The sequence below is a fragment of the Gemmiger sp. An120 genome (assembly GCF_002160955.1).
Lineage (GTDB): Bacteria > Bacillota > Clostridia > Oscillospirales > Ruminococcaceae > Gemmiger_A > Gemmiger_A avium.
Genome location: NZ_NFLN01000006.1, coordinates 57,672 through 169,580, shown reverse-complemented (window position 1 = coordinate 169,580; position 111,909 = coordinate 57,672). Strand labels below are relative to the sequence as shown.

General features: G+C 52.9%; 105 protein-coding genes and 4 pseudogenes. 35 read left to right on the top strand and 74 right to left on the bottom strand.

Annotated elements, in window-relative coordinates; translation table 11 throughout:
- The first annotated feature begins 114 nt into the window (after positions 1–114).
- On the top strand, positions 115–1,062 hold the full coding sequence (locus B5E65_RS07480) for a site-specific integrase (protein WP_087171148.1): 948 nt from the start codon (positions 115–117) through the stop codon (positions 1,060–1,062).
- Between the two features lie 30 nt (positions 1,063–1,092).
- On the opposite strand, the gene mobQ is transcribed toward B5E65_RS07480, so the two are convergent.
- From mobQ to B5E65_RS07440, 7 genes and pseudogenes are all read right to left on the bottom strand, one after another.
- Positions 1,093–2,787 (bottom strand): MobQ family relaxase, encoded by a 1,695-nt coding sequence (gene mobQ, locus B5E65_RS07475; protein ID WP_087171141.1) that lies wholly within the window; start codon positions 2,785–2,787, stop codon positions 1,093–1,095.
- Between the two features lie 437 nt (positions 2,788–3,224).
- Complete coding sequence (locus B5E65_RS07470; protein ID WP_002596142.1) at positions 3,225–3,431, bottom strand: hypothetical protein; 207 nt, start codon at positions 3,429–3,431, stop codon at positions 3,225–3,227.
- Between the two features lie 112 nt (positions 3,432–3,543).
- Positions 3,544–3,750, bottom strand: a pseudogene (locus B5E65_RS07465) (LLM class flavin-dependent oxidoreductase); the annotation flags it as partial.
- 503 nt (positions 3,751–4,253) lie between these two features.
- On the bottom strand, positions 4,254–5,633 hold the full coding sequence (locus B5E65_RS07455) for a DNA primase family protein (protein WP_009860801.1): 1,380 nt from the start codon (positions 5,631–5,633) through the stop codon (positions 4,254–4,256).
- Entirely contained in the window at positions 5,611–6,231 is a 621-nt protein-coding gene (locus tag B5E65_RS07450) for a CHC2 zinc finger domain-containing protein (RefSeq protein WP_009860802.1), read from the bottom strand. The genes B5E65_RS07455 and B5E65_RS07450 overlap by 23 nt, the downstream gene beginning before the upstream one ends.
- A gap of 68 nt (positions 6,232–6,299) precedes the next feature.
- On the bottom strand, positions 6,300–8,222 hold the full coding sequence (locus B5E65_RS07445; protein WP_014078520.1) for a recombinase family protein: 1,923 nt from the start codon (positions 8,220–8,222) through the stop codon (positions 6,300–6,302).
- A 1-nt stretch (position 8,223) separates the two neighbouring features.
- Positions 8,224–8,427: a transposon-encoded TnpW family protein gene (locus B5E65_RS07440; RefSeq protein WP_087171139.1), complete on the bottom strand. Its 204-nt coding sequence runs from the start codon at positions 8,425–8,427 to the stop codon at positions 8,224–8,226.
- A gap of 262 nt (positions 8,428–8,689) precedes the next feature.
- On the opposite strand from B5E65_RS07440, the gene B5E65_RS07435 reads away from it, so the two are divergent.
- The 6 genes from B5E65_RS07435 (at position 8,690) to B5E65_RS07410 (ending at position 13,208) form a co-directional block, all read left to right on the top strand.
- On the top strand, positions 8,690–9,538 hold the full coding sequence (locus B5E65_RS07435) for a hypothetical protein (protein ID WP_087171138.1): 849 nt from the start codon (positions 8,690–8,692) through the stop codon (positions 9,536–9,538).
- 31 nt (positions 9,539–9,569) lie between these two features.
- The gene (locus B5E65_RS07430) at positions 9,570–10,484 is read left to right on the top strand and encodes a DNA gyrase inhibitor YacG (RefSeq protein WP_087171137.1); all 915 of its coding nucleotides are present in this window, start codon (positions 9,570–9,572) and stop codon (positions 10,482–10,484) included.
- A 6-nt stretch (positions 10,485–10,490) separates the two neighbouring features.
- On the top strand, positions 10,491–10,943 hold the full coding sequence (locus B5E65_RS07425; protein ID WP_087171136.1) for a GNAT family N-acetyltransferase: 453 nt from the start codon (positions 10,491–10,493) through the stop codon (positions 10,941–10,943).
- Between the two features lie 134 nt (positions 10,944–11,077).
- Positions 11,078–11,626: a GNAT family N-acetyltransferase gene (locus tag B5E65_RS07420; protein WP_087171135.1), complete on the top strand. Its 549-nt coding sequence runs from the start codon at positions 11,078–11,080 to the stop codon at positions 11,624–11,626.
- Positions 11,626–12,102, top strand: a complete 477-nt coding sequence (locus tag B5E65_RS07415; protein ID WP_087171134.1) for a GNAT family N-acetyltransferase — start codon at positions 11,626–11,628, stop codon at positions 12,100–12,102. Before B5E65_RS07420 ends, B5E65_RS07415 begins: the two co-directional genes overlap by 1 nt.
- A gap of 77 nt (positions 12,103–12,179) precedes the next feature.
- Positions 12,180–13,208 (top strand): virulence RhuM family protein, encoded by a 1,029-nt coding sequence (locus B5E65_RS07410; RefSeq protein ID WP_087171133.1) that lies wholly within the window; start codon positions 12,180–12,182, stop codon positions 13,206–13,208.
- Between the two features lie 66 nt (positions 13,209–13,274).
- Here B5E65_RS07410 and B5E65_RS07405 read toward each other — a convergent pair whose 3' ends face one another.
- The 13 genes from B5E65_RS07405 to B5E65_RS16550 form a co-directional block, all read right to left on the bottom strand.
- Complete coding sequence (locus B5E65_RS07405) at positions 13,275–13,550, bottom strand: DUF6809 family protein (RefSeq protein ID WP_087171132.1); 276 nt, start codon at positions 13,548–13,550, stop codon at positions 13,275–13,277.
- A gap of 13 nt (positions 13,551–13,563) precedes the next feature.
- Entirely contained in the window at positions 13,564–13,914 is a 351-nt protein-coding gene (locus B5E65_RS07400; protein WP_087171131.1) for a TnpV protein, read from the bottom strand.
- A gap of 103 nt (positions 13,915–14,017) precedes the next feature.
- Positions 14,018–14,356 carry a hypothetical protein gene (locus tag B5E65_RS07395; protein WP_087171130.1) on the bottom strand — a complete coding sequence of 113 codons (339 nt, stop codon included), beginning with the start codon at positions 14,354–14,356 and terminating at the stop codon, positions 14,018–14,020.
- A 104-nt stretch (positions 14,357–14,460) separates the two neighbouring features.
- On the bottom strand, positions 14,461–14,628 hold the full coding sequence (locus tag B5E65_RS07390) for a transposon-encoded TnpW family protein (protein ID WP_087171129.1): 168 nt from the start codon (positions 14,626–14,628) through the stop codon (positions 14,461–14,463).
- Positions 14,629–15,036: 408 nt separating this feature from the next.
- Positions 15,037–15,288 (bottom strand): helix-turn-helix domain-containing protein, encoded by a 252-nt coding sequence (locus B5E65_RS07385; RefSeq protein ID WP_087171128.1) that lies wholly within the window; start codon positions 15,286–15,288, stop codon positions 15,037–15,039.
- Positions 15,269–15,709 (bottom strand): RNA polymerase sigma factor, encoded by a 441-nt coding sequence (locus tag B5E65_RS07380; protein ID WP_087171127.1) that lies wholly within the window; start codon positions 15,707–15,709, stop codon positions 15,269–15,271. Before B5E65_RS07380 ends, B5E65_RS07385 begins: the two co-directional genes overlap by 20 nt.
- A 557-nt stretch (positions 15,710–16,266) precedes the next feature.
- Entirely contained in the window at positions 16,267–17,121 is an 855-nt protein-coding gene (locus tag B5E65_RS07375) for an ABC-2 transporter permease (protein ID WP_087171126.1), read from the bottom strand.
- Positions 17,114–18,028, bottom strand: a complete 915-nt coding sequence (locus tag B5E65_RS07370; RefSeq protein ID WP_087171125.1) for an ABC transporter ATP-binding protein — start codon at positions 18,026–18,028, stop codon at positions 17,114–17,116. The genes B5E65_RS07375 and B5E65_RS07370 overlap by 8 nt, the downstream gene beginning before the upstream one ends.
- A 183-nt stretch (positions 18,029–18,211) precedes the next feature.
- Entirely contained in the window at positions 18,212–20,734 is a 2,523-nt protein-coding gene (locus tag B5E65_RS07365) for an ABC transporter permease (RefSeq protein ID WP_087171124.1), read from the bottom strand.
- Positions 20,735–20,747: 13 nt separating this feature from the next.
- The gene (locus B5E65_RS07360) at positions 20,748–21,413 is read right to left on the bottom strand and encodes an ABC transporter ATP-binding protein (RefSeq protein WP_087171123.1); all 666 of its coding nucleotides are present in this window, start codon (positions 21,411–21,413) and stop codon (positions 20,748–20,750) included.
- An 82-nt stretch (positions 21,414–21,495) separates the two neighbouring features.
- Positions 21,496–22,563: a sensor histidine kinase gene (locus B5E65_RS07355; RefSeq protein ID WP_087171122.1), complete on the bottom strand. Its 1,068-nt coding sequence runs from the start codon at positions 22,561–22,563 to the stop codon at positions 21,496–21,498.
- Entirely contained in the window at positions 22,560–23,243 is a 684-nt protein-coding gene (locus tag B5E65_RS07350) for a response regulator transcription factor (RefSeq protein ID WP_087171121.1), read from the bottom strand. Before B5E65_RS07350 ends, B5E65_RS07355 begins: the two co-directional genes overlap by 4 nt.
- 55 nt (positions 23,244–23,298) lie before the next feature.
- Positions 23,299–23,475 carry a helix-turn-helix domain-containing protein gene (locus B5E65_RS16550; RefSeq protein ID WP_087171120.1) on the bottom strand — a complete coding sequence of 59 codons (177 nt, stop codon included), beginning with the start codon at positions 23,473–23,475 and terminating at the stop codon, positions 23,299–23,301.
- Between the two features lie 173 nt (positions 23,476–23,648).
- On the opposite strand from B5E65_RS16550, the gene B5E65_RS07340 reads away from it, so the two are divergent.
- From B5E65_RS07340 to B5E65_RS07325, 4 genes are all read left to right on the top strand, one after another.
- Positions 23,649–23,999, top strand: coding sequence for a helix-turn-helix transcriptional regulator (locus tag B5E65_RS07340; RefSeq protein ID WP_072853024.1), 351 nt, complete (start codon positions 23,649–23,651; stop codon positions 23,997–23,999).
- Between the two features lie 243 nt (positions 24,000–24,242).
- Complete coding sequence (locus B5E65_RS07335) at positions 24,243–24,572, top strand: plasmid mobilization protein (protein ID WP_087171119.1); 330 nt, start codon at positions 24,243–24,245, stop codon at positions 24,570–24,572.
- Positions 24,533–25,864, top strand: coding sequence for a relaxase/mobilization nuclease domain-containing protein (locus B5E65_RS07330; RefSeq protein WP_087171118.1), 1,332 nt, complete (start codon positions 24,533–24,535; stop codon positions 25,862–25,864). The genes B5E65_RS07335 and B5E65_RS07330 overlap by 40 nt, the downstream gene beginning before the upstream one ends.
- Positions 25,861–26,232 (top strand): cysteine-rich VLP domain-containing protein, encoded by a 372-nt coding sequence (locus B5E65_RS07325; protein WP_087171117.1) that lies wholly within the window; start codon positions 25,861–25,863, stop codon positions 26,230–26,232. The genes B5E65_RS07330 and B5E65_RS07325 overlap by 4 nt, the downstream gene beginning before the upstream one ends.
- Before the next feature lie 166 nt (positions 26,233–26,398).
- Here the strand turns inward: B5E65_RS07325 and B5E65_RS07320 are convergent, their stop codons facing one another.
- From B5E65_RS07320 to B5E65_RS07310, 3 genes are read right to left on the bottom strand one after another with little or no spacing between them, the layout of a single operon-like run.
- Positions 26,399–27,028, bottom strand: coding sequence for an ABC-2 transporter permease (locus tag B5E65_RS07320; RefSeq protein WP_087171116.1), 630 nt, complete (start codon positions 27,026–27,028; stop codon positions 26,399–26,401).
- Positions 27,028–27,879, bottom strand: coding sequence for an ABC transporter ATP-binding protein (locus tag B5E65_RS07315; RefSeq protein ID WP_087171115.1), 852 nt, complete (start codon positions 27,877–27,879; stop codon positions 27,028–27,030). Before B5E65_RS07315 ends, B5E65_RS07320 begins: the two co-directional genes overlap by 1 nt.
- Complete coding sequence (locus tag B5E65_RS07310; protein WP_087171114.1) at positions 27,876–28,259, bottom strand: GntR family transcriptional regulator; 384 nt, start codon at positions 28,257–28,259, stop codon at positions 27,876–27,878. Before B5E65_RS07310 ends, B5E65_RS07315 begins: the two co-directional genes overlap by 4 nt.
- 307 nt (positions 28,260–28,566) lie before the next feature.
- On the opposite strand from B5E65_RS07310, the gene B5E65_RS07305 reads away from it, so the two are divergent.
- The gene (locus B5E65_RS07305; protein WP_087171113.1) at positions 28,567–28,761 is read left to right on the top strand and encodes a helix-turn-helix domain-containing protein; all 195 of its coding nucleotides are present in this window, start codon (positions 28,567–28,569) and stop codon (positions 28,759–28,761) included.
- Positions 28,762–28,858: 97 nt separating this feature from the next.
- Here B5E65_RS07305 and B5E65_RS07300 read toward each other — a convergent pair whose 3' ends face one another.
- On the bottom strand, positions 28,859–29,215 hold the full coding sequence (locus B5E65_RS07300; protein WP_087171112.1) for a helix-turn-helix domain-containing protein: 357 nt from the start codon (positions 29,213–29,215) through the stop codon (positions 28,859–28,861).
- A 239-nt stretch (positions 29,216–29,454) separates the two neighbouring features.
- Here B5E65_RS07300 and B5E65_RS07295 point away from each other — a divergent pair, with 239 nt between their 5' ends.
- Positions 29,455–29,844, top strand: coding sequence for a hypothetical protein (locus B5E65_RS07295; RefSeq protein WP_481810354.1), 390 nt, complete (start codon positions 29,455–29,457; stop codon positions 29,842–29,844).
- Positions 29,845–29,898: 54 nt separating this feature from the next.
- On the opposite strand, the gene B5E65_RS07290 is transcribed toward B5E65_RS07295, so the two are convergent.
- From B5E65_RS07290 to B5E65_RS07255, 5 genes and pseudogenes are all read right to left on the bottom strand, one after another.
- Positions 29,899–30,099, bottom strand: a complete 201-nt coding sequence (locus tag B5E65_RS07290) for a transposon-transfer assisting family protein (RefSeq protein WP_087171110.1) — start codon at positions 30,097–30,099, stop codon at positions 29,899–29,901.
- Positions 30,100–30,101: 2 nt separating this feature from the next.
- The gene (locus B5E65_RS07285; RefSeq protein WP_087171109.1) at positions 30,102–31,046 is read right to left on the bottom strand and encodes a hypothetical protein; all 945 of its coding nucleotides are present in this window, start codon (positions 31,044–31,046) and stop codon (positions 30,102–30,104) included.
- Between the two features lie 4 nt (positions 31,047–31,050).
- Positions 31,051–37,794, bottom strand: a pseudogene (locus B5E65_RS16545) (YodL domain-containing protein); the annotation flags it as partial.
- A gap of 152 nt (positions 37,795–37,946) precedes the next feature.
- A complete protein-coding gene (locus tag B5E65_RS07260; protein WP_087171108.1) occupies positions 37,947–38,693 on the bottom strand; it encodes an alpha/beta fold hydrolase in 747 nt (248 codons plus the stop codon).
- A gap of 214 nt (positions 38,694–38,907) precedes the next feature.
- Positions 38,908–40,992 carry a DNA topoisomerase 3 gene (locus B5E65_RS07255; RefSeq protein WP_087171107.1) on the bottom strand — a complete coding sequence of 695 codons (2,085 nt, stop codon included), beginning with the start codon at positions 40,990–40,992 and terminating at the stop codon, positions 38,908–38,910.
- Positions 40,993–41,054: 62 nt separating this feature from the next.
- Between B5E65_RS07255 and B5E65_RS07250 the strand changes: the two genes are divergently transcribed.
- The gene (locus tag B5E65_RS07250) at positions 41,055–41,633 is read left to right on the top strand and encodes a hypothetical protein (RefSeq protein ID WP_087171106.1); all 579 of its coding nucleotides are present in this window, start codon (positions 41,055–41,057) and stop codon (positions 41,631–41,633) included.
- A gap of 49 nt (positions 41,634–41,682) precedes the next feature.
- Here the strand turns inward: B5E65_RS07250 and B5E65_RS07245 are convergent, their stop codons facing one another.
- The 24 genes and pseudogenes from B5E65_RS07245 to B5E65_RS07130 all read right to left on the bottom strand — a co-directional run bounded on the left by B5E65_RS07245 (position 41,683) and on the right by B5E65_RS07130 (position 65,143).
- Entirely contained in the window at positions 41,683–42,429 is a 747-nt protein-coding gene (locus tag B5E65_RS07245; protein WP_087171105.1) for a DUF4366 domain-containing protein, read from the bottom strand.
- Positions 42,419–42,670, bottom strand: a complete 252-nt coding sequence (locus B5E65_RS07240) for a DUF4315 family protein (protein WP_087171104.1) — start codon at positions 42,668–42,670, stop codon at positions 42,419–42,421. The genes B5E65_RS07245 and B5E65_RS07240 overlap by 11 nt, the downstream gene beginning before the upstream one ends.
- 22 nt (positions 42,671–42,692) lie before the next feature.
- Positions 42,693–44,651 carry a C40 family peptidase gene (locus tag B5E65_RS07235; RefSeq protein ID WP_087171103.1) on the bottom strand — a complete coding sequence of 653 codons (1,959 nt, stop codon included), beginning with the start codon at positions 44,649–44,651 and terminating at the stop codon, positions 42,693–42,695.
- A gap of 21 nt (positions 44,652–44,672) precedes the next feature.
- On the bottom strand, positions 44,673–47,072 hold the full coding sequence (locus B5E65_RS07230; protein WP_206406287.1) for a VirB4-like conjugal transfer ATPase, CD1110 family: 2,400 nt from the start codon (positions 47,070–47,072) through the stop codon (positions 44,673–44,675).
- The gene (locus B5E65_RS07225) at positions 46,981–47,418 is read right to left on the bottom strand and encodes a PrgI family protein (protein WP_087171146.1); all 438 of its coding nucleotides are present in this window, start codon (positions 47,416–47,418) and stop codon (positions 46,981–46,983) included. The genes B5E65_RS07230 and B5E65_RS07225 overlap by 92 nt, the downstream gene beginning before the upstream one ends.
- 5 nt (positions 47,419–47,423) lie before the next feature.
- Positions 47,424–48,287 (bottom strand): radical SAM family protein, encoded by an 864-nt coding sequence (locus B5E65_RS07220; protein ID WP_087171145.1) that lies wholly within the window; start codon positions 48,285–48,287, stop codon positions 47,424–47,426.
- 69 nt (positions 48,288–48,356) lie between these two features.
- The gene (locus B5E65_RS07215) at positions 48,357–49,220 is read right to left on the bottom strand and encodes a VirB6/TrbL-like conjugal transfer protein, CD1112 family (RefSeq protein WP_087171101.1); all 864 of its coding nucleotides are present in this window, start codon (positions 49,218–49,220) and stop codon (positions 48,357–48,359) included.
- Between the two features lie 118 nt (positions 49,221–49,338).
- Positions 49,339–49,554, bottom strand: a complete 216-nt coding sequence (locus B5E65_RS07210; RefSeq protein ID WP_087171100.1) for a Maff2 family mobile element protein — start codon at positions 49,552–49,554, stop codon at positions 49,339–49,341.
- Between the two features lie 93 nt (positions 49,555–49,647).
- Complete coding sequence (locus B5E65_RS07205) at positions 49,648–49,875, bottom strand: antitoxin (RefSeq protein ID WP_087171099.1); 228 nt, start codon at positions 49,873–49,875, stop codon at positions 49,648–49,650.
- Positions 49,876–49,902: 27 nt separating this feature from the next.
- Positions 49,903–50,184, bottom strand: a pseudogene (locus B5E65_RS07200) (VirD4-like conjugal transfer protein, CD1115 family); the annotation flags it as partial.
- Positions 50,185–50,433: 249 nt separating this feature from the next.
- Positions 50,434–51,069, bottom strand: a complete 636-nt coding sequence (locus B5E65_RS07195; RefSeq protein ID WP_087171098.1) for a hypothetical protein — start codon at positions 51,067–51,069, stop codon at positions 50,434–50,436.
- A 14-nt stretch (positions 51,070–51,083) separates the two neighbouring features.
- Positions 51,084–51,302, bottom strand: a complete 219-nt coding sequence (locus B5E65_RS07190) for an acyl carrier protein (RefSeq protein WP_087171097.1) — start codon at positions 51,300–51,302, stop codon at positions 51,084–51,086.
- Entirely contained in the window at positions 51,293–52,681 is a 1,389-nt protein-coding gene (locus tag B5E65_RS07185; protein ID WP_087171096.1) for a class I adenylate-forming enzyme family protein, read from the bottom strand. The genes B5E65_RS07190 and B5E65_RS07185 overlap by 10 nt, the downstream gene beginning before the upstream one ends.
- The gene (locus tag B5E65_RS07180; protein WP_087171095.1) at positions 52,682–54,451 is read right to left on the bottom strand and encodes a vWA domain-containing protein; all 1,770 of its coding nucleotides are present in this window, start codon (positions 54,449–54,451) and stop codon (positions 52,682–52,684) included.
- A gap of 6 nt (positions 54,452–54,457) precedes the next feature.
- On the bottom strand, positions 54,458–55,843 hold the full coding sequence (locus B5E65_RS07175; RefSeq protein ID WP_087171094.1) for a radical SAM/SPASM domain-containing protein: 1,386 nt from the start codon (positions 55,841–55,843) through the stop codon (positions 54,458–54,460).
- Positions 55,843–57,048, bottom strand: coding sequence for a radical SAM protein (locus tag B5E65_RS07170; protein WP_158098536.1), 1,206 nt, complete (start codon positions 57,046–57,048; stop codon positions 55,843–55,845). The genes B5E65_RS07175 and B5E65_RS07170 overlap by 1 nt, the downstream gene beginning before the upstream one ends.
- Before the next feature lie 414 nt (positions 57,049–57,462).
- Positions 57,463–58,011 carry a GNAT family N-acetyltransferase gene (locus B5E65_RS07160; protein WP_087171091.1) on the bottom strand — a complete coding sequence of 183 codons (549 nt, stop codon included), beginning with the start codon at positions 58,009–58,011 and terminating at the stop codon, positions 57,463–57,465.
- A 4-nt stretch (positions 58,012–58,015) separates the two neighbouring features.
- Entirely contained in the window at positions 58,016–59,194 is a 1,179-nt protein-coding gene (locus B5E65_RS07155; RefSeq protein WP_087171090.1) for an HD domain-containing protein, read from the bottom strand.
- Between the two features lie 121 nt (positions 59,195–59,315).
- Entirely contained in the window at positions 59,316–60,959 is a 1,644-nt protein-coding gene (locus B5E65_RS07150; protein ID WP_087171089.1) for a recombinase family protein, read from the bottom strand.
- Between the two features lie 75 nt (positions 60,960–61,034).
- Positions 61,035–61,199, bottom strand: coding sequence for a hypothetical protein (locus B5E65_RS16325; RefSeq protein WP_164475027.1), 165 nt, complete (start codon positions 61,197–61,199; stop codon positions 61,035–61,037).
- A 268-nt stretch (positions 61,200–61,467) separates the two neighbouring features.
- Positions 61,468–62,796: a virulence-associated E family protein gene (locus B5E65_RS07145; protein ID WP_481810355.1), complete on the bottom strand. Its 1,329-nt coding sequence runs from the start codon at positions 62,794–62,796 to the stop codon at positions 61,468–61,470.
- 112 nt (positions 62,797–62,908) lie between these two features.
- Positions 62,909–64,135 (bottom strand): plasmid recombination protein, encoded by a 1,227-nt coding sequence (locus B5E65_RS07140; protein ID WP_087171087.1) that lies wholly within the window; start codon positions 64,133–64,135, stop codon positions 62,909–62,911.
- 425 nt (positions 64,136–64,560) lie between these two features.
- A complete protein-coding gene (locus B5E65_RS07135; RefSeq protein WP_087171086.1) occupies positions 64,561–64,866 on the bottom strand; it encodes a molecular chaperone in 306 nt (101 codons plus the stop codon).
- Positions 64,850–65,143, bottom strand: a complete 294-nt coding sequence (locus tag B5E65_RS07130; protein WP_087171085.1) for a hypothetical protein — start codon at positions 65,141–65,143, stop codon at positions 64,850–64,852. The genes B5E65_RS07135 and B5E65_RS07130 overlap by 17 nt, the downstream gene beginning before the upstream one ends.
- A gap of 331 nt (positions 65,144–65,474) precedes the next feature.
- Here B5E65_RS07130 and B5E65_RS07125 point away from each other — a divergent pair, with 331 nt between their 5' ends.
- The 6 genes from B5E65_RS07125 to B5E65_RS07100 all read left to right on the top strand — a co-directional run bounded on the left by B5E65_RS07125 (position 65,475) and on the right by B5E65_RS07100 (position 77,136).
- Positions 65,475–66,323 (top strand): helix-turn-helix domain-containing protein, encoded by an 849-nt coding sequence (locus B5E65_RS07125; RefSeq protein WP_087171084.1) that lies wholly within the window; start codon positions 65,475–65,477, stop codon positions 66,321–66,323.
- 362 nt (positions 66,324–66,685) lie between these two features.
- Positions 66,686–68,029 (top strand): ATP-binding protein, encoded by a 1,344-nt coding sequence (locus tag B5E65_RS07120; RefSeq protein WP_087171083.1) that lies wholly within the window; start codon positions 66,686–66,688, stop codon positions 68,027–68,029.
- Positions 68,030–68,087: 58 nt separating this feature from the next.
- The gene (locus tag B5E65_RS07115) at positions 68,088–70,961 is read left to right on the top strand and encodes a DNA adenine methylase (RefSeq protein ID WP_087171082.1); all 2,874 of its coding nucleotides are present in this window, start codon (positions 68,088–68,090) and stop codon (positions 70,959–70,961) included.
- On the top strand, positions 70,961–73,312 hold the full coding sequence (locus B5E65_RS07110) for a restriction endonuclease (protein ID WP_087171081.1): 2,352 nt from the start codon (positions 70,961–70,963) through the stop codon (positions 73,310–73,312). The genes B5E65_RS07115 and B5E65_RS07110 overlap by 1 nt, the downstream gene beginning before the upstream one ends.
- Positions 73,313–73,387: 75 nt before the next feature.
- Positions 73,388–75,376 carry an ATP-dependent nuclease gene (locus tag B5E65_RS07105; RefSeq protein ID WP_087171080.1) on the top strand — a complete coding sequence of 663 codons (1,989 nt, stop codon included), beginning with the start codon at positions 73,388–73,390 and terminating at the stop codon, positions 75,374–75,376.
- A 14-nt stretch (positions 75,377–75,390) separates the two neighbouring features.
- Positions 75,391–77,136 carry a UvrD-helicase domain-containing protein gene (locus B5E65_RS07100; RefSeq protein WP_087171079.1) on the top strand — a complete coding sequence of 582 codons (1,746 nt, stop codon included), beginning with the start codon at positions 75,391–75,393 and terminating at the stop codon, positions 77,134–77,136.
- Positions 77,137–77,200: 64 nt separating this feature from the next.
- Here the strand turns inward: B5E65_RS07100 and B5E65_RS07095 are convergent, their stop codons facing one another.
- From B5E65_RS07095 to B5E65_RS07055, 9 genes and pseudogenes are all read right to left on the bottom strand, one after another.
- Positions 77,201–77,464 (bottom strand): DUF6809 family protein, encoded by a 264-nt coding sequence (locus B5E65_RS07095; RefSeq protein WP_087171078.1) that lies wholly within the window; start codon positions 77,462–77,464, stop codon positions 77,201–77,203.
- Positions 77,461–77,850 carry a TnpV protein gene (locus B5E65_RS07090; protein WP_087171077.1) on the bottom strand — a complete coding sequence of 130 codons (390 nt, stop codon included), beginning with the start codon at positions 77,848–77,850 and terminating at the stop codon, positions 77,461–77,463. Before B5E65_RS07090 ends, B5E65_RS07095 begins: the two co-directional genes overlap by 4 nt.
- Before the next feature lie 98 nt (positions 77,851–77,948).
- Positions 77,949–79,490: pseudogene (locus B5E65_RS07085) on the bottom strand (VirD4-like conjugal transfer protein, CD1115 family); the annotation flags it as partial.
- Positions 79,487–79,963 (bottom strand): PcfB family protein, encoded by a 477-nt coding sequence (locus B5E65_RS07080; RefSeq protein ID WP_087171075.1) that lies wholly within the window; start codon positions 79,961–79,963, stop codon positions 79,487–79,489. The pseudogene B5E65_RS07085 and the gene B5E65_RS07080, both read right to left, overlap by 4 nt.
- A gap of 105 nt (positions 79,964–80,068) precedes the next feature.
- Positions 80,069–80,281, bottom strand: a complete 213-nt coding sequence (locus tag B5E65_RS07075) for a DUF5348 domain-containing protein (protein ID WP_007047432.1) — start codon at positions 80,279–80,281, stop codon at positions 80,069–80,071.
- 15 nt (positions 80,282–80,296) lie between these two features.
- Positions 80,297–81,418 carry a DUF6017 domain-containing protein gene (locus B5E65_RS07070; RefSeq protein WP_087171074.1) on the bottom strand — a complete coding sequence of 374 codons (1,122 nt, stop codon included), beginning with the start codon at positions 81,416–81,418 and terminating at the stop codon, positions 80,297–80,299.
- A 240-nt stretch (positions 81,419–81,658) separates the two neighbouring features.
- The gene (locus tag B5E65_RS07065) at positions 81,659–82,159 is read right to left on the bottom strand and encodes a hypothetical protein (protein WP_087171073.1); all 501 of its coding nucleotides are present in this window, start codon (positions 82,157–82,159) and stop codon (positions 81,659–81,661) included.
- Positions 82,156–82,725 carry a chromate transporter gene (locus B5E65_RS07060; protein WP_087171072.1) on the bottom strand — a complete coding sequence of 190 codons (570 nt, stop codon included), beginning with the start codon at positions 82,723–82,725 and terminating at the stop codon, positions 82,156–82,158. The genes B5E65_RS07065 and B5E65_RS07060 overlap by 4 nt, the downstream gene beginning before the upstream one ends.
- Positions 82,725–83,315: a chromate transporter gene (locus B5E65_RS07055; protein WP_087171071.1), complete on the bottom strand. Its 591-nt coding sequence runs from the start codon at positions 83,313–83,315 to the stop codon at positions 82,725–82,727. The genes B5E65_RS07060 and B5E65_RS07055 overlap by 1 nt, the downstream gene beginning before the upstream one ends.
- A 132-nt stretch (positions 83,316–83,447) precedes the next feature.
- On the opposite strand from B5E65_RS07055, the gene B5E65_RS07050 reads away from it, so the two are divergent.
- Positions 83,448–84,356, top strand: coding sequence for a LysR family transcriptional regulator (locus B5E65_RS07050; RefSeq protein WP_087171070.1), 909 nt, complete (start codon positions 83,448–83,450; stop codon positions 84,354–84,356).
- Between the two features lie 46 nt (positions 84,357–84,402).
- Here the strand turns inward: B5E65_RS07050 and B5E65_RS07045 are convergent, their stop codons facing one another.
- The 12 genes from B5E65_RS07045 to B5E65_RS16185 all read right to left on the bottom strand — a co-directional run bounded on the left by B5E65_RS07045 (position 84,403) and on the right by B5E65_RS16185 (position 94,379).
- A complete protein-coding gene (locus tag B5E65_RS07045) occupies positions 84,403–86,280 on the bottom strand; it encodes a beta-N-acetylhexosaminidase (protein ID WP_087171069.1) in 1,878 nt (625 codons plus the stop codon).
- Entirely contained in the window at positions 86,271–87,134 is an 864-nt protein-coding gene (locus B5E65_RS07040) for a Cof-type HAD-IIB family hydrolase (RefSeq protein WP_158098535.1), read from the bottom strand. Before B5E65_RS07040 ends, B5E65_RS07045 begins: the two co-directional genes overlap by 10 nt.
- 153 nt (positions 87,135–87,287) lie before the next feature.
- Complete coding sequence (gene atpC, locus B5E65_RS07035) at positions 87,288–87,686, bottom strand: ATP synthase F1 subunit epsilon (protein ID WP_087171067.1); 399 nt, start codon at positions 87,684–87,686, stop codon at positions 87,288–87,290.
- Positions 87,687–87,688: 2 nt separating this feature from the next.
- The gene (atpD, locus tag B5E65_RS07030) at positions 87,689–89,086 is read right to left on the bottom strand and encodes a F0F1 ATP synthase subunit beta (protein WP_087171066.1); all 1,398 of its coding nucleotides are present in this window, start codon (positions 89,084–89,086) and stop codon (positions 87,689–87,691) included.
- A 38-nt stretch (positions 89,087–89,124) separates the two neighbouring features.
- Complete coding sequence (gene atpG, locus B5E65_RS07025; RefSeq protein WP_087171065.1) at positions 89,125–89,970, bottom strand: ATP synthase F1 subunit gamma; 846 nt, start codon at positions 89,968–89,970, stop codon at positions 89,125–89,127.
- Between the two features lie 15 nt (positions 89,971–89,985).
- A complete protein-coding gene (gene atpA / locus B5E65_RS07020; protein ID WP_087171064.1) occupies positions 89,986–91,500 on the bottom strand; it encodes a F0F1 ATP synthase subunit alpha in 1,515 nt (504 codons plus the stop codon).
- A 12-nt stretch (positions 91,501–91,512) separates the two neighbouring features.
- Entirely contained in the window at positions 91,513–92,052 is a 540-nt protein-coding gene (gene atpH / locus B5E65_RS07015; RefSeq protein WP_087171063.1) for an ATP synthase F1 subunit delta, read from the bottom strand.
- Positions 92,049–92,549, bottom strand: a complete 501-nt coding sequence (gene atpF, locus B5E65_RS07010) for a F0F1 ATP synthase subunit B (protein ID WP_087171062.1) — start codon at positions 92,547–92,549, stop codon at positions 92,049–92,051. Before atpF ends, atpH begins: the two co-directional genes overlap by 4 nt.
- A gap of 41 nt (positions 92,550–92,590) precedes the next feature.
- Positions 92,591–92,869, bottom strand: coding sequence for an ATP synthase F0 subunit C (gene atpE, locus B5E65_RS07005; RefSeq protein ID WP_087171061.1), 279 nt, complete (start codon positions 92,867–92,869; stop codon positions 92,591–92,593).
- Between the two features lie 57 nt (positions 92,870–92,926).
- Entirely contained in the window at positions 92,927–93,673 is a 747-nt protein-coding gene (locus tag B5E65_RS07000) for a F0F1 ATP synthase subunit A (protein WP_087171060.1), read from the bottom strand.
- A gap of 8 nt (positions 93,674–93,681) precedes the next feature.
- Positions 93,682–94,104: a hypothetical protein gene (locus tag B5E65_RS06995; protein ID WP_087171059.1), complete on the bottom strand. Its 423-nt coding sequence runs from the start codon at positions 94,102–94,104 to the stop codon at positions 93,682–93,684.
- Between the two features lie 20 nt (positions 94,105–94,124).
- The gene (locus B5E65_RS16185; RefSeq protein ID WP_242957506.1) at positions 94,125–94,379 is read right to left on the bottom strand and encodes an AtpZ/AtpI family protein; all 255 of its coding nucleotides are present in this window, start codon (positions 94,377–94,379) and stop codon (positions 94,125–94,127) included.
- Positions 94,380–94,692: 313 nt separating this feature from the next.
- Between B5E65_RS16185 and B5E65_RS06985 the strand changes: the two genes are divergently transcribed.
- From B5E65_RS06985 to B5E65_RS06920, 14 genes are all read left to right on the top strand, one after another.
- Positions 94,693–96,546: a flavocytochrome c gene (locus B5E65_RS06985; protein WP_087171058.1), complete on the top strand. Its 1,854-nt coding sequence runs from the start codon at positions 94,693–94,695 to the stop codon at positions 96,544–96,546.
- A 202-nt stretch (positions 96,547–96,748) separates the two neighbouring features.
- On the top strand, positions 96,749–97,321 hold the full coding sequence (locus B5E65_RS06980; RefSeq protein ID WP_087171057.1) for a TetR/AcrR family transcriptional regulator: 573 nt from the start codon (positions 96,749–96,751) through the stop codon (positions 97,319–97,321).
- A gap of 180 nt (positions 97,322–97,501) precedes the next feature.
- Complete coding sequence (locus B5E65_RS06975; RefSeq protein ID WP_087171056.1) at positions 97,502–98,485, top strand: NAD-dependent 4,6-dehydratase LegB; 984 nt, start codon at positions 97,502–97,504, stop codon at positions 98,483–98,485.
- A gap of 66 nt (positions 98,486–98,551) precedes the next feature.
- Complete coding sequence (locus B5E65_RS06970) at positions 98,552–100,213, top strand: DUF2142 domain-containing protein (RefSeq protein WP_087171055.1); 1,662 nt, start codon at positions 98,552–98,554, stop codon at positions 100,211–100,213.
- 45 nt (positions 100,214–100,258) lie between these two features.
- Positions 100,259–102,241 (top strand): hypothetical protein, encoded by a 1,983-nt coding sequence (locus tag B5E65_RS06965; protein WP_087171054.1) that lies wholly within the window; start codon positions 100,259–100,261, stop codon positions 102,239–102,241.
- Positions 102,238–102,837 carry a hypothetical protein gene (locus B5E65_RS06960; protein ID WP_087171053.1) on the top strand — a complete coding sequence of 200 codons (600 nt, stop codon included), beginning with the start codon at positions 102,238–102,240 and terminating at the stop codon, positions 102,835–102,837. Before B5E65_RS06965 ends, B5E65_RS06960 begins: the two co-directional genes overlap by 4 nt.
- Positions 102,838–102,850: 13 nt before the next feature.
- Positions 102,851–104,833, top strand: coding sequence for a hypothetical protein (locus tag B5E65_RS06955; protein WP_087171052.1), 1,983 nt, complete (start codon positions 102,851–102,853; stop codon positions 104,831–104,833).
- Entirely contained in the window at positions 104,830–105,474 is a 645-nt protein-coding gene (locus B5E65_RS06950) for a hypothetical protein (protein ID WP_087171051.1), read from the top strand. The genes B5E65_RS06955 and B5E65_RS06950 overlap by 4 nt, the downstream gene beginning before the upstream one ends.
- 80 nt (positions 105,475–105,554) lie before the next feature.
- Positions 105,555–106,718 carry a LegC family aminotransferase gene (locus B5E65_RS06945; RefSeq protein ID WP_087171050.1) on the top strand — a complete coding sequence of 388 codons (1,164 nt, stop codon included), beginning with the start codon at positions 105,555–105,557 and terminating at the stop codon, positions 106,716–106,718.
- Between the two features lie 36 nt (positions 106,719–106,754).
- A complete protein-coding gene (locus B5E65_RS06940) occupies positions 106,755–107,801 on the top strand; it encodes a sugar phosphate nucleotidyltransferase (RefSeq protein WP_087171049.1) in 1,047 nt (348 codons plus the stop codon).
- Between the two features lie 26 nt (positions 107,802–107,827).
- Positions 107,828–108,643 (top strand): acyltransferase domain-containing protein, encoded by an 816-nt coding sequence (locus tag B5E65_RS06935; protein ID WP_087171048.1) that lies wholly within the window; start codon positions 107,828–107,830, stop codon positions 108,641–108,643.
- Between the two features lie 30 nt (positions 108,644–108,673).
- Positions 108,674–109,669: an N-acetylneuraminate synthase gene (gene neuB / locus B5E65_RS06930; protein ID WP_087171047.1), complete on the top strand. Its 996-nt coding sequence runs from the start codon at positions 108,674–108,676 to the stop codon at positions 109,667–109,669.
- 69 nt (positions 109,670–109,738) lie between these two features.
- Positions 109,739–110,932, top strand: a complete 1,194-nt coding sequence (neuC, locus tag B5E65_RS06925; RefSeq protein ID WP_087171046.1) for a UDP-N-acetylglucosamine 2-epimerase — start codon at positions 109,739–109,741, stop codon at positions 110,930–110,932.
- A complete protein-coding gene (locus tag B5E65_RS06920) occupies positions 110,929–111,906 on the top strand; it encodes a Gfo/Idh/MocA family protein (protein ID WP_087171045.1) in 978 nt (325 codons plus the stop codon). The genes neuC and B5E65_RS06920 overlap by 4 nt, the downstream gene beginning before the upstream one ends.
- Positions 111,907–111,909 lie beyond the last annotated feature (3 nt).

Here is a 111,909-nt window from a genome sequence, read left to right as displayed (position 1 = left end):
ACGGCTCATCAAAGCCAGGGAAGCGGAGTTTCGGACGCTTTTCGAGACCGTTACTTGAGGATGGAAATGCACATCTTCGTCCTCCACGTGATAATAATCGTGGAGGTGGTCAACATGACTAACAATACACAATTCAAGACGCTATTGAACACTTGGCTAAATCAAAAGAAGCCGATGATCACACCGTCAACCCATGCCAGTTTTACGCTGATAGCCGAAAATCACTTAATACCTCACTTCGGTAAGCGGAAGATCGGCAGCATTACCGAGCCGGACATTCAGAGCTACATATCGTATCTTTACGAGTCCGGGCGGCTGGATAAGTCCGGCGGTCTCACTGTGAAGACCATACGAGATGTGATTCTCGTGCTGCGGCTTGCTATGGAATATGCCTACAAGGAAAGAGCAATACCACTGCTCAACTGGGACTTGATAGAATACCCCAAAGAGTTGGGAATAAAAAAGGTGGTTTCTCTGTCCAAGGATCAAGAGCAGGCTTTAATTCAGTGTATATACATGAACCTGAACCGGAAGACCGCCGGCATACTCATTGCACTGTTTACCGGTGTGCGGATTGGTGAACTCTGCGGCTTACAGATGAAGGACATTTCGTTGACAGATAAAACCATCAGCATCAACAAAACCGTTCAACGCATCTATGACAAGAAAAAGGGAGAGTCCTATCTGCACATAGGGCCGCCGAAGACCAAGACATCAACTCGAACAATTCCCGTACCGTCTTTGCTCATGAACATTATCAAGAAGTTTTATACGGAAAACCCCAACCATTACTTCTTGACTGGCAAAACAAAGCCGACAGAGCCTCGAACTTACAGGCAGTTCTTTTCCCGTTTTTTGAAACGAAATGGGCTGCAAAAGGTAAAGTTCCACGAGATACGGCATACATTTGCCGTAAGAGCCATTGAAATACCAGAGTTTGATGTGAAATCTCTCTCTGAAATTCTCGGACATAAAAATGTGTCTTTTACTCTCAATGTATATGGCAGTGCCAACTTGCAGCAAAAGGTAAAGTGTATGAATTTGTTAAATGATCTTTTATAAGGTCATCTTGGGTGAGCAGGAAACGGTGGGTTACCGTTCCTGCTCACCCTTTTTCTTTTGAAGAGTCTGCTGCTCCTTCTGCGCCTGTCGCATCATTCTCCGTACCGCCTGTCGCTCCATATCCTCATGAAGCATACGGGAAACCGCCTTTTTGCTGTCAAACATCAGCAGCGGGCTGTACTTCTCGCCGTAGACCTGCTGTGCCCGGCTCTCCGCTTCCTGCTCCTTACCGGGGCGGATAGCCTGCCTTGCTTCATACAGCTGCACCGGATCAACGCTCTGTGCCTGCTCCCGAAGTCCGGCATACTCGTTCAGGGCAGCGTCCAACTCGGCAGAATATTTCTGTTCCTGTTCTTCCAACCGTTTTAGGCTCTGTTCCATAGCTACAATGTCTTTGGGAAATTTATCGGCGGCATCTTCCTCGGTATATGCCAGCGATGCCAGAAGCAGATTTTTCTCCGAACGCAGTTCCTCCAAATCCTCTGTCAGAACCGCTATCTTAGCCGCCAGCTCCCGGTGTCGAAATACATGGACAGCAGAGAGCGCCTTTTTTTCGGAAAGCAGACTGCGGCGCTCCTTCGTCTTATCCCGAATGTCCTTTGCAAGCTGATTGTACTGTGCGAGGGCAGGGCGCAGTGTATTCAGTGAAGTGTTCAGACGCTCCTTGCCTTTGCGGAGATACCCCAGCTGATAGCAGAATAGCAACAGATTTTTTCGCAGATTTTCCATGGCCTCGGCAAGCGCCGGTAGGGTGCTTTTAACTGCCTGCGCCAGCTTTTTGACCTGTCCTCTCAGTTCCCGGAGCAGGGCATTGTCGGCCTTGATCTGCCGGTTCAGTTCGCACCGGTCAGAGATAATGCCCTTTTTCTCCATGGCTCTGGCAACCACCCCCTCATGGACCGTAGGCCGCTCCAGCAGGCCACGTTCGGCATGGCTGCGGTGGTCGATGCGTTCTTCGTGCCCGGTGCGCTCCAGATAGTGGTTTGCCACATCAGCCCATGCAGCCCGCCACAGGACAAGCTGCTCGTCGCTGTTCCATCGTTCCGTGATGGGGTTCTGTCTGCCAAATTTGGTGCTTTTAGGGTACTTGGACACCCGTTCATAGCCCTGCGCCTGCGCTGCGGACGGGGTCATATACACCTTCTTTTTGCCCATCTTGTACTGATACTGCTTCTCCCAGCCATCGCCCTGTGCCTGTTTGAACTCAGCAGCGTTGAAGCCCCGTTCCTCGCCGTCTTTGACGCAGAGATATTCTTTCTCGGTCTTGTACTGCCATTTCCCCTTTTCATCCAGTGGGCGCACCGTCAGCAGAATATGGGCATGGGGATTGTGTCCGGGAGGATATGGGTCATGGATGGCAGCATCGGCGCACATTCCGTCTGCCACAAATTGCTCCTTGATGAAATCTTGCAGGAGCTGGATTTGTTCCTCCCGGCTCAGTTCTATGGGCAGCGCCGCCACAAATTCACGGGCAAGGCGACTGTCCTTTGCGGTTTCGGTTTCCTCCACGGCATTCCACAGGATTTCCCGATCTTGCCACTCTGCGGGGGCGGTGGCTGGCAGAAAAACCTGCCGCCACCCAAGGCCCTGTTTACGGGTGTAGTCGTGCTGCACCCCGTCGTACTCGTTGAGTATCCGGGAACAGCTCAGATAGGCCGCAGCAGCCACGGCGGAGCGTCCAGCTCCACGGCTGACTATCTTGGCCTCCAAATGATAAATTGCCATTGTCTACCGTCCTTTCTGAAGGACTACTGTGAAACGCAGCAGCCCTTCTTCTGTACTCGATTGCAACAGGTACGTCGTGAAATGCGACGTACCACCAGCACGGGTGGAACGATTTGTTCCACCCCTGTATCTGTGTCAAGCTGCCGGTGGCAGGTTGACGCAGGCAGGCGGCGGGATGGGGTGGCAACATACCACCCCATGAACAGGGGCTTCCAAAACGGAAACCCCTGCGCGACTGCATGGGCAAGGCTGGCAGTTTGGCAGAAATGCAGCCTTGTCCAGCGGCTCCCGCAGGAGTCGCAATCCCCCTCGGAGAGCGCACGTGCCCGACCAACGGGAGGGCTACCACCTCCTGCTTTAGCAGGTGGTGAGTAAGTGCGCCCTTCGGGATAAAAAAGAGGAAGGCCCCCGGTTCCCCGGAGACCTCCCAGCCGTTTTCAATCGTGCCCTGCCAGCTTCCGCCGCAGGTATTCTTCCAGATTGTCAAGCCCTACCGCCTGTACTTCCGGCAGCACTTTTTCCAGCACTGCGCCCTCCTGAATGAGCCGCCTTGTCCGGGCTTTTCGCTCCTTCACCCGATCCCGTGCCTGGGCTTCCTCCAAGCGGTGCTTTGCCTGCAACAGTTTCTTTTCTTCACTTGTCATAGATTTACCTCCGTTTCTGCCTCGTCGTCGCAAGCTGTGCATCCTTCGCTTCCGCACAGGTGCGAAAGCTCACTCGCTCCGCTGCTCCTCCTCTCCCCACAAAGGCATCGCCTTTGCGGGGACCCCAATAAATGTCATAGCCCAGCACATCAGCCAGCTCCACAATTTCTTTATAGCGGATAGATTCCCGCTGGAGCTTGGCCGACAGGTTGGAAACGCTGTCCGACCAGTCGTATTCCTCATGGAGCCGGTCAACTACCTCCTGCATGGTGTATCCCGCCCGGACGATCTGTGCCTTAATTTCGTTGCGTACCGTCATCATAAAAATCCTCCTAAATTTACTTGATAAAAAAGCGAAGCCGGTATGCCCTCTGGCATAACCGCTTCGCTGTATCGTGAAAAATTCCCTTGTCACCAAATCCGTTCAGAATCGCCGGTATGATGTGCTGTCCATAGGTCGCACTTTCCGACTTTTCCGTTCCATGTGACTTGGCTCGAAACCGTGCATTTTCCCATGGTTCCATACACCCGGTTCGCTGGTTCGAGAAGCACGGTTTCGGGAAATGATTTCTGCCAATCGTCAACTACTTTCCGATTCCCACTTGCCTTGATTTACCCCTCCGATTTTGCCAGCGATTTTTGATATACAACCGCTGAATTGCTATAAAAGGGAGAACAACTGTCAATCAAAGCGTACGTACGTACAGCGTCCTCACAAACTCCACATCCTTCGCTTCCGGCTAAAGCCGAAAGCTCACTCGTTCCGCTGCTCGTCCTTTCCCCAACGGAACCGCTTTACAGGGTTCCGCTGGGGCCCCAGTATTAACGCCGCCATTCCTCCGGCACATCTTCCGGTACGTACGTACGCATCGAATCGCCGGAAAACACTGATATATGATTTCTCACCAATACTTCAACCCCCAGAAAACCACGCACCCGCCGTCCGGCTGCGTTGGTCACATTGTTGCAGTATTCCAGATTGTAGCGGCTCTGGCAGGCGATCAGAGCTTCGCTGAAGCTGCGTGGTTTCAGGGCAGGCAGGTTGTTCTCGGTGCAGTAAATCTGGTATGCTTCGTACAGTTCTTTGGAGCTGGCAGATAGATCGGCTTTCAGGCGAACATACCCGTCAGAATCCAGAAAATCATAGACATTGTTGTTGTCCCGTTTGACTGCCTCCCGGTTTTCTCTGGTGCGGTCACTTTCGGTGAACTTGAAGTTGTTGGCGGCCAGCCGCTGCAATCCCTCAAAAGCCCACAGCAGAATACCCTCCACCTCGGCTTTCATCTTCTCGGCCAGGTCGGGATCATCCACACGGCCAGCCGGTTTTTCTTTTGTGGTCAGCACCAGCTGACGGCGGTAAAATCCGTCGCTCCGGTCAAACAGCGCCTGCAAATCTCCGTTGGAGAAAGCCAGCAGCCGGGCGCACATCCATCCCTGATAGCTCTGCTTGCCCTTGCGCTCCAAATCCATTTTGCCCTGGGCGGTGACGATGGATTTTACATAGTTGGTCTGGCGCAGAGCCTCCATCCGCATATCGTCATCCACGCACAGGAGGATATGCTCCAGATCAGCACGGGCAAACCGGTTCTCGGATATTTTCCCGATGCTGCCGTCCTTCATGTTGGAACCGAACAAAGTTCCCAGCACAGCGCCGATCTGCGACTTTCCTTCGCCGCCGCTGCCCTTAATCACCATCATCCGCTGTCCCTTATTGCTGGGGATCAGGCAGTAGCCGATATATTCCTGCAAGGTGGGAATATCCTCCGGGTAGAGCAGACCATCCAGAAATTGCAGCCAGAGAACAGGCTTTGGGGCGTTGGGGTTGTAGGCCACGGGGAAACGGTTGCGGACGTTTTCCGGCTTTCCCTCCGCAAAGGTTCCATCCAGAAAAAGCGTCCCGTTGGAAAGGTGAATCCGGTCCGGCTCCGGGGGAAAATCCTCCACCAGCGCCGCCAGCTTCATCAGCTCCACAATGTTGCTGATTTTGCGGGGAATGTTGCTGACCGCACAGCATTTCAGCTCCTCAAAAATCTCTCCCCGCAGGGGCAGTTCGTCTGTCACACGGCCTTCGGGCGTGAAAAAAGCCCCGTTTGTGAAGATGATCTTGTGCGTCTGCAAGAACTCCTCACAAAACAGGGCTTCGTTGATGCTTTTTCCATCAAACCAGACGGGCATCCCGTCAAGCTGCGCTTTGTTTTTCATGGGCATCGTCCTCCTTTTTCAGCCTGTCCAGCCGTTCCTCCAAACCGGCGATCAGACCATCCTTGTTCAGCATTTCTACGATTTTTACCCGTTGTTCCAGCTCGGCGGCAATGAGCAAATCTGCCAGATACTCCACATAGTCCAGCATCTGGCAGGCTTCCACAAACCGGTCATCCAGAACATCTTCCGGTGTCTTGGGTGTGTGCTGCACCTTCCAGCGTTCCAGAAGATGCAGATAATCGCACAATACCCGCAGGCAGCGCACTTGCTCCTGCCGGTATGCTTTCAGCAGGGGACGCTCCGGTTTGGGCAGGGCAGCTGCCGCAGGCGGCTTGTCCGGGCCAATCCCAAAATCCTGGGCCAGCTTCTGTGCTGCCTCGTAGCTGCTCAGGTCAAACAGCTTCGCCACAAGGTCGATCACATCGCCGGTGGCTCCGCAGCCGAAACAGTAAAAATAACGCTCGTTCAGCTTCATGCTGGGGTGCCGGTCCTCATGGAACGGACAGCTGCACATCCCGTTTCGGCTGACTTGCAGCCCATAGTGTTCAGCCGCATCGGGCACACAAATATTCTGTTTTACCAGTTCAAAGAGTGTCATAAAAAATCCCTCCGTTTCAGGGCATAAAAAATGCGGCCTGCCCGGTTTATTTGGGCAGGCCGCAATCCTTATGCAGTTTGTGATGCTTCCGTTTCTTTGGCTTTCCGCTTTTCCTGCCGGTAGAACTTCTCCCGGCAGGCGGGTTTGCAGAATTTAGCGTTGGGGCGGATAGACTGGAACGACTCTCCGCAGCACTGGCACACCAGCTGGTACGGTTCACCCGGAACGATCAGCCCTTCGGCAATCTTCTGTTTGCGCTCCTTCTGGCGCAGATATTTTTCATGGTCACGGATGCGCTTCTGGCGGCGCTTTTCCTCCGCAGCCAGTTCTTCCTCGGTGGGTTCGGGCATGGGCACTTCAAATTTCCCGATAAAGTTCAGGTAAATCTCGATTTCCTGAACCCGTTCCCCGGTGCTTCTGTCCGGGGCATGGACCAGAATCTTCTCCACAAATTCATGGATCATAGGGGCGGTCAGCTCGGTGAAATCTGTATATTTCTGTGCCAGCGCCAGAAAGTGACTGGCACGGTCCGTGTCCTCATGGAACTGGTTCAGCTGCGCCTGCTCGGAGGCAAGCAGCTGTTCCAGCTCGGCCTGTTCCTTCTCATATTCGGCACACAGCAGCTCGAACCGTTTTTCCTCCAACTTGCCCATGGCATAGGTTTCATACAGCTTTTTAATCAGCACGTCCAGCTCGGCGCTGCGCCTGCGCTCCTTGGCGACCTTGCGTTTCAGCTCCTTGGCTGCTTCCTGCTGGCGAACCTGTGAAATGCTGCGAACCTTCTGAATAAATTCCTCCCTGTTCTGGATGGCATAGCTGGCGGTAGTGCGGATGGTTTCCAGAATCAGGGCGTTCAGAGCCTTGGTGCTGACGCTGTGGGAAAAACACATCTGGGTTTCTCGTTCGATGGTCAAGCAGTAGGTGGAACAGTTATAGGTGTCGTTTCTGTACTCCTTGCCATCTGCCCGTGTGTGTTTGCCCCGGTGGTTATACATCTTTGCTCCGCAGTCGGCACAGAACACAAGGCCGGTCAGGGGATTGGCGACGCCAGTGGTATCTGTCCGGCGCACCGTCCGCTTCACCTGCTGGGCCAGCTGCCAGGTTTCCGGGTCAACAATGGCCTCGTGGGTATTCTCAAAAATCAGCCAGTCGGACGGGTCATTTTTTACCCGCTTATCCCGGTAGGACTTTTTGGAGGAACGGAAATTCACGGTATGCCCCATATATTCCGGTTTCTCCAACATGGAGCTGACCGTAAAGCCGTACCAGTCATAGGGGCGGCTGGTGTCCACGGTATTCTTCCGGCTGCCCCTGCCGTTGCGGGCCAGATAATAGGCGGGGCACTCCACCTTCTCGGCTGTGAGCATTTTGGAAATCTCATAGGGGCCGTGTCCCTCCACCGCAAGCCGGAAAATTCGCCGCACCACAGTGGCAGCTTCCTCGTCCACCAGCCAGTGGTCCTTGTCCTCCGGGTCTTTTTTGTAGCCATAGATGGCGTTGTTGGTGGTGGGCTTGCCCGCCTTGCCCTTGACACGGTATGCTGCCGAAACCTTTTTGGACTGGTCACGCAGATACCATTCGTTCATGATATTGAGAAAGGGTGCAAACTCGCCGCTGTCCTGTTCCTCGCTGTCAATGTTATTGGCGACAGCAACAAAATGAACCCCATTCTGCCGGAACATTACCTCGGTGTAAAAGCCGGTTTGCAGGTAGTTTCTGCCGATCCGACTTAGGTCCTTACACAGCAGATGGGCCACCTTGCCCGCCTCAATGTCCGCCACAAGGCGCTTCCATGCGGGACGGTCAAAGTTGCCGCCGGACCACCCATCGTCTGTGTAGTGGACGATATTGGTGTAGCCCCGCTGTGCTGCATAACTTTCGAGATAACGTTTCTGGTTCAGAATGGAGTTCGAGTCACCCGTGAGGTCATCGTCACGGGACAGGCGCTCATAGAGCGCAGTGATTTTTTCTTCCGTCTGTCTGTTTGCCATATTAGGCGCTCCTTTCAGACGGACGGCTCATTTGTGGCAGTTCCATTATACCACATTTCGGCTGGTTTGCCAGCCCGTCGTTGCGGATCAGCCGCAAAATTTTATCTTCCATCGTTTCCTCGGCGGTTTCACTGAGGTAGACACGAACTTTATAGGTGGTGTTGCCAATGTGCCGGGTCAGAAACACGGCGTTTTTATCTGCCATAGAACCTCTCTTTCTTGCGCTTTCGGCGCATCCGGTGTATACTGTTGTTATAGTTCCGTTGTTTGTAACCTGCGATTGTGTTACTTCTTTTTTGTGTCAAGCCTGAACATGGCGAAAGCCCCCTTTCTCCTGCGTGAAAAAGCAAATGTAACCCAAGTAACTTGTTTTTAGATTACTCTTTCACTAATAGGAGGAATCCGGGGTGCAAAACGGAACCATTTTTGAAAAATCGCAAAATATTTTTTTGAAAAGAGGTGGGGTCATGGCGTATCTGTCTGATGACGAGCTTCTGGATACCGAGGGTGGCTTCACCGGATGGGACGATGGGACAGGCGCAGGGGCGGAAGAAACGCTGGAACAGGCGCTTGCGGAAGAACGTCTGGCCGAGCTGGAAAATGAGCTGGAGCAGGACGAGCATCCCATTGACTATGATGCCGAACTGGAAACCGAGGAAGAAGAAGCTGCCCCGGTCAGTGATAAACGGCTCAAACGGGAGATGCGGGCCGAGGCCATACGGCGGCTGGAGGAAGCGGCCCGCACCGAAAAGGATTTCCGGGCCGTGGTGGAGGAATGGAACAAGCTGGACCGGAACCGGGAGCGCCGGGAACGGGACCACGAAAACCTTCGTGGGGATGTGCCGCTGGAATATCAGGCGGTGCCGGAACCGAAGCTCATTCCCCGCTGGATGAACAACCCCGCATACCGGCAGCTGATGGCCGGGAACTTTCTGGACATCCTGTTTGACTGCCCCTATGAGATGCACAACCTGACCGCTGATCCCTTTATTTCCCGCATGGTGGAGGAACTAAGCGAGGAACACAAGGAAGTTTTGTATTTCCTCTCTTTGCGGTTGTACAGCACCACCAGGCTTGCCGCTGTGCGTGGGCAGTCTGACCGCAATATCCGCAAGCTGCGAAAGACCATCCACAAGAAATTGCAGCGCCAGATGTATGACCATCTGTGCGGCAAACAGGAGCATGGCGGCAGCCTGACCTTGCGGGAACGCCAGTTTTTGGAGGAATACTCGAAAATTGCAAGGAAACGAGGCAAGGACGCCGTGATCCGGCGGGAGAATAAGACCAAACGCAGAAAAAAGAAAAACCGCCCCTGATAATTGGGACGATTAAGGAGAAAGGGCGTGTATGATGAAAAATTTATTTGAACAGTCCCGTTCCCATTGGGTGCGGTACGATCATTATGAGTTGAAAACAGCGGAAGATGGCAAGCGGTACATCACCCCCAGCAAGAGCGCAAAGCCGGACGTCTACAATCCGCTGAAAGAGGTCCCCAACATTGTGCTGGATGCGCTGAATGTGGGGATGCTGATGATGGGGCGCAAGCCGGAAGCAGAAGTGGAAAAGGCGGTAATGGAGTTTATCACCCGGTACGGCCTGCTGGGGCTGATGACCGCCCTGCCTACCACACCGTCCTTTATGGACTATGAGGCGGTGTACCTGCCCAAAAACCACTTCATCAAGGAGGAATCCATGGCGACAGACAAATACCTGTCCCTGTTTTATCCTTTTGACCAGCTGGACTTGGTGAAAAAGGGCATTGAATCCACATGGAATGTGTCCGGTGACCGGACGATGATTGCCCTGACCATGACCTTTATGGACGAGCCGATGGCGAAAAACATGAGTTTCCAGCGGGAATATGCGGAACCCTACGAGTGGGTTGCCCAGCAGCTTAAGGACTGGGCTTTTACGCTGACCACGGCCATTTTGTACTACAATGACTATGATTCCATCGACGAGGACGCACGGGGGCTGTATCGCAAGGCCATGGCTGCGTTCGGCGGGATCGCCCCCAGCTACCACATTGAGCTGCTGGATAAGCCCACCATCTATTGGGATTTCCATTCGCTGCTGCTGGGTATTCAGATGATGTTCAGCTTCATGCTGGTGGACGGCGACCAGCCCCTGCGCCTGTGTAAGCATTGCCAGAAGGTGTTCCTGGGCAGCCGATCCAACGCTGCCTTTTGCAGCCCACGGTGCAAGAACCAGTACAATGTCTACAAGAGCCGTTCTAAAAAGGGCGGAGATGAGGAGGAATGATACGCTATGGAAATTCTGAAACTCAGGGAACACAGCGAACTGGCATCGGAGGCCGCAGAGTGGTTTCATTCCAAGTGGGATATTCCAGTTGAAGAATATGCGGGAAGCATACAGGAGTGCTTGACGGGCAAAAGCATTGTTCCGCAGTGGTATGTTGCAGTCGAGAATCAGCAGATTATTGGTGGTATTGGGGTCATCGAAAACGATTTTCATAACCGCAAGGATTTGACGCCAAATGTCTGCGCGGTATATGTTGAGGAAAACTACCGTTGTCAGGGAATTGCAGGAAAGCTGCTGGAATATGTTTGTGAGGATATGCGTTCATTTGGTCTGGAAACCTTATATCTCATTACAGACCACACAGGCTTCTATGAGCGCTACGGATGGAAGTTCCTGTGTATGGAGCAGGGCGATGGTGAGGTAGATTTGTCGAGGATGTATGTTTATGATTTGAAATAGAAACGGTTATCGTTAAAAATTAGACATTTGGAGAGACCCGATAAATCATTTTGCGTTCGATTGGAGCGGCATTTATTGGAATCCAGAATTTGAAAATAAAGTAAACACCAAAGGGAGCTGCATGGATAATAGAAATGGAGATTATATATAAAAACTTACAAGAGAATGAGATAAGCCGAGAGCTATTTAGACATTTTGTACGGCATCAAACTGTTGTTAAATGTAGGCGAAAAGAAAACGGAAAATGGATTATCAAAGATGATCCGTTTATTGACGATTGGAGCGAAACGGATTATAAATTCCTGGTTTCCTGCCTGAGAAACACAGCAGCAACAGGTGGATTGGTATATGCTGCTTTCTGCGAAGGGGTGTTGAAAGGTTTCGTGTCAGTTGAACCGAAACTTTTTGGGGGAAATCACAGATACCTTGACCTCTCAAGTATCCATGTGTCAGAGGATATGCGAGGAAAAGGGGTTGGCACTGCACTGTTTCGAGCAGCGAAAGAATGGGCAAAGGCACATGGAGCAAAAAAGTTGTACATCTCAGCCCATTCAGCCGTTGAAAGCCAGGCATTCTATCACAAAATGGGCTGTGCAGAGGCGGCTGTCTACAATCAGTCTCATGTAGAAGCCGAGCCGTATGACTGCCAGTTGGAATGTAAAGTATGTGAGGATGACAGTTGATGAAAATAAGCAAAATTGAGGATAATAAAAAGAGATACATGAGCCTGCTTTTTCTTGCGGACGAGCAGGAAGATATGATCGACCGGTATCTTGAAAAAGGTACGATGTATGTTTTGGAGGAAAATGGCGTAAAAGCGGAATGTGTTGTTACTGACGAAGGCAGCAAAGTTCTTGAAATCAAGAATATTGCTGTTCTGCCGGAATGCCAGCGCATGGGCTACGGAAAACGAATGATTGAGTTTATTGAGCAGACATACCGTGATAATTTTCGTATTCTTCGTGTGGGGACGGGTGACAGTCAGCTGACGCTCCCTTTTTATAAGAAATGCGGTTTTATAGAAAGCCATCGTATCAAAAACTTTTTCACGGACAATTATGATCATCCTATCTTTGAATGCGGCGTTCAGCTTATTGATATGGTATATTTGGAAAAGAACTTACTATGGGAATCCAATACGATTCATCGAAAGAAGTAAATGGAATACCTGGCATTTTGTAAATGAATTACAAAATACAATCCAAACTTACCAAAACGATATGGAGGTGACGAGGAATGAGCGAGGAACAGGGGCTGACCCCGTATGAAACCAGAGAAATCCTCTTTTACAAGACCGAAAACGGAGAGGTGCGGGTGGAAATCCTGCTCTTTCAGGAAAATCTCTGGCTGACGCAGGCAAAAATGGCAGAGCTGTTCGAGGTGCAGAAAGCGGCCATTTCCAAGCATCTGAAAAAAATCTTTGAATCCGGCGAACTGAGCGAGGATTCAGTTGTTTCCAAAATGGAAACAACTGCGGCGGACGGGAAACGGTATCAGACCAATTATTATAATCTGGACGCCATCATCGCTGTGGGGTATCGAGTGAACTCCAAAAAGGCGACCATGTTCCGCATTTGGGCAAACCGGGTGTTGAAAGAGTTCATCATCAAAGGTTATGTGATGGATGACGCACGGCTGCGGGAGCCGGAAAACTTTTTCGGCAAGGATTATTTCGAGGAACAACTGGAGCGTATCCGGGACATCCGGGCCAGCGAGAGAAGATTCTACCAGAAAATCACGGACATCTATTCCCAGTGCAGCGCCGACTACGATGTGGAAAGCCCTATTACAAAGGAGTTTTTCGCCACGGTGCAGAATAAGCTCCACTATGCGGTCACCCATCATACCGCCGCTGAGATCGTATACGGCCGTGCCGACAGCACCAAGCCCAACATGGGGCTGACCACATGGAAAAACGCCCCCAAAGGCCGCATCCGCAAATCGGATGTCACCGTTGCTAAAAACTATCTGAACGAAACGGAAATGCGTAACCTGAACGAGATTGTCACCATGTACCTGGACTATGCGGAACGGCAGGCCCGCCGTGGAAATGTCATGTATATGGCCGATTGGGTCAAGCGGCTTGACGCATTTTTACAGTTCAACGAGGAAGATATTCTGCATGATAAGGGCAAGGTGACCGCCGCCATTGCCAAAGCCTTTGCCGAGAAAGAGTTTGAAAAGTTCCGGGTTTTGCAGGATCGGACCTATCAGAGCGACTTTGACCGGCTGGTTGCGGAAACTTCGGATGATCTGACAGAATAACCATATACGCAGAAAGCCCACGCCACCGGTTCTCTTTCCGGCTGTGTGGGCTTTTTCGGCAATCGCTTATTTCTTGTTTTGCAGCTGTTCATGGGCTTCCTGCTGGACGATCAGCCCCGCTGAAAAGCCATACTTGAAATGGCTCTCACTTTCCTCACACTGGGCGATAGCGTTCTGCGCCCGAAGCTCCTCCACCAGAGCATAGTCCTCTTTACTGAGCCGCTGGGATAACTGCTCCATCAACGCCGCACAGGTTTGGACTGCCTTGCGGTATTCCGGGGACGTGGGAACAACGGTTTCACAGGGATAAAACTCCCCGTTATACATAGCTTCCAAAATCATTGCGTTCCCTCCCTCAGCAGTAGACCAACTCCGCCAGGACGATTTCCTCGGCTCTGTTGTGGATGGAGTTCATGGAGCGCACCCATGCCATCTGGTCGGCAGCTTTCAGGGCTTCTGTGACACCCTCTTGCTGTATCATGGCTTTTTCAATGATTTCCAGCCGCTTCCGACAGGCGGTGTCGATTTCCTCCAAATGGGGAAACAGTTTTTCAGCGACAATGAGATCGGTATACAGAATGGGCCGGTGTTCTTTTAAGTAGGCACGGCGCAACCGGCCATATTTCCCGATATGGTACTCTTTGGTGTCCAATAACACAAGGTCAGGAATGAGATAATCGCCGCATTTGGTGTAAATCAGTTCCATACAAGGCTCCTTTCGTGGGAATGTGGTTGACAGTTACGGTAGGTTTGAGGGCATCCCTCCTTTATCATAACTGTCTTTTCATTCGCCACAAATGAGCCGCCAGTCATGATGTAATGTTTTTTGGTGTAATCCACCCTCTATACATTACATCATGGTTGCTGATACTGTTGCTCTCGCCGTCCAGCTTATCTTCTTGGGAAAGACGCTCATAGCAGGCGGTAATGCCCTCGGCGTCCTCCTGCGGCTGGCTGTGGATATAGAATTGCAGCACCGTGTTTTGGATGGCCGTCTTGGTTTCCTCGCTCAACGGCGCGTCGTTGGACACGCGCTGAAAGGAAGTGACTGGCTGTTGGTACATTTGATTGTCAAGGTTCAAAGTAGTATCGTTATTCCGTGTCGCACGGGAGTTCCGTGCAATCACCATTTCCGGCTGTTTGCTCATAAGTTCCTCCTATTCCGCAGCCGGAAAACGAGGCATGATACAAGTATATTATACCATATCATGCCCCATCCGTCTGCTTGTAGGAAATGAAAAAACTTTAATTTTTAAGTGGCTGCCTTGCTCAAATCATTTTGAAGCAGCCGACGGATTTTCTTGACTGCGGTTTCTTTCGCGCCGTCTTTGACGGTCGCTTTCACAATATATCGAACGCCTCCGATTTCGTACTGACGTACTACGGGGGCGGTCTGTTTCCGACTTGTTACTGCACTCATACAGTAATCCCCCTTTCGCTTACATTGGTGTAAAACGAAATGGGCAGTATGGACGGCTGTTGGCGCAGCTCCACGGGAATTTCACCCCCGCGTGGTTCTCACACGGCCCTACCTATTGCCTGCGACGCTTTTAACGCTCGGACTTGGAAGCCCCGGAAAAAACGGAGTTTCGTTTAGCTATAAGGGAGTATCATTATCGCAATACCACTGTTTAAGAGCTGCCTTGCCCTCGGCCCGGTGTTTCTCGCTCTCTCATAGGATATGAGGTCATGGCGCACCACGCCGACGCGGAAATTGCAGAATGTGTCCGCTGCCCTATGATGCGCCGCCGTTATCTTGCGGGCATATTTGTCAAGGAGCGAATGGGGCAGATTTACGCAAAGCGGAAAGGGGTTAAACGCTTCGCGTTTACTTATCTGCCTTAAAGGATAGGACAGCCCGCATGAGCTTTGCTTGCAGCCGTTCCCGCAAGTCCTCGTCTACACCGTAGTAGGTATTGCCGCGCTCGTCGCGGATTTTTTGGATAGACAGGTGGGCTATGTAGCTTTGGTAGTGCTGCATGACAATGCTCATGGCTTCCGGGTCGCCCTTTGTCGCGGCTAAAATGACCGGGTAGGGCAATAAGCCGCGCTCGTCGGTGTTACAATTCGTCCCATTCATCGGCGCGTTCCTCCAAGTATCGTTTTAGCAGTTCAAAAGAGCTTGTCCGGCGGTACTGTACTGTGCTGCGGGGTACTTTCATCAGCTCCGCGATCTCAACATCTGTCATGTCGAAAAAGTAGTACAGCAGTACGACTTGACGCTTTTCGTCCGGCAGGGAGTGCAGAGCTTCGGCAAGCAGTTTCGCGGTGATCTTCAAGCCACCCGCGCAAAAGGCTTCTTCGTCCTCGTTGACAAAATATCTGTCAACGGTATAAAGCTGCTTTTCTTCTTGCGGGGTAAGGTCTGCAAAGCTCACTTCGTGCCGCTTGCGGCTTTTGCGTTCCCGGCAAGCGTCAATCAGTTCGTTGCGTAACGTGCGTTTGCAGTACGCATTAAACTCACATCTCGTTTGCCATTCAAACCGAGCAGGGTAATCCATGTTCTCACCCCCTCTCGTTCCCGGGGGCGGGTTATTTATCCCCTTTCGGCTGCCTTCCACGGACGTGCCGTGTCTATGCCAAATGGAAAAGCAAAGTTTTTGAAAAAACTTTTGAGAACAGCAAAATGCGCCCGCCCGCAAAACGCGGACGAGCGCAAAGGAAATGTAAGAAGTATTTAGATGTATTGACAGTTCATACTCATAGCCGGAATATCCCCTTGCGGCGCAAGAGCTTTTTTTAACAGGTAAAAGTTTGTCGGATTATGTCGCAAGAAAAGAAACACGGCGATACCTCCCAGATACCGCCGTAATCTCAATAAGTCGTCATTCGTTTGTATGGGACACAAAGAAACGGCGGCTTCGATTTTTCAAAGCCGCCGTTTCCAATAGGCGTGTTAATAGGACTGCTGCACGACGGCTTTTTTTCTTTTGCCGTCGTCCGGCAGCTTCTATCTGTTTTGTATTATAAAATTCAATTCTCGCAGAAATCTCACAACAAATATATGTTTCGACAAAATAACAGGGTAAATTCTCGCAAAGCTGTGAGATTTCAAAAATTATTTTATCTCTTTCCTACGATATAATCCTATACCGATTGCCGTAGTAATTATTGTAATCCCCAATGAATAGAACAGCCATTGTTCTGTATGCGAAAAATCATACGAGGTATCTTCTCCCTCTGAATTGAACATATCTGCAAGCTGAATAGTTTGACCTGATGGCAAGAAATTATTAAGCAATTCTAAAACTTCTCGCTCTGTACCTCCAACGTATTGTGGATTTGGTACACGATCAACGTCGGTAGGAACGCCATTGCTATCTACACTTATATACTGATCGTACATTTCCGGCTCGCAAAGGCGTTGATAAATGAACGAACCGGAAGCAAGCATAGTAATAGCTAATAACATACTAACAACGACATTCGCTGCTTTATTTCGATTTAGCATAGCTAAAAATGTCATTATGCTTGTAAAGGCAATTACAGCGCCAAATGCACAAATAATAAGATAAGCAATTCTGTTGTGAGCGCTTAAAAATGTTCCACTGTGCATATTTCCAATTACCATAACTGCAAGGATATAAGCAAGACAGAAAAAAATGTTGGCAATCGAACAAGCAATAAAATTTGATAGATAAATAGAAAAGCGAGTGTGTCCAACTGCCACTTTATTCCGCATAGTGCCATCACTGTATTCAGAGCCGACAAACAAACTGATAAAAATTGCAGAAACAAGCCCCATAATTGGAGCAAAACCAAAGAAACAGCTTTCAAATGAAAAAGATAATACGTTTTCCGGGGTGGTAGCAAACGCCATGAATACACCGTATAAAAACATACCAATAAAACAAATCCAGAAAATAACCCTTTGGAACAAGCGGGTTAGAGAAGAAATGATAAGCCTACTCATGATGGGTACCTCCTATTAAACTCATAAAATAGTTTTCAAGATTTTCATCTTGTTCATGTATAGAGTTGACATTACAGCCTTGTTCTGCAAGCGCAAGCGTAAGCTGTGAAATGTTTATGCTATCAAAGATTTCGACACGGTTAGATGATGTAATTTGATGTCTGATATTTTGTTTTTTTAATATCTCAATGAGTACAGATATATTTGATACTTCAAGCACAATACGCTTTTCAAAATCTTTTTTCAGATCAACTGCACTAATTTCTTTTACCATTCTTCCGTTGTCAATAAATCCATAGTATGTAGCAATGCGGGACAGTTCATCGAGGATATGACTTGAAATTAAAATAGTAATCCCATATTCGCGGTTTAGTTTTAGCAGGGTTTCTCTCATTTCTACAATTCCCTGCGGATCAAGTCCATTAACAGGCTCGTCCAGCACTAAAAAATTCGGGTTGTTGGCTAATGCCATAGCTATCCCAAGACGTTGCTTCATACCCAACGAAAAATTACCCGCTTTTTTATGACCTACGCGTTCAAGACCAACCAGCTGCAAAAGGTCTGGTATCTTCTTGAAAGTCCGTTCCCCTGTAATCCGAAATTGCTCTTTCAAATTTCCTGTTGCGGATAAGTCCGGGTATATCGCTGGCGTTTCAATAACAGCCCCCATTTTTTGACGTGCTTTTACAATTTTTTTATCTTTGCTACTAATACCATAAAGTCTATATTCACCTGATGTCGTGTTCTGTAATCCGCAGATAATGCGAAGCAATGTAGTCTTTCCTGCTCCGTTTTTTCCTACTAATCCATAAATAGCTTGTTTGGGGACACTCATATTCAGCTTGTCTAAAGCCTTAAAATTGCCATAGATTTTTGTCAAATCGGTTGTATTTAACACATCGTTCATGACGATTTCTCCTTTCTAAAAGCCATATTATACAGTAGCCTTTATTGAATATGATAAAGTACAAATCTCACGAAAATGTCACCGATAAGGGAAAAGGAAATATAAAAACAGGGGTAATTGTCACAAAGCTGTGATAATTGAAAAGCGGCCGCCTATAAAGGCAGCCGCTTCATCATTAACGGTTTATTCTGCAATCCGCAATCTTTCTACAACAGTTTGCTTTGACATTTTGTGATAACAGAGCAAGGGAACAAGGGCAGTAATTGCTATCAGAGGGATAGCACATAACATAACAGGCAACAAAGAAAAATGCCATGTAAAATAGGAAAGTTCTGCGCCCATCATTTTTACAACCGTAATACTCGCAATCGTTGAAAGAATAAAGGAACAAACCAATCCCAAAACAGAATATCCTAACCCTTCATATATCAACATACTCTTTACTTGCTTCCCGGTCATTCCTACCGATTGCAGCATAGCAATCTCCCGATATCGGGAGAGAATAGAGGTCATCATGGAGTTAATGAAATTCAAAATGCCAATCAAAGCAAGGACAGCACACAAAACTCCACCAACTAAACGATACATAGTAGTCAGCCCATGAAATGAGTCCTGTAAGGTCACTTTTGAATAGTAATCAAGAGAGGTTTCTATGTTTGCAGTATAGTATTGAAGCCAACGATCCGCAGCATTGATATGTGCGTCGTCAACATTATACATTGTTTTCATTGGCAATATGTTTTCATCGCCTACTATCTTGAAATATTCATTTGCAGGAAGTACATATTCCACGCCCATATCAACACTCATAGGTGAACGCAAGGCTTCTGGAATATCAACAACGGCTAAAACAATATACGTCCTGCTTGTTCCGTCTGAGCATACTACGTCAATTTGATCTCCGGGGTGGTACAATGCCGTTGTTCCATCGCCAATCATTTTCATTGCTGTTACATAAATTCCGTTACCCGCTTTCCATTGCTCGATTGATAAATTACCTTCCACCACTTGTAAATATTCGGTTGGCCATTCATCAAATCCATAAATATTAACACCATGCCCGCCACGTATTTTGTAATTTTGAAAATCAGCGGCAAAATTTTCAGAAGTTGAAGAAAGCTCTGTTATGTTTCTTTCTGCGGAAGCGGCAAAAGGCTGCGTAGAAGTTTGCATATAAATATTAGCAACGCTCTCTAACCCGTCAAGTGTTTCTACTTCTTGAATAAACTCTTTACTTACACCCGATGTGTTAAGCGGTAAAGAACTATTGATAACCGTAGCGTCAGCAACCGTAAAATCTGCAAGACTATAATTTGATACAAACTTATCAAAGTCAAACGAAGTAACATAGGTATAGACGCTATTCAACAAAACAAGGCTTAATGAAAAGGACAAGGTTACAATAATAACTTTTTTCTTATTCCGTCCAAAATTTTGTTTTGCCATCATTGACGGATTTATACGCTTGGTATGTCTGCGTTTCCTTTGACTAATACTTGGCTCTTGCTCCACATATTTTAATGCTTCAATCGGGGACACCTTTGCTGCCACTGACGCTGGTTTGCGACAGCTTATGAATACTGTAATCAAGGCAAAAAGTACAGCGACAAAGAAAATGATTGGATTTATCGTGGTAATTACAGCCATATTTCCCGAAAGCATACGGACGATTGACGGAATAAGCACACGTCCAATAGGCCACCCCAATAACAATCCCAAAGGAATACCGATTACTGAAAGCCGGATCGCCTTTTTATAAACAATTTTTCGTATTTGTCTGGCGGTTGTCCCAAGTGTCTTTAACATTCCATAAAAACGTATATCCTGAGCGATTGAGATATAAAATACATTATAAATCAGCAGATACCCGGCAATAAAAATTACCAAAATGGCAGCTAATACCGGAATTACACCGGAAATGCTGACAGTTGATGTAGTATAAGCACCATTGACACCTATACGGTCACCAAAATCATAGTCGATAGCAAGACTTTCAACCTGTTTCTGAATATTCCACGCAGAAGAAAACATAATCGCGCAGTCAATATAGCCGGTAATTCTCGATGTATCACCCGTTGATACACCGTAAACGGGTGGAGCCACTTGTTCCATATAGTCTTTTGAAAGAAATATCATCTGACTTGGTGTTACCGTATCGCCAGCCCAAATACCCGATAGCACAAAAGTTTCTGTGATAATTTGCGTATCGGTTGAAAAAGTCAATTCGATTTGTGTACCAACTTTTGCATCAGGTAATCCCATTGCGTCTAAAACAATCTGGCTGGTAGCCATTTCATTATCCGCTTGCGGCAAGGTACCCTGGTTAGGATTGTGAAATCCCCATACCGCATAATTTTCATCAGCATACCGTACTTCTGTCGGCAGTTTATTGAAGCAATCGCCAACAGCATATCCAAAGACGACCGATTTTCCATACTCCTTAATTCGTTCATCGGAAATCAAGTCCTCGTATTCGTTTTCAGTAATAAGTTTTGCATTGGCATGAGCAGATGTGCCGACTGTCCTCATTTCATTATCTTGAATAGAAGATTGTAAACTGATAGCTATTGTAAATAAGCTGGTAAACAGCAAAGTTGAAAGCATAATCGCCAGAACAGCAATATAATTTTTGCCGGATTTCAAAGAACGATTTGCTAATTTTTTTAGTATTTTCCCATTATTGTTCCCGAAAAGAATATCGTTCATTTATGCCACCCCCTTACTTTGCAATCTTTCCGTCCTCAATACGGATTATGCGGTCTGCAAGTTGGGCAATTTCATTGTTATGTGTAATCATCACAAGGGTTTGATGAAACTTTTGACTGGTTACTTTTAATAAGCTCAAAACATCATTACTTGTATGGCTGTCAAGGTTGCCTGTTGGCTCGTCCGCAAGTACGATTGCGGGTTTAGATACAAGGGCACGGGCAATCGCAACACGCTGTTGCTGACCTCCCGAAAGATTGTTAGGCATATTATTTAGCTTATCTTCCAAAGCTAACATTTTAACAACTTCCAGCATGAATTTCTTATCTACCTTATCCCCGTCCAGTTCCACGGGCAAAGCAATATTCTCATATACGTTTAGCACTGGAACAAGGTTATAGTTTTGAAAAACAAAGCCAATCTTTCTTCTACGAAAGACTGTAAGTTGTTCGTCTTTTAGCTTCGATAAGTCCTTTCCGTCAACAATTACCTTGCCAGAAGTCGGTACGTCCAATCCACCGATCATATTCAGCAATGTGGATTTTCCGCTACCAGATGTTCCCACAATAGCGACAAACTCGCCCGCTTCAACAGAAAGAGAAATACCGTCCAGAGCCTTTGTAATGTTTGGTTTTACTCCGTAGTATTTTTTAAGATCAATCGTTTGTAAAATAGGCATTTAATCTACCACCTTTCTTTTTGATGGCACTATTATAAAGCTCAATTCTCGCAGGATTGTCACGGTAACTCCTTAAATGAGCTTAATATTCTGCTGGAATGTCACAATCCTGTGACATTTCCGAACAAGGTAAAAATACAGAAAATGTTGAGCCTTTTCCGACTTCTGAAGATACCCGAATGAAGCCACGCTGACGAGTGATGATTTCACGAGCCAGATATAGTCCTATTCCAATACCCTCAACATTGTGTACGGTTTCCTCCCTGTAAAATCGTTTAAAGATTGTTCCTTGATGTTGTTCTAAAATGCCAATGCCTGTATCGGAAATATCAATTTTAGCATACATTTCCCAACCTACAACTGATACTCTGATTTCACCGCCTATTGGTGTGTATTTTACTGCATTATCCAAAATATTAAACAAAGCTTCACTTGTCCATTTACGATCATGGATTGCGGAAATGGTTTCCGGGCAATCTACTGTAATTGCAATGTTTTTCTGCTCTGCATTTAACAAAATGCCGCCTAACGCTGTCGCAAGTGTGTCATATATCATCTGCGGTTTCGGTTCTAATGCAATAACACCGGCTTCCAGCCTTGACGTTTTAATCATAGACTGCATAAGAAAGTCCAGCTTATTTAATTGTCCGTCCATAGCTAATAGAAATTCTTTCTGCTTTTCCGGGGTAACAACCTGTTCAAGTAACGTAGCGTCAATCATTTTTAGGTTTGCTATCGGGGTTTTTACTTGGTGAGATATATCCGATATTAACTCTTGCAAATCTGCCCGTTCCTTTGAAACACTAAGTTCGCTTTCCCGCAACACTTCGTATAGCCGGGAAATCCTATGCTGGATTTTGTAAAACAGACTTTCTTCCTCTGAACATTGCGGTGGCTCCATATCAGACGACATCATATCATCTAATAACTTACACAATAAATCAGAAAATAAAGTTAATTTTCTTCGGATAAAAATCAAGAAAATAATAGCACATAGAATTGTACTTGCTACATAAATTATTCCGCAGAATAATAGCTTAATGTTATGTGTCAAATGATAAATAGCGAGTAGCATTGAAAGTGAAAATGCGAGAAATACCACGCCGATAGCAATGCACCCTTTATTGATTGTCAATTTTCCCATTTTCATCTGCCCACGCCCCCAATCCACATATATCCCATACCGTAAACAGTTTTGATATATGATCTATCCGGCGTTTCTAATTTATTGCGTATGCGGCTGATCGTTGAAGTCAAAGCGTGTTCATCTACGAAATTACCGTCAATATCCCATAGCTTTTCTAACAATGTCTGACGAGTTAAAACTATCTTGGGATTTTTGATTAGTATTTTCAAAAGCCGATATTCCATTGGCGTGAAAGAAATTACTTCCCCGGATAGCTTTGCGCTCATCTCCGAAAAATCAATAGACAGGTTACCGTCATTGTAGCAATCGCCACCTGAGATTTTTTTCATTCGTGCCAACAAAGCAGCTACTTTCTTTTGAAATACGCTCATAGGAAAAGGCTTTGTCACATAATCATCAGCCCCTAACTCAAAGCCTTTTAGCATATCACTTTCCATATCATTTGCTGTCAGAAATATTACCGCAACATCTGGATAACGATCTTTTATATCCCTACAAAAGTCAAAACCGTTCCCGTCTGGAAGATTTACATCGAGAACAATCAAATCATATCCTTGTTTTTTGCAAAGGTGTTCTGCTGCATTTTTTGTTAAAGCGGCATCAACTTGATAACCATAGGCAGACAAGTTATAGCAAAGTGTGTTATTCAAAAGGCGGTCATCCTCAACCACTAATATTCTCATAAGCAAGTTCACATCCTTTCACTGTTTAGTTTATCAGTAAAATGTCGCAGAAATCTCACAAAGTATTATTTTTTCTTCTCCCGTCAACGGGCTTTTCCGCGTCTTTGGGTATCAGCCAAACCCGGCTGAACTTTACCGCGCCGGATATGCGCTCGCCCTCGCAAAGTTTCTGTACCCGCCTTTCGGAAATGCCCCATTTTGCCGCCGCTTCCGCGCAAGATATATATTCCATACAAGCACCCGTCCTTTCTACTTAAAACCTACCATGATATATTATATACGGTCGAACGAATAATAGCAATAAACAAAGCGTGAATAACGGGAATTATTTAAGCTAATGCTATGAATTATGTAGACATATCCAAAAGGAAAGGTGAACAGTAGAATGTAATAGGGTGAATAAAAATGGCGAAACGACCTGTACCGTTATACGATTTTAAGGCTTTCGGGGCAGCCATAAAAGCCGCGAGAAAAGAATACGGCGAGAGCCGGAAAAAGGTAAGCGACGAGCTATATATTTCCCCGCGCTACCTTGCGAATATCGAGAACAAGGGACAACAGCCGAGTTTACAGGTGTTCTATGACCTTGTAACCCGGTATCATATTTCCGTAGATCAATTTTTCTTTCCGAACAGCGACGCGGAGAAATCCACCAATCGTCGGCAGCTTGACGCGCTGCTGGACGGTATGAGCGATAAGGGCATACGGATTGTAACCGCAACGGCAAGGGAAATTACGGAAGTCGAAAAAGAGTAAGCACAAAGCAAAACAGGCAAAAGGACGCTATGGAAACGCATTGTTTCTATGGCGTTTTTCTTTTTCTGTGGAAGTGTTCGGCAAATCTGCGCTTTCATCGTGGGAGAATACGAAAAGATGAATAGCAAGCATAGGAAGTGTAGCCACACTTCCGAAAACCGGCCCGTCCCTGTCCCTGCGGGCCGTGGCCGGTTGCTTGTTGGGGAAAACCCCAAACCCCTGTTCAGAAAGGACGGTGAATGAATGGCAAACCGAACACGAAACATTGTGCTGCGCGTCCCTGTGACGCCGGAAGAACGGGCCTTGATCCAGCAGAAAATGGCCCAGCTCCACACGAAAAACTTTTCCGCCTATGCCCGGAAAATGCTCATTGACGGGTATATCGTCCACATGGACACCAGCGACATCCGGGCGCAGACTGCCGAGCTGCAAAAGATCGGCGTCAATGTCAATCAGATTGCCCGGCGTATCAACAGTACCGGGACTGTGTACGCGCAGGACATTGAGGACATCAAAGGGGAGCTGGCGAAGATATGGCAGTTACAAAGATACATCCTATCAAGTCAACGCTGAAAAAGGCGCTGGACTACATCGAGAACCCGGACAAGACCGAGGACAAAATGCTGGTGTCCTCTTTTGGCTGCTCCTATGAAACAGCGGACATAGAATTTGAAATGCTGTTGGCGCAGGCCATCCAGAAAGGCAACAATCTGGCCCACCATCTGATCCAATCCTTTTCCCCCGGCGAGGCCACGCCGGAACAGGCCCATGAGATCGGCAAGCAGCTTGCCGACGAAGTGCTGCAAGGAAAATACTCCTATGTGCTGACAACCCACATCGACAAGGGCCACGTCCACAATCACCTGATTTTCTGCGCCGTGGATATGGTGAACCACCGCAAGTACAATTCCAACCGGCAGAGCTACGCCTATATCCGGCGTACCAGTGACCGGCTGTGCCGGGAACACGGTTTGTCGGTGGTACAGCCCAGCCGGGATAAAGGCAAGAGCTATGCGGAATGGGATGCCGGGCGCAAGGGCAAGAGCTGGAAAGCCAAACTGAAAGCTGCCATCGACGCCGTAATCCCGCAGGCCAAAGACTTTGACGATTTTCTCCGGCTCATGGCGGCGCAGGGCTATGAGATCAAGCAGGGCAAATTTATCTCGTTCCGCGCCCCCGGACAGGAACGCTTCACCCGCTGCAAGACGCTGGGTGAGAACTACACCGAGGAAGCCATCACCCGCCGGATCAAAAGGCTGGCCGTGGACAGAGGCCCGAACCGGCAGCGCAAGGGTATCACCCTGCGGATCGCCTTGGAGAACAACATCAAGGCCCAGCAGAGCGAGGGCTATGCACGTTGGGCGAAGCTCGAAAATTTGAAGCAGGCCGCAAAGACAATGAACTTTCTTACCGAGCATGGCATAGAGCAATATGCCGAGCTGGAAAGCAAGGTCGCGGAGATCAGCGCGGCCAACGACGAGACTGCTGCGGCCCTCAAAGACGTGGAACGGCGTCTTGGAAACATGGCGGTGCTGATAAAGAACCTCACCACCTACAAGCAGCTCCGGCCCGTGGTGCTGGAATACCGCAAGGCCAAAGACAAGGCTGCGTTCCGGCGCGAACATGAAAGTCAGCTCATTTTGTACGAGGCTGCTGCAAAGGCCATCAAGGACGCCGGAATCACAAGGCTGCCCGATCTGGCCGCCCTGAAAGCCGAGTACCGGGAGCTGGACAAGCAGAAAGCGCGGCTGTACGAACAGTACGGCGAAGTCAAGCGAGAGCTGAAAGAATACGGCATTATCAAGCAGAATGTAGACAGCATTTTGCGGGTGACGCCGGGAAAGGAGCAGGCACAAGAGCTATGAGCATACCGAGAATGAATTACCCTCAATATCGCAAGGCCCGGAAGCTGACGCATGAGTGCTGCAACTACTGTGACGGGAACTGCCTCTTGCTGGACGACGGCGAGGAATGTGTGTGCGTCCAGAGCATTTCCTATTCGTTGCTGTGCCGGTGGTTTCGTGCCGCTGTTCTTCCGCTGGACGGGGCGCTGTATGCCGAGATCATCCAGAGCCGGGATAGCGTGAAGCGGTGCGCCGTGTGCGGGGCTGCGTTTACACCGAAATCCAACCGGGCGAAATACTGTCCCGATTGCGCGGTGCGGATGCGCCGGAAGCAAGAGGCCGAAAGGCAGCGGAAAAGATACCTGCAAGCTACGCAGTTAAGTCGCTGAATAGGCCGCCATAGCGGGCTTCTGGCAAGCGATTGACGGGGCGGCAATAGGATTGCTCCAATCCCCGCTGAAACGGGCTTTGAAATGCGTAGAATAACCCATAGGAAAACGCCGGGCGCAGGGCCAACAGGCCGCCGCGTCCGGCGCTTTTCTATATTGGTTCTTGTCAAGTAATATCTTTTTTCTGATAAGCGTAGGCAGCAATTTTGTAGGACACAGCAAACCATACAAACGAAATTGCCAGTACGATATAAAACGCTAATAGAATATTGTTTTTAACGGGAATAAATATATTTATCAACAGAACCAGAACGGTAATAATGCCCGTAGATGCAACAAAAGCTATCATATAAACGATTTGAGATTTTTCTGCGTCAAAAAAGTACACACAAGGCAGGCTGATACCTCCTGCAAGCAAGGCTACGCTAATTCCAATAGCTGCATTGAACAGCATCGAATAAAGTGTTACCGTTATACCCATTAAGGACAAAGCTCCAAGTGACACCAACACTACAATGATCCCTACCGCTGAAAGCAGAATATAAAGAATGTATTTGGTTCCAATAATCTGCGCTCTTGTTACAGGCATTGTAATCACATTTTTATTCCATTTGGAACTTGCATCATTGGTAATGCTTATATAAACCGCAGCAGTTGAAACGGCTGGCGCGAGCATTAAAATTGCAGTGACATCAAGCAAAAACGAAAGTCCAAAGGTCAAAACAAACAGGCTTGTCAGAGTAATAATAATACCACTTTTGGCGATATAAAGATCTTTCAGTAGGATGCCTTTCATCACTTTTCCCCCTTTACATAGAGCAACATGATTTCATCAATCGTTGCCGGTACAATCATTGCCTTGGGATATTTTTTTTGCATTGCCATTCGGTCGGCAATTAAAACCTGCCATTCATAATCCATCTTCCGATACACAATGATGTCGGATTTATCCAAAGCATCAAACTGTGCGGCTCCGCACTTTATAATACCATACTGTTCTGTCAGCTCGTCTTTGGGCTTTGAAAAAACGACTTTTCCTTCGTGTATGAAAACGATATAATCAGCAATCTTTTCAAGATCGGTGGTAATGTGTGAAGAAATCAAAATAGAATGTTCTTCATCTTGAACAAAATCCAGCAGAATATCCAAGATGTCGTCCCGAATAACGGGGTCAAGTCCGCTGGTAGCTTCGTCCAAAATCAGCAGTTTGGAATTGTGAGATAAAGCCGCAGAAATTGCCAATTTCATTTTCATGCCTCTGGAATACTGCTTGATCGGCTTATCAATCGGCAGGGATAGTTTTTTCAACAGACCCAGAAAGGTGTGTTCATCCCATGAGTGATAGATATTCTTCAAAACCCGGTTAAGCCTTCTGGGAGAGAGAATTTCTGGATAGTTGCTGCCATCGAATACGACACCAACCTGTTCCTTTGTCTTGTTGTCAAGTTGTTCCTTGCCTAAAATAGTAATGTTTCCAGCCTCCTTCTGAATGAGGCCAAGGACTGCATTGATGGTCGTGCTTTTTCCTGCTCCGTTCTCGCCAATCAGTCCTACAATCGAACCGCTGGGAACAGAAAATGAAACACCGTCCAATACAAAATCTTTATAGGTTTTCGTCAAACCTGAAATTGATAAAGCATTGTTCATTCTCTATCATCCTCCTGATACATAAGTGTTAGTAAGCCGGTCAACTTATCGAGAGATATACCGCTTGTGCGGGCGATCTCGATTGCCTCCGCAAATTTTTCTTCTATCTTCTTCTGCTGTTCTTCAAGATAGAAGTCTTGGTTTTGTGCTGATACATAGCAGCCTTTTCCAGCCGTTGTTTCAATGAAACCATCTTCTTGTAGGGTGGCATACGCCTTTTGTACTGTAAGAATACTGATGTGTAATGATTTTGCCAGAGAACGCACCGAGGGAATGGCTTCCCCGGCTTTCAGTTCGCCACTCATAATAGCCGCCTTGATCTGTGAAGAAATCTGCTCATACAGAGGTCGGCTTGCTTTATTGCTTACGACTATCTCCAAATTCTCACCGCCGTTTCCGTTTTAACTGTATTACTGTTACAAGTACAGTATAATACACACGAAAACGGTTGTCAAGATGGTAGACAGCGATTGCTATACAGATAATTGATCCTGTCTACGCATTTAGGGGGCAAAAAGCCCACGGAAATCAAGGCTTTTCGGCGGTGGTCGGTGGGGTGGCAGAATGATTTATCCAATACCTGCCGGAACGGGCTTTGAAATGCGTAGGAAAATCTTTCCGGCGCTGGTTTTCCTGCCGGTTCTGTGGTATGCTGGAATAAGACAAAAAACGACAGGAGTTGACACGATGGCCGAACAGGAAATGTTGCTGGACACAGCTACCATCAAGGCCGCTGTCGCCGGTGAGAAGTGGGCCAAACAAAAGGTGATCGAACACTATACCCCCATGATCGACGAGATGGCCGTTGACGAGGACATGAAGCAACACTTGATTATGAAGCTGCTGGAAGAACTGCCACACTTCCCAATGGAACAGGAATAAAAAAGAGCGCCGGACGCAGAGGCATACAGCCCCCGCGCCCGGCGCTTTGCATTGTAAGAAAAGAGTAGCGCAGTACGGTCAACTGTGACCGCCTGCGCTATTCCTGCTGTTTCAGCTTCATATCCTTGCGGATTGTGTCTTTGGCTGCTTTGAGCAGATCGGTGAGTATGCGTATCTCGTAGTCGTCGCAATCCTCCAAAAGCATTTGAACTTCATGGGAGAAAACTTCCTTGGAGTGGATCACGCTGTCGCACAGAAATTCATCCACCGAAACAGACAGGACGTTTGCCAGCGCAACCGCCATCGGCAAGCTCAACTTGGAATGGCCGTTTTCAATGTTGCTCATGTGGGTAATGGACAGCCCGGCCTTTTCCGCCAATGCTTCCTGCGTCAGATCAGCCCGTATTCTTGCGATCTTCACGCGCTTTCCAATCTCTTTGTAATCTAATTCCATCTATATACCCTCGCAGTATGGCAGCGTTTTATCAATCCTCCCTTATTGTAAAGTACCCGGCCCTGATATATAATAAACTATATAAATTCTAAATTTATATAGTTTAATTATTTGCAAATTTCTGTTTTGAATTAGCTTAAAGGGCGGGGTTATAAAGTGATGGAACAAAGATGATGGTTTGCACTTTTGCGGGACACAGGGAAGTCTTTGGCCTCGGCCAGTCGCAGGTGGTGGAGATATTGGAAAGGCTGCTGGAAGCGGAACAGGAAATGACCTGCTATGTTGGCGGCAAGGGAGAGTTTGACGCGATCTGCGCCAGCGCGGTTCGCACTCTAAAGCACCGGCACCCGGACAAGGCAATCTCGCTGGTGCTGGTTCTGCCCTACATGGAGCAGCGGCTAAACACGGATAAGGAATACTACGAAAGCAGCTTTGACGAAATCCTGATCCCCATTGAGCTTGCAGGCATCCACTATAAACAGGCGATCACCGCCTGCAATCGCTGGATGGTAGACCGGGCGGATTGCCTAATTGCTATGGTATGGCGGGATCACGGCGGAGCCTATCAAACACTGAAATATGCAGAACGTCGCCGCAAACAGATTTTCCGGGTCGGACATGAAAAATAAGCGCCGGACGCAGAGGCTATGAAGCCCCGCGCCCGGCGCTTTGCTATGCTTGGATCACTCGTCCGTGAAATGGAACTGCCGTGCCTCAAAGTCAGCGTCGTTCATGGCGTCCAACTTGTCGGCGGTCTGGCGGGCCAACGCCGCCATGTCCTCGTCCATGTCCGGCAGGGCGGCCCGGATGTTGGCCGCTGTCCTGCGACGGTCGCTCTTGTGATACATACAGATCAGGTTTTCTTCTTCCACGGTAAACTGCATTGTCATACCTCCAATTCGTTTTTCTTGGTTCTGGCCGGAGCCTTTTTCGGGGCTTGGGCCTGTTTGGTTTCGGATAGCTGCCTGCGGATGGAAGCGCGGGGCCTCCGCACTTCCTTGTCCCGGTTCTCGTCTTTGCCGATCACCGCATACAGGCCGTGCCGGTCTTTCATGCCGGTAAAGCACAGGGATTTATAGGGCAACATGGAAAACAGCCGGTCGGTGTCCTTGCTGGACGCGATCTGGACGAAGTACGGGGACAGCTCCACCATGAAATGCGTCTTGTTGGGGCTGTTGGGGGCGGACAGGTCTTTCAACCCGGCCACGATCCGCTGCGCCTCGGCCAAAATCATGCCGTCATGCAGCGCCGTGACGTGGGCCTTGAAGTCGCCGGGCGCAAGCTGCGCCCGGCCTTTCTGTTCCTGCCGCAACAGCTCCCGCAGGTGTTCCGGCTCATTGGGCTTGGCCTCATACCGCAGGAACGCCCCCAGCTTGGGATCGGGCCGCCCGTCGAAGTACAGACCGGCGGGCTGCTCCCGGTCGCCCTTTTCATAGTGCAGGATGATGTTGTCGGCCTGTACCGCCTCGGCTGCGACGTGCCGGAAGTGCTGGGGATAGTCCAGCTCATAGAGATTGCCGCGAATGACACCCCGTACCTTGCCGGTCAGCTCCACGGCGTAGGCCAGCACCCGGTCACGGGTCTGCTCCCCGTAAAACGTCCATGTGTTGTGCTGCCGGGTGCCTTGCAGGAACACATCACTTTCCCGGAAGCAGTACGTCCCGGACGGGCGGGACATCCACAAAAGCGTCTTGTCCTCGGCCTTGTCGCTGGCAGCGGTCCGCCCGATGATCTCTTTGTCGATCTCAAAATCATTGCGATAAAAGGCGGTGTTCTGCCGCATGAGCTGTTCCAGCGCGGCCAGAACATCCACATTCTCAAACTTGTTCATGGCGTCACACCTCCAATTCCTGTGCTTTTTCCCGCTGCGGTGGTTTCTTCTGCTGTTCCTCCTTGGCGGCTTTGAGCTGCGCCCGGATGGACGGCTTTTTCTGTTTCTGCGCCGGGCGCTGGGGCTGCTTGGGCTTTTGGGCCTCTGCCTTGGCTGCCTCGGCTACATCCAAAAGGGAAACTTGTTCCCCGGCCTTTACTCTGGCTTCCAGCTCACTCATGGTTGGGGCATTGTTCAGAACGCCGTCGATCATGTTGTAGTTCTGCTCGGTCGTCATTTCAGCGGCCTTGATGGGGCTTTCCTGCTGGGCGGGGATGGCAAAGGCGTCCGTGCCGTTGCCCATAATAAGATACTTGCCGTCCTCGGATTGATGGTGGAAGCCATAGCCTGCGGCCTCCAACTGCTCCCGGCTCATGTCGGTTACAAGGAAGCTGCCCCGTGGGGTCTGGATGCTCTCGCCGGTCAGCAATTCCCGTGGCGTAAGCTGTTTTTCCCGCTGCAAGAAGAACTCCGGCACCGGCGTAAAGCCGAAGCTGTCACAGTAATGGGCTTCCTCCTTGCCGCTGCGGGTCAGCACCACAACGTCGGAAACGGAAAGGCTGTGGCCGGTGAAATCGGCGGGACGGTCAAGGTTGAATGTACGGTAGATGCCCTCCAGCGTGATTTTGCCGTCCAACGGGGCCGTGTAGACCAGATCGTAATTCTGCCGGTCAACGGCCAGCCCCGCTTCCTGCAAACTCTCGTAAGCCTCAAAGCGATAATCCCGTGTTTCCGGCCCGCCTTTGAGCTGGTAGATGGCAAAGGTATCGCCCTGCTCCTGCGCCGGGGGATCGACGGTGAAATAGGGGGTTTCCCATTGGGTGAACGGCATATCCGGCATGGCCTTATAGCTGCCGTTCTCCATCACATAGGGCCGCACCCGGTCAAAGCCGATTTCCTTTGCCACACGGGAGAGGCTTTCCAGTACCACGGGATCACTCCGCAGCCGTTCCATTCGGGTGAAGTCCTCCACAAGATAATTTTGGCCCGCCCGCACATGGAGAATATCGGCGGCGCTCATGCCGTCTTTGCTTTCCATGCCCAGCGTCAGATGGGCGTAGGGGCGGCCATCGGTGTTCAAATCCTTGGCCTCGCTGTTATAGGGCTGGCTCCGCAGCTCGTCGAACCGGGCCTTGGCTTCCTCAAAGGTTGAGAAGTGTTCAATCGGGGTCTGCTGTTCGGCATTGGTGGCCCATGTTTTCAGATCGGGAATGATGTAAAAGCCCCATTCCCGGCCTGCCTCCGGCGCGGCGGCGCTGCGCTCGGCCAGTGTCTTTTCAGCCCGTTCCCGCACGTCGTCCCGCAGCGGCACCGTATAGAGGGTGGACGCAGAGGAAAAGCCCACGTTATTGAAAACGTAGTCCACATCGGCCTCTTTCAAGGCCCCTGCCGGGTAGTAGTCGGCCCGTGAGGGGGTGTCGCTCACCTTGCCGTCTGCAATATCATGGCTCAATCCCGTTTCCAGATGGGTGCAGATTTTTCCGTCCACGGCCAGCGTCACATAGTACCAGCCGATATAGCCGCCGGTCTGCTCGTCGGCCCCGTCGTTAAACTCCACATTCAGCAGCGTGTAGGGCTTTAGGCCCTTTTGGGCGGCGATCTCGTTGTCCTTGGCCTCCCGCTGCAACAGAACAGGCAGGGCGGCTTCCTTGGTGGCCTGCACGATCTCCGGGTTAAAATGCACCAATGCACTATTGACACATTCCGTTTGCACCTTGACCGTCTTGGCTTTCGGCGTCAGGTGGTTGCCGATAAACAGGGACGCGCCGTTGTCGAAACGGATTGTCATGTCGCTGGTGCCGCGCCATTTGCCGGTACAGGGGGACGTATGGATTTCGCCGGTCTTGCAGCCAAACGCCTGCGCGATCACATCAATCTTGGCCTGCAAGGGCAGGTCTTTGTAGCGGTCAGCGATTTCCAGCGCCTTTTCCTGCAACTCCGTCAGGGTTTTTGCGGGGGCCGCCTGCGGCTCGGCGTCGGAAGTAACTTCCTGCGCCGGGGCGGTTTCCGGCTCCGGCTCCTGCACGGGTTCTTGTTCCGGCTCCGGCTCTGGTGCCGGTTCCTGTTCCGGGGTGGGTTCCTGTTCCGGCTGCTCCTGCTCCTTGGCATACAGCTCCTTGACGGCCTCCTGCGTCAGCTCCCCGGTATTGAGCTGATCCATCAGCTCCCGGCACCGTTCCGGCGTCCCGACGTAGAGAATATCCCCGATCTTGGCCCTGCCGTTGTCCTGCGGAATATAGGCTTGCAGCATATACAGGTTTTCCCGGCTGTCGCTGCTGGGGGTGGCGTGTACCCGGTAGAAGTAGTCCGGCTCGGCCTGATCCTGTGCCATCTGCGCCCGCTGCTCCCGGCTGCTGTTGCGTTGCAGCTCCGTGGGCTTGATGCCGGAAAGGGGCTGAATACAAGCGATCCTGTCCGACGCACGGTAGGCATTGTCGTTCAAAAGCCGCTGCCATGCGCCCACACTCGGCGCCCAGCGGAAACCGTTCTCTTTCAACTGCTGGCGGGCGTCCGCTTCCGGCTTGCCGTCAAAGAACACCTGCAAGCGGCCCTGATCCCTGTTGGCCTCCACATGGCCGCCGTCAAACTCCCAGCCCACATAGGCCACTTCATTTGCGCGGGTCAGGCTTTCGATCCGCTGCCGGACGCGGCGGATTTCCGCATTGTTGTTGGACAGCTCCCAGCTCTGGAACGGCTTCTTTTCATAGTGCCAGCCGGACGCCATATCCGCTTTCAGGTTTTCGATGTTTTCAGGAGAGAGGTTCGGGCAGCCGTCCAGCGTACCGTGTTTGCGGTAATAGGCATTGACCGCTTTCATGGTTTCCTGCGCCTTTTCCAGACCGTCCAGCTTTTTTTGCAGCTTGGGAATGGCCTGCGGGTCGTCCTGCCGGATGCCGCCCATGCCGGTGCTGCGGATTTTATCAAGCAGCCCTTGGATGTACTGCCATTCCTGCATATTGCTGTCGCGGGCCGCGTTCTGTTTCTCTTTCTTCCGTACGGGGAAATTGGAACCACCGGCAATCAAAATGGACGGAACACGGGCGTCAATCTCATAGCCGTGGTTCATGTTGGCGGCCAGTTCCCGGGCATAGGTATCAAGCAGGCTGTCGATCTTCTCATGGTACATGGGATCTACGCGCTTTTTCTGTTCCTGTGCCAGCGCAAAGGCTTTATCCACATAATGCCGGTACTCGGCTGTGGCGCTGCCGGGCTTGTAGTCGGAAAAGCTGTTCATTTCCTTGGCTCGGCGGGCCGCGCCCTCATTGATGGAATAGTAGTAGTCGGACGCCGCAGGCTCTTTCGCCGGTTGTTCCGGGGCTTCCTGTTGGGGCGGCTCTTGGGCCTCCTGCGGCTGGGCCGGGGCCTCATAGCCAGCCGCCGCATATTCCTCCACGGTCATACCGGCGTCGGCGGCCTCCTGTGCAATTTCGGCCTCCACCTGCGCTTTGTAGTCCTGCAAGCTCTGGTCGAAGTCGGTCAGTTTCGGCATTTCCGGCAAAGGCTCTCCGTGGTTGAGCAGCGGACGGCACTCCATAGCGTAGTCCACCAGCGCCCCATAGTAGGCGGTTTCCTCCGGCGTCAGGGTGTCGCTGGACGCCAAACGGGTCTGCGCCTCCTGTTCCAGCCGTGACAGGTTGCAATGCAGCTCCATGTACGGGATGATCTCGGTGAGAAAGGCTTCCCGGCTGGCGTGATCCTCCGCCCATGCCTCCGGGCCGCCCTGCCGGGTCAGATGGTCTTTCCATTTTTCATCGTTGAGATAAAAGGTCTGATACTCCCGGATATGCTCAATCAGGGAACCGTCCCGGTCGCCAAAGTCCTGCCGCCCGGAATAGCTGTGCGGCTCTCCTTGGAATGTAAAATCAATGCGGAAGTCGGTCTTGTCATAGTAGCCGCCGCCTCGATGTTCTGCGTCCAGCCGGGCAAACAGGGCGTCGGCCTCATGCAGCGGCATTTGCTGGCCCATTTCCAGATCGGGGCTTTCGGTGAAAAGGATCGTCACAACCGGCTCTGCCGTGGGGTCAAGGGTGGGCTGCTGTGCGGCCTTGGCCTCCGCGATTTCTCGGTCAATCCGGCTTTTTACCAGCTCGTCCACATGGCCGTGCTGCATTTCGTAGCCATGTTCGCAAAACTCATTGATAAGGGCAATCACCTTGTCCGTGTTATCCACGGCCTCGGCGTACTCCACGATCAACCGGCGTTCCTCGTTGCCCATGCGCTGTCCGTTGCGCTCGGCCCAGTCGATCAGGGCGTTGGCCCGTTCCGTGGGGGTGGCCTCCGGCATAATGGGCTTGTTGTTCAAAAGGCCGTCAATCCCATTCCATGGCTGCGGCTCCGGCTGGGCCTCGGCCCGTTGTAGCGTCCCGTCGCCGGAAAGGACAAAGCCCTGTGTCTGAATGGCTTCCAACGTGCCTTGCGTCACCTCGCCGGTGGATTTCACATCGGCGTCAATCAGGGTTTGCAGCATGGACTTTACACTGTCGGTCATTTCCTGCTGCTGTTCCGGGGGCAGCTTGGAAAACACACTGTCGGGGGCAGGCTGCTCGGCGGCCTGTTCCACAGTCGGCTCCACAGTTTGCTCCACGGCCTGCTGCGCCTGCCGCTGTTGCTGAAGCTCGGCAAGGTGGCCGTCGATAGTGGTAATCAGCTCATGGGCGGTGGCCCGGATGGTTTCAAGGGACGCCCGCAGCTCTTTCAGGTCTTTGCCGGAACTCCAACCGGCCACATATCCAAAGGAATAGTCGGACGTGTCCAGCCCGTAGTGCTGGCAGACGGCATAGGCCACGCTCTCGGCCTGCACCTCGCGGGTGCGGCTGTCGGGCCGGTCGGCCTGCTCGGTCACAGGGGCGTCCGGGTCAATGGCGTGGAGCTTGGCATGGGCAATCTCATGGATAGCTGTTTTCAAAGTTTGCAGCTCACTCATGTTCTCCTGTATGGCGATCCGCTTTTCTGTCAGGTGGTAGTAGCCGTGAGAACCACCGGGGATGTCCTCAAAGGCCATCGGGACGGGGGAAGTCTGTTCCAGCGCCTTGAAGAAGTCCTCGTATTGCTCCACATTCCCGGCCAGCTCGTCCACACCGATAGAGGGCAGCGGTTCGCCCTCGGTCTGGCTCACGTCAAAGACAGACACGATCTTGAACGCCGGAACTTGGATTTCTTTTTTCTCGGTGACGGGGTTGCCATCCTTGTCCATGACCGGCTGGCCCTGTTCGTCCAGCTTCGGCACTTCCTTTTTCACCTTGTAGGGGGCGGGGGCCAGAATCTTGATACCTTTCTCGCCCCGCTTCACATTGCGGTGAAAATCGTCCCGCCACTTGTTGTAGCCCGCTACAAGCTGGCCGCCCTGCATGGCGATCAGCAGCGTATTGTTGAAGCTGTAACTGTGGAACTTCGCCATAGAGGTGAGATAGGCTTTGTAGCGTTCACTCTCGAAAAGCTCCTGTATGCCGGTTTCCAGCCGGTCGGTGATCTCTTTCATGCGGTCGGCGCTGTTCTGGCTGTTGAGAATGATAGGGACGACGGGCGGCGGGGCCGCAGCTTCGGCGGTGGGCGCTGCCTCCGGCTGCACCGTCCGGGCCGGGGCCTCGTCCCGCAGAATTTCCGGCGCGGGATAGGCCATCACTCGGTATTCCTCCGGCACCGGCTGGCCCTCATGGACACGCTGCCACTCGTCGCCGCTTTTCACCAGATAGCCGTAATCCGTGAAAACACCATGCTCCGTATTGGCAATATGCAGGCCGAAACGGGGCAGGAAAATTCCCGCTTTCCATTCCTCCGGCATATCCACCATGCCGGAACGGTTCAGGTAGTAGTCACCCAACTGGCCCGTGCCGGTGACATCCGGCAGATGCACATAGTAGTCCACGTTGTCAGGGTAGTCGATGATCTGGCCGATACTGTGGAAGTCGCTCTGCGGGCTTGTCAAGGCGGCGTTCAGCTCCGCAAGCTCGGCGGCGTCCAGCTTTTCCAGCCTCGCGGCAAGGAAGTTCAGCTCGTCCACGTCGGCGGACAGCACCAGATTGCGGGGCAGCTTAATGGGACGCTCCTGCGGGCTTCGGTAGCCGTACAAGAAAAAGTCCTGCGGGTTGTCGGCACTAATCCCGATTTCCCGCAGGGCTTCTTGCAGCTTTTCGGTTGTGGTCGGCAAAGAAAACCAAAGGCCCTCGTTGCCTTGCTCATAACGCTGTCGGTTATGAAGCAGGATAGAAAACACTTCGCTCATGGGTTCACTCCTTTCTCTGTCTTGTTCCATCAATTTCTGCATTAACTGGTAGTCCTCAATGCTCATGTGGCCATCATAGGTGTATGGGTCGATGTCGTCCCCACGGTAGGGGCGCTCATAGAAAGGCAGTCCGGCAGCATGGGCTTTTTCCCTCGCTTCCTCTAACACCTCCGGCGGCAGCTCGTCGCTGTGGGCCTCCATGAATGGGGCAATGTTGTTCAGGCCGTTGTCGTAGTGGTGCCGCACACCGGCGGCCAACTCCGCCACGCTCATTTTCTCGGACAGATAGCCGGAATAGTAGCCATTCACCACAACGGCCCGTGGATCGGCGGCCTGTATCTCGGCAAGCCGCGCTCTGTCCTCTGGATAAAGGGTGTCGTCCAGATCAAGGTGGAACGCCTCGGCCTGCCAGCTCCGGCCCTCGCGCCAGAACGTCAGCCATGCAATTCCGTTTCGCAGGTCGTCTTGATACTCTGATACAACGTCCCTAAGACTTGCCATCGGCAGTCCTCCTTTCTAAAAAATGGCATAAGAAAAGCAGGAAACCTTTCCATGATTTCCTGCTGAGTGGTTCCGCCGGTGGGCGGCTGGTATTCAGTTTTGAAAGTTCGGTTCAAGCTGGCCCGATAAATCAGGATTTATCTTTGTTCTATTATTTCTAATAGTCTTCTTACATAATCATCTGCATGGTTTATTGAAAACTCTCCATGGTACATATTAGGAAGAACTTGTATAGAACTATTCTGTAGTTTTTTATGAATTAGTTCTGCTGACTTTTTCATTGAGTGATTTTCTTTTTCTCCGACAAAAATATGAACTATTGCTTCGCTCTCTTCAAGCCCATCTTTTAAGGAATATAATGAGTTTTCCTGTAAAAAAGCAATCATATCGCCCTTTGTTATTGCACAAGTATCTTTGTAATAATTATCAAACAAATGCTGCTTTATTCGTAATGATTTGAATTGTAATTTTGAAAACCATTTATACTTTATCAAACCATAACAACTCCCAAACGCAGGCTTAATCATAAAATATGTGAATTTTGAAGGTATTACAAGTGCGCTTTCCACTATTGCATACTTACATATATCCTTACGTTGAGATAAAATTTCAAGTAAAATCTGTCCTCCAAGTGATAGTCCTCCAATCAATAAAACGGAACCATCCAGTTTATCATTTATAAATTCTATAATCTCTAAAGCGTTATTTTCTATCGTTGTAAATCGTTTATCACTTCCTGCATGACCGTCTAATATAGGTATAATTATATGATAATTCGTTTGTAGCATTTCAGCAATTTCTTTGTAATTCCACCATGACAAACCACCTCCATGTAAGAGGATAATTACATTACTATTTCCTTTCCCATATTCAACATAGTTCAACCTTTTTCACCTCGCTGTAAAATTCCAATTTGTCGTTGGCTTCATTATACTATGACCGGCTACCTTTGGGAATAGATGAATTGTAAACTTGCTGGACAGAAACAGGGGTTTGGGGATATGCCCCAACAAGCAAAATCCCCGGCCCGGCAGGGTGGCCGGGTCAGGGATTTATCGGAAGTGTGGCTACACTTCCTATGCTTGCTACGTTACTCCGTCAGTTCCTTTTCTCCACGCGGTAGTTGACGTATTTCCCGCCGGTATCGGCCAAAAGTACCGTCCCGTCGTAGGTTTTGCTGGTTTTCATGGAGCGCAGGCCCTTTACCTTTGCTTTTCCGTCTTTGAGCAGCGCGGCGGCGATCTTCGGGGTGAACGTCTTGCCCCGTTCCTCAAAAAATCGGTCATTTTTCCACATGACAAACTGGCAGGCCCGGTTTCCGCAGTAATAGTTTTTCTTGCCCTCGTAGACGGCTTCACCACAGCGGGGACACTTGCCGATAACAACACGCTCGGCCTGAAACAACTTCTGCGCGTCCTCGCTGATCTGCGAATATCGGGAAATCAGGCTACGGGTCATTTCCTCAATGCCTACCATAAAGCCCTCCGGGTCGGCCTCGCCCTTGGCAATGGCCGTCAGTTTGGTTTCCCATTCCGCTGTGAGCTGGGGAGAAGTCAGCACATCCGGCAGGACGCACACAAGGTTGTGGCCGTCCTTGGTGGGAAGTAGCTGTTTGCCTTTGCGTTCCACAAAGCCCATCTGCACCAGCTTTTCCAGAATGGAAGCGCGGGTTGCCGGGGTTCCCAAACCTTGGCGCTCGGCGTCCTCCGGCATATCCTCGGCCCCGGCCCGTTCCATAGCAGACAGCAGCGTATCTTCGGTGTAGGGCTTGGGCGGTGTGGTGAAATGCTCGGTAATGCTGGCCTCCACCGGGTCAAAGGTCTGGCCCTCGGTGATCTCCGGCAGCTCCCTTGCCAGCTCCGGCGTGTCCTCGTCGGCGTCGGTCTTGAACGACGCCTTGAAGCGGCGCTCAATCTCTTTCCAGCCGGGGGTGAGAACGGTTTTGCCCTTGGCGGTGAACTCGTTCCCGGCGCAGGTGAATGTGGCGGTGACGGCCTCATACACATGGGGCGCGGCCACGGCACACAGCAGCTTGCAGCACACAAGGGACAGCAGTTTCTTTTCGCCCTCGGCCAGCCCGTCAAAGCCTTTCTGCACAAACTCCATCGTGGGGATAATGGCGTGGTGGTCGGACACCTTTTTGCTGTTCAGCACCCGGCCAAACTGCGGGGCAATATTCAGCCCCGCCGCAAAGGAAAGCAGCGGCCACAGGCCGGACACGATGCTTTCCGCCGTGGGCTGCATATCGTCGGTAAGGTACTGGCTGTCGGTGCGGGGATAGGTCAGCAGCTTCTTTTCATAGAGCTGTTGGGCATAGTCAAGGGCCTGCTTGGCGGTGAATCCAAACAGGCGGTTGGCCTCCCGCTGCAAGGTGGTGAGGTCGTAAAGGCGGGGCGGCTGCTCCGTCTTTTTCTCACGCTTCACTGATACACAAACGGCCTGCGCTCCTGCACAGGCCGTCTTGGTGGCGTCGGCGTCGTCGGGGTTCATAAAGCGGTCGCTGGCCGCCTCCATGCCGCCCGCCGCGATATGGACAACGTGGTATTTCTCTTTCTTGAAATTGCTGATTTTGGCCTCCCGGTCAACCAGCATATTGAGGGTAGGCGTCTGGACACGGCCCACGGTCAGGGTCTTGTGGTAGAGGATGGAGAAAAGCCGGGTGGCGTTGATCCCCACCAGCCAATCGGCCTGCGCCCGGCACAGGGCCGATTGATACAGGTTATCGTAGTCGGCCCCCGGTTTCAGGTGGGCAAAGCCCTCCCGAATCGCAGCGTCCTCCATGCTGGAAATCCAAAGGCGCTTGAACGGCTTTTTGCAGCCCGCCATCTGGTAGACGAAACGGAAAATCAGCTCACCCTCGCGCCCGGCGTCGGTGGCGCACACAAGGCCCGTCACGTCGGGGCGCTCCATCAGGGAGCGCAGCACGGCAAACTGGCCTTTCTTCTCGGCGGGGATGATGTACTGCCACTCCTGCGGCAAAATCGGCAGGTCGTCATAGCGCCACTTCTTGAAACGCTCGTCATAGGCTCCGGCGTCGGCAAGGGAAACAAGGTGGCCGATACACCAGCTCACCAGATAGCCGTTGCCCTCCATGTAGCCGTCCCGTTTCTGATCCGCACCGATCACGCCCGCAATGCTGCGGGCGACACTCGGTTTCTCTGCAATTACAAGTTGCATAAACACGCACTCCTTTCGTTGTTTCTTTACGATTTGTGTTGTATAATTGTATTTATGAGGTGGTAGGTATGGGCTTTAAGATATTTACATCCATTGTCTTTATTGCTGTCTTTATCATAAGAATTGCTAAACCCGAATGGAATATTGATACTACTTCCATTATTCTTCTTATACTTGCTTTTGTCCCGTGGTTTATCCAATACATTAAAACACTGGAAATCAGCGGACTTGGCAAAGTTGAGCTGGTTGGCAAAGAGCAGAAAAAAGAAATTGATAAAAAAGTAAGTGAGGCAGGAATCCTAAAAAGCGAAACAGCGGATAACGAACAATATACTTTTTATGGATTAAGGTACAGCGATCCCAAATTGGCTTTGGCTGGTTTACGGATTGAAATTGAAAGTGTATTAAGAAAAATTGCCGAAGCAAACCAATTAGATACTTCTCGTACTGGTATCGGGCAAATGGCAAGAGTTCTTAGCCAACACCAGCTTATCAGCGATAATGAACGAGGTATCATATTTGACCTTGTTGACATCTTGAATAGAGCAGTACATAGCCAGCTAAAAGAATATGAAAGTGAATCATTTGACTGGGTATTTGATCTTGGCCTTAATTTGCTTAAATCACTTAACGCCAAACTATCGTAATAAAAGCGGCATTGCTATTTCGTGTTTGATAAGCAATGCCGCTTTTTCTTTACTCTTTATCCGTTTCCGTGCTGTCGTTCACTTCGTCCTCCGGGGTCGGTTCGTCCTCGTCGTCCTCGTCCTCGCCAAAATCGTATTCGTCCAGCTCGTCGCCGCCTTTGGTGTCGGCCTTGGGCTTTCTAAACTTGAAGAAGTAAAGGGCCGCGCCGCCGCCGATCAGGGCCACCACAAGGAACACTACAAGGCCGCCCATGCCGGTGCTTTTCGCTTCATCTTCCTGCGGCGGCTCGGTTTCCTCCGGCTCCTGCGGCTCCGGCTCCGGGCCGGTACACTCGGTCATATTGGTTTTACATACCGGGCAATTCGTATTGACGGCTCCCGCCTCGCACTTGGTCGTACAGGTACAGGTTTCCGGGGCAGCTTCGCCGTCCTCCAACAGTGCTTGCAGATCGGCGTCGTCCACTTGGTTGAGGAAGTGAACGGCGGTTTCCTTGTCCTCGTTGGCCCGGTCGATTAAAATATAAAAGTAGTTGCCCGCCTTGGTGGTAACGGTGATAAGCTGCTTGTCCCCATAGAAATCATCCACCAGCGTTGCGTTGCCCTCCGGGGTGACAGGTACGCCCTCCGGCTCCATGCCGCCGGTGGTGGGTTCTTCCTCCTGCGGTGCCTCGGTGGTTTCCGGCAAAGGCTCCGGGTCGGGGTCGGTGCCACCGGCAAAGGCGGTGGTGGAAAAGGCCGTCAGGCAAAGCACGGCGGCCAGCGTCACGGTAAACGTGCGAATGATCTTATTCTTCATCGGCATTGTCCTCCTGTTCAAAATCCGGCTGCGGGGCCGGGGCGGTCTGCAAAGCGCCGCCCCGCAGGAACGCCGCAAAATCTTCCGGCTTCATGTTCAGGCCGCGCACAAGCTGGATGATCTGCAAATTCTCCTGCTCGGTCTTTGCCGCTTCCAGCTCCCGAAGCTGCTTTTGCAGCTCCGTGATCTTGGCCTTGGTTTTCACAATGTCCTTTTCGATACGGTCAAGTTTGTTTGCCATCGTCTAAAACTCCTTTCTGGCGTCAAGGCAGACGCCCGTAGCAATAGAAATGCTGCTGCCAATAGCTCGAATTGAGGTTGGTGTAAGAAATGGGGTCGCCACAGTGCAACATCACGGAATTGCCCACATAAATGCCGACGTGGGAAACGCCGGGGGTGTCGTAGGTGCCGACAAAAAACACAAGGTCGCCGGGCTTAACCTGCTCCGGGGAAACGGGGGTACAGATATTGCAAAGGCCCTGTGCGCCAAGCCGCCCCACGTCCCATCCGCTGTGATTGATTACCCAGCTCACAAAGCCGCTGCAATCAAAGCTGGTGCTGGGAGAGCTGCCGCCCCACACATAGGGATAGCCGATATACTTTTCCGCCTCGGCCATCATTGCGGCAAAGGTGGCGTCCTCCAAAGCCTCCGGGGGAATGTCGTAATAGGTCGGCTCCTTGACGGTGGAAGCGTTGGGATAGGTGCCGTTGGGAAACAGGTCTGGCCGGTTGCCCAGCGTGTGCATATACACCGCATACAGGCTCATTTGATCCTCGCCCATGATGTAAACAGGCAGATGGGACAGGTCGAAGTTTTCCAGCTTCACGTTGCAGATGTAGTAGGTGTAGGGAACTTCCACGGTGTAGGGATTGCCCTCGCTGTCCGTCCGGGTTTCGGTGCGGTATCGGGTTTCGGTTTCAATGGTCTGTGTCAGGGTGTATTGCTTTTCAAAAAGCATGGCAAGGTCGCCTTGCACGTCGCCCAGCGTATAGACGCCCTCATGCAGCGCCGACAGGATGGAAGTCAGCACATAGGGGTCATGGCCGATCTCGTCCAGATCGTAGCGGTATTCGTCATAGCCGGGGTGCAGGCTTTCGTAGTTGTCAAGCTCATACTGCAAATCGGCCTCCATGTCCGCATAGGCGGCTTCCGCCCCCAGCATATCGCTGTCCTCCGACAGATAGGACGTGGCCGCCACGCCGGTTCCGGCGCTGCCGAACATGGCCGTACAGGATTGCAGGCCGCCCATAATCAGCATGAGCATAAGGCCCACGCCGCCGATCAGCAGCACACCTTTCCAGTGCCGGGCCACAAAGGACGCGGCCTGTTTGCTTTTCTCGGCGGCTTTCTTGGCGGCTGCGGCGGTGGTTTTGGTGGCGCTGGCTGCGCCCTGTGCCGTCTGGCCCGCCGCCCGTGCTGCCTTGGCATAGTCCCGTTTGATTTTCTGTTTCTGCCAGAATCGGGCCACCGGGTTTTTCACCGCCTGCGCCATTTCCGGGTTATCCCGCAAGGATTTCTGGTAGATGTACTCCGCATTGGCGGCAATGGCCTTTTTCTCGGCCTTGGCTGCGGCCCGGTAGGGTTTGAGCTTATGACGCCGGATGCTGCTGCGAATGGCTTTTCCCGCTTGGCGCTCGGCAAGTTCTTCCCCCTTGTGGCCGCCCTCGACGCCCACATTCTCATGCTCAACCTCATGGATTTTTCCATGCAGATACAGGCCCGCTTCCTCCATCGGACGGCTGGCCGGGTTGGGTTTGAGCTTGGGGGCCGGTTTCTCCACCTTGTCAAAGTGCAGCTTGGTTTTGGCCTTGCCCTTGGCCTCGTCATAGACGGTTTCCTTGGTGACGACGCGCTTTTTCGGCAGGGCTTCTTTGGCTGCGTCCAGCTTATCCGCCCGCTTTTCCGCCTTGTGGATGTACTTGGAAAGGGCGGGATTGGCCCGTTCCTCGGCGGTGAATTGCAGGCGGGACGCCGGGCCGGTGGCCTGCGCCGCCGTATTCGCGCCATCCTTGGCGGCCCGCTTCGCCTTGCTGCGCTCCCGGATGTCCCCGGCACGTTCCAGCACCTTTTCAGCGGTGCCGCCCGGCTCGGCTGCGGAATAGTCCTGTTCGGCCTCCCGGCTGGAAATGTTGATGCTCTCGCCGGTGGTCTGGTTGTCCAGCGTCAGGCCGTCGCGGGTCATGTGCTGCGTCACCTTGTCACGGGGCTTCAATGGCTTCATAGGGCGTCACCTCCTTGTCTGTCATACCGTTTCGCCCTCGCCTAACCGGGTCGTCATAATCTTGTAGAGCTGGCTGCGCTGCGGGATGGGGTTGCGGAACGGCAGGATCACATTTTCATAGATCAAAAGCCCCTCGCCGGGTTCGGAATTGTCCACATACCGTAACTGCTGCGGGGAAATGTTCAATCGCTCTGCAAGGATACGCCGGTCGCCGGACGCCTGATTGAGCAGGCAAATGAAGTCGCTGTTTTCCAGAATGTTTTCGATCTCCGGGGAAGAAAGCAGGTCTTTGACGTTCTGTGTGGCACCTGTCGGAATACCGCCCCATTTTCTGAACCGCTTCCAAATCTCGCAGGAGAAAGCGGCTGTCTGTTCCTCTCGCAAAAGCAAATGGAACTCGTCGCAGAAGTACCACGTCGCCTTGCCTTGGCTGCGGTTTTGGGTCACACGGCCCCAAATCTGGTCTTGGACAATGAGCATCCCCAGCTTTTTAAGCTGCTTGCCCAGCTCCTTGATGTCGAAAGCCACAATGCGGTTCTCGATGTTCACATTGGTGCGGTGGTTAAAGACGTTCAGGCTGCCGTTTACATACAGGTCAAGGGCCTGCGCCACCCGGTCGGCCTCCGGGATATGCTGGTCTAACAGGGCTTGATGCAGGTCGGACAGGATCGGCATATTCTCCGGGCGGGGGTCTGCCAGATAGGGCCGGTAGATCACCTGCACAGCCCGGTCAATGACCGTCTTTTCGATGGCTTCCAGCCCGTTCTTGCCGCCCATGACAAGCTCACAGAACGACAGCACAAAGTCGGATTTCAGGGCCAGCGGGTTTTCGTCCTCGCTGTAATTCAGGTTGATGTCCAGCGGGTTCACATAGGATTTGCTGGTGGGCGACAGCTTCACCACTTGGCCGTGGAGCCGCTTCACAAGGGGGTAATACTCGGCTTCCGGGTCGCAGATATACACGTCGTCCGGGGTACAGAGGAACACACTGACGATCTCGGATTTGCAGCTCATGGATTTACCAGAACCGGGAGTACCCAGCTTCAAACCGTTGGGACACCGCGCCCGTTTCCTGTCCAGCATAATCATGTTGCCGGTCTTGGCATTGACGCCGTAATACATGGCGTCGCCGCCCATGAAAAGCTCCTGTGTCACAAAAGGCACGAACACGGCCACGCTGGAAGTCGTCAGGGAACGCTCGATCTTGATGTGGTTGGCCCCCAGCGGCAGGCTGCTCATAAGGCCCTGTTCCTGCTGGTAGTCCAGACGGACAAGGGAACAGTTGTATTTCTGCGCCACGCCTGCGGCCCAAAATACATCGTTCTCCAACTTCTGCCGGGTGTCGGCGGTGTTCATCACCAGAAAAGTGATCTGAAACATCCTCTCATTCCGGCTTTGCAGGGTTTTCAAAAGCTCCTTGGCGTCCTGTCCGTAGGTGGCAAGGTCGCTGGGCAAGATGTCCATGTCATAGCCGCTGCGGACGGCCCGTTTCTGTTCCTGTATCTTCATGGCGTCAAGGTCGGTGATCTTGCGCTTGACGGTCTTAATGGCCTCGCTCTGGTCGATGGCCTGCACATGGAGATTGACGACAATGCCGTTTTCCGTGTTGAGGAAGTCGGCCAGCATTTCGTCCGACAGCTCCGGGGACAGGATGTTTAAGAAGCTCACGGCTCCATACTTGCCGCCCAGCCCGAACATCCGGGAATTGCCGAAGCGGAACGAGGACGGGGCTATAAAATCTTTGGTGGAGAGGCCGGACGGGGCCAGCCATTTCCATTCAAATTGAAACGGCTCGGCGTCGGGGTGGAGTACCCCATGCAGCACTTCCAGACGTTCCTTGGCGTCCAGCACATGAGCCACGGCCCCCATCGTCTTGAAATAGCCCAGCAGGTCGGTTTCAATGCGGGTCAGACGGGCGCGGGCCATTTTCAGGTTGTCGGCCTCGATGGTGAATGTGAGGAACTTGCGCTTGGTGAGGCCGTTGTTGCCTCGCACAAGCTGGTCTTGCAGGATGCCGGAATACTCTGCCCGGATGTCGTCGAAGTCGTCCCCCTGCTCCTTGATCTCAAAGCTCTTGGCGTACTGCTTGGGGTCGATCTTGCGGTTGACAAAGGAAAGCTGGACGTGGATAGAGGCGTCCAGATAGTTGTAGAGATCGCACAGGTTTTCAAAGATGGCCGTCTTGGTTTCGGCCTGTGCAAGCTGATAGCTGATGTCGGAAAACTCGATACACTTGCTGAACGTGTTGGCCGTCACCCTGCAAATCCCGTCCGGGTACATGGCCTGATACGGGATGCTGGCCTGTGCGGAATGGGCCTTGCCGTCGCCCTTATACTTGCGGATGATGGCCTGTATTTCCCGCTTTTCGGCGCGGGTGAGCTTTACAGGCGGCTCGTTTCTTTGCTTTTCGGACAATCGCATTTACCTCCTTTTCCATTTGGTGCTGCCGCATGAGGGCAGTATAGGCGTTGTCGGTTTGGTAGGGCCTCTCCTTGGGCTGGATAAAGCAGCACTGGACGATCTGCCATACCACCACTTCAAGGGGCTGGCCGTGGCGCTCATACAGGGCCAGCAGCAAGCCCGGCAGCATGGCGAAAACCATAATCAGGGCCGCCGCGCTGCCAGTCACCCGGCCCCGGAGCAAAAAATAAAGCGGGACGCCTACAAGAAGCGCACCGCCGAAGCAGATCAGTTGCCGTTTGGTAAGGCCAAACACAATCTTGGATTTTACACGGGTCAAATCCTTTGGCACGGTCACATAAGCCATTCAAATCACCTCGTTTCCATGCTGCTGTTCCGCAGCTTTTTTACCGGCTCAAAGTCGTAAAAGTTTTCGACGACGTGAAACACCCGCTTGTTGTTCACCCATTGCTGCAAACAGCGGGTAATGGGCGGGGCCGTGGGCTTTTCATAGATCATCACAAACGGATCAAAGCCCATGCGCCGCAGGGTTTCCACGCGGTACAAGTCCTGTTCATGGGTGCTGCCATAGTTCGTCAGCACATACACCCGGCGATTGCGGAAATTCTTAATCGCCGTCATTTCCACGAACCGCTGGAAATAGCCCGTCAAATCCTCGTTGGGGTTATCCCATGCGAAATGTACGGCTTTCGTCCGCACACGGTTGAGAAGCGCCACATTGTCGGGCGTTATCAGGCGGATGTCAAGCCCTTGGGAGAAGTCTACCAGCGCCCGGCTGTCGGCAAGCTGCAAAAGCAGGCTTTCATGGTCGGGACAGGCCAGCAGGTTTGCGTCCATCAGTTTGATTTCCCGCTGGCCCCGCCAAAACTCGGACAGGTCGGCCACTTTCCGGCTCCGGCGGCCCTCCTTGCCTCCGACAATGCAAAATCCGCAGCCCCTTGGACAGCCCCGGCTTAAAAAGCCGTAGGCGGTTTCGGAATACTGCGGATAGAGTGAATAGTCCGGGTAGGTGTGTTCGATTGCATCCGGCAGGTCAGGGCCGGGGCCGTACCCCGTGCCGCCCTTGATAACGGTTCCGGCGTTGGTGACGGTGATCTTGTCTTTGGAATAGGTGTCCGTAAACACCCGGCTTTTGTAGACCACATCAAAGTAAAACAGCGGGTTCCACCACATCACTTGATGGCCCTGCGCCTTGTGGTAGGCAGACAGCTTCATCAGGCAGAGGTTGGGAAAATTGTGGGAATCCACATCAATCAGTCCTATTCGTATCGGTTGCACCTCCAATCAGTGAGCAGTAAAGACGGCTTTCGATATGCTGCCGGTCTTGAACAGACAGAAGCAAAGCAGAACCGTGTAGCCCATACAGCCCCAAATGGCCCCGGATATATCCGCTGCCTGTCCGATCTGCTGGATCAGCACCGCATAGATGCCGACAACCACCATAATCAAAAAGGCTTGGAAGCCCAGCGCCAACAGGGATTTCAAGTAGTTCTGGCCGACGCCGCGCCACTCCGCATTGCCCAGCGTGGCAAGGGGGATCGGCCCCAGCGCGGTCACGGCATAAATCTCAATCATTCTGCCGTATGTCACAAGGAAAATACAGATGGAAAGAATGTTCATCGTCAGCCCCACAACAAGGGTCTGGAACCACAAGCCCAGCAGCGGCCCGATGTCCATAGCTTCCAGTTGTGTTTCAAGGTCGGGAATGAGGGTGTCAAAATCAATGCTGGTTTCCCCGATAATCACCCCGGCACTCTGGTTGACGACGGCTTGGGTGGCGTCGAAAACGCCCATGACGATGTTCCATGTGTTCGTCACAATGAGGACGGCGAAAGCACTTTTGAAAATCCAGCGGAAGAACATGGACGTGTCAAAGTCGTGCATATTGTTTTTTTCCACGATCATGTCTATCAGCTCATAGCACATGATAATGGCAAGGATCGCCGCAGCAATGGGGACGATCACCGTGTCCGACAGAGATTGCAGCATATTGAATATGCCGCTGTTCCACGCCTGCGGTGTCGCTCCCACATCCGAGGCGATTTCTCCAACTTTGGTATTGACCGTGCTGAACAGCCCGGACAGGTTGCCCATGATACCGTCGATTAAAATGCCTTTGATCCAATCCCCTATGAGTTCGCCTATCATGCGGGTACACCTCCTTTCCCGCGCCCTCCCGCATGGAACCGAGAGGGCGCGGTGGTGTGTTAGGATTTAACGATTACAGTTTGCGGTAGTAGGTGGTGGATGGCGGACAGCCGGGGGATCAGCCCAGCAGACCGGACAGCATGGGAACCAGAGTGACGCCGATCAGGGCGACACCGCCGCCCGCGACAAGCTGCTTGATGCCCTGGCTCTTGCTGGCCGGGTTATCCTGCCCGTAACCTTCCAGAAGGTTGATGCCGCCCCAAACACACAGGGCACCGCCGAGGCCCACAACGATGGTCTGCAAAGTAGTAACTGCGCTATTGAAAAATGCCATAAATTTACCTCCATTATTTCAAATTGTGATGTTGTTTTGATAGAAAAATCGCCGGTCAGATACCGGCGTCACAATCCGCAGACGGCCCGGAGATTAACGGTCGTCCAGCCATTTCAGCACGGCCAGCGAATACATTTCGCCCCATGCTTCACACATCTGGCGGTTTATTTCCAACACCATCTGTTCCGCCTCCTGTTTCGTCGGCGGGGTGTCGTGTTCCGCAATCCATCGGCACATTACCGCAGCGGAAATGATAGCCCGGTAGATTTCTTGCTCTGCTCTGAAATAATCCGCAAATGTCAATTTATCCGAGTATTCCATAGGCCGATACTCCTTTCAGTCCGCCGGTCACTCGTTCACGGCGGCCATATCTTCGTCCGACAGGTCTATGTCGTAGAGGTCAAAGGTTTCCTCCTGCGAAACCACCCGCTGCCGTTTCCGGCGCAGGGCGGTCAAGTACCTGTCCACGTCAAAATAGTTTTTCTTGTCGGCGTCGGAAAGGTATTTATAGCGGGGGTGACGGGTAATGTCGTATTTCTCACTGAAAAATGGCCTGACACCGCGCACCTGCAAAATACACTTGCCTCCGTCCATCGTGGCGATCTCGTCCTGTGACATCAACTCTTTGCCATAATGTCAAGTGATGAATTCAAAATACATAAAAAACAACCCCTTCTCTTAGCCGAGAAGGAGTTGTTACGACTGAATTGATAAATACATATGTAGAATCATTATTGCGCGTACCGCGTACATAGAAATAGTGTCAAAGTTGAAACAAAAACCATATATAGTTGAATTTAACCACAGTGAACTCATAAATTTTTGCGTTTATTAACTTCCAACAACTCATATGGCAATGCAATAATTTATTCGCCACTATCATGCCCGACGAGTTTCATTTTCATCCGTTAACCTTTGTTGGTTACATATTAATTCGCATTTTTTAACCAATTGTTGCAATCGATCTTTTGCAGATGACAGCTTTGTTTGAGCATCGAGTGTGCCCATGAATGATATAGTTTTCGCCGTAAATTCGCGTGTGTCCTCACGCTTGATTTCCTTGTAGCAATCTTTTATTAGATCTTGATATTCTCCGATAATTATATATGTCTCTTTGATTGTTTCAGATATCTCACAGAAATTTTTGCGCTTATCCGAATCTTTACAAATGTAAGGAAAAGTACAAGAAAGGATTTTTTCTCGATAATTTTTCCAGTCCGATGTAAAGATATTCAAATAATTTTCTAAAGCATTATTTTTATCTATAAGTAATGAAAGAAATTCTGTCGTCGAACGGCCTGTCCTATTTATTAAAATAATGTACAACTCATTGGCCGTATCTTTGATGTTCCTAGCGGAATCGCTCACTATCGAAATCCCTAGTTTCCCTTCGTTTATATAATCAGACGCAAATCTCTCTTTTGCGATTTTATAGGCAAATAATCCGCCAACCAACGCCCCGATTACTGTAGAAATAGCAGGAAACAGCAATTCTGTGAACAGAAAACTTTGCATTTAAGCCCTTCCTTTCATTGTATAACTGCAGCATAAAAGTCCTTAACAGTTTTTATATTTTTCAACATAGTTAAATCGATATCAATTTTATAAATTTTCTCTATTTCACAAATTAAAATCATCATGTCCAAGGAAGAAAGGCCCAAATCCGTTAGGAGTGTTTCATCTGTTACGCTATTCCTATAATCGGGTATGAATCGTTCAATTACTTTAATTAAGTCCTTCAGTTCCATACATTTCTCTTCACCTTTCCAGTATTAGTTTTTGGTAACGGCTTTTGTGTAAATTCAATGCTAAAAAAAGGCTGATAGGTTGGGATGCTCAGAATATATTTTTTTATCTCTTCCTGTCTCGCTATCTCTGGAACATAAACTAAGGAGCATAGTCGTAATCCGCTGCTTGTCTTCCTTGCAAAAACTATGACCTCTTGCACTCCAGGGTGCTTTAAAATAACTTCTTCTAATTTTTCGGGCAAACATTTGGTTCCATCTTCGAATACAATTATATTATTTTTTCTTCCACTGACATAGAGGAATCCATCTTCATCCCAATATCCAAGATCGCCAGTATGGTATTCTCCGTCTACAATTACTTGCGCAGTTAACTCTGGATCACCATAGTACCCAAGCATTACATTATCTCCGCGGATTATAATTTCACCATCCTCAGCGATGCGGACTTTATTGCAATTTAACGGAATTCCAGCACTACCTGCTTTATAATAGTTATCCCTGTTAACGCTAATACAAGGTGAACATTCGCTTACACCATAGCAGCCTAACGCTTTAATATTCCATTGCAGTAAAGCTTTTGTTGTTTCTGCCCGAAGGCCTGCTCCTCCACATAATAGTTTGCGGAGTTGTCCGCCAGTAAATATATCTAGATTTTTCGTTCGTCTAGCTAGAGTCAAAAACGCTTCTGCTACAGCGGGAGGCACATTCATCATCGTCGGTCTGAAAGATGCCATTTGGGATAGCGCCTGCGCTTTGCTGTCCGGTATGCAGATTGCACTTCCAGACAACAACGGAGCCAGCAAATCACACACTAGACCGAAAGCATGATAATAAGGAATTAATTGGAGCAACCGATCCTCACAGGAAAAACGATATTTTTCCAAACCACTCATAACATTGCAACAAAGATTTTTTTGCGATAACATGATTCCTTTTGATGCACTAGTGGTACCAGAACTGTAAATAATAGTACAAACCGTTTCTGAGTTTTGAGGGGGTACGCTATTGTAGGAAATGGGAGGGATATCCAGATGTTTGAGAATGTCCGTATCGGTCAGAGTATATTCAATGGGAGGAAGTACTGCGCCAGATGGGCAATGTTCCATATCTATCAGTACTGCAATATTCCCTGTAATTACAGTTGCAAAATAAGCCGCTGCAAATAAAAAAGGATCTTCTGCATGAATTAGAATAAAACGGCCCTGATCGTGTATCAGAGAACCTGCAACACACAGCACTGCTCTCTCAAACTGATGATATGTAATCTTTTCTTGTGTTCTACAAAAAGCAGCCTGCGTGCCATAAAGTTCAACGCTAGTTTGCAGCAATGCAAGCAGATTCAAAACTTTGCGTACAGGGTAATCCGGATAATTTTCCATCTACAGCAACTCCCTCCAAATTGATGGAATAACAACGCAAGCCCTATTTTCTAAAACAGTTTTCAGAACACTATCTGAGATTTTCACAACATCGCATACCGAATTGGCGCAAATCACCAACTTATCTCCATATTCAGATTTCAGAATCGTGTTCATTGCGGTCATGCATTTCCCATCGCACGTTTTTTCATGAGACTGCGGACAGGCTCCATCATAGTTTTCTACAAGTCCAACTAAAGTATGAATCTGGACAGATTCATAAGGGCTAATACACATACCTCCACCCGGCATATTGCACAATATAAAACAAATATCATTTTTGACATATTCTTCCCGAAGAAATGCATCTATTAGGTCTTTTCCAAAGCCTGGTTCATTTCCTGTCAGATAGTCATTTTTTACAGTCTGGATATGTCTTTTCGTTAGCCTCTCTCCGAAAGCTATCGAAACTTGAAAATAATTCTTGAAAAAAGACTCTGTGTCAATATCATTAACCACTAAACAATCAAGATACTTTGCTTTGATACATTCCTTCAAACAATTCCAAAGATTTACAAATGCGAAGTGCTGGCTTTGTGTTAGAGGCGGAACGGAAAAATACACTTTACGCCCAGTACTGCTCAGTGTATTAAGAAGAGACTTCATATGATTTATATAAATGTGGCTTAATAGATTGGCACAGTTTGATACGCCAATGAGGTACCCTTCTACCTTCATGGGAATTCTGCCAAAAAATGTTTTCAGTTTTTCTTCCAATACAGGTAGATCCGGCACCTGGTCTCCCTGGAACAGATACTGATTGCGTAAATCCAATATCACTCGAACATAGGAGGGGAATTCACTCGATTTTATTCCTTGGTAAATCTTTTCCTTTGTTGCTCTGATACGCTCCAATGAAAAACCGTTGAAATACTCTGTATGCCAAGCTAGTCTGGACCATAGCATATAATTTTCGATGTTTTGCTTGATGTACGAATCCTCCTCACAAAACAGATAGCTATCCAGGCAATCTTTTATATATTTCAGAGACGCATTGCGGGAACTGATTTTGAATAAGTGCACATTAGACACATCCAGCAGCCCGGTATGAATTTCAAAAGGCATGAGACTTTGCAGCGCATACAGATATTCCGGACTATGCTGAAATTTTTCTTGATAATAAGCACGATGGCAATTCTTCAAAGTTGTGCATCCACCACAAACGTGTGAACATCCGTTATTAAGCAGAAGGACTACATCAGCGTGCAAATGCTGCTTGATAAATGAAAAAAGGGATGTATTTCGGATATTCTGACGCCCTAATACGATCTCATCATACCGGTGAGTCAAGGCTGCAAACTCTTTTTCCGTATGGATATGATTTTTAAAACTATAGACAATCCTTTGTGTTGGGAAAAAGGATTTTACATCATTATAAATATCATCCGTTATTCCAACCAAATCAACATTGACTCCGTGATCATATAACATCCGAGCAGATCTTTTGACGTCATCACGGCTTACCCTTCCATTATTTAGTACCAGTTCCATCTTGATGTTATGGGAACGAATACAACCCAGAAGCTGCCAGAATCGATCTACAAGTTTAGGGTCATGCATTTGTTTTATAACCTGTGTCCTTGCATGGAATTTATCACCCATTGGCAGCGAAAAATAAAAATTATTAATATAATCCGAATATTTGTCCAAGAATGCATTAAATTCTTTTAAACTAGTGTCCAAGGTCAACCCAATGGAAAATCGTTTATAAAAAAAGGATTGATCTAACACATCCAATTACCTCCTTTGTATGTGAAGGCCTGACATTCTTTCAACTAACTCAGGCTCTGTGAGAATCAATTCAATCAGACGGGGATACAAACTCCGGTTCAACGCGCACTCGATGTGATCGATCTGGAAAGGTTCTTTGCCATATGCTAAGCAATTCGCTTTACATCCTCCCCGACAAAAATACAGGTACGGACAATCAGAACACGTTTCTGTTTTTTTCGGAGCATAATAATGATTATGCTCCTGGGCGCTATGAATCAGATCCAGAAGATTATCCCCCTGATTCTCGATATTTCCAAGGCAAAATTCAGGTCGCCCAATCATCTCACAAGGGTAAATATTTCCTTTCTGATCAAAGGAAATAAAGGAAATGCCTCCGCGGCACCCCATTGAATTGCAAATGTTGTTATTCGAACGATCAAGAAGGTTTCTCAGTTTATCAGTAATATTTGCTTCTCGGAAATTTCGGCCACATCGAGTTTGTTGAACCACTGCGTTGAATAGCTTATCCACGTATTTTTCTAATGATTTTTCCGAAATTAACATTGAATAATCGAATGATTTTGTACCACTAGGATGGACCAAATTAAACTTAATACTGTGTAATCCAATTTCATTAACTAAATAGTCTATATTTTCTTCAACATGATCAAAAGAATAGACAGAGTTAACGCTCAATGTCCCAATATTTGCATCAGGATATTTTGCAAGTATTTCCCTTATATTTTTGACAACTCTGCTATGCGTAGTATTTCCAGAAGTGTCTAACCGGTGAGCATCATGCACAGCTTCAATTCCATCTAGACTCACACCAATGGCAATATGAGACTTTCGCAATTTCTCATAATTTGTTAGATTAAGTAGCAAACCGTTCGTTTGAATATTAAAATCAGCTCGGATTTGAGCTTTTTCAAACATTTGCTTACACTTTAATATTTGATCCAGCATAATTAGTGGTTCCCCACCCCATGGCTGAAAAGAAATATGATAAATATTGTTTTGCTTACAGTATGTAATTATATACTGAGTAATCTGTTTCAACATATCATCGGAAATATCATTTCCAACTCCCTCAAAATGGCGTAGGCAGTAGATGCAATTACAGTTGCATTTGGTTGTAAAATCGATCATGAATAATGTGGGTCGTATATCATGGCAGAAATTTGAAAAACGTTCCTGTCCGTATACTAATCCAAATCCACGTTGATAAAGTTTAAACGCCAGATCTTCCGACAATTTTTTGTTTTCAATGGACTGCACGAGACTATTCTGTAATATTATTGATGAACCATTTTGGGACAACAAAAAAGACCATTTGTCTGTAAAAAAACAATGAGCACCACAAAATGAAAATTCGTTCCATTCAAAAGGCAAAAGATATTGGTAATCCATTATTCAATCACTCCCTTTCTCATCCATTCGTCCACTACTGTCACTCCGTTTAAGCCAAATTCATTTAAGCACAAAATTAATTCATCGAGAGAAACACCATAAAACAGCATTTTCTGCAAATGGAGAATTTCCTTTGTCTTTAGTCGAATTTGGATAGTTTCTCCTGATAGATAATTTGTTATCGTGTAGCCGTTTCGACGTAGTTCATGGTTTAAATACGGAGAAAACACCATCTTTTCTATAGCTTGTTCTGTATAAAACTTGAAACTTCTCTGAAAATGATTTATTTCAGCTTCCTCTTTTGGAACGGACACAATATTATTACCAAATATGTCAAAATCGCTAAAATAGGCGCCCATACAACTATTATAAAAGGGACACTTTTGGCAGTGTATAGAAAGCGGTCCTGAATTCGCCTCCATGATTTCACCGCCTTTTTTGTGATCAACATAAGAATCTGCTTTGGGTGAAGTAAAATATTTCCAATAATAGCAATCACACATACATAGAGGAAGATTGTTGATTGAAAGAATTTGATCTTTTGCTCTTCCCGATGACTCAAACACATCGATGGCCTCTTCAATGTAAGGTTTCACCAATTGAAAATCAACAAAATTTGCCTGCGCAAATTTTCTCTCTAAGCCATTTAAATCAATTCCCCAGAGCTGGATTTCTGCCTGGGAAGAAAAAGCCCCTATTACAAACTGAATATATTGGGGAAGTTGGCGATAATTATTTGCTGTAATGCAATGTTTTACCGAAATCTGAACACCATTTCTATCTAAATACTGGAGGCCCTGCAGACTTCGCAAAAAACTTCCCTGTGAACCATTTTGATACTCGTGTTCTGCTGCATTCCAACTGTGAAATGTAGTAGTAACTGTTAATACACCATTTTTTTGCAATTCTAAGAATTCATTTGCATATGATTTATCTGAAAAACGCTCTCCGTTAGAAAGGATATGCACATTGATTCCTTTCGTGTGAAAGTATGTAATTAATTGAAACAGGTCTTGATGAATTGTCGGCTCTCCTCCAGACAACGTTACATCGCGTACGCCGTATGATACTATCTGATCAGCTTCCTTCAGAAGGCGATCCAAAGGAATAAATTTTTCACGATCATTTTTATGTATTAGGGGGCAACACCTACATTTTTCATTACAGGCATACCCCAAAGCAAGATAAGCATTATTTGCCCCCACTGCTAATCTCCTCCTAATAATAAATAGTGAGCGACCCGTCGAATGGAGTCCCCATCCGACGGGTCGCTCCGTCAATTAAATTGTATCACTTTCCGCCAGAATTGCTCCAGCCTCCGCTGTCTCGCCAACTCGCAGTAGAGTTGCTCCAACCTCCGCTATCTCGCCAGCTTGAGGTAGAGTTGCTCCATTGTCCGTAGCCGCCATCTTTCCAGCTAGCGGTAGAGTTGCTCCAGCCTCCGCTATCTTTCCAACTTGCAGTAGAATTGCTCCATCTCCCGTAGCCTTCATCCTTCCAGGATGCAAAGAACATAGGCGCACGGCTGATAGGGGCTTCACCGGCAGGGCAAAGAGCGGGTGCCTTAAAGACATCGAACTTTTTCATTCAAATTACCTCCTTCCAATATAGATTATGGTTTATACGCCATTATTAAAAAAGTTCATTTGCTTAATAATGGCGTGAAACCGCTCCCTTGTGACTGCATAAATCAATACATTCTCAAACTCGCCGTTATAAAATCTATACTCTTGCAATGTTCCTTCTAGACAAAACCCAAAAGATTCTACGCATTGGCGAGAATGAACATTATGTTCATAAATGTGGATATAAACCTTTCGCAAATTATAGTGTGCAAAAAGATAATTTAAAAACTTGATTGAAATAATTCCCCCTACGCCTGTCATTTGAAATTCTGGCTTTACAGCCACTGTAAATTGACAATGGCCATTGAGCTCTTGAAACTCGTAAGAATACGCAAAACCAACGAATTGCTCTTCAGACGTAGTGAATATCATAAAGTCATGATAGTCTGTTTCTAAGTGTCGATCAAACCACTTGGAAAATACTGTCATGCTATTGTGATCCGGTTTATTGATGATCATAGGATTAACAGACATGTGTGTGAAAAGCCTATATACTTCTCCATAATCTGCACCAGCAACATAGTTGCGCATATTTAATTCCATTATTTTACTCCTCGCTCACTAATTTCAAGATCATATTTGCATCAATGAATGTGTAAATGTTTAACTCAAGAGAAAATAAAATCAACTTTTTCGATTCTTCTTCTCGCAAAAATTCAGGATTATATTCACCAAAGCCCAAGCGAAGATAGTCTAAAGTATCAACATCTTTTAAGTTACGTAATGTTTTATCTTGAGAAAATATCTCTGGTGCATCATGAAAACGAATGGCATGAATTAATTTTCCCCAGTGAATGCGTTCATTAGAATTAATGTATTGAACAACTATATCGGCACCAATCTGACCGTGTGAACGGCCATTATCGTAATAGCTTCGCCCGATGTCATGATAAAGTGCAGCTAACACAAGCGTCTTGGTATCAATTTCATCTAGCCTTTGAAACGAAGCCAAGACAAACGCCATAAGTGCGCATTTATAGCTGTGTGAAATACCATGAATCACATTAGCCTGAAACACCTTGGGGTTTGCCTGTCTTATATTCGCACAGAACCAATCCCACCATGGACTAGATTTTGCTATTTTAATACATTCACAGTAATCTCGTTGTCCAGTTTCAGGGATATTCTTAGCTTTCATCATACGCATCGATAGTAGCGGAACAAGCTCTTCAAGCCCGCTGTTTTTAGCATAGAAGCACGGTCGATATGCTATAAGAGGGTGCTCACTCCACACTTGAACTTCAATATAATTTTCCGGTCCATGCTCTGCAAGGGGGTTCCATTGTTGGGGATAGCCATATTTTTGTATTATACCCTGTATTTCTTTCAACGTGTAGATATTGCGACGATATTCTTTACCATCATAAAATCTGTCCATAAATGTTGGTATGGAATCACCATATGTAAAAGACAAGGTTTTCTCATCAAATTCCTTAAGATCGAATACAACACTACCAAAAAAATGTTTCTTCTTAAAAAACCATTCATTGCAACAACCTAGAGTTAAATAATACGGATGTCTTTTTTCGGGACAGCCTCCTTTGGCCTTGAATAGATCGTACATCTTTTTCTCTGTTTCAATTCGACGTCTTATATATTGGCTATCATAGTTTTTTGGAAGTATGTCCCGAAATTTTTCGATATCATATGAAGAATTAATATTTAAATCTGAGACACCTGCAAAAATGTCTTTTCTTGGCATAAAATATCTATATAACTTTATCATATTAATATTCCTTATTTAGCGCTAATTCAAATGTCCTATTTTCCAATGCACAACAATATAGCAACTCTATTACATCTGCTGTAATAATTAATGTTACTGAGTCTAGTCTTAATCAAAACAATTATATATCGATTTGTCCGACAAAATTATAAACGATCCTGACTTCCTGAATCTTCTGGCCGTCTATCTTTTTGACTTCACCCACCAGAATCCGGCTGATCAGGCGATTCAACACCGTTTCATCCAACTCCTGAATGGTGGCATACTGTCGAATCTCCCGGATAAAGGTGCAGACTTCACTTTCTTGAGCATCGGACTGCTGAATCATTCGCAACAGCTCCTGCAAACGGCGCTGATTTTCTTCCTGCTCCTGCTCCATAGCGGCGGTCAGCTTCATAAACCGCTGCTCAGAGATCACGCCTTTGGCCTTGTCGGTATAAAGGCTCAGGAACATATCGTCAATTTCTCGGTTTCTGGCTTCCAGGCGTTCACGCTCTTTCTGCATCTCGGAAGCATCCGCCATATACCGGCGCTCCATCCGTCTGCTCAACCGCTGATAAAAGGCATCTGCATCTTTGAGTGCCATCGCTGCCAGTTCCTGAATATCTTTCAGGACGAGATTATATAAATCCCTGGCTTCGATTTTGTGACTGGTGCAGGCATTTTTGCCCAACCGGTTGTAGGTCTGGCAGATATAATACGCCTTGTCAATCGGTTCCCGCATCTCGCCGGTAAAGCGGTTTTTGCCAGTTCTGCCAACCTTCTCATACCGCACCTGCATAGATTTCCCACAGGTGGCGCAGTAGATAATGCCATGGAACAAGTTGTAGAAGGGGCAGGCATTTCCTTTCATAATAGGTGGCCTGCGATCTACGATTGCCTGCACCTGTTCCCATTCCTCCGGTGTCACAATCGCTTCATGGCAGCCCTCAATGATTTCCCAGTCCTCACGGGGAATGATGTCATAGGTGTTGGAGCGAATCCCTTTCTGGTGTGTCCGGCAAACCAGATGAGCGCCCTTATAAAAAGGGTTACGCAGGATATGGCTGATTCTTGCGCCGCCCCACGCATAGTAGTTGACATCACAGGCGGTATTTCCTTTTACTCTGGTGATAGGAACCTTGTCCTCCATCAGCTGCTTGGCAATCCGCATACAGCCCCAGCCATCCAGTGCCAGGTCATAGATTTTGCGAATCACCGGCGCAGTCTCCGGGTCAAGGATCAAATGCCCCCGATCCTCCGGGTCACGCATCAGCCCCAGGGGAGGCTGTCCGCCACAGAACTTTCCCTGCCGGGAACGGGTGATACGCCCCGCCAGCACTTTCTTGGAAATATCCCGGCTATACATATCATTCAGGATATTCTTGAAGGGCGTGATGTCCATTTCCTGACGGGTCAAACTGTCCACACCATCAGTAATGGCGATATAACGGACATTGTGTTTGGGGAAGAAGATTTCAATATAGCTGCCGGCTTCGATATAATTTCTTCCCAGTCTGGACAGGTCTTTGGTAATGACACAACCGATTTTACCGGCCTCAATATCGGCAATCATACGCTGAAAAGCTGGGCGATTAAAATTACGGCCTGTGTAACCGTCGTCCACATAATACTCATACTGGAACATCCCGTTTTTTTCGGCAAAGTCCCGAAGCATGATTTTTTGATTGCTGATACTCATACTCTCGTTATCGCCGCCATCGTCCAGAGAAATACGGCAATAGAGGGCTGTGATTTTCTGATTGACTTGTTTTTTCCTGCTCATAGTGTTCTCCTTCTATGAACAGGGACACGATATACATATTATACCATGCCCCTGTTTTTTCTTCAACCAAATCCCTCAGCTTGCCTTGCGTTCCAGCCATTCTTCAAAGTGTTCGCAGGTTTGCCGTTCAATGAGCTGTTCAAAGGCTTCCTGCATGGTTTTATCACCTGAAAACTCCCGTATCACGATAAATTTTACTTTTTTGCTCTGCTTGTTTTCTTGCTTTTGGGCTTTCTCCATAGGCTACCTCCATAGATCAGAAAAGCCAGACAAAGGGCATCGGCAACGAAGTCCGGCAACGGACTCCGAAAAACCTGTAACCTATCGTCTGGCCATCGTTTCTTACTTTTCAAATTTTCTTGTGAAATCTCGTTGCTTTCGTTGTCAGAGAACAGTTACCCACCAAAAAGCCTTGCTTTAACAGGCATTCACCGTGTCTATACCCCCATTTTTACGGCAACAAAGTCAGCAACCAGCCGACAACCAACCGGGCAACAAGCCCCGTAAATCAGGTAATCCACTCCTTTGGCAGCTCCAACTGACGGACTTCTTCCTCGCTCAGCTCCACAAACCCACCTTCGTTGCCGGGCAGTTCGTTGCCGAAACTCTCTCGTTCCCAGCCACGCTGCCGCCCATATCCAGCAAACATCCTGGGATTGGAGAAAGGCTTCCAGCCCGTCACCACCGTGTTCATGATCTCGTTGATGTTGTGCAGCTGCCAGCGCTTTGGCTCCTCAAAGGCGTGTCCCAACGCTTCCTTGAACAGCTGCTTGGAGCAGACCACATTGCCGGTGTAGTGTTCCAGAAACCCCTGAATCTGCCCGGCTTCGGTATCCTCCGGCATGAAGTCCTTTTGAACCTCCACCAGCTGCTTCTGAATCTCCTTTGAAAACTTCATGGAATACTCTCCGCAGCGGTAAATGGTCATAGCCTCCGCCCACACCTGCAACAGATATTCTCTGGAAGCGGCTTCGTCCTCCAAAATGTGAACCTCCGCTTTCTCCGGGTAAATCATCACCGGCAGGAACCGGCGATTTCCAGCCCGGTCAAGGGGTAGGAAATCCAGTGTGTTGGAGGAACCACCAAACACACACTGCCGCAGACGGTCTTTGGGCTGGGTCTCGTAGGGGGTGCGGTAGGTTTCCTTTTGGCGGCTGATAAAGGAGCGGATCTCCTCGATGCTCTTGGCGTTACTGGTGGCCAGCATCTCCGACATCTCGATGATCCAGTGGCCTTGCAGCTTGGCAAACACCTTGTCGTCATCCAGCTTTTTCAGGTCATCAGAGAACCACTCGTCCTGTATAGCCAGGAAGCGAAAGAAGGTGGACTTTCCGGCTCCCTGGCCGCCCACCAGACAGAGCAGTTCCTCATACTTGGAACCTGGATGGAACACCCGGCGGATGGCTCCCAGCAGGAAGTGTTTGAGCATTTCTTCCACATAGTTGCTCTCGTCTGCCCCCAGAAAATGATGCAGGCAGGAGCGTATCCGGGGTATGTCGTCCCAAACCAGGCTATTCAGCACATCCTGGATAGGGTGATAGCAGTTTTCGTTTGCCACGATGGAGAGCGCCGCCATCAGCTTCTTTTCACTGGTCAAACCATAGTTCTGCTCAAAATAAAGGAGCAGATATTTGACATCGGTATCGGTCAAGGCGCTGGTGCTTCTGCGCCAGCCCAGATCCCGCACAATATCCACACGGTCGGTCAGCAGATTTAGCCGGATTGCGCCCCGCAAAAGAGGATCTTCGCAAAACACCGTACGGCAATTTCCAATGGTGTTGGCCGGTTGTCCTTTTTCTGTCGTGGAAAGACTTTCCCGCACTTCATCAACGGTCAATTTATCACTTTCAGCCTGCCGGGGAGCAGGCACTAAACTCTGCGATTCGCTGTTCAATGTTTCTCACCTCCTCAAGGGAAAGGCGCCTAATTTGTTTGCAAAATCAGATGCCTTACCGCTCCATATTCTGTTTTCGCTGTTGCTTTTTCCGGTTTTCCTCCCGCTGCGAGTTGTCCTGCTTTGCTTTGTGCAGAAAATCCAAGATGGATTCTTTTGCTTTTTCCTGAATCTGCTGTTTACCAGCCTGCTTGACCTCCGGCTGCATCAGCTTCTTCTGGATTTTTGTCAGCGCAGACTGCATGGCATTTTTGATTTTGGAGATTACTCCATCCAGCCGGGCAGCGGCATACTCACGCTCTTTTTGCGGTGCTTTCCGTTCCGGCGAGAGTACCCAGGTTTTCGTTTCTTCCACCAACCGGATGTCCTCCTTATGGGTTTCCAGCCGGACAGTATCGGTGACAACCTCCACCGCCTTGTCATAGGCAATATCCGAAACCTCCTCCACCAGTGTTTCCACATCTTCAATTTTTAGGGTCAGCTCCTCCAGCTTTTGTTCCTGCGCCGCCAACTGCTCCTTTTGCTTCATCAGGATATAGTCCTGTTTCTCCAGATACGCCCGCCCACCATAGGACGGCTCCTGCTCCAAATGCACCCCATGTTTGCGGCTGATGTCAAAGAGCAGCGTCCGGCATACTGCATCAAAAGTCTGTTTTCGATTGTTGTGTTTGCCCTTGGGCTTACTCGGATCAGGCAATTCAAACCCCAGTTCCTCCAGCGCCTTTTCCTGTTGGGGACACAGCTCTCCATACCGGTTTTTGCAGTCAAACACATGGCGCTCATGGATGTGGGGTGTACCCTCATCCAGATGCAGCGCCCAGTCCAGAATGTGGATATGGGAACCAAAGCGCCGTTCAAACTCCTCGTAAAATTCGCTGACAATGAGTGCCAGCGTACCAGGTGGAACGGATTCTTCCATGGTGCCAATCTGGTAAATACTTTCCTCAGGGCAGGTCTTGTTGTTTTTCAAAAGATCTTCCACCGTGCGGTTGCGCTCGGTATGTCGTGTTTTCTCGTTCCGGGCATTTTGGGCATCCACATGGTCGGAATAATGCTCGTAGTAATACATCCGCTCAATTTCTTCAAAGCTGAAATCCGGCTGTTCCGGGTTCTCCCGAAGTTCTGGGGTAGTGAAACCACGGTAGCAGTCCCAGTACACATTTTTCTTGGCTCGCTGGGCATCAATGTGTTCGCTGTTTTCCACATCAAACCGGCGGTCATTGTGCCGGGGATTATAGGTGCCATGCTTGCCGGATCGTCCGTTGTGCCGTGTCAGTTTCAAATTCCATCCCTCCAATCTCTGCTGATTTTTCCCGAAGGGGGAGCAGCGGCGAAGCCGCCAAACCTGCGGATTTCTGCGTCAGGTAATACCCAGTACGAATTGACGCAAGGCATCAACTCTCCCTGGGCAAGGCGTTTCACCCTTGACCCGATGGGGCGGCTGCCCTCAACCCGCCAATGGGTCTTGCCCCTTGGCCCAAACAGGGCGCTGCACCCCTGTACCCAGCACAAAGGGCTTGCCGCCCTCTGTACTCCTGCCCGGAGAAGCCGACTTCCACCGCTTGTGCGGTTTCTGTCAGCTCCTCTGGCTCTGAATGATCCTTTTGTCGCATTTCCCGGCATGGGGGATACTGGGGTATCACGATACCAATTCACCGCAAAAATACCGGGTGTAGACCCGTCATTTTCCTGTGAATTGACCCGATTTCAGGCGCTCTCCTTGTCCGTCCGCAAGACCTGAAATCCGTGCTGTTTGGCGTATTCTCTGGCAGCGGCCAGTCGCTCCTCACTGTACGGCGGCACCAGACGGATGGACAGGCGGGACTTGTCCATCACATAGGTCACGCTGCCCTCAGTAGTGCTGCGCTCCAACTGGCACAGCTGGGGATACTTGCGGCTGAACTCGGCCAGCCTGCGCTTCAGATCGGCGTTGAAGGTGTAGATACTGGCGGTGTCCTCCGCCTCGTTCCAGTTGATAATGGTTTCTTTCTCATACTTAGACAGCTTCGTCATACAGATCCTCCTCATACTCGGTGTTTTCCTTTACCAAACGCAGGCGGCGCTTGGCACGGTAATACTCGTCCATCTCAGCACGGAGCTGATGATAAAAGTCGGTGTACCAGCGTTCTGCCATCTCCGTTTCCATCTTCCGGGCCAGCTCCAGCATCCGGTGCTTGGCCTGCGGGTCAACGGTCAGGGCGGTGAGCCATTTGAGCCTTGTCACCGTGTTGTGGTGGTTGGGACAGGCAAAGTCGTACAGTACTTTCTTTTCTCGGATACTCAACCTCATAAAAATCAACCTCCTAAAAGTTTATTTTCCATGTGTTAATCGCCGGTTTGCCTGCAATTGCTCCTGCCCGGATTTTCCCCGGCGTATTGTCCTTCTTGGTGCGCTCCTGTCTTGGCGTCACTTCCCCAAAGGTCATACCCCTTGCAGCCGGTCATTCAGTTTTCAAGGTTCTATGTCTCCTGACAAAACTCATTTTACCGGAAAAACAGGCCCTCTCCCGTATGTCCAAAACGATGGAAAATGGCTTGAAATCAGCATATTTCCACGCTTATGGAATCATGGTATAATGGTCATAAACGGAAGGATTTTCCTGATAAGAGGGGGATTTTAGATGCACACAAAACTGTCTATTCCGGAACGGCTAAAAGACTTGCGGGTGGTGGATAAGCACTTAACGCTGGAGCAGCTGGCTGAACAGACCGGGCTTTCCAAATCTGCTCTCAGCAAATATGAGAGTGACGATTATAAGGACATCAGCCCCTTTGCTATCGCTACGCTGGCGGAATTTTATGGGGTGTCCACCGATTACCTGATGGGGTTGTCGGAAAATAAAAATCACCCAAACACAGAGCTTCAGGCCCTGCATTTGAGTGATGATATGGTTACATTATTGAGCAGCGGAAAAATCAACAACCGGCTGCTGTGTGAGATTGCCACACATGAGAACTTCCAGCGGTTGATGACGGATATTGAGATTTTCGTTGACCGAATCGCCGATATGCGGATTGCTCAGATGAATCTGGTGCTGGAGGCCACCCGGCAGGAAGTGATCCGCAGCCATGCGCCGGGAGAGAATGACCTTTATGTCCGCACGCTGGAGCTGGGACAGGTACAGGAAAGTGATTTTTTCAGCCACACAATCCACGACGATCTGGACAGTATCGTTCAGGATATTCGTCAGGCCCATGTCACCGACCGCACCACCGCCGATCCACAGCCGACCTTCACAGAGGTCAAGGAAAAATTTGACCGTGCCATGCAGCTGGGCAGTAACGAGGAACGGATAATCCACGAGTTTTGCGACCAGATGCAGATTCCCTTCGACAAGATTGCTTCCGAGGATTTCTCGGCGTTTATGCGAATACTGAGCCTGTCCAGGTTGCTGAAGAATCCCAACAATATGAGGGGAAAGGCTCGGCCGCAAGTCTATCACAGTGCTAAGAAAAGAAAGAGGAGATAAAACTAAATGAAGTGATGCCGATTTGAGCATTTGACTTGCTATGTTTTAGAAAACGTCGTAAGTCAAATATGGCAGAAAATGTGTAGCCAAAACATATCTGTTTGGGACGGTAATCAGATTAATCGTCTCCTTTACAAATCTATAGTTACTCCCCAAAGGCCTGGATTCTACTTTTGATGTAAAATCCAGGCCTTTTGATTTCCAAAGTAATCAAACCGAGGCTTCAAATAATAATGTGATTAGGCTGCCTTGAAACACATATAATTTTGTGATTTGGCTTGTATTTTTTGCCGTTTTGACATATAATAAAAGTGTGATTAAAAAACACTGAATCTATCATAAAAGTGTGATGGGGTGTATATATGGAACGATTGATTTTGAAGAAACTGCTGAACTGGAAGAATTCTCCCTATCGCAAACCTTTAATTTTGAAAGGTGTGCGCCAAGTCGGCAAGACCTGGATTCTGAAAGAATTCGGCAAACGTTACTACGACAACACTGCTTATTTCAACTTTGATGAAAACGAAGAGTACAAGCAATTCTTTGAAACCACGAAAGATGTAGACCGAATTTTGCAGAATTTGATGCTGGCAAGTGGCCAGAAGATTACACCAGAAAAAACCCTAATTATTTTTGACGAGGTACAGGACTGCCCCAAGGTCATCAATTCCATGAAGTATTTCTGTGAGAATGCTCCGCAGTATCACATTGCCTGCGCCGGTTCTCTTCTGGGAATTGCCTTAGCAAAACCTTCTTCTTTTCCGGTAGGTAAAGTTAACTTCATGCAGATTGATCCTATGACCTTTACAGAATTTCTATTGGCCAACGGGGATGAGAACCTGGCAAACTATCTGGAGACAGTAAACACCATTGAGCCGATTCCCGATGCCTTTTTTAATCCTCTGTATGAAAAGCTGAAGATGTACTATGTGACCGGTGGTATGCCAGAATCCGTCAAGATGTGGACGGAGGCAAGAGATGTGGATGCCATGCAGGAAGCCCTGTCTGGGATTATTGGTGCTTATGAGCGTGACTTTGCCAAACACCCTAATATCAGCGAATTCCCCAAGATTTCGATGATATGGAAGTCCATACCGTCCCAGTTGGCAAGAGAAAACAAAAAGTTTATCTATAAGGTAGTCAAAGAAGGGGCACGGGCCCGTGAATACGAGGATGCCTTGCAGTGGTTGGTGGATGCCCGACTGGTGCATAAAATCTACCGCAGTACTGCTCCCGGCCTGCCTGTAGCTGCCTATGATGACCTCTCTGCCTTTAAGATTTATCTGGTAGATGTGGGACTGCTCCGCAGACTGGCGCAGCTGGCACCGACTGCCTTTGGCGAGGGTAATCGGTTATTTACCGAATTCAAAGGTGCATTAACCGAAAATTTTGTACTTCAGACTTTAATTACACAGTTTGAAGTGACTCCTCGGTACTGGTCGCAGACAAATCCTCCTTATGAAGTAGATTTCCTGATTCAGCGTGAAAACGATATTTTCCCTGTGGAGGTCAAGTCCGAAGCCAATACCACCAGCAGGAGCCTTAAGAAATTCAAAGAGTTATTCCCGGATCAAGTTAAACTTCGTGTCCGGTTCTCACTGGATAATCTGAAACTGGATGATGATGTACTGAACATCCCGTTGTTTATGGCGGATCAGACTGATCGGCTGATTGGATTGGCAATGGAGAAACGGCGAAACGGCTAAGATAACTCACATTTACCAATTTCTCTCCACAATTTAAAAAATCATTGAGGCGAATAGAATGAATCAATATAACGAAATTTCTACACTTCAATATATGGGAAGTAAAGCACGTATCATTTCTCATATATGTGATCCAATAATTAAGAATAAGTCAATTCAAACCGTTGTTGATCTATTTGCAGGAACAGGTTCTGTTGGCTATGCTCTTAAGTCATATAAAAATGTCATTAGCAACGACATTGAGTACTACGCATATATCATTAACCAGGCTATATTGAACGGATGTAATTTTTCCGAGTTAGAAGAAGCTTCATTTTGGGCAGTTGTAGAACAAAAATATATGCTTCTGCAAGAAAAAGTATCAACTGCTCTATTCGCAGAAAAAACCTTTTTTGTTGATAACGTAGACTATAAGCTATATCAGACCTTTTGCGAAAAAACACCATCTGTATTTGAACCTCATAGCGACGATCCCCGAATGAAAGAACTTACAGAGTTGGTTTCACATGTAATTCCAGGGAATGAGCCTGCTCTCGACTTTCCCTGCTTATTTTTAACTTACTTTGCTAATGCTTACTTTGGCATTGCACAATGTTGTCAAATTGATGCGTTGCGTAGCGCCATTGAACAGGTAATGGATGAACATACCAAAAATGTTCTGTTAACCGTCCTAATGTCTGTCATGAGCGCAGCAGCTTCTACAACAACACATTTTGCCCAGTTCTTAAAAGTGAAAAGCAAATCAACATGCAATAATTTGCTTACTAAACGAAAAATCAACATTATTGAAGAGTGTAAGGAATTAATGAAAGAGTACCGGAAATCCGGATTATGCTCCAAAAAAGAATACACAACATTTGATTGTCATAACCTTGATTTTTCTGAATGCTTAGATTCTGTTGTTTTAAACAAAAGCACTCTGGTATACGCTGATCCCCCTTATTTCAAAGAGCATTATTCCAGATACTACCACGTGCTAAATACACTGTGCTTATACGATTATCCAGCAATGGCTATTAATCCCCAGACGCATGAACTTTCGATTGGTAGATATAGAGAAGACAGACGGGTATCAGACTTTGGTAAAAAAGCTAAAGCTTTAGGAGCATTTGAGACGCTTATCACAAAATGTGCCACAGCTGGGGCTTGGTTAATGATTAGTTACTCCGATAATTCCATCGTAGACATTACCGATCTGCAAACATTGGCTGAAAAACAATATGATGTTCTAATTGAAAAAGTAGAACTTAGCCATTCAAAACAAGGTCGCAGTTCGATATCCAAGGTTGATGAATACATTTTCATTTGTCGTCCTAAGGAGTTCGTCCATGACGTGAATGAGAAATTGTTAGTGATCAAAGAACTCAAACCAATCGTTGATAACCCCGCTGGCTTTATGCACAACTATATGGCACGTAAACCTTATAATGTTGTCTCTGAAATAATCAAACGGTTTTGTCCTGATAACGGATGTGTTTATGATCCTATGTTTGGTTCTGGTACTACCATCATTGAGGCAAGCAAGCTCGGACGGAAAGCTATCGGTACAGATATCAATCTTCTCGCATATAAGCTGTGTAAAACATCTCTGTCGAGATGGGACCTGAACCAAGTTGAAATTGAGATTGATTCTTTCTGCGAGGAAGTTCGTTCTGCGTGCAATCCTCTATATATGTTTGTTGAAGAGAATGAAAATCGCATATTAGAGAGATGCCATTTTGATAGATATGGTGCAGAACTTGTTCCGACAATGTATTGGTATAAATTACAAAAAAAAGGGAAGTTAACTGGCAGAAAAAAAGCAGTTGCATCAAGTGAATTTATCGTGCAGTATAAGATGTTTAAACACAACGATAAACAAAATATTGAAGATCAGGCATTGATCCCTAACTCCCGAATTGCTATTAAACCTAATGCGACAGTGTATAGTTATTTCTGCAATAGAAATCTGGTTGCAATTGACCGAATAATCGGTATTCTTCATTCGCATCAAAACAGTTATTGCTACGATATTTTAGAATTGCTTGTTTCGTCGGCAATTAATTTGATTAAGTTATCGGATAAAAAGGCATCCAGTCAGATGCCATATTGGCTTCCCCAAAAGGATGTTACTTCAAGAAATGCTGTCATGATAATAGAACAAAAAGCGACTGCTTTTAAGGAAGGTTTAACATATCTTAGCGAAAAATGTAAAAGCTTTGTTGATGAGAAAAATATAGTTCTCAAGAATATGCCTGCACAGAACATTTCAATAGATCTACTTCCACACGAATCTGTTGATTTAATTTTGACCGATCCTCCCTATACAGATCAGGTTCCGTATCTCGAGTATAACCAGCTTTGGTACAAAGTGATGGGATGGCAAGGATTTACGGACGAGTCATTAGAAGACGAACTGGTCGTTTCTGATGCCCCAAGCCGAAATAAGGATGGTGACGATTTCAATCGTATTTTCGAGGCAATTCTTAGTCGCATTTCTCCTGCCCTGAAAACAAACGGATATTTCATAATGTTTTATCACTCGTTTGATTTGAAATCGTGGAGCGATATTCTCAAGACGATGCAGGAACACGGTTTGGCATATTGTGGTCAGATTCCAAGTGCTACACCAAGAAAGTCCTTTAAAACAATTATGACTCCTAAAGGCACGCTTGATGGTAACTATATCGTTGTATTCCAGAAAAGAGCAATCAGTGAAGCGCCACAATTTAATGGAACTATAGACGAGGCAAAAAAGCTTGCGGTTGAATGCGCAAAGAGAATCATTGCAGAACGTAAAGAGGTAACATCTCAAGATCTGTACGATTGTGGTATGCTCAAAGAATCTTTTGAACGCGGATACCTGCAAATTCTGTCGACAAAATATAAATCTTTTGTCGATGTCATCAATGATTTCTTCGTGTTCCAGGATGGGTTATGGAGGTGCAAGTAATGTATTGGTTATTAGATTACGCAGAACAGGAAAACCTGCGCCAGCGAATGATTCACTTGCAAAGCACAATTCTCAATAGGCAGCCTCGAGATCAATCGGAGCAGATTTTTCCTTTCATTGGTAGAAAGAGCCGCACTATTGCAAGAACATTGATTAAGAATCTCACGGATGAGAATGGGCTCGTCGTAGATCCTTTTGGCGGGTCTGGTACATTTGCATACGCTGCACTTGATGCTGGTCGTCATGTGCGATTTAATGAGTGGGAGCCGTACGCCTATAAAATGTCTACTGCTCCGTTTCGTGGTGTTCCGTCTTCCGAGGAATATTGTGCAGCTTTGCGTTTTATTGCGCAGCGGGTAGAACCTACTATGAACGCCATCTATAAAACAAGATGTCCAAACTGTGGAGCTGAGTTGTCTTTTGATGGTTTATTCTTTGACCGTGAACCGCTTGAGTACTACCATCCAACACAACACGAACGCCTTGGAGCAAATGGCGAAAATGTAATTTTTAGAAATAGACGATATAGATGTCATTGTGGCTGCACAGAAAAACATTATGATGATTTTGATGAAGCCGTGCGCCTCCAAGTGGAGGCTATGCCTTGTAACTTTCCCCATGTAGAGTTGATCGAGAATTCTCGATTGAATTTTACAGCCCCACAGTATACGGCATATCAAAATCTATTCTCCAAGCGTCAGCAAATTGCATTGATGACACTTAAGGATGCCATTGCTGAACTTCCGGATGCTACACGTGCCTTCTTTGAAGATACTTTTATTTCGATTGCACACTGCGGAAAATACACTGACTATCGTAGCAAGAGTCAAGATAATCATTGCCCTGAAAATCGCCTAAAGGAGACCAATTTATATCATAGATTTTTGGAGAAACTGGAAGAACGCAGAAATTATATCGCTGCGCAAGACTTTGACTCAAATTTGTTAGAAGTAAGTTCTATGGACTATAGACGCTTTCTGCATACTATTCTGCCCAACACAGTCAATCTTCTTCTGACAGATCCTCCATATGGTGATAACGCTCAATACTTTGAGCACGCCCAAAGAATCCATCCGCTTATGGGGTACTCGTTAAAAGACGATGATGACAGACTTCACAACGAAGTCGTGATTAGCAATGCTCCCTCCAGAGTTGATAAGCATAGTAAAAATCAATTTCTTATCGATATTGAACGATTATTTATTGAAGCGAATCGGATTGTTGATGACCATGGATTTATGGTGTTATATTTCAGGCCGCAACAACGAGATTGGGTCAGCGATCTTAACAAGCTGAAGGATTTTGGGCGACGTCATGGTTTTGAGCCACTTCTAACTATTTCTGCGGGAATTTCAGATCCTTCAATGCGGGCATTGGCTTCTGCTGCTTGGACATTCAAAAATGATGTATGCTTTATTTTCCTGAAGCTACAAGAAAGCGAGCGCCGATGGTACGAGGGCGAAACTGATATTGACGAACTCGTTTTCTTAGCCGCTACAAGTGCTGCAACAGATCAAGGCAATCCATTTGTGATTACTCAGTTTAATCAGGAGTTCTTGTCTCAATTGCGTAGATGTGAATTGATGCGATTAGCTCATCCGATGTATGAAACCAAAATTAGAAGAACCTTAGATCGGTTTACAACAAGAAATGGTGCACAGTATCGATTGACTGGCCTATCTCCATATACTCTGATGAACCGTGAGATGAATGCTGAAATTAGACTTCGTGAGTTTGCTCCAGTTGTAATTGAAGAATTAACAGCTAATGGACAAGGTTTTACTTTTGAAGAGTATGTGATTCACCTTTCTTCCTTCATGGAAAATGGTAGTCGAGAAATCATCAATCAATTGCACACCGCCAATAGACTAATTCCAGAACTGCTGAATGTTTATGCTGTAGAAGATCCCGAGCAGGGGAAATTTTTTGCTCGTAATACAGTCAATACCGATTATGACACTAATGGTCGAGAGCATTTGTGCACAATGGACCCTTATGACTTTGAAAGATTGATTGCGGACTATTTTGTTCGGAGAGGTTTTGTGCATGCAGAAGTCATTGGGCGTTCTGGAGATAGAGGTGTTGATGTCCTTGCTACCAATATTCACGGAGAATATGAATTAATCCAATGTAAAAGGTATCGTCAGGGCAATAATATTGGCTCCACACCTATCCAGCGTGTCCATAGCTATATGCGCACACGAAATGCAAGTAGGGCCTGGGTAATTACAACTTCCGATTTTACTCCTGAAGGACGTGATGAAGCTCGTATTACGAATGTGACAATTATGAATGGTCATGACCTATTGCAGTCTTTGGAAATATACTATCCTGGACGTTTTTGCTTGTAAAAATCTTTTTGTGTACAAAGGGCAATCCCGATAGCACTTACATCATATACCTGTGCTATCAGAAAGGAAATTGGCATGCGATTATCAAAGATAAAAATAAAAAACTACAGATTGCTTATTGATGCTGAACTGGAAGTTGATTCGAAAACAACCTTAATTGTGGGACGCAATAATACTGCCAAAACCTCGTGCTTTGAGTGCATCGGTAAAGTATTGGATGGAACTCCGTTTTCTTTCAATGATTACCCGTTGTCAAAAAGAGAAAATCTATATGCTAATATTGCTTCGTTCATGGCAAAGGAAATTGCTTTTGAAGATCTATGTGAACGGCTGGAACCAATATCTATAGAGTTCCTTGTGGACTATTCCCTGGATGACCCGGAGGATAACTTAGGCGCATTGTCTCCGTTTATCATTGATGTAGATGTGGATACCACTACAGCGTTGATTCGTGCCGAATACAAATTGAAAGCGGACGAGAAAGGTATTTGGAAAATTCTAGAGCCAAACTATTATGAAAATGGGAGCTTTTCTCCTGCTGATGATGTCCATAATGCTATTATAAGCAATTTCCACAAGCTTTTTGAAATGACGATTTATGCGATAAATCCAAAAAAACCAGAAGAAAAGCAGAGTAAAAAGCTGACAGAGTTGGCCCAATTGTTTCCATTTCACATTATTCAGGCAGAGCGCCGCCTTGGTGAAGACGGAACCCAAGACAATTCTTTGTCTTCTCTTATCTCCGATTTCTTTGATATGAGTGAAGACGAATTAGATCCAAGTGTTTCTGAAAAAGTTAAGGAACTTCGAGCTATTGTTGAAAACGCCAACAAAAATGTGCAACAACAAAGCGATAGCATCCTAAGTGCTCTGGTTAGTAAAGCAGTTGGGTTTGGTTATCCCAATGGAGAAGAACTACAGTTAGGAGTTACAACCCAACTAAGCATTGATGACCAGATAAAGAATCAAACACAACTTTCTTATACTGCTGGAACAAGCAAAGAGCGACTCCCCAGTACCTATAATGGTTTGGGATATAAAAACTTAATCAAAATGGAATTTCTTCTTGCAGCATTCGCCAAAAAGGTAGAAAAATGTGGGGACGCCTGTATACCGTTGCTTTTTATCGAAGAACCAGAGTCTCATATGCATCCGCAGATGCAACACGCCTTTGCAGAGTACTTAGAAGCGTTTCTTGCGAAAATTACTTCTGTAGGGATTCAAACTTTGATAACTTCGCATTCTGCTCACATTGCGAACACAATGGTTTTCTCTAAAATTCGATATGCGCAAAAAACAAAGGCCGGTGTTATTTATAAGAACCTAAATACGTTTGCTCAGGAGAATCCTTCTAACACTGATTTCATCCGAAAGTATCTTACTCTAACCAAGTGTGATTTATTTTTTGCAGATAAAGCAATCTTTGTTGAAGGGGCGTCAGAACGTTTGTTGTTGCCCGACATAATCGATAAATGCGCTAAAGCGGGGGACTTTGATTCTCGGGAATATAAACTACCTGCTCAGTATTATGCCTTGGTTGAAATCGGCGGTGCGTATGCCTATAAATTTATTCCGTTCGCTGAGTTTTTGGGTATCCCATGCCTTATTCTTACTGATTTGGACTCTGTGTCTGGTCAAAAAGGTGCGAACGGGAGAATATATTATAAGTCTGTTCCGGTTTCATGCGGTGAAACAACATCTAATGAAACTCTAAAATGGTGGGTCCGGAAGAACAAAGGGCTTTCAGCGGATGATAATACTCAAATCGCTCTAACTGATATTACATCGATGTCTCCTGCTGATAAAACTCGATGCAAATGTCACATTGAATTCCAAACAACAGAGAACGGGTTGTGCGGACATTCTTTGGAAGAAGCAATTCGGAATGTCAACCGTGCACATTATGAATTGGGGGATACTCCTACTGAAGACGATCTTGAGTTTTCAGGGAAGAGTAAAACAGATTTTGCTCTTAATCTCATTTGTGAATGTGAGGATTATGCTATTCCAGCCTATATCAAAGATGGGCTGGTGTGGCTCAATGACCAACGGGTGCTTGAGTAAGGAGGTGTAAGTTCGTGAGTGAAGAATACAAAAGGACAAACTACGACCTTGCAAAAGCTGAAGCCGATAAAGTAGATGAACAAATCATTTCAGCACTTCAGAATGGGATTAGCTTTCGTGTGGAGGCTGGTGCAGGCTCAGGTAAGACATATTCGCTGAACAAAGCCATTGAATGGATTCAGGCAAATAAGTGGACGGAGTATCGCCGAAAGAAACAAACTGTAGTTTGCATTACATATACAAATGCTGCGGTGGATGTGATTGCTGAACGACTATCAAAAAATTCATTTATTCTTCCATCGACAATCCACTCCTTTGCATGGAACGCTATCAAACAGTATCAAAGCTTTCTCATTGATATTGTCACAAGCGATCCTGACTTCTTGCCAGATGAAGGAGATTTTTTCAAGGTCAAAGAAGTTACATATACCTTGGGGCATCGTTACAAGGAAAATGGAATTCAATATTTATACCACGATGACGTTCTAAAGCTCTTTTGTCGGCTTTTAGATAATGCAAAATTCCGGCGTGTATTCGCAGACAAGTATCCTTTGATTTTAATTGATGAGTATCAAGATTCCTATAAACCGATCATTGATCGCTTTATTAACTTCTTTATTGCAGAGAAAAAAGGCCCTCAGTTCGGTTTTTTTGGTGATGCCTGGCAAACCATTTATCAATCCAACAAGGCTTGTGGTCTAATTGAAAATGAGAACCTCGCAATTATCAAGAAAGGCTCAAATTTCAGATCTGCACCACGGATTGTTCGGCTTTTAAATGATTTGCGGCCTGACTTACCCCAAACATCTGCAATAGATGATTTTGACGGAGAAGTGATTGTAATCACCTGTGACGATTATACTGGCCCTCGCCGGACAGAACGCAATCTAAAAGGCGAATTACCTGCGGAAGAATTAAAGAATCGTCTAAGTAATGTCACAGAGAAGATCAAGCGTGAATCATCCGAAGAGGATGATCTAAAAGTTCTAATGATAACGCATAAGGTCCTCGCTACGCAGCAAGGGTACGAACAACTTTTAGAAATTTTAGCTGACGGGCTGAGAGATAAAGAAGATCCGTTCCTTCTGTTTTTTATGGATACTGTTGAGCCAATCTATAAAGCACTTAAAGATTCAAATATGCAGTTGCTTTTTGATACACTCGGAATTAAGCGCTTTCCCATTAAGAAAAAATCCGAAAAAGTCAAGTGGAAAGAGCTACAGCAGCAGTTGGAAGATGCTCGCACCAAAAGAGCAATTGATGTATTTGAGTTAATCAAGCGGACCAAATTGATTCCTATTCCCCCAAAATTGGATGGATGGTATCATCTATATCAGAAAGCGCCAGACACAGTGTATGTTTCTAATGCTTCAATTCAGTCATTTTTAGAATTGGACTACCTGCAATTTACCGCAGCAATCGATTTTTTGTTTCCTGATGCTATGTTTTCCACTGAACATGGCGTTAAAGGCGAAGAATATGACAATATTGTCTTTGTTATCAGCAAAGGTTGGAATCTATATCAATTTGAAACCTATGCACCGATGATAACAGGACACTCTAATGTTCCCGAAGGAAAGCAAGCTTCTTATGAAAGAAATAGAAACCTATTTTATGTTTGTTGCTCAAGACCCAAAAAAAGATTGTTTTTCTTTGTGTCGGTTCCAATAGATGCAGTGTTCAGAGCTTTTCTTACTAAACTGGTTGGAACTGATAATATCTATACCTATAGCCAATATCTTGAAACAGATCTGAAGTAATCAACACGAAATAGCGCCCATCGATCATTTCTGACGACCGATGGACGCTGCCGTTTATGTTCAATTATTCTTCCATTACTTCAGCCATCATCTTGGCCCCTAGCTTAAAGCTGCTCTGGAACAGCAGGCACTCTGCTATGGTTCGATGTTCACGGACGCAATCTGTGTACCGTGAGAACAATTCCTTCTGCTCATCCGTCATGGTAGCCAGAAGTTTTTCTTCATTCCGGGTAATCAAGCGGAGAATTTCATTGTATTCTTTACAGGCTGTTGTATCGTACTCGGTTGGCTCAATATTTCCATACCAGAATTCTTCCAAGATTCTCATACAGCATCCTCCTCGTAGATCAGCTCCCGGAGGATGATTTCCTCCGCCCGGTTGCGGATGCTGTTCATTGCCCTGACCCATGTCATCTGATCCTGGACTTTCAATTCCTCAGTGATTTCTTCCGTTTCTTTCATCTGGGTAATGATACAATCCAGCTGGTTCTGTGCCTGCTCGTTCAAATCGCTCAGATATGTCCAGAGTTTGCCGGTCAAGATCAGGTCATTATACCGGATTGGATGGAACTGCTCCAGATAGGCTTTGTGCATACGACCCCAAATCCCAATGGGGCGGTTTTCCTCCGGCAGCTGTAAGTCGGGGATATAATAGTCACCGACCAACGTATAGCCGATGCCGTTTTCACTGGTTTTCTTCGGTAAGTGTTCCATAAGCGACCTCCTGTATTCGATTTTTCTCCGAATCCAGCTGATCGTGTCCCTGTTCATGTCAAATTCAAGGCAGCTGAACTCTTCATCAACAAGTATGGCATATCCTTTCCTAACTTCTGATAATTCAATCCGTGAGAGGTCTGTGCGCCCCGGTTTTCGCTCTGGTTGTAGCTGTCGATGGTTTCTTTGCCCAGCACGTCAGAGATTTCCTTGGCGTTCTTGCCCCGCCCACTAAGAAAAAGCGTACAGTCGCAGTTGTCGGAAATGATTTCCGCAGCGTCCTTGTAAATGGCTTTTAACTGTGACTGGCTTTGCAAAATAATAGAAGCCGAGATTTCCCGGCTTCGGATGGTGGCGATCAACTTGTCAAAATTGGGTATCTGGCCGATGTTCGCAAATTCGTCCAGAATCATGCGGACGTGAACCGGCAGCCGCCCGCCGTATTTATCATCGGCCCGGTCACAAAGCAGGTTGATAAGCTGGCTCTGCACCATTGCCAGAATGAAATTAAAGGTGGTGTCCGTGTCCGACATAATCAGGAACAGCGCCGTTTTCTCGTCCCCGATGGTGTCAAGTTCCAGTTCGTCGTCCTCCATCAGCTCCCGTACCTCGCGGATGTCAAATGGGGCCATTCTCGCGCCCGCGCTGATAAGGATTGAGGAACGGGTCTTGCCCGCCGAAAGCAGGAATTTTTTATACTGGCGGACGGCAAAATGGTCGGGGTCGCGTTCCTCCAATCGCTCAAACATCATATCCACCGGCGATTGAAATTCCGGGTCGTCCTCGCGGGCTTCGCTGGCATTTATCATTTCAAGCAGCGTCGTGAAGTTCATTTCTTCCTCCGGCGCTTCCTGCCAGATATAGCCGATCAGGGCCGTGTAGAACAGCCGTTCCGATTTCACCCAAAAATCTTCCGCGCTTTTTTCACCCTCGCCCTTGGTGTTGCAGATGAGGGTGTTTACCAGCTTCAACACGTCTTTTTCCGAGTGCAGATACCGAAACGGATTGTATTTCATGCTCTTGGAAAAGTTGATGGTGTTCAGCACTTTCACGCGGTAGCCGCTGCGGATAAGGAGCTGGCCCACTTCACCGATCAAGCTGCCCTTGGGATCGGTTATCACGAAAGAGGTCGGATAGTCCTTGGACACACATTGCATCAGGTTCGGCTTCACGAAGAACCGGGTCTTGCCGCTGCCGCTGCCTCCGATCACCAGAACATTTTTATTGCGGGCGGTCTTGGGGTCTTTCGGCCTGTTGTTCATTGTCAGCCGTTCCGTCTGTGTCAGCAGAATGTTGTTGTCAAAATTGGGGTCGATATAGGGGGCTATATCCTTGGGGCCGCCCCATCGGGCGCTGCCGTACTCCACGCCTTTGCGGTATTTCTTTGCGTTCTTGCCCTTGCAGTACACCATGAGCCGCAGCGCCACAGCACCGGCGACGCCGATCAGCAGGTCAAAGGGGTTGAAGCTGGGGGCAGCATTGGCAAAGGCCGCCGCGCAGCCGTCCGCATAGTGCAGGAGCTTTTGGGAAAGGTCGATGCCCTCCGCCAGCCGGTACGCCTGCCCCAGCTTGCCGAACAGATAGACAAACAGCAGATAGGGCAGGTTGGCGATTATCAGCTTTTTCACTTCCGGCTTCATCGTGACAGCCCCCTTTCCTTGAATTTCTCCTTGGCCCGGTCAGCGTTGCGGACTGCCGCCTTTTCCTTGCTTGCGGCAATGTCCTTGCGGATCGAGGGCCGTTCCTCCCGCTGCAATTTCTTGGCCGTGAACTCCTTGAACGCCTGTTCCATGTTGTCGGCGTCTTTGGCTTTGAAAATCACAATGTAGTGCGGGGGATGGGTGGTGGCGTCTTTCCGCAGCGTGAAGTCCACGCCGTATTTCTTGGCGCAGGGCCGGAAAAGGCCGATATTGGCGTCGGTGATCTCAATGTTGGACAGGGCCGCCCCGTGCTTTTTGAGCTGCTTTAAGCTCTGCTGGCCGTGGTGCAGCTTGGTCTTGCCCTTGTTTCTGGCTTCCAGAAACTTGCGGGCCGCCGCTTGCAGCACTTGGGCCGTCAGCTTGGCCGATTTGATGGAAAAGGCCATTGTCTTTTGGGTTACTTCCTCCTGCAATCGCTATCCCTCCTTTCGCAGAAGTGCGGCGGCACGGTTAAGGTGGCACCGTCAGCCGCCGCAGGAAACAGAAAAGGGACAGCCGCTTGCGCCGGTTGTCCCCGATTAAATCCTCACCCGCAGGCCGGAAAGGTCGTCGGCACGGATGCCAACCAGATACCAGTCGTCCCCGTACTCAATGCGGGTGGGCTTCCACCTGCCGCCCACCATCACGTCAAAGGTTTCCCCACAGTGCAGGCCGCCGTAGTAGTCCGCCAGATCAAAGCGAATGTCGTAACGGTCGCTGCGCTCGTCGAAGATCAATGCACCCTGTTTCATAGGGCCGTCCTCCTTTCAGATTTTGCCGGTGTTCATGTCATGGGCCACCAGTGCGGTATAGTAACCGTTCATGGTGCTGGGGGCGTTGAACAGCATAGCCAATAGGTATTTCTTGATGTTGCGGATTTCCGAAGTGTTCTTGCTCAAACACTGGAACACAAATTCAATGTGGCTGCTGTCCAGCTTCATAAACTTGGATTTCACCAGCTCTGCCGGGTAATCGTCCCCGGCAATACGGATGGTCTTGCGGGCGCTGCACACGGTTTCCACCAGCAAGTCCACGATCTCGTCCAGCGTTTCCCGGTCAATGCCCTTGGCGTGCTGGCAAAGGTGTTCGTACTCGATGTTGTCCATGATGATCTCACGATAAATCTCTATGGCGCTCTGTGATTTCGCTCCCGTTCCTTTCCGTTCCGGCGGCTGTGCCGCCTCGTCCTCCAAAGGAGAGGGTCGGGAAAGGATAGGAATGGAATCGGTAATTGATACATCAGTAATTGATTTTTCTTTACTTGATATATCTTTATTTAATTGCGTTGGTTTTCCCAACGTAGGCTTTTCCTGCGTTGGATTATCCAACATTGGATTTTCCAACGTAGGTGAATCCGGCACCGGCTGGGGCTGTTCGTAGATCACATAGTCCGCGCCACGCAAGCGCCCTTGGCTGTCGCGCTCACGGGATCGGACGATGTACCCGGCCTGTTCCAGCTCCCGGATTGCGGCCCGGATCGCGTCGATTTGCTCCCGGTTGATAAGGGATAAGCCTTTGAGCGTATAGTCCCAATTTTCCGGCAGGGAGAGCATTTGCGATAACAGGCCCTTGGCTTTCAGGGATAAGTCCTTGTTCCGCAGGTGGTGGTTGGACATCACCGTGTAGCCCTTGTTGCGCTCCACACGGAATACTGCCATGTTCTCAACTCCTTTCACTCGAAATGTCACCGCGTCGTAGGCGGTCAGCTTGCCCGGCTGGTAGGGACATTCCGCATAGACGCAGAATTGATATTTCCAGTGCGGGCGATAAAAGCGGCAGGTGCCGCAGTCCTCCGGCGTGACCGCCTCGCCGCTGTCGTAGTGGTCGAAACCGGGCTTGCCCTGCATGAGCTGTTCAAAGGCCCGGTCGCTGCCGGAAGTGAAGTACATAGGCCGTCGCCTCCTTTCTGCGTTTGGGCAAAAAGAAAAGCCGCAGACTTTTTTCAAAATCTGCGGCTTGGCCGGGGAAACAGAAAAGGGCGCTGTCATGCTTGACAACACCCTGTTTCTGCCTGATTATTCAGTTGTTTTGACCTGCCCCGTTTTCCGCTGCCCTAAAAAACATTGATTTTACTGGGTTTTTTCATGTTTTCTTATGGCAACGCTCTTTTGCCCGGGTGGTTTTTGCGTTTATACCAGTACCATCTCGTCCTCGTGCACCATATAGTAGGCCAGCACATACAGCGCCGCCCAGAAGGTTACCGAGAATTTGTCCGAGCAGGCAAACACCTGCGGCCGTACCGTAAAGAAGGGGCTCAGCTTGCCCAGCACCGTGCCGTCGTGGGCAAACAAGACACTGTGGTCCCGCTGGTGCAGCACCTCCCACTCGCCAAAGTGGGCGGTGTGCAGCACCATCCGGTCTGCCCGGGGCGGCCGTGTCATGGAACCGCCCGCCGGTTCCGGCTCAAACACCAGGTCGCTGCTGACCACCACGTGGTTGCCCTCGTCCATCACCTCGTACCGGCCTTCTTCGCTGGCCTCGTGCACATCGGTGTGATACACCGGGCCTGCCTGGTCAAACACCAGTTTGGCCGGGCCCAGCAGCTTCTGCTGCCGGATGGACGCCAGAGCCGTGCCCTCCTTGTTCTTGATCTTATATCCGCCCAACGCGGGCCGAATCAGCAAAATCATACCGCACCTCCCGCAAGTAAATACAACGCGCCGCCCAGGATCCCGCTGCCTGCCATCACCAGGATGGGATCAGGCTTCCAGCGCCGCAGCACCACGAATGCCGCCACAAACAGCCCCGCGCCCAGCCAGTTGAAGGCCGCCGCGCTGGCCACACCGTCGCCGAACACCGCCAGGCTCAGGATGCTCACACCCGCCGAGGCGATCAGCGCCACCACCGCGGGCCGCAGCCCCGCCAGGGTGCCCTGGATGTAGGCCAGGTTCTGGTACTTGAAGTAGAGCCAGGCCAGCAGGGACACGATCAGGCAGGCGGGCGCAATGCAGCTGAAGGTGGCTACCAGCGCGCCGGGAATCCCGGCGACCCGCATCCCCACAAAGGTGGAGGAATTCACCGCGATGGGGCCGGGGGTCATCTCGGCAATGGTGATCAGGTCGGTGAACTCGCTCATGGTCAGCCAGCCGTGGCCGTTGACCACCTGCTGCTGAATCAGCGGCACCGCCGCCATTCCGCCGCCGAAGCTGAACAGCCCGATCTGGAAAAAGCTGACGAACAACTGCCAGTACAGCATCACAGCATCCGCTCCCTTCTGCGGTGCAGCCGCAGCCAGGTGGAACCCAGCCCGTACACCGCGCATACAAAGATGATCCACAGCACGTTCACGTTGAACATCCAGGATGCCAGGAACGCGCCCACCATGATCAGCACCCCGATCACGCCGCTTTCCCGCTGCACATTGCGGGACAGGTTCACGGTTACGTCGGCGATCACCGCCGCCACGCCGGACTGCATACCCTTGAGCACCGCCGCCACGATGGGGTTGGTGCGGAAGGCGGTGTAGCACAGCGAGATCAGCGAGATGATCACAAAGGGCGGGATGATGGTGCCCAGCACCGCAATCGCCATGCCGGGCAGGCCCAGCGTCCGGTAACCCACCAGAATGGCCGCGTTGACCGCCACCGCACCCGGCGAGGACTGGGCGATCGCCGCCAGGTCCAGCATCTCATCCGCTTCCAGCCAGTGCAACTCGTCCACGAACTTTTTCTTCAGTAGGGATACGATCACGTAGCCGCCGCCGAAGGTGAACGCGCTGATGGTCAAAGTAGAAAGGAACAGGGTCCAATATTTGTTTTTGCCGCTCGGTTTTGTTTCAGTCTGCATCGCTATCTCCTCCCGCAAGATAGGATACGACTTTCTTAGCTATTTGTAAAATACTATGATATAATAGAATCAATAGATAAAAGACTATACTAGACCGGTGCCTGTGCCGGCTGGAACAGGAGGCGCACTTGTATGACCCTGCGGCACTTAAAGATCTTTCTGAGCATCTACGAGACCGGCAGCACCACCGCCGCCGCCGAACAGCTGTTTATCTCCCAGCCCACCGTCAGTGTGGCCTTGCGGGAACTGGAGGAACACTACGGCGTGCGGATGTTTGAGCGGTACGCCAAGCACCTGTATGTGACCCCGGCGGGCCAGCAGATGTACCAGTATGCCAAACACCTGGTGAACCTGATGGAGGAGGCGGAGGACGCGATCCGCAGCCAGGGTGAAGCGGGTACGCTGCGGGTGGGGTCCAGCATCACCATTGCCACCCGCTTTCTGCCGGAGTATGTGCGCCGGTTCAAGGAGCTGTATCCCCAGATGCAGGTACAGGTCAAGGTGGACAACACCGACACCATCGCCCGGATGGTGCTGGACAACCAGATTGACCTGGGCCTGGTGGAGGGGCAGGTGCACAGCCCCTATATTCAGGCGCAGCCCTACAGCGGCGACCGGCTGGTGCTGGTGTGCAGCCCCCGCCATCCCTATGCGGGCTTCTGCCGGGTAGCGCCGGAGGTGCTGGCGGTGGAGGACATGCTGCTGCGGGAAAAGGGCAGCGCCGGACGGGATCTGTTCGACAGCCTGATGGAGCGCCGGGGCGTGCGCATCGAGCCCGCCTGGGAGAGCGTGAGCACCCAGGCGCTGGTGCGGGCGGTGCAGGCAGATCTGGGGGTGGCGGTGCTGCCTTACTACCTGGTGCAGGAGGCCATCGAGCAGGGCACTGTGACGGCGGTTCCGCTGGAGGGGGTGGATTCCTGCCGCCGCTACAGCCTGATCGTGCACAAGAGCAAGTTCCATTCCGCGGCGCTGGACGCCTTTCTGGAGCTGTGCCGCAGCTACCAGGAGGCCGACGTGGAGGTACCGGCGGAACACAAATAAAAAACGCCCGCCGCAGAGTTTGCGGCGGGCGTTTTCCGTTGTTGGTTTATACGCCGTACAGGGCGCAGGGGGCGGCGATCTGTTCCCAGCGCACGGCGGAGAAGGGCTCCGGAGAATTGGTGCGGGGGGCAAAGGGCAGCAGCGCCGCGTCCAGCTCGGGGATGGTGTCGCAGCGGCCGTTCAGCCAGCTTTCCAGACGGTCGGCGGCGGTGCGCAGCCGGGCACAGACCCCGCCCAGCCGGATGTCAAAGGCCTCCAGGCCAAAGGGCTTGTTTTCGGCCAGCCACTGGGCGTGGTAGGCCTGCCGGAAGGCTTCCGCCAGCTCCAGAATCTCCGGGATCTCGGCGGCCAGACCGGCCAGCGCGGCCCGGTCCTTTGCCTGCCAGGCGGCGCGCAGCCGCCGTCCCAGCGGCGCCTTGCGGGCCAGCAGACGGCAGAGGGCGGCCTCGGCGCGCAGCAGGCCGTCCCATTCGCCCGCCTCGTCCGCCAGGGAACCCAGCCGGGCCGCACAGGCCGCAAAGTGATCCGCGGCCTGTTCCGGCCGGTCGTCTGCGTCCGCCAGACCCAGCAGCACGTCCTGATACAGCAGGTATTTGGTGGGGTTCACCCCCTGGCGGCCGGGGGCCGGATTATCCGGGGTCATGTCCGGGTCATCCAGCGCCAGCAGGCAGGCCCGGGGCGCGCCGCAGCAGGCGGCAAACCGCGCATCCAGCCAGTCCTCCTCGGCCCGGCCTGCCCAGGCCCGTTCCGCCCAGGCGCTCAGGGCCGGCAGCACCGAGAACACACTGGCCTCGGCCCCGTTGTCGCCCCAGCAGGTGATCAGGACCTGATCCACGCCCTCAGCGCGGCAGGCGTCGGCGGCCAGTTCCGCCAGCTTCAGGCTGAACCGGTTGTGGGGCACGAAGCCGGTCCACTTCCAGGCCCCGCCCGCAAATACCAGGTCAGGGCAGAGTTCCTTGTGGCGGGCCATCATTTTGTGGTAGAGGGCCCCGTCCTCGCTGTAATAGTCCCAGTACACCAGGGTCAGACCCTCCGGCACCGCGGCAGCCGCCGGGTCCAGGGGCTTGTCGGCGGCGTAGTATTCGCCCCCGTTGGCCAGCCGGAAGAACATATCGCTCCACATCATGGGGGCAAAACCCTGCTGCCGGGCGATCTTCAGCACCGTTTCCAGATGGCGGCGCAGGATGGCGGGCCGGTCCCGGTAGCCGTGCCGGTCCAGATAGCGGCCCAGGCCCAGCATGTGGGCCTCATCCATGCCGATGTTCACCTTACGGCTGCGGAAGGTATCCGCCAGCGCGGCAAACATCTGTTCCAGAAACGCTTCGGTTTCCGGCGCTTCGCAGAGCAGGATGTCGTCGCAGTCCCACAGCGGGGCAAAGGGCTGCCAGCGCAGCGGCTGGGCCAGATGGGCCAGCGTCTGCACACAGGGCACCAGCTCGATGCCCAGCGCGGCGGCAAAGTCGTCCAGCGCCCGCAGCTCCTCCCGGGTGTAGGCCCCGCGCAGGTAGCCGAAATAGGGCTGCTCCGGGATGGTGTAGGTGTCCTCGGTGTACAGCTGCACCGTGTCGTAGCCCATCAGCGCCAGCCGCACAAACAGCCGCTGCAGGGCGGCGGGGGTGGGCACTGCGTTGCGGGAGCAGTCCACCATCACACCCAGCGAGCGGGTCCAGGGCTGTTCTTCATACACCCAGCCGGGGGCGGCGTCCCGGTGCTGGGCCAGCAGGCCCAGGCCCCGCACAAAGCCGGTCAGACCGGCCGCGTCCAGCTGCCAGCCGGTTTCGGTGCGGGTCAGCGCCAGACCGTTTTCCCGGCTGCCGCCGGTCAGAACGGCGCCCTCCGGTGCGGCGGAGAATCCCAGTGCCGGGGCGGCCAGGGCAAAGGCCCGCTGCCGGCCGGCGGAAAGATGTTCGGTGTTCAGTCGCATGCAAAACCCTCCTGTTTCAGCTGTTCGGCTACGCCGGGAATATACCGGGACAGCGCCAGGGCCACCCCGTCCTCTTCGTTGGTGGCGGTCACCGCGTCGGCGCTGGCCTTGAGCGCCGGATCGGCGTTGCCCATGGCCACCCCCAGGCCCGCCGCCTGCAGCATGGCGGCGTCGTTGTCCGAGTCGCCGCAGGCCATCACCTGCTCCCGGGCAAAACCCAGATGTTTCGCCAGCGCCAGCAGCGCCGCGCCCTTGGTCACGCCGGGGGCGTTGATCTCGATGTTGGTGCCCAGGCTGCAGGTGACCTCGTAGCCCAGTGCCGCCAGCTTCTGCCAGGCCGGCTGGCGGTGGGCCAGCGTGCCGAACTGGCAGCTGAACTTCTCAACCCGGGCGCCCGCCGCCGCAAAGGCGGCCAGGTCCGGCACCGTGTGGCGGCTTGTCCGGATATAGGAGAGCAGTTCCGGCGGCACCAGCGTCTGCAGCCGGGCCAGATGGGCCTCGGTGGTGTAGGCGAGGCCGTCGGCAAACAGATCCACGGTACAGTCAAACTCCGCCAGTACCCCCAGCACCTCCACGGCCTGGGCAGGGGAGAACAGCAGCTCCACCACCGGCTGCCGCCCGGCCAGCCGCCACACACAGCCGCCGTTGCTGGTCAGCACCCACTCCACCCCGGGAATGGACAAAAACTCATCGGGTGCGCCCACCAGCGGGCGGCCGGTGGCGGGCAGTACCGCCACGCCCCGTTCCAGCGCCGCCCGGATGGCGGCCAGGGTGCGGGGGGTGATCTCCTTCTGATTGTTGAACACGGTGCCGTCCAGATCCAGCGCCACCATGCGGATGTCGTAGTCTGCCACGAGCGGGCCCTCCTTTGCGCGGTAAAATTGGTTCATCTCCATCCTACCATATCCGGGCGGGAAAGAAAACGGTTAAAACGAAAAGTATACAAAGAGATAAAAATACGCGGAGGAAAATGCTTCCTCCGCGTATTGCGTTCCGGAAATGCCGTCTCAGCGGGCCACGCTGGTACGCACCAGCGCGCGGCGCAGCCGGGCGTTGGCCAGTTCCAGCTCCCGGGCGTCGGCGCCCTTGCGGGCTAGAATCTCCTCGGCGCGATGGCGGCTGGCCTCGGCGCGGGCTTTGTCGATGTCCTCGGCCCACTCCCAGGTGGTGGCCACCAGACGGGCCTTGCCGCCGGTCACCGCCAGCATGCCGCCGATGCAGGCGGCCCGCCGCACGGTGCCGTCCGCCATGGTCACACGGGCTTCGCCCATGCCCAGCGCGGTCATATAATTGCAGTGCCGGGCCAGGATGCACACGTCCCCGGCGATGGTGCGGCAGAACAGCTTTTCGGCCTCCCCTTCAAAGATGAGGCCGTCCGGCGTCACGATCTGAAGTTCGAAGGTCATGCTCACTCACCCTTTTTGGCCCGGGCCACCACGTCGTCGATGGTGCCGGCGAACAGGAAGGCGCTCTCGGGCAGATCGTCGTGCTTGCCCTCCAGGATCTCCTTGAAGCCCCGGATGGTCTCTTTCAGCGGCACATACTGGCCGGGCATACCGGTGAACTGTTCCGCCACCGTGAAGCTCTGGCTCAGGAAACGCTGTACTTTACGGGCCCGGTTGACGGTGAGCTTGTCTTCCTCGCTCAGCTCGTCCATACCCATGATGGCGATGATGTCCTGCAGTTCCTTATAGCGCTGCAGCACCTTCTGTACGCTGCGGGCCACCTCGTAGTGCTCGGTGCCCACCACGTCCGGCGACAGGATGCGGCTGGAGGATTCCAGCGGGTCCACGGCCGGGTAGATGCCCTGGGACGAGATCGCACGGCTCAGAACCGTGGTGGCGTCCAGATGGGCAAAGGTGGTGGCGGGGGCCGGGTCGGTCAGGTCATCGGCCGGCACGTAAACCGCCTGCACGCTGGTGATGGAGCCCTTCTTGGTGGAGGTGATACGCTCCTGCAGCGCGCCCATTTCGGTGGCCAGGGTGGGCTGGTAACCCACGGCGCTGGGCATACGGCCCAGCAGCGCGGATACCTCGCTGCCCGCCTGGGTGAAACGGAAGATGTTGTCGATGAACAGCAGCACGTCCTGGTTCTGCACATCGCGGAAATACTCCGCCATGGTCAGGCCGCTCAGCGCCACGCGCATACGGGCTCCCGGCGGCTCGTTCATCTGGCCGTAGACCAGGGCGGTCTTGTTGATAACGCCGCTCTCGCTCATCTCGCCGTACAGGTCGTTGCCCTCACGGGTACGCTCGCCTACGCCGGTGAACACCGAGTAGCCGCCGTGCTGGGTGGCCACGTTGTTGATCAGCTCCTGAATCAGAACGGTTTTGCCCACGCCGGCGCCGCCGAACAGGCCGATCTTGCCGCCCTTGGCGTAGGGGCAGATCAGGTCCACGACCTTGATGCCGGTCTCCAGGATCTCGGTGGTGGTCTCCTGCTCTTCATAGCTGGGGGGATCCCGGTGGATGGGCCAGCGCTCCATATTTTCGGGGGCGGGCTTATTGTCGATGGGCTCACCCAGCAGGTTGAACACCCGGCCCAGGCAGGCGTCGCCCACCGGCACGGTGATGGCGCTGCCGGTGTCCACGGCTTTGGCGCCCCGCACCAGACCGTCGGTGCTGCTCATGGCGATGCAGCGGGCCACATTGTCGCCAATGTGCTGGGCTACCTCCACCACCAGCTTTTTGCCGCCGTTGTCCAGCTCGATGGCGTTGCGCAGCGCCGGCAGCTGTCCGTCCGCAAAGCGGATGTCCAGTACCGGGCCGATGACCTGGACCACGGTGCCAATATTCTTTTCGGACATGGTTTCCTCTCCTTACGTTTAGAATCCGGCTTGCCTCGTCACGCCTCGCCGCCCGCTACGATCTCGGTGATCTCTTGCGTTATGGCGGCCTGACGGGCCCGGTTGTAGTGCAGGCTCAGGGTATCGATCATCTCGCCCGCGTTCTTGCTGGCCGCGTCCATGGCGGTGCGGCGCGCGCCCATCTCGCTGGCCACGCTCTCGCACAGCGCCCCGTAGATCAGCCCGGCCAGGTATTCCGGCACGATGGCGTCGTATACGGCCTGACTGTCCGGCTCGTAGAGGATCAGGGGCTGGGGGCCGGCTGCCTTTTCCTTGGGCGGGTTCAGCGGCAGCAGCCGCAGCACCGCCGGGGTCTGGGTCAGCATGGAAACAAAATTGGTGTATCCCACATAGATCTCGTCGAACTCGCCGGCCAGAAAACCCTTGGCCAGCGTGCGCGCCATGGAGAAACAGTGCCCCACCGATACGTCCTCCGCTTCGGGGAACTCCCGGCTCAGCACCTCGGCGCCCCGGTGCAGATAATGCTCCAGCGCCTTTTTGCCCACCGGCAGATAGCAGCAGTCCTTGCCCTGGGCATGGGCCGCCACCGCCTTGAACACGTTGGCGTTGTATCCGCCCGCCAGGCCCCGGTCGCCGGCGATCACCACATAGCAGGTGCGCTTCACCGGCCGGCTGGCGGTATAGGAGGAGGAGAAATCGGTGTTGTGGGCCGCGATATCCGCCAGCGTGGCGTGCAGCACATCAAAGTAGGGGCGGCTTTTTTCCACCCGCAGTTTGGCGTGCCGCAGCTTGGAGGAAGCCACCAGCTCCATGGCCTTGGTGATCTGCATGGTGCTCTCCACGCTTTTGATGCGCAGCTTGATGTCTTTCATGGAACCAGCCATGCGTCTGATCCCTCCTTAATGCGCCCGCACAAAGCTGTCGGTATAGGCGGTGAGAACCTCGTTCAGGGCGTCCTCGTCCGCCTGCTCCAGCTTGCCGGTCTCGCGGATGCTGCGCAGCAGCGGGTCGGCGTTGGCGTCCAGGTATTCGTACAGCCCCTTCTCGTACTCCTTGACCAGCTCCACGGCCACATTCTGCAGATATTTGTGGGTCACCGCGTAGATGATGCAGACCTGCTTTTCCACCGGCACGGGGGCGCTGCGGTCCTGCTTGAGGATCTCCACGATGCGCTGGCCCTGCGCCAGGCGGAACTTGGTGTCGTCGTCCAGGTCGCTGCCGAACTGGGCGAAGCTCTGCAGCTCCAGATACTGGCTGTAGATCAGCTTCAGGGTGCCCGAGACCTTCTTCATGGCCTTGATCTGGGCGTTGCCGCCTACACGGGACACCGAGATGCCCGGGTTTACCGCCGGCATAACGCCGGAGTGGAACAGCTCGCTCTCCAGGAAGATCTGGCCGTCGGTGATGGAGATCACGTTGGTGGGGATGTAGGCGGACACGTCGCCCGCCTGGGTCTCGATGATGGGCAGAGCGGTCAGGCTGCCGCCGCCCTTTTCGCTGCTCATGCGGGCGGCCCGCTCCAGCAGACGGCTGTGCAGGTAGAACACGTCGCCGGGGTAGGCTTCACGTCCCGGCGGACGGCGGATCAGCAGGCTAAGCGCACGGTAAGCCACCGCGTGCTTGGACAGATCGTCGTAGATCACCAGCACGTCCTTGCCCTGTCCCATGAAGTATTCGCCCATGGCGCAGCCGGCATAGGGGGCGATGTACTGCACCGGGGCCAGCTCGCTGGCGGTGGCGCTTACCACGATGGTGTAGGCCATGGCGCCGCCCCGCTCCAGGGTGTCCACCAGCTGGGCCACGGTGCTCTGCTTCTGGCCGATGGCCACATAAATGCAGATCACGCCGGTGCCCTTCTGGTTCAGGATGGTATCGGTGGCAATGACCGTTTTACCGGTCTGCCGGTCGCCGATGATCAGCTCGCGCTGGCCGCGGCCGATGGGGATCATGCTGTCGATGGCCTTGATGCCGGTCTGCAGCGGCACGTTGACCGGCTGGCGGTCAATGATGCCGGGGGCCGGGCTTTCAATGGGGCGGTAGCCGGCGGCCTCGATGGGGCCCTTGCCGTCCACCGGCTGGCCCAGGGCGTTCACCACGCGGCCGATCAGGCCCTCGCCTACGGGAACGCTCACCACCTTGCCGGTGCGCTTGACCACACTGCCCTCTTTCACGCCGTCGTCGCTGCCCAGCATGACGATGGACACGGAGTTCTCCTCCAGGTTCTGGGCCATGCCGTACTCGCCGTTGGCGAACTCCACCAGCTCGCCGCTCATGCACTTTTCCAGGCCGCTGGCCCGGGCGATGCCGTCGCCCACCAGGATAACGGTGCCGGTCTCGCTCTGCTCGATCTGGGCCTCGTAGTGCTTGATCTGCGATTTGATGATCTTGGAAATCTCTTCCGGTTTCAGTTGCATTCTCTCACTTCCTTACAATACGATATTCTCCAGATCGCGCCGCAGCCGGGCCAGGCGTCCCTCCACCGTGCCGTCAAAGCGCACGCCGTCCATCTCCAGCCGGATGCCGCCCAGGCAGGCCGGGTCCACCGCAAAGCTCAGGTCCACGGTCTTGCCGGTCAGGCTTTCCAGCTTGGCTTTCAGGCGGGCGGCGGCGTCCTCGGTCAGAGGCACCGCGCTCACGGCCTTGGCGGGCAGAATGTCCCGCGCCGCGTTGTACCGGGCGCTGAACTCCTTTTCGCAGGCGCTCAGCTGCCGCAATGTGCCGTTCTCGCACAGGATCTTGAGGAAATTCAGCAGGTAGGGGTCCACCTGCCCGCGCAGCGCTTCGTCCAACAGGGCGCAGCGCTCCGCCTTGGGGATGTTGGGGGTGCACAGCAGCTTTTCATAGTCGGGATTTTCCCGCATAAGGGCGGTCACCTGGCGCAGCTGATCGCGCACGGCCTCGTCCCGGGCTTCTTCGGCGCACAGTTCAAACAGCGCGCCGCCGTACATCTTGCCCACATCGGTCATGATGCGTCACCCACATTCCGGATAAACTCGTCGATCAGGTCCTGATGGGCCTGCTGGTCGATCTCCCGCTCCACCACCTTGGACGCAATGTCCATGGCGATGCCGCCGATCTCGTCCTTGACCTCGTTGATGGCCTTCTTGCGCTGCTGGGCGATGTCCGCGTCCGCCTTGTTCTTGATCTCCACCGCGTCCGCCTGGGCCTGGCGCAGGATCTCCTCGCTGCGCAGCTGGGCGGTGCGGGTGGCGTTCTGGACCAGGGCGGCCGCCTCTTCCTTGGCGGCAGCCAGGCGCTGCTCATAGTCGGCGCGCATGGCCTCCGCGTCGGTGCGGGCCGCCTCGGCGTCCGCAATCTGGGCATCGGCAAGCTGCTGGCGCTGGGCCAGCACCTTCTGCACCGGCTTGAACAAGAACTTCTTGATCAGCCACATCTGGATCAGCAGGTTGCAGATGGCCGCGACAAAGTTCCAGGGTACAATGGTCACCAGTTGCTGAAACATCTGATTGTCACGCCTCCTTGTTCAAAATGGTATGGGGCCGATCAGCCCAGCATGCCCATGAACATACCGGGGGCCACGAAGATCAGCAGCAGGCCGGTAACGAAGCCGTAAATACCGGTGGTCTCGGCGATGGCGCAGCCCAGCAGCATGGTGCTGGTCACGTCGCCCTTGCACTCGGGCTGACGGCCGATGGCCTCACAGGCGGCGGCAACGGCGTTGCCTTCACCGATACCAGGGCCGATGCCCGCGATCAGGGCGCAGCCGGCGCCGATGGCGCAGCCAGCCAGAGCGATACCTTTAGCCAACAGTTGGAATTCCATGAGAACGTCCTCCTAAAAATAATAGTTGTGTTTTGGTTGTACGGCGGCCGGGCAGGGTCATTCCTCCCCAGCGGCGTTGGCGATATACAGGGTGGTCAGCATGCAGAAGATAAACGCCTGCATGAAGCCGGAGAACCAGTCGAAGTACAAACCGGCGATGGCCGGAATGCCCACCGACAGGATGGGGATGGCCCCCAGCACCTCACCCAGCGCGCCGGGCAGCCAGCCCAGCAGCGCGTGGCTGGCCAGGGCCAGCGCCGCGTAAAGCAGCGTACTGGTGACCGTGCCGGACAAAATGTTGCCGAAGTGACGGCAGGCCATACTGATGGGGGTAGCAATCTCGGACAGGATGTTGAAGGGGGTCAGCACGAAGACCGGCTCGGTAAAGCCCTTCAGGTATCCGCCCAGACCGCCGGAACGGATCTTGGCGCGGGTGATCAGGAAGAACACCATCACCGCCCAGGCCGCCTCGGTGGACAGGTCCGCCGTGGGGCTCCAGATGCCCACCAGGCTGATCAGGTTGCTCACCAGGCTGGTGGCGAACAGGGCGGCCACAAAGGGGATGAAGGCGTCAAACTTGACCCCCATGTTGCCCCGCACGAAGTTGGTGGCGGTGTTTACCAGAAATTCCGCTGCCGCCTGCCGCTTGGAAATGCCGGTGACCTTGAGATCCCGGGTGAGCCAGATGCACACGCCGGTGATCAGGATCATCACGATCCAGCTGCTGATGATGGTGGCCGAGATCTGGATACCGCCGCCGATGGGGATGGTATAGATCGGTGCGCCGTTGATGCTTACGTCCATAGCTGTTGTTATTCACCTCCCTTGCTGCTTGTGGTCTTGCGCCCGAAGGCGTACATCACAAAAATGGTCAGCTGGGGGAACAAAAGCGGGATGGCCGCTGCCACCCAGTTGAAAAAGGGGATCAGGATCATGGCCACAAGGAACACGCCCAGCCCCAGCTTGCGGTACAGATCGGACATGCGCAGCAGGTTGTGCCGACCGGTCTCACTGTCGCAATGTACGGCTTTCTGCAGGGTGACGGCCAGCCCGAAAAAGTTCAGCCAGGCCACCGCCGCCCCCAGCACCGCGCTCACCGGAACCGCCGGGCCGAAAGAAAGGCCCGTACCGGCTGCCGCCAGCAGGCCCCACCCCGCGCTCAGCACCACCGCGCCCACGGCGCAGCCGATGCCGATATGCCGCAGTTCCCGCTTAACGTCTGGCTGCAGATGCATAGGATACACTCCTTTCTGGATCAAAGATGCCGGTTGAAGCTCTGAGGGGCTTTGCGTGCGGACCGATCCGCCTTGCGGCAGGCGTCCCGGTAGAATTTGCGGGCCGTGGCCCCGGCGGTGCCAAGCCCCAGCACAAAGGCCGGGATCATGATCCAGCCGGGCGCGCCAAACCGCTGCTGCAGCCAGGCTGCGCCGCCCACAAACAACAGAACCGGGACCACCAGCGAGATGCCCAGCTGGGTGAACCAGGCAAGGCCCCGTACCAGCTCCATCATAGGTTTCAAAACAGGTCTGCCTCCTTTCCGCGGCACACCGGCGCGCCGCAAAAAGCATTGTTCATAGTATATCAAATTTCCCGTGCGAGAACAACAAAAATTATAAGAAAAGCAGAGAATGGCGCCATTCTGCGGTTTGTGCCGGAATGGCAAAAAAGTAACAATTTGGTTACCTGTGGGAAAATGTGTTGATTTTGTGATGGATACATGATAAACTTTTTTCAAACACGTTTTATAACGTGTGTTAAGTTGGCCCCGCGATGCGGGCGGGGCCGGTACATGACAGGGATTGTTTAAGAAAGGAAGGAACCACATGAAAAAGACCATGCGCAGACTGCTGTGCCTGGTGCTCTGCGCCGCTATGGCGCTGAGCGCGGTGGCTTGCGGCAGCGCCCCGTCCTCCTCCGCTTCCAGCGCGGCGGGCGTGTTCACCCCGGGCACCTACAGCAGCACCCAGACCGGCATGCATGAGCTGACCGTCACCGTGACGGTGGACGCCAATGCCATCACCGACATCCAGGTGGAGCATCAGGAGACCGAGGGCGTGGGCGCCCCGATCGCCGAGAGCCTGCCCGCTCAGATCATGGAGCTGCAGGGCCTGGGCATCGACGCCGTGGCCGGCGCCACCCTGACCAGCAACGCCATCCTGGAAGGCGTGACCGACTGCCTGAAGCAGGCGGGCGCCAGCGACGAGACCATTGCCGCCTGGCAGGCCAAGAGCCCTGAGGTGGTCAAGGAAGAAGACGCCGAGTACACCACCGACGTGCTGGTGATCGGCGCGGGCGGCGCCGGCATGGCCGCCGCTGTGACCGCCAACCAGGCGGGCAAGAACGTGATCGTGGTGGAGAAGACCGGCGCGATGGGCGGCAACACCATCCTGAGCGGCGGCGCCATGAACGCGGTGGACGACGGCAGCGAAGTGGCCGCCGAGCATGAGGACAGCGTGGCCCTGCACATCCAGCAGACCTACGAGGGCGGCGACGAGCAGGGCGACCTGGAACTGGTCACCATCCTGTGCGAGCAGGCCTGGGACGGCGTGGAATGGCTGAAGGACCTGGGCATGGAGTTCACCGGCGTGGTCTTCACCGTGACCGGCGGCCTGTGGCCCCGCGCCCAGCAGCCCGCTGACCCCGAGGGCACCGGCTTCTTCAAGACCTACCAGAACTACCTGGACAACAACGAAGGCATCACCATGCTGTACAACACCACCGCCAACGAGCTGCTGGTGGATGAGAACGGCGCGGTGACCGGCGTCAAGTGCACCGGCGCTACCGGCAACACCGTCACCGTCACCGCCACCAACGGCGTGGTGCTGGCCACCGGCGGTTTTGCCCGCAACGTGGAGATGCGTGTGGCCGCCAACGAGGAAACCAAGCTGTGGCCCACCCTGGACGAGAGCATCCCCAGCACCAACGCTTCCGGCATCACCGGTGACGGCATCGTGATGGCCGAGGCTGTGGGCGCCAACCTGATCCAGATGGGCAACATCCAGCTGCTGCCCCTGGGCGATCCCGAGACCGGCAGCCTGTCCGGCAACATCGAGCACTCTGTGGAGAGCCGTATCTTCGTCAACGAGCAGGGCGAGCGGTTCGTCAACGAGGGCGGCCGCCGCGACGAGATGACCCTGGCTCTGTTTGAGCAGACCAACACCACCATGTTCATCATCATGGACAGCGACACCTATCCCACCGGCGATGAGCTGAACAACTTCGGCGAGACCATCAACGACCTGGTGGCTGCCGGCCGTGCCTACAAGGCCGACACCCTGGAAGAGCTGGCCGAGCAGATCGGCGTGCCCGCCGACGCTCTGGTTGCCACCGTTGAGGAGTACAACCGTTACTGCAAGGGCGGCGACCTGGAGGGTCAGACCGACTCCTTCGGCCGCACCCTGTTCAGCGACGTGGAAGGCGTGAACGACGGCATCAACGACGGCCCCTTCTATGCGGCTGAGCGTGTGCCCACCGTGCACCACACCATGGGCGGCGTGCAGATCGACGCCGAGTGCCATGTGATCAACACCGACGGCGAGATCATCCCCGGCCTGTTTGCGGCGGGTGAGGTCACCGGCGGCATCCACGGCACCAACCGTCTGGGCGGCAACGCGCTGACCGACACCGTGGTGTTCGGCCGCATCGCCGGCACCAGCGCCAGCGAGTACACCCGCTAAGCGGAACGTCGCAGTTAAGTACCTATCCTATACTACCGGCGGGGGCCGGGGCCGGCAGCGGCTCCCGGCCCCCGTCGGGCGTTTTCAGGGGGCGGCAAACAGAAAAGGGGATCGCCGCGCTTTACTTTTTTTATAAAATCCGTTACAATTTAACCTGTTCGCCCCGGCCGCGAGACCCTGGCGGCGGAAAGGAGTGGGCCATATGACCGATAAATACCAGGCGCGCCGCACGGCGCTGCTGGAAGAAATCTACGAACTGGTTGACCGGGAGGGCTACGAGGCGCTGCGGGTACGGTACCTGTGCGGCCGGCTGGGCATCTCCACCGGTACCTTCTATCACTATTTCCCGGAAAAATATGAGCTGCATCAGCTGCTCTACCGGCGCATTGACGAGCATTTCCAGCGGCGGGTGCAGCCCCGCTTCACCGAAGACGAGGCCGCCAACCTGTCCCTGTTTGCCGAATGCTACGCCGACTACTGCGTCCAGACCGGCGTGGCGGCCACCCGCTGCTTCATGGCGCTGCCCCTGCAGCAGCCGGCCGGCGACCTGCTCAGCGAAAAGCGGCCCATCAGCCAGGTGCTGGAGGGCATCTTTGAGCGGGGCAAGGCCAAGAATCAGTTCCTGTGCCCCTACTCCGCCCGGGAGTGTGCCCGCTACACCATGGTGGTGCTGCGGGGCTTCTGCAGCGACTGGGCCAAACGGGACGGCTCCTACGATCTGGTGGAAGCGGTGCGCCGTTTCTTCCCCATCAGCCTGGCCGGGCTGCGGGGCTGAACGATCAAACCAGGCTTTCCCTTGTCCGCGGCGGACAGGGGAGAGCCTTTTGTTTTGCTCCGGCGCGGTTGCGTGTTGAAGTTTACGCCCTTTTACGGTATACTATACAAAGAAAATTGCGGCCCGCGGCCAACCGCGGGGCCCCGCCCGCCCTCGGCGCGGGCAGAAAGGATGGACAATATGGCGCATACCGTCATGGTCACCGGCGCGGACGGCTTTATCGGCAGTCACCTCACCGAGGAACTGGTCAAAAAAGGCGAGCGTGTCAAGGCGTTCTGCTACTATAACTCTTTCGGAAGCTGGGGCTGGCTGGACAGCCTGGAACCGGCCATCAAAAACGAGATCGAGGTCTTTATGGGCGACATCCGCGACCCCAACGGGGTGCGCACCGCCATGGAAGGCCAGGAGATCGTCTATCACCTGGCGGCGCTGATCGCCATTCCCTTCAGCTACCACAGCCCGGACAGCTATGTGGACACCAACATCAAGGGCACCCTGAACGTGCTGAACGCGGCCCGTCAGGTGGGCACCTCCCGCCTGCTGGTCACCAGCACCAGCGAGGTGTACGGCACCGCCCAGTATGTGCCCATCGATGAAAAACACCCCTTCCAGGGCCAGAGCCCCTACTCCGCCACCAAGATCGGCGCCGACCGCCTGGCCGAGAGCTTCTACCGCAGCTTTGATCTGCCGGTCACCATCGTGCGTCCCTTCAACACCTACGGCCCCCGCCAGAGCGGCCGGGCCGTTATCCCCACCATCATCACCCAGCTGCTCAACGGCCAGACCGAGATCAAGCTGGGCAGCCTGACCCCCACCCGGGACTTCAACTACGTTAAGGACACCGCCGCCGGCTTCATGGCCCTGGCGGACTGCCCCGCCGCCGTGGGTCAGGAGGTCAACATCGCCACCGGGCAGGAACATTCCATCGGTGATCTGGCCAACGAGCTGATCCGCCAGATCAACCCCGAGGCCAAAATCGTCTGCGACGAGCAGCGCCTGCGCCCGGAAAAGAGCGAGGTCAACCGCCTGCTGGGCTGCGCGGACAAGCTGCGCGCCATGACCGGCTGGGCCCCGAAATATACCTTTGAACAGGGCCTGGCGGAAACCATCGAATTCCTGCGCACCCATATGGACAGCTACAAGCCCGGGGTGTACAGCCTGTAAATCCTGGCCGGGCCCGGCTTCTCCGCATCGGAAACGCCGGGCCTTTGCCTGTTTTGCGAGGTTTTCATGAACGAACGAACTTCTCCCCGCCGCCTGCCCCGGCTGCCCGCCTGGGCCGGCTGGCTGCTCGGCCTTGCGCCGGTCACGGCGCTGGCCGTGGGCCTGGTGTACTACTGGCGGGTGTTCTACTCCTTTGATCGGATGGCCGCCGGCCTGTTCACCCTGCTGGCCTGCACGGTGGCCTGGGCGCTCTATCTGGCGGTGTTCCTGGCGGTGCGGCTGGGCCGCAGCTTCGCCGGGCGGGCCGCCGTCTGCATCTTTGTGTGCGGGGCGCTGTTCTGCTTTGCCAACCCGCCCCTGCAGGCCCCCGACGAGACCGACCATTACCTGCGCAGCTACGCCATCAGCCTGGGCCGGCTGGATTTTGACGCCGACCGGGGCTACCCCGAGGACGTGGACCGGCTGCTGGCGGCCTTCCCCGGCGCCTGGGTCAACGCCCACACCAGCGTGGGCTGGGGCGAAAACTCCCAGGGGGCCGAGGCGCCCTACGATTCCTCCGGCTACGCCCTGAAACAGTGGGGCGAGGACGGGGAAGTGCTCTCGGTGGCGGACAGCTTTGCCCAGTACCTGAGCGGTGAGCCCGCAAAAGAAAAGGTCACCGAGCCCATCAGCCTGATGATCCTGCCCTTTGTGCCCCAGGCGCTGGGCATGGTGCTGGCCCGGCTTGTGGGGCTGGGGGCGCTGGGCTGCCTGTACGCCGGGCGGCTGGCGAACCTTGCCTGCTACACCCTGCTGTGCTGGCTGGCCCTGCGGGGCTGCCGCCGGTACCAGCCGGTGTTCCTGGGCGTGATGCTGCTGCCGCTGAGCCTGTATATGGCCGCGTCCTTAAGCTACGATGCCACTTTGCTGGGATTTTACTACCTGGTAGCCAGCTACTACTGCCGGGACGAGATCCGGGACCGGGACGTATACGCTTTCTTCGCGGCCTTTGTGCTCATGAACGTGGCCAAGCCCTATATCAACCTGCTGTGGATCGTGCTGCCGCTGATTTTGCCCCGCCGGGCCTGGAAGACCCGCTGGAAAAAATGGCAGGTGGCGCTGGCCGGTCTGGTCGGGGCGGTGGTGGTCACCCGGTTCATCGAGTGGTACGGGGTGGCGTTCCGGCACAATTATGGCACCATCGAGCGGATGATCGAAGGGGTGGAGCAGCTGCCGCAGCTGGCTTTCATCCTGTCCAATCCGCTGCGGTATATCGCGGTGCTGTTCGGCACCCTGTACGAGAACGAATTCTTCATCGGCCAGCTGGGTGTGTTCGGGTCGCTGGACCTGCCCATCCCGCTGCTGAATATCCTGTGCCCGGCGGTGCTGCTGTTCTGCGCGGCGCTGTCGGTGCATGAAAAAAGCAGCCTGCGTCCGCTGCCCGCCGCCGGGCTGGGGGCCCTCGGCGTGGTGTACATCGCCGGCGCCATGACCGCCATGTATATCACCTACACCCCCGTGGGCATGGTGCGGGTGATCGGGCTGCAGGCCCGGTACTTCCTGCCGGTGTTCCTGATGCTGCTGGTATTGGTGGCGGCGCTGCTCAGCCATGTGCTGGAGCCCAAGCTGGCCGGTACCGGCAAGGCCCTGAACGTGGCCCTGGTCACCGCCGGAGGCACGGCGGTGCTGGGGGCGGTGCTGCTGTTCCAGCACTGGTTCATCGGGCCGGTGTACACCATCTATCTGTAAGCAAATCCCGGGCGCGGCCCGGGTTCTATGGGAAAGGAGACGCCTATGACGCTTCTCTGCGGCCTTTTGGTGCTGGCGGCCCTGGCCTGCGGCAGCCTGGCAGCGGCCGAACTGCTGGATAAAGATCCTGCCCTGCTGGCGCTGCCGGTACTGGTCGGGTCGGTGATCTGGCTGTGCCTGGGCGGTATGGCGGGGCTGCTGCTGCCCGCCGCCTGGCTGTGGCTGGCGGCCATGGCGGGCCTGACCGTATTTGCCGCGCTGGGGGCCGGTCTGCCCGCGCTGATGCGCCGGGCCCAGAGCCCGGCGTTCGGGCTGTTTGTGGCCGGTTCGCTGGCGTTCTGGCTTCTGTTTGCGGTGCGGCAGCCCCTGTTCACCCAGTGGGACGAGTTTACCCTCTGGGGCAGCGCCTGCAAGATGGTCTGCGAACAGGACGTGCTGTTCCCGGCGGCCCGGGGCTATCTGGCGGGGCGGGGCAGCCTGCCCGGCATGATGCTGCTGAGCTACCTGTTCCAGTTTGCCGCCCCCGGTTTTGCCGAATGGGCGGTGTTTGCCGCCTACGATACCCTGTATATGGCGGTGGCGGCCCTGGCCGCCAGCCTGGCCGGGCGCGGCTGGCGCAGCGCGGTGCTCGCCTTTGCCGCCGTGGTCAGCCTGCCGTTCTTCTTCTCCGTATACCAGCCGGGCGCGGTGAGTCAGGTGTACCAGTCCGCCATGGGCGATCTGGCACTGGCCTTTGTGTTCGGCGGCGCAGTCTGCCTGTATCTGGCTGCCGGCGATTCTCCCGCCGGGCTGGCCGGGTGCGGGCTTGTGCTCGTTTTTCTCACCCTCATCAAGGACATCGGCCTGGCCTACGCCCTGGTGGCGGTGCTGGTGATGGCGCTGGCCCGGGCGTTCGGGCAAAAACCGGTGCGTCTGCGCCGGGTGTTCACCACCGCCGGGCAGGCGCTGGTGGCGGCGGTGCTCATCGCCGGGGCCTTTGTGCTCTGGAGCGTCTATGTGATGCAGGCCAGCGGCGTGGATAAAAACGCCGTGGGCGGCGAAGGGGAGAGCGTGGGCTACGCCACCGTGCTGCTGGGCGGTCTGGCCCAGCTGCTGGGCATCGGCCGCACCGAAAAGTTCTCCGCCATCCTGGCGCTGATGCTCAAAGCGCCCTTTACCCTGCCGGTCTGTCTGCTGGGGCCGGGTGTGGTGGCCATGGCCGCCGCGCTGGTGGCCCAGGGCGCCGCGGCCTTCTGCGCCGCGCCGGGCGCCGCCCGCCGCCGGGTGCTGTGGATCAGCGCCGGGCTGTGGATCGGGCTGGCCGCGTTCTGGGTGTTCCATCTGTTCCTGTATGTGTACAACTTTGCGGATATTGAAGCCTATCAGCTCAAGGATTACGCCCGCTATCTGGGATCGGTGCACATTGGCATGACCCTGGCCAGCCTGGGCCTGCTGGCGCTGGCCTGCCGGGAAGAAAAAGGCCGGGCCGCCCTGGCCCGGTTGGGGGTCTGCGGCGCGGCCGCGGCGCTGGTGGCGGTCTGCCTGTGGCGCGGGCCCCGCACCGGCTTCTGGAACTATCCCTCCAGCCTGTACGACGCCCGGCAGGAGATCAAGGCCCGTGCCGCCACCGTCAACGACTATCTGGACTGGGACGATGAAGTGCTGCTGATCTGCCAGGGGGACGATGTGTCCCGCTGGTACTACTATGGCTACGAGCTGCATGCCACCATCGCCAACGGCTTCGGCGGCACCAGCTTCGGCGATGCGCGGGACAACCGCTGGCCCACTACCGGTATGACCCTGCTGCCCTATTTCTCTGATGCCAACGAGTTCGAGACGGTCTGCTCCCGGGACGGCCTGGTGGCTTTCCTGCAGGAGGCGGAGTACGACTACATCCTGGTAGACTGGACCGACGAGTATTTCTGCGAGGAGTTTTCCTCCCTGTTTGACGCGCCCATTCCGCTGGGCACCACCCACGACCCGCTGCTGTTCAAGATCGAGGACGGCGGCGCCCGTATGACCCTGGTGGCGGGAGGTGACGAGGCATGACGACCAAACGCTGGCTTGCCTTTTTCTATGCGGCGGCGCTGGTGCTCTGGCTGGCCGCCGCGGCGCTGGGGGCTGTGCAGGCGGGGCAGCCCGCCTCCATCGACCCTGCCGGGTTCACCCAGGTGGGCGCGGTGGAGACTGAACCTGCCGCCGATGCCCCGGCCGGTTCGGTGACCTTTACCTCCACCGACGCCGACCCCCAGCTGTACTGGGAGGGCACGGCCCGGGTGGATACGGTGCAGGTGCAGATGACCCAGGACCGGCCCTCCGGCGGGGTGACCCTGTACTACCGCACCGAGGGGCAGACCGATTATTCCGAGACACAGAAGGTCTGGGCCGACCAGACCGCCCCCGGTGTATGGCAGTTTGACCTGGGAGGGGTGGAGGTCACCGGCCTGCGGCTGGACCCGGACAGCGAGGGCGGCGTGACCAGCTGCCTGTCTGCCGTGACCCTCAACCCGGCCGAACCCTTGTGGCAGCGATTGATCCCGGACGCGGGCACGCTGCTGGTGCTGGCGGCAGCGCCGCTGCTGCTGGCCGCCCTGGCGGGGGAACTGACCGAACTGGCCGTCCCGCTGGACAAAAAACGACGCTAAGGAGACACACCGTATGTGGGATGTATTGCTGGCTTTGCTGGCCGTGCTGGGCCTGACGGCTTTCCTTACCCTGTACGCCCGGCTGCCCGCCGCGCTGGGGCCGCTCACCTCGCTGAGCCTGGCGGGCCTGTGGCTGGCCGCCTGGGGCATGGCCGGGGCGCTGGCCGTAGGCGGCTGGACACTGTACCTGGCCTGCTGGGGTCTGGGCGGCTGGGCGCTGGTGCGCCGGCGGGAGAGCTGGCGGCAGCTGCCGACCCCCGGCCTTGTGCTGTTTCTGATGATGGCGCTGGGGGTCACGGTCTACTTTGCTGTGCGCCAGCCCATCCCCACCGATTTTGACGAGTATTCCCTCTGGGCCACTGCGGCCAAGCTGACCAAGGCCAACGATGCCCTGTATACCGTGGGTGAGACCGGCACCCCCTGGCAGGCCACCCAGACCCCCAGCCTGATCCTGATGGGGTACTTTGCCCAGTTCCTGGGCAGGTTCGCCTACTGGAAAGTCTACGTGGGGTACGACTGGCTGCTGTTTGCCTGCTTTGCGGCGGTGCTGGGGCGGCTGGACTGGAAAAAATACGCCCTGGCGGTGCCGGCGGCGGTGGCCTGCTGGTGCGCGCCCTGGTTCTTCACCACCTACAACCGCACCATCTTTTTGAGCAAGGTCTACATGAACAGCTACGGCGATATCCCCGCCGGTGTGCTGTTCGGCGGGGCGGTGGCCCTGTGGCTGGCCCTGCGCGCCGCCGACGGCCCCCGCTGGCCGGTAGTGCCGGTGCTGGCCTTTGCCGCCCTGGCCAAGGATAACCTGTTCCCGGTGATGCTGGTGGCCGCGGGCATGGCCGCCGCCGACTGGTTCTTCTTCCCGGATGCGGGGCCCTTCCGCAAGGGCTGGCCCCGCCGGCTGGGCTTCTCCGCCCTCACCTGTGCTGCTCCGCTGGCGGCCTACCTGGCCTGGAGCCGGTATATCGCCGGTCTGGCTGCCCTCAACGCCGCCGAAGGCGGCATGGGTGTCACCAGCCAGAGCCTGCCCTCGGTGGTGATCAACGGCGTTAAGATGCTGCTGGGGCTGCCGGTGGCGGACTACTACGAGGAACGCCGCTGGCGTTTTGTGCAGGCCGGGCAGGACATGGTCAGCGCCTTTTTCAAGGATGAACTGTCCATGCTGGGGCCGGGCGTTGTGGTGCTGGGCCTGATCGTGGCGCTGTTTCTGGCGGGCATCCTGCTGGCGAAGGGCGCCCGGCTGCGGGCCCGGGGCGGCGTGCTGCTGGCGGTGGGTCTGGCGGGCTTTGTGGGCTACAACTTTGTGCTGCGGCTCAGCTACGCCTTTATCTTCCGGGAAGAGCAGTGCGTCGGCCTTGTGGACTACAACCGCTATATCTATCCCTACTATATCGGCCTGTTCCTGATTGCCCTGGCCTGGCTGCTGGCGGCGGCCCAAAGCCACCCCGCCCCCCAATGGCGCGGCCTGGCGGCGGGCGCCCTGGTGCTGGCGCTGGGCGGCGGCATGCTGCTGCGTACCAATCAGTTCATCCTGCCCCAGTACAGCGTGCTGGGTTTCAGCCAGGCGGAGTTTGACGACCAGAACCTGATCCAGCGCAAGGCCGACGCGGTGGCCGAAACGGTGGAACCGGGCAGCCGTATCTTCTTTGTCAGTCAGGGGGACAACGGCCTGCGCTGGTTCAGCTACAGCTGCGACCTGCTGCCGCTGATCCTGGATTACAGCGGCGACATTGACGGCGGCGGTGGCGGCGGCGGCACCTTCGGTCTGCCCGAGCTGGACAACGGTAACCTGTACTACCACCCCTACACCCTGGAGGAGTTCCGCACACTGGTGGAGGAGAGCGGCTGCGCCTACATCCTGGTGGATGCGGTGGACGAGATCTTTGTGCAAAGCTACGGCAGCCTGTTTGCCGACGGGCTGGCCGGCGCGGAGGACACCCTGCTCTACCGGGTGACCGAAGGCGGCTGGCAGCCGGTGGAAATGGAGGTGCCCCGATGAAGCGTTTGCAGTGCTGGGCGCGCCGTTTACCCGCGCCCATCCCGCTGGTCTGCTACGGGCTGGCGCTGATATTCTGGCTGGGCAGCGGCCTGGCCGTGCTGGGCTGGGAGGCTGCAGGCCGCGCCGGCGGCCGTCTGGCCCAGACCGATCTGGACCCGGCCACCCTGGAACAGGTGGACATCGCCCCGGATGAAAGCGGGGACTGGGTCACCACCGGCGGCGACCCCCAGCTGATCTGGCGCAATACCGATGGGCAGATGGCCCGCACCCTGCTTATGCAGGCGCAGTTCAGCCAGACCCCCCGGGAGGTGTGCCTCTACTACACCACCCGGGCGGACGAGCCTTTCAGCAGCGGCAAACGGGTGTTCGGCCAGAAGCAGGACGACGGCAGCTATCTGTTCCGCCTGCCGGCCGGCTCCATCGCGGCGCTGCGCCTGGACCCCTGCAGCCCGGCCGAGGAACAGGGCGCCATCACCCTGACCGGTCTGACCCTGACGTTGAACGTGGACGCGCCCTGGTACGCCGCCTTCAATCCGGGCTGGAGCGGGCTGTTCGGCTATCTGGTATGGCCGGGTCTCGCGGCGGCGGCGATCCGCTGGCTGTGGGACGGCGTGCGCTTTGTGCGCCGCCGCAAACAATAAGCAAACCGGGCGGAGAATTTCTCCGCTTTTGGTACGACCGGCGGCAAGGCCGGCCCATAGAGTTAAAGAGGTGTTTTGCTATGGCAAAGTTCATTCCCCTGTCGGTGCCCAACTTCGGCGGGCACGAAAAGGAATATGTCAACGAGGCGGTGGTCAGCGAGTGGGTTTCCACCGGCGGCAGCAAGGTGGCCGATTTTGAAAAGGCCATTGCCGACTATGTGGGCATGCCCCGGGCGGTGGCCTGCAACAGCGGTTCTTCCGGGCTGCATCTGGCCGCAATGGTGGCCGGTATACAGCGCGGGGACGAGGTCATCGTGCCCAGCCTGACCTTTATCGCGGCGGTCAACCCGGTCACCCGCTACATGGGGGCCGAGCCGGTGTTCATCGGCTGTGACGACAGCCTGTGCATCTGCCCCGATGCAGTGGAGGAATTCTGCCGCGACCGGTGCGAGATGCGGGACGGCGCGCTCTACAACAAGACCACCGGGGCCCGGGTGCGGGCGCTGGTGGCGGTGCATGTGTTCGGCAACATGGCCGACCTGCCCCGCCTGACCGAGATCGCCCGCCGCTACAATCTGGTGCTCATCGAGGACGCCACCGAGGCCCTGGGCACCCGGTATACCTCCGGCCCCTTCGCGGGCAGGATGGCCGGCACCATCGGCGACGTGGGCGTGTACAGCTTCAACGGCAACAAGATCATCACCACCGGCGCGGGCGGCATGGTGGTCTCCAACCATCCCGACTGGGCCGAGCACGCCAAGCACCTCTCCACCCAGGCCAAGAGCAACGAACTGCAGTTCTTCCACGACGAGGTGGGCTACAACTATCGCATGACCAATCTGCAGGCCGCCCTGGGCCTGGCCCAGCTGGAACAGCTGGAGGGCTTCATCGCCCACAAGCACGCCCGCTGGCAGCAGTACAAGGACGCGCTGGACGGGGTCAACGGCTACCGTATCCTGGGCTTCCGGGAAGACTGCACCCGTCCCAACAAGTGGTTCTACTCGCTGTATCTGACCGACGAGCGGCATGACCGGGATACCCTGATCCAGAAGCTGCACGAGCAGTCCATCCAGACCCGGCCGGTCTGGGCGCTGATCCACCAGCAGGCGGACTATGGCCGCAACGAGGCCTACGCCATGGCCAAGGCCGAGGATTACCGGGCCCACATCGTCAACCTGCCCTGCTCCACCAACCTGAGCGAGGAGGATTGCCAGCGGGTCATCGACGCGCTGCTGGCGCTGTAAAAAACGCGGGCCCCGGGCCCGGAGAGGGGGCAGCCCATGCTGCATATCGAGGAGTTGTATATCCAGCCCGATGCCACCGTGCTGGAGGCGATGAAAAAGCTGGACGAAACCGGCCAGCGCATCCTGTTCGTGGCCCCCGAGGGGCGTCTTGAGGCGGTGCTCACCGACGGGGACGTGCGCAAGTACATCCTGCGCGGCGGCGAGCTGGAAGGCCCGGTCAGCGGCGCGGCCAACTACCGGCCCGTCAGCCTGCCGGTGGCCGAGCGGGGCAGCGCCAAGGCGGTGCTGGAGGAAAAGGGCATCGACGCCTTGCCGCTGCTGGACAAAAAGGGCCATATCCTGGACATCGTGTTTGCCAGCGGCTTTGACATCGACAACCGCAAGCCCGCCGGGTTGCCGGTGGTCATCATGGCGGGGGGGCTGGGCACCCGGCTCTACCCTTACACCAAGATCCTGCCCAAGCCCCTGATCCCGGTGGGGGAACTGCCCATCATCGAGCACATCATCCATCGGTTCCGGGATTTCGGCTGCCGCAAATTCTATCTGGTGGTCAACTACAAAAAGAACATGATCAAGTCCTATTTCAACGACCTGGAAAAGGACTATGAGGTGGAGTATATCGACGAGGAGGAACCGCTGGGCACCGGCGGCGGGCTCTGCCTGCTCAAAGGCAAGCTGGACGAGCCGTTTTTCCTCTCCAACTGCGATATCCTGATCGACGCGGACTTCGGCGACATCTACCGCCGCCACAAGGAGAGCGAAAGCATCATCACCATGGTCTGCGCCTTCAAGCATTTCACCGTGCCCTACGGCGTGGTGGACCTGGGCGAAAACGGCGAGATCCGGGCCATGCGGGAAAAGCCGGAGATGAACTTCCTCACCAATACCGGCGTGTATGTGGTGGAGCCCCGGGTCATCCGGGAGCTGGAGGACGGCAAAAAGCAGGGCTTTACCGATATCATCGAGCGGTACCGGGCCGCCGGCGACCGGGTAGGGGTGTACCCCATCCGGGAACAGAGCTGGATGGACATGGGCCAGATGGAAGAGCTGGACGCCATGCGCCGCAAGCTGGAAAATCAGTGACCCGCCCGCAAAAGGAGGAATCCGCCTTGACCGCTGAACAGCTGGCCGCGCGCATCGGCCTGCCGGCCGAGGGCTCGGCCTGTGCGCTGCGCCTGATAAGCCCCCGGCAGGCGGAAACCGAATATTTCCCGCTGCTGGAACAGCAGGAAACCGAGTTTTTGCAGGCCATAGCCCGCCATCCCCGGCCGGAGCTGGCGGTGCTGGCCGTCTATCTGGCCTACGCCGCCGCCCAGTATCCCCGCTGGAAAGCCCGGGGCATACCGGACGAGGTATTCTTCGCCACCATGGGGGATATGGCCATCTGGTACCGGGAGCATCGGCACCGCACCGGCAAACCCGGTCTGGTGGAATGGGCCTGGCTGCTGGAATCGCTCAAGGGCCGCCTGGTGCGGCTGGGGCGGCTGCAGTACCAGCCCCGCACACTGGATGCCCCGGCCCGCTGGCAGGAGGAAGTTTTCCCGGCCGGTACCCGGGTGCTGGAGGTGCACATCCCGGCGGAACAGCCCCTTGCGCCCCAGGCGGTGGCGGATTCCTTGCAGCAGGCCCGGGCCTGGTTTGGTCAAAAGGAGTATGCCCTGTTCCATTGCCATTCCTGGCTGCTGGCGCCCGCGCTGCGCGGGCTGCTGCCTGCCGGGGCCAATCTGCTGCGGTTTCAGGATCTGTTCACCGTGTACGACGTGGACATGACCTGCCGCCAGGCGGAGGAACGGGTGTTCGGCGCCCTGCTGGACGACCCGTCTGCCTATCCCGGAAACACCCGGCTGCAGCGTTCGCTGCGGGACTACCTGCAGCAGGGCGGCCGCGTGGGGGTGGGCATCGGCTGCCGCCCGCTGAACGCCTGACCGGCCGCATTTTTTGACAGGAGGATTCATATGAGCATCTGCATCATCGCCGAGGCGGGCGTGAACCACAACGGCAGCCTGGAACTGGCCAAGGAGATGGCCCGGGTGGCCAAGGAGGCCGGGGCCGATATCGTCAAGTACCAGACCGCCGTGCCGGAACTGGTGGTCAGCAAGTTCGCCCCCAAGGCCGAATACCAGAAAACCACCACCGACGCCGCCGAAAGCCAGCTGGATATGATCCGGCGGCTGCACTTTGATTTTGACGCCCACCGGGAACTGAAAGAATACTGCGATTCCATCGGTATCCAGTACCTGTCGGCGGCCTTTGACCTGCCCAGCGTGGAATTCCTGGCCAGCCTGAAACTGCCGGTCATGAAGATTCCCAGCGGCGAGATCACCAACCTGCCCTATCTGGAGGCGGTGGCCGCCGCCCATACCCCGGTGATCCTGTCCACCGGCATGAGCACCCTGCCCGAGATCGAGGACGCCTTGAGCGTGCTGGAGGAGGGCGGCTGCCCCGGCGTGACGCTGCTGCACTGCAACACCGAGTACCCCACCCCCTACGAGGACGCAAACCTGCTGGCCATGCTGGATCTGGCCGAGCAGTTCGGGATGCCGGTGGGCCTGTCCGACCACACCCCCGGCTGGGAGTGCGACGTGGCCGCCGCCGCGCTGGGGGCCACCGTGATCGAGAAGCATTTCACCCTGGACAAGAACATGGAGGGCCCGGACCAGAAGGCCAGCCTGGACCCGGCGGAACTCACCGCCATGATCGCCGCGGTGCGCCATACCGAGGCGGCGCTGGGCAGCGGCCGCAAGGCGGTAAGCCCCAGCGAGGCCAAGAACAAGCCCGTGGCCCGCAAGAGCATCGTGGCCGCCCGGCCGATCCAAAAGGGCGAGACTTTCACGGCGGAAAACCTGACCACCAAGCGCCCCGGCACCGGCGTAAGCCCCATGCGCTGGCATGAGGTGCTGGGCCTTTGCGCCAAACGGGATTTCGCCGAGGACGAGCCCATCGAGCTGTAAACTGCCGCTGCCCGGCAAAGTTTTCCACATTCCGGGCGGCTCATTGTGGAAAAACAGGAGGCAAGCGATATGTCCCAGCCGGTCAAACTGGCGGTGGTCACCGGAACCCGGGCCGAGTACGGCCTGCTGCGTCCGGTCATACAAAACCTGATGGCCTGCCCGGAGGCGGAGCTGTCGGTGCTGGTCACCGGGGCCCATCTGGCGCCGGAGTACGGCAACACCGTGGCCGAGATCGAAGCCGACGGGGTGCCCGTCGCCGCCCGCATCCCCATCCTTGCGCCGGGGGAGAGCGGCCCCCTTGCCACCGCGGGTGCGGTGGAGCGCACCATCCATGGTTTTGTGCGCTGGTTCGCGGAAAACCGCCCGGCCTGCGTGCTGGTGCTGGGGGACCGGTACGAAATTTTCGCCGTGGCCCAGGCCGCGGCGTTCGCCGGGGTACCGGTGGCCCATATCAGCGGCGGGGACGTGACCCTGGGCGCGGCGGACGACTGGTACCGCCACTGTATCACCAAGATCGCCCATCTGCATTTCCCCAGCTGCGACGAATCCGCCCGGCGGGTCATCCAGATGGGGGAGCAGCCCGCCACCGTGTTCAATGTGGGGGGGCTGGGGGATGAGAACATCCGCACCATGACCCTGCTGGGGCTGGACGAACTGAGCCAGAGCATCGGCTTTGACCTGACCCGGCCCTACGGCCTGGTCACCTTCCACCCGGAAACCGCCGGCGGGGCCGACCCTGCCGCCCAGTCCGACGCGCTGCTGGCCGCCATGGACGCAGTGAGCGCCGCCACCGGCCTGCACTGGCTGGTTACCAAGGCCAACGCGGACGCGGGCGGCCTTATCATCAACGAAGAGCTGGACCGGTGGGCCGCCGCCCATCCCGATACCGTCGCGGTGCGCACCAGCCTGGGGGTGGTGCGGTACCTCTCCGCCATGAAGGGGGCGGCGGTGGTGCTGGGCAATTCCTCCAGCGGCGTGGTGGAAACCCCTACCTTCGGGGTACCCACCGTCAACGTGGGGGACCGGCAGAAAGGCCGCCCCATCTGCGAAAACGTGATCGGCTGCCCGGCGGACGAATCCGCCATCGAAGCCGCCCTGCACAAGGCCCTGAGCCCGGCGTTTCGGACCACGGCCCGAAAGGCCAGAAGCCCCTACAACGGGGGCAACACCAGCGAAAAAATTGTGGAGATCCTGCTGCGGGAGGTGCGCCGGCCCGGTTTCGGCGCGCCCAAAACCTTTTATGAAGGGGAGTTGCCAAAATGAAACTGTTGATCGTGGGTCTGGGCAGCATGGGCAAGCGCCGCGCCCGGCTGCTGCGCGGCCTTGTGCCGGAAGTACAGATCGCCGGGGTGGATTCCGCCCCCGGCCGCCGGGAGGAAGCCCAGACTCTGGGCATCACCGCCTATGAGAGCCTCGATGCGGCCCTGGCCGCGGACAGCTTTGACGGGGCGCTGGTCTGCACCGCGCCGCTGAGCCACGCAGGGCTCATCGGCCAGCTGCTGGAGGCGGGCCTGCCGGTCTTTACCGAGCTGAACCTGGTGGACGACGGTTACGACGAGAACATCCGCAAGGCAAAGGAAAAGGGTGTGCCGCTGTTTCTGTCCAGCACCATGCTCTACCGGGGCGAAACCCGGTATATCAAGCGGCGGGTGCGGGAGTTTGCCGGCCCGGTGAACTATATCTACCACATCGGTCAGTACCTGCCCGACTGGCACCCCTGGGAGAACTACAAAAACTTCTTTGTGGGGGATGCGCGCACCGGCGGCGTGCGGGAAATTTTCGGCATCGACCTGCCCTGGCTGCTGGATACCTTCGGCCCGGTGACCGGCTTCACCGCCATGAAGGACAAGATCAGCAATCTGGAGATTGCCTACCCGGACAGCGTCTTTGTCACCCTGCGCCACGAAAACGGCACCAAGGGCATGCTGGCGGTGGACGTGGTCAGCCCCAAAGCGGTGCGCAACTTTGAGTGCTTCGGCGAGGGCCTGCACCTGTTCTGGGAGGGCAACCCCCGTTCCCTCTACGAGTTTGACAAGCAAAGCGGCGAGAAACAGCCGGTGAACACCTATGCCCAGGTGGAACAGGACCCCCGCTACTCCGACAACATTGTGGAGAACGCCTACGTGGACGAGCTGGCCAACTTCCTGGGTGTGCTGGCGGGCGAGGAACAGCCCCGGTACAGCTTTGAACGGGACAAGGAAACCATCCGCCTCATCGAGGCCATCGAGAACGCCTGAGGA

What these genes read in the sequence shown, in the direction of transcription:
- B5E65_RS07075 (WP_007047432.1), bottom strand. Translation starts at nt 80,281, where the DNA reads ATGAAACAGGGTGCATTGATCTTCGACGAGCGCAGCGACCGTTACGAC.
- B5E65_RS07235 (WP_087171103.1), bottom strand. Translation starts at nt 44,651, where the DNA reads ATGAAGCCATTGAAGCCCCGTGACAAGGTGACGCAGCACATGACCCGC.
- B5E65_RS07210 (WP_087171100.1), bottom strand. Translation starts at nt 49,554, where the DNA reads ATGGCATTTTTCAATAGCGCAGTTACTACTTTGCAGACCATCGTTGTG.
- atpA (WP_087171064.1), bottom strand. Translation starts at nt 91,500, where the DNA reads ATGCAACTGAAACCGGAAGAGATTTCCAAGATCATCAAATCGCAGATC.
- B5E65_RS16550 (WP_087171120.1), bottom strand. Translation starts at nt 23,475, where the DNA reads ATGGAATATATATCTTGCGCGGAAGCGGCGGCAAAATGGGGCATTTCC.
- B5E65_RS07335 (WP_087171119.1), top strand. Translation starts at nt 24,243, where the DNA reads ATGGCAAACCGAACACGAAACATTGTGCTGCGCGTCCCTGTGACGCCG.
- atpF (WP_087171062.1), bottom strand. Translation starts at nt 92,549, where the DNA reads ATGTTTCAGCAACTGGTGACCATTGTACCCTGGAACTTTGTCGCGGCC.
- B5E65_RS07155 (WP_087171090.1), bottom strand. Translation starts at nt 59,194, where the DNA reads ATGATAAAGTTATATAGATATTTTATGCCAAGAAAAGACATTTTTGCA.
- B5E65_RS07415 (WP_087171134.1), top strand. Translation starts at nt 11,626, where the DNA reads ATGAAAATAAGCAAAATTGAGGATAATAAAAAGAGATACATGAGCCTG.
- B5E65_RS07115 (WP_087171082.1), top strand. Translation starts at nt 68,088, where the DNA reads ATGAATCAATATAACGAAATTTCTACACTTCAATATATGGGAAGTAAA.
- B5E65_RS07340 (WP_072853024.1), top strand. Translation starts at nt 23,649, where the DNA reads ATGGCGAAACGACCTGTACCGTTATACGATTTTAAGGCTTTCGGGGCA.
- B5E65_RS07405 (WP_087171132.1), bottom strand. Translation starts at nt 13,550, where the DNA reads ATGATTTTGGAAGCTATGTATAACGGGGAGTTTTATCCCTGTGAAACC.
- B5E65_RS07425 (WP_087171136.1), top strand. Translation starts at nt 10,491, where the DNA reads ATGGAAATTCTGAAACTCAGGGAACACAGCGAACTGGCATCGGAGGCC.
- mobQ (WP_087171141.1), bottom strand. Translation starts at nt 2,787, where the DNA reads ATGGCAATTTATCATTTGGAGGCCAAGATAGTCAGCCGTGGAGCTGGA.
- B5E65_RS07250 (WP_087171106.1), top strand. Translation starts at nt 41,055, where the DNA reads ATGGGCTTTAAGATATTTACATCCATTGTCTTTATTGCTGTCTTTATC.
- B5E65_RS07215 (WP_087171101.1), bottom strand. Translation starts at nt 49,220, where the DNA reads ATGATAGGCGAACTCATAGGGGATTGGATCAAAGGCATTTTAATCGAC.
- B5E65_RS07240 (WP_087171104.1), bottom strand. Translation starts at nt 42,670, where the DNA reads ATGGCAAACAAACTTGACCGTATCGAAAAGGACATTGTGAAAACCAAG.
- B5E65_RS07175 (WP_087171094.1), bottom strand. Translation starts at nt 55,843, where the DNA reads ATGGATTACCAATATCTTTTGCCTTTTGAATGGAACGAATTTTCATTT.
- B5E65_RS07420 (WP_087171135.1), top strand. Translation starts at nt 11,078, where the DNA reads ATGGAGATTATATATAAAAACTTACAAGAGAATGAGATAAGCCGAGAG.
- B5E65_RS07190 (WP_087171097.1), bottom strand. Translation starts at nt 51,302, where the DNA reads ATGGAACTGAAGGACTTAATTAAAGTAATTGAACGATTCATACCCGAT.
- B5E65_RS07300 (WP_087171112.1), bottom strand. Translation starts at nt 29,215, where the DNA reads ATGGAATTAGATTACAAAGAGATTGGAAAGCGCGTGAAGATCGCAAGA.
- B5E65_RS07285 (WP_087171109.1), bottom strand. Translation starts at nt 31,046, where the DNA reads ATGAACAAGTTTGAGAATGTGGATGTTCTGGCCGCGCTGGAACAGCTC.
- B5E65_RS07325 (WP_087171117.1), top strand. Translation starts at nt 25,861, where the DNA reads ATGAGCATACCGAGAATGAATTACCCTCAATATCGCAAGGCCCGGAAG.
- B5E65_RS07290 (WP_087171110.1), bottom strand. Translation starts at nt 30,099, where the DNA reads ATGCAGTTTACCGTGGAAGAAGAAAACCTGATCTGTATGTATCACAAG.
- B5E65_RS07360 (WP_087171123.1), bottom strand. Translation starts at nt 21,413, where the DNA reads ATGCCTATTTTACAAACGATTGATCTTAAAAAATACTACGGAGTAAAA.
- B5E65_RS06985 (WP_087171058.1), top strand. Translation starts at nt 94,693, where the DNA reads ATGAAAAAGACCATGCGCAGACTGCTGTGCCTGGTGCTCTGCGCCGCT.
- B5E65_RS07130 (WP_087171085.1), bottom strand. Translation starts at nt 65,143, where the DNA reads ATGAGGTTGAGTATCCGAGAAAAGAAAGTACTGTACGACTTTGCCTGT.
- B5E65_RS07120 (WP_087171083.1), top strand. Translation starts at nt 66,686, where the DNA reads ATGGAACGATTGATTTTGAAGAAACTGCTGAACTGGAAGAATTCTCCC.
- B5E65_RS07330 (WP_087171118.1), top strand. Translation starts at nt 24,533, where the DNA reads ATGGCAGTTACAAAGATACATCCTATCAAGTCAACGCTGAAAAAGGCG.
- B5E65_RS07320 (WP_087171116.1), bottom strand. Translation starts at nt 27,028, where the DNA reads ATGAAAGGCATCCTACTGAAAGATCTTTATATCGCCAAAAGTGGTATT.
- B5E65_RS07065 (WP_087171073.1), bottom strand. Translation starts at nt 82,159, where the DNA reads ATGATTTTGCTGATTCGGCCCGCGTTGGGCGGATATAAGATCAAGAAC.
- B5E65_RS06940 (WP_087171049.1), top strand. Translation starts at nt 106,755, where the DNA reads ATGCTGCATATCGAGGAGTTGTATATCCAGCCCGATGCCACCGTGCTG.
- B5E65_RS07385 (WP_087171128.1), bottom strand. Translation starts at nt 15,288, where the DNA reads ATGAATGGGACGAATTGTAACACCGACGAGCGCGGCTTATTGCCCTAC.
- B5E65_RS07195 (WP_087171098.1), bottom strand. Translation starts at nt 51,069, where the DNA reads ATGCAAAGTTTTCTGTTCACAGAATTGCTGTTTCCTGCTATTTCTACA.
- B5E65_RS06955 (WP_087171052.1), top strand. Translation starts at nt 102,851, where the DNA reads ATGTGGGATGTATTGCTGGCTTTGCTGGCCGTGCTGGGCCTGACGGCT.
- B5E65_RS07060 (WP_087171072.1), bottom strand. Translation starts at nt 82,725, where the DNA reads ATGCTGTACTGGCAGTTGTTCGTCAGCTTTTTCCAGATCGGGCTGTTC.
- B5E65_RS06995 (WP_087171059.1), bottom strand. Translation starts at nt 94,104, where the DNA reads ATGCATCTGCAGCCAGACGTTAAGCGGGAACTGCGGCATATCGGCATC.
- atpG (WP_087171065.1), bottom strand. Translation starts at nt 89,970, where the DNA reads ATGGCTGGTTCCATGAAAGACATCAAGCTGCGCATCAAAAGCGTGGAG.
- atpE (WP_087171061.1), bottom strand. Translation starts at nt 92,869, where the DNA reads ATGGAATTCCAACTGTTGGCTAAAGGTATCGCTCTGGCTGGCTGCGCC.
- B5E65_RS07045 (WP_087171069.1), bottom strand. Translation starts at nt 86,280, where the DNA reads ATGCGACTGAACACCGAACATCTTTCCGCCGGCCGGCAGCGGGCCTTT.
- B5E65_RS07430 (WP_087171137.1), top strand. Translation starts at nt 9,570, where the DNA reads ATGATGAAAAATTTATTTGAACAGTCCCGTTCCCATTGGGTGCGGTAC.
- B5E65_RS07185 (WP_087171096.1), bottom strand. Translation starts at nt 52,681, where the DNA reads ATGGAAAATTATCCGGATTACCCTGTACGCAAAGTTTTGAATCTGCTT.
- B5E65_RS07315 (WP_087171115.1), bottom strand. Translation starts at nt 27,879, where the DNA reads ATGAACAATGCTTTATCAATTTCAGGTTTGACGAAAACCTATAAAGAT.
- B5E65_RS07470 (WP_002596142.1), bottom strand. Translation starts at nt 3,431, where the DNA reads ATGACAAGTGAAGAAAAGAAACTGTTGCAGGCAAAGCACCGCTTGGAG.
- B5E65_RS07365 (WP_087171124.1), bottom strand. Translation starts at nt 20,734, where the DNA reads ATGAACGATATTCTTTTCGGGAACAATAATGGGAAAATACTAAAAAAA.
- B5E65_RS07055 (WP_087171071.1), bottom strand. Translation starts at nt 83,315, where the DNA reads ATGCAGACTGAAACAAAACCGAGCGGCAAAAACAAATATTGGACCCTG.
- B5E65_RS06970 (WP_087171055.1), top strand. Translation starts at nt 98,552, where the DNA reads ATGAACGAACGAACTTCTCCCCGCCGCCTGCCCCGGCTGCCCGCCTGG.
- B5E65_RS07445 (WP_014078520.1), bottom strand. Translation starts at nt 8,222, where the DNA reads ATGGCAAACAGACAGACGGAAGAAAAAATCACTGCGCTCTATGAGCGC.
- B5E65_RS07370 (WP_087171125.1), bottom strand. Translation starts at nt 18,028, where the DNA reads ATGAACGATGTGTTAAATACAACCGATTTGACAAAAATCTATGGCAAT.
- B5E65_RS06965 (WP_087171054.1), top strand. Translation starts at nt 100,259, where the DNA reads ATGACGCTTCTCTGCGGCCTTTTGGTGCTGGCGGCCCTGGCCTGCGGC.
- B5E65_RS07205 (WP_087171099.1), bottom strand. Translation starts at nt 49,875, where the DNA reads ATGGAATACTCGGATAAATTGACATTTGCGGATTATTTCAGAGCAGAG.
- atpD (WP_087171066.1), bottom strand. Translation starts at nt 89,086, where the DNA reads ATGTCCGAAAAGAATATTGGCACCGTGGTCCAGGTCATCGGCCCGGTA.
- B5E65_RS07375 (WP_087171126.1), bottom strand. Translation starts at nt 17,121, where the DNA reads ATGAGTAGGCTTATCATTTCTTCTCTAACCCGCTTGTTCCAAAGGGTT.
- B5E65_RS07090 (WP_087171077.1), bottom strand. Translation starts at nt 77,850, where the DNA reads ATGGAACACTTACCGAAGAAAACCAGTGAAAACGGCATCGGCTATACG.
- B5E65_RS07400 (WP_087171131.1), bottom strand. Translation starts at nt 13,914, where the DNA reads ATGGAACTGATTTACACCAAATGCGGCGATTATCTCATTCCTGACCTT.
- B5E65_RS06945 (WP_087171050.1), top strand. Translation starts at nt 105,555, where the DNA reads ATGGCAAAGTTCATTCCCCTGTCGGTGCCCAACTTCGGCGGGCACGAA.
- B5E65_RS07435 (WP_087171138.1), top strand. Translation starts at nt 8,690, where the DNA reads ATGGCGTATCTGTCTGATGACGAGCTTCTGGATACCGAGGGTGGCTTC.
- B5E65_RS07135 (WP_087171086.1), bottom strand. Translation starts at nt 64,866, where the DNA reads ATGACGAAGCTGTCTAAGTATGAGAAAGAAACCATTATCAACTGGAAC.
- neuB (WP_087171047.1), top strand. Translation starts at nt 108,674, where the DNA reads ATGAGCATCTGCATCATCGCCGAGGCGGGCGTGAACCACAACGGCAGC.
- atpH (WP_087171063.1), bottom strand. Translation starts at nt 92,052, where the DNA reads ATGACCGATGTGGGCAAGATGTACGGCGGCGCGCTGTTTGAACTGTGC.
- B5E65_RS07245 (WP_087171105.1), bottom strand. Translation starts at nt 42,429, where the DNA reads ATGAAGAATAAGATCATTCGCACGTTTACCGTGACGCTGGCCGCCGTG.
- B5E65_RS07230 (WP_206406287.1), bottom strand. Translation starts at nt 47,072, where the DNA reads ATGCGATTGTCCGAAAAGCAAAGAAACGAGCCGCCTGTAAAGCTCACC.
- atpC (WP_087171067.1), bottom strand. Translation starts at nt 87,686, where the DNA reads ATGACCTTCGAACTTCAGATCGTGACGCCGGACGGCCTCATCTTTGAA.
- B5E65_RS07305 (WP_087171113.1), top strand. Translation starts at nt 28,567, where the DNA reads ATGGCCGAACAGGAAATGTTGCTGGACACAGCTACCATCAAGGCCGCT.
- B5E65_RS07440 (WP_087171139.1), bottom strand. Translation starts at nt 8,427, where the DNA reads ATGGCAGATAAAAACGCCGTGTTTCTGACCCGGCACATTGGCAACACC.
- B5E65_RS07070 (WP_087171074.1), bottom strand. Translation starts at nt 81,418, where the DNA reads ATGTACTTCACTTCCGGCAGCGACCGGGCCTTTGAACAGCTCATGCAG.
- neuC (WP_087171046.1), top strand. Translation starts at nt 109,739, where the DNA reads ATGTCCCAGCCGGTCAAACTGGCGGTGGTCACCGGAACCCGGGCCGAG.
- B5E65_RS07000 (WP_087171060.1), bottom strand. Translation starts at nt 93,673, where the DNA reads ATGGACGTAAGCATCAACGGCGCACCGATCTATACCATCCCCATCGGC.
- B5E65_RS16325 (WP_164475027.1), bottom strand. Translation starts at nt 61,199, where the DNA reads ATGGAGAAAGCCCAAAAGCAAGAAAACAAGCAGAGCAAAAAAGTAAAA.
- B5E65_RS06950 (WP_087171051.1), top strand. Translation starts at nt 104,830, where the DNA reads ATGAAGCGTTTGCAGTGCTGGGCGCGCCGTTTACCCGCGCCCATCCCG.
- B5E65_RS07480 (WP_087171148.1), top strand. Translation starts at nt 115, where the DNA reads ATGACTAACAATACACAATTCAAGACGCTATTGAACACTTGGCTAAAT.
- B5E65_RS06920 (WP_087171045.1), top strand. Translation starts at nt 110,929, where the DNA reads ATGAAACTGTTGATCGTGGGTCTGGGCAGCATGGGCAAGCGCCGCGCC.
- B5E65_RS07160 (WP_087171091.1), bottom strand. Translation starts at nt 58,011, where the DNA reads ATGGAATTAAATATGCGCAACTATGTTGCTGGTGCAGATTATGGAGAA.
- B5E65_RS07380 (WP_087171127.1), bottom strand. Translation starts at nt 15,709, where the DNA reads ATGGATTACCCTGCTCGGTTTGAATGGCAAACGAGATGTGAGTTTAAT.
- B5E65_RS06980 (WP_087171057.1), top strand. Translation starts at nt 96,749, where the DNA reads ATGACCGATAAATACCAGGCGCGCCGCACGGCGCTGCTGGAAGAAATC.
- B5E65_RS07150 (WP_087171089.1), bottom strand. Translation starts at nt 60,959, where the DNA reads ATGAGCAGGAAAAAACAAGTCAATCAGAAAATCACAGCCCTCTATTGC.
- B5E65_RS07220 (WP_087171145.1), bottom strand. Translation starts at nt 48,287, where the DNA reads ATGAAGCTGTCTGCCTACCACAAGGCGCAGGGCCATCAAGTGATGTGG.
- B5E65_RS07125 (WP_087171084.1), top strand. Translation starts at nt 65,475, where the DNA reads ATGCACACAAAACTGTCTATTCCGGAACGGCTAAAAGACTTGCGGGTG.
- B5E65_RS07110 (WP_087171081.1), top strand. Translation starts at nt 70,961, where the DNA reads ATGTATTGGTTATTAGATTACGCAGAACAGGAAAACCTGCGCCAGCGA.
- B5E65_RS06960 (WP_087171053.1), top strand. Translation starts at nt 102,238, where the DNA reads ATGACGACCAAACGCTGGCTTGCCTTTTTCTATGCGGCGGCGCTGGTG.
- B5E65_RS07225 (WP_087171146.1), bottom strand. Translation starts at nt 47,418, where the DNA reads ATGGCTTATGTGACCGTGCCAAAGGATTTGACCCGTGTAAAATCCAAG.
- B5E65_RS07105 (WP_087171080.1), top strand. Translation starts at nt 73,388, where the DNA reads ATGCGATTATCAAAGATAAAAATAAAAAACTACAGATTGCTTATTGAT.
- B5E65_RS07395 (WP_087171130.1), bottom strand. Translation starts at nt 14,356, where the DNA reads ATGAGCAAACAGCCGGAAATGGTGATTGCACGGAACTCCCGTGCGACA.
- B5E65_RS07390 (WP_087171129.1), bottom strand. Translation starts at nt 14,628, where the DNA reads ATGAGTGCAGTAACAAGTCGGAAACAGACCGCCCCCGTAGTACGTCAG.
- B5E65_RS16185 (WP_242957506.1), bottom strand. Translation starts at nt 94,379, where the DNA reads ATGATGGAGCTGGTACGGGGCCTTGCCTGGTTCACCCAGCTGGGCATC.
- B5E65_RS07350 (WP_087171121.1), bottom strand. Translation starts at nt 23,243, where the DNA reads ATGAGAATATTAGTGGTTGAGGATGACCGCCTTTTGAATAACACACTT.
- B5E65_RS06975 (WP_087171056.1), top strand. Translation starts at nt 97,502, where the DNA reads ATGGCGCATACCGTCATGGTCACCGGCGCGGACGGCTTTATCGGCAGT.
- B5E65_RS07095 (WP_087171078.1), bottom strand. Translation starts at nt 77,464, where the DNA reads ATGAGAATCTTGGAAGAATTCTGGTATGGAAATATTGAGCCAACCGAG.
- B5E65_RS07050 (WP_087171070.1), top strand. Translation starts at nt 83,448, where the DNA reads ATGACCCTGCGGCACTTAAAGATCTTTCTGAGCATCTACGAGACCGGC.
- B5E65_RS07410 (WP_087171133.1), top strand. Translation starts at nt 12,180, where the DNA reads ATGAGCGAGGAACAGGGGCTGACCCCGTATGAAACCAGAGAAATCCTC.
- B5E65_RS07455 (WP_009860801.1), bottom strand. Translation starts at nt 5,633, where the DNA reads ATGAAAAACAAAGCGCAGCTTGACGGGATGCCCGTCTGGTTTGATGGA.
- B5E65_RS07355 (WP_087171122.1), bottom strand. Translation starts at nt 22,563, where the DNA reads ATGAAAATGGGAAAATTGACAATCAATAAAGGGTGCATTGCTATCGGC.
- B5E65_RS07450 (WP_009860802.1), bottom strand. Translation starts at nt 6,231, where the DNA reads ATGACACTCTTTGAACTGGTAAAACAGAATATTTGTGTGCCCGATGCG.